Annotated in this window: 98 protein-coding genes, 3 pseudogenes and 1 riboswitch (2 of these 102 cut by a window edge); of the genes and pseudogenes, 45 read left to right on the forward strand and 56 right to left on the reverse strand. The window is 73.3% G+C overall.

Going from position 1 to position 113,406, the window contains the following annotated elements:
• A protein-coding gene (locus ACFYMP_RS16435) for a flotillin family protein (RefSeq protein ID WP_388857044.1) crosses the window boundary here: on the forward strand, positions 1-556 show its 3' end. Its footprint begins 914 nt before the window's first position; 556 of the gene's 1,470 nt are visible here — the last part of the coding sequence; the start codon falls outside the window, past its left edge; its stop codon occupies positions 554-556.
• 180 nt (positions 557-736) lie between these two features.
• Positions 737-1,510: a metallophosphoesterase family protein gene (locus tag ACFYMP_RS16440; protein WP_388857047.1), complete on the forward strand. Its 774-nt coding sequence runs from the start codon at positions 737-739 to the stop codon at positions 1,508-1,510.
• A gap of 254 nt (positions 1,511-1,764) precedes the next feature.
• On the opposite strand, the gene ACFYMP_RS16445 is transcribed toward ACFYMP_RS16440, so the two are convergent.
• Both ACFYMP_RS16445 and ACFYMP_RS16450 read right to left on the reverse strand, forming a co-directional pair.
• On the reverse strand, positions 1,765-4,707 hold the full coding sequence (locus ACFYMP_RS16445) for a phosphatase PAP2 family protein (protein WP_388857050.1): 2,943 nt from the start codon (positions 4,705-4,707) through the stop codon (positions 1,765-1,767).
• A gap of 209 nt (positions 4,708-4,916) precedes the next feature.
• The gene (locus ACFYMP_RS16450; RefSeq protein ID WP_388857052.1) at positions 4,917-5,903 is read right to left on the reverse strand and encodes an NAD-dependent epimerase/dehydratase family protein; all 987 of its coding nucleotides are present in this window, start codon (positions 5,901-5,903) and stop codon (positions 4,917-4,919) included.
• A 216-nt stretch (positions 5,904-6,119) separates the two neighbouring features.
• Between ACFYMP_RS16450 and ACFYMP_RS16455 the strand changes: the two genes are divergently transcribed.
• Positions 6,120-7,664, forward strand: coding sequence for an SDR family oxidoreductase (locus tag ACFYMP_RS16455; RefSeq protein WP_388857055.1), 1,545 nt, complete (start codon positions 6,120-6,122; stop codon positions 7,662-7,664).
• 32 nt (positions 7,665-7,696) lie between these two features.
• Here the strand turns inward: ACFYMP_RS16455 and ACFYMP_RS16460 are convergent, their stop codons facing one another.
• A complete protein-coding gene (locus tag ACFYMP_RS16460) occupies positions 7,697-8,311 on the reverse strand; it encodes a DUF1707 domain-containing protein (RefSeq protein WP_388857057.1) in 615 nt (204 codons plus the stop codon).
• A 165-nt stretch (positions 8,312-8,476) separates the two neighbouring features.
• On the opposite strand from ACFYMP_RS16460, the gene ACFYMP_RS16465 reads away from it, so the two are divergent.
• Positions 8,477-9,586 carry a hypothetical protein gene (locus tag ACFYMP_RS16465; RefSeq protein WP_388857060.1) on the forward strand — a complete coding sequence of 370 codons (1,110 nt, stop codon included), beginning with the start codon at positions 8,477-8,479 and terminating at the stop codon, positions 9,584-9,586.
• Positions 9,587-9,683: 97 nt separating this feature from the next.
• On the opposite strand, the gene ACFYMP_RS16470 is transcribed toward ACFYMP_RS16465, so the two are convergent.
• Positions 9,684-9,860: a hypothetical protein gene (locus ACFYMP_RS16470; protein ID WP_388857063.1), complete on the reverse strand. Its 177-nt coding sequence runs from the start codon at positions 9,858-9,860 to the stop codon at positions 9,684-9,686.
• Between the two features lie 222 nt (positions 9,861-10,082).
• On the opposite strand from ACFYMP_RS16470, the gene ACFYMP_RS16475 reads away from it, so the two are divergent.
• Positions 10,083-10,919, forward strand: coding sequence for a DUF1206 domain-containing protein (locus ACFYMP_RS16475; protein ID WP_388857066.1), 837 nt, complete (start codon positions 10,083-10,085; stop codon positions 10,917-10,919).
• A 311-nt stretch (positions 10,920-11,230) separates the two neighbouring features.
• On the opposite strand, the gene ACFYMP_RS16480 is transcribed toward ACFYMP_RS16475, so the two are convergent.
• From ACFYMP_RS16480 to ACFYMP_RS16510, 7 genes and pseudogenes are all read right to left on the reverse strand, one after another.
• Entirely contained in the window at positions 11,231-12,091 is an 861-nt protein-coding gene (locus ACFYMP_RS16480) for a SigB/SigF/SigG family RNA polymerase sigma factor (RefSeq protein WP_388857069.1), read from the reverse strand.
• 351 nt (positions 12,092-12,442) lie between these two features.
• Entirely contained in the window at positions 12,443-13,714 is a 1,272-nt protein-coding gene (locus ACFYMP_RS16485) for an MFS transporter (protein ID WP_388857072.1), read from the reverse strand.
• A 63-nt stretch (positions 13,715-13,777) separates the two neighbouring features.
• Positions 13,778-14,284, reverse strand: a complete 507-nt coding sequence (locus ACFYMP_RS16490) for a MarR family winged helix-turn-helix transcriptional regulator (RefSeq protein ID WP_388857075.1) — start codon at positions 14,282-14,284, stop codon at positions 13,778-13,780.
• Between the two features lie 130 nt (positions 14,285-14,414).
• Positions 14,415-16,325, reverse strand: a complete 1,911-nt coding sequence (locus ACFYMP_RS16495; RefSeq protein ID WP_388857523.1) for an NAD-binding protein — start codon at positions 16,323-16,325, stop codon at positions 14,415-14,417.
• Between the two features lie 166 nt (positions 16,326-16,491).
• Positions 16,492-17,478: an MDR family oxidoreductase gene (locus ACFYMP_RS16500; protein WP_388857078.1), complete on the reverse strand. Its 987-nt coding sequence runs from the start codon at positions 17,476-17,478 to the stop codon at positions 16,492-16,494.
• A gap of 75 nt (positions 17,479-17,553) precedes the next feature.
• Complete coding sequence (locus ACFYMP_RS16505) at positions 17,554-18,282, reverse strand: response regulator (RefSeq protein WP_388857526.1); 729 nt, start codon at positions 18,280-18,282, stop codon at positions 17,554-17,556.
• 90 nt (positions 18,283-18,372) lie between these two features.
• Positions 18,373-19,308: pseudogene (locus ACFYMP_RS16510) on the reverse strand (HAMP domain-containing sensor histidine kinase); the annotation flags it as partial.
• 433 nt (positions 19,309-19,741) lie between these two features.
• Between ACFYMP_RS16510 and ACFYMP_RS16515 the strand changes: the two are divergent.
• The 8 genes from ACFYMP_RS16515 (at position 19,742) to ACFYMP_RS16550 (ending at position 28,255) form a co-directional block, all read left to right on the forward strand.
• Positions 19,742-20,056, forward strand: coding sequence for a DUF3040 domain-containing protein (locus tag ACFYMP_RS16515; RefSeq protein ID WP_388857081.1), 315 nt, complete (start codon positions 19,742-19,744; stop codon positions 20,054-20,056).
• An 862-nt stretch (positions 20,057-20,918) separates the two neighbouring features.
• Positions 20,919-21,404, forward strand: coding sequence for a cation:proton antiporter regulatory subunit (locus ACFYMP_RS16520; RefSeq protein WP_388857084.1), 486 nt, complete (start codon positions 20,919-20,921; stop codon positions 21,402-21,404).
• 6 nt (positions 21,405-21,410) lie between these two features.
• Positions 21,411-22,634, forward strand: a complete 1,224-nt coding sequence (locus ACFYMP_RS16525; RefSeq protein ID WP_388857087.1) for a cation:proton antiporter — start codon at positions 21,411-21,413, stop codon at positions 22,632-22,634.
• 9 nt (positions 22,635-22,643) lie between these two features.
• Entirely contained in the window at positions 22,644-23,705 is a 1,062-nt protein-coding gene (locus tag ACFYMP_RS16530; RefSeq protein WP_388857090.1) for a PucR family transcriptional regulator, read from the forward strand.
• 129 nt (positions 23,706-23,834) lie between these two features.
• Positions 23,835-24,842, forward strand: a complete 1,008-nt coding sequence (locus ACFYMP_RS16535) for a sporulation protein (RefSeq protein ID WP_388857093.1) — start codon at positions 23,835-23,837, stop codon at positions 24,840-24,842.
• A 131-nt stretch (positions 24,843-24,973) separates the two neighbouring features.
• Positions 24,974-25,210, forward strand: a complete 237-nt coding sequence (locus tag ACFYMP_RS16540) for a twin-arginine translocase TatA/TatE family subunit (protein WP_388857096.1) — start codon at positions 24,974-24,976, stop codon at positions 25,208-25,210.
• Between the two features lie 134 nt (positions 25,211-25,344).
• Positions 25,345-25,695, forward strand: coding sequence for an ArsR/SmtB family transcription factor (locus tag ACFYMP_RS16545; RefSeq protein WP_388857099.1), 351 nt, complete (start codon positions 25,345-25,347; stop codon positions 25,693-25,695).
• Positions 25,682-28,255, forward strand: coding sequence for an HAD-IC family P-type ATPase (locus ACFYMP_RS16550; RefSeq protein WP_388857101.1), 2,574 nt, complete (start codon positions 25,682-25,684; stop codon positions 28,253-28,255). Before ACFYMP_RS16545 ends, ACFYMP_RS16550 begins: the two co-directional genes overlap by 14 nt.
• Positions 28,256-28,274: 19 nt before the next feature.
• Here the strand turns inward: ACFYMP_RS16550 and ACFYMP_RS16555 are convergent, their stop codons facing one another.
• Positions 28,275-29,774 (reverse strand): LCP family protein, encoded by a 1,500-nt coding sequence (locus ACFYMP_RS16555; protein ID WP_388857104.1) that lies wholly within the window; start codon positions 29,772-29,774, stop codon positions 28,275-28,277.
• A gap of 148 nt (positions 29,775-29,922) precedes the next feature.
• Here ACFYMP_RS16555 and tatA point away from each other — a divergent pair, with 148 nt between their 5' ends.
• Positions 29,923-30,252, forward strand: coding sequence for a Sec-independent protein translocase subunit TatA (tatA, locus tag ACFYMP_RS16560; protein WP_388857107.1), 330 nt, complete (start codon positions 29,923-29,925; stop codon positions 30,250-30,252).
• Between the two features lie 72 nt (positions 30,253-30,324).
• On the opposite strand, the gene ACFYMP_RS16565 is transcribed toward tatA, so the two are convergent.
• The 3 genes from ACFYMP_RS16565 to ACFYMP_RS16575 all read right to left on the reverse strand — a co-directional run bounded on the left by ACFYMP_RS16565 (position 30,325) and on the right by ACFYMP_RS16575 (position 32,479).
• Positions 30,325-30,570 carry a hypothetical protein gene (locus tag ACFYMP_RS16565; RefSeq protein WP_388857529.1) on the reverse strand — a complete coding sequence of 82 codons (246 nt, stop codon included), beginning with the start codon at positions 30,568-30,570 and terminating at the stop codon, positions 30,325-30,327.
• Between the two features lie 194 nt (positions 30,571-30,764).
• A complete protein-coding gene (locus ACFYMP_RS16570) occupies positions 30,765-31,394 on the reverse strand; it encodes an MBL fold metallo-hydrolase (protein ID WP_388857110.1) in 630 nt (209 codons plus the stop codon).
• Positions 31,394-32,479 carry an S-(hydroxymethyl)mycothiol dehydrogenase gene (locus ACFYMP_RS16575; RefSeq protein WP_388857113.1) on the reverse strand — a complete coding sequence of 362 codons (1,086 nt, stop codon included), beginning with the start codon at positions 32,477-32,479 and terminating at the stop codon, positions 31,394-31,396. Before ACFYMP_RS16575 ends, ACFYMP_RS16570 begins: the two co-directional genes overlap by 1 nt.
• Before the next feature lie 176 nt (positions 32,480-32,655).
• Between ACFYMP_RS16575 and ACFYMP_RS16580 the strand changes: the two genes are divergently transcribed.
• From ACFYMP_RS16580 to ACFYMP_RS16590, 3 genes are all read left to right on the forward strand, one after another.
• Entirely contained in the window at positions 32,656-33,747 is a 1,092-nt protein-coding gene (locus ACFYMP_RS16580) for a hypothetical protein (protein WP_388857117.1), read from the forward strand.
• A 70-nt stretch (positions 33,748-33,817) separates the two neighbouring features.
• Positions 33,818-35,845 carry a hypothetical protein gene (locus ACFYMP_RS16585; protein ID WP_388857120.1) on the forward strand — a complete coding sequence of 676 codons (2,028 nt, stop codon included), beginning with the start codon at positions 33,818-33,820 and terminating at the stop codon, positions 35,843-35,845.
• Positions 35,846-36,039: 194 nt separating this feature from the next.
• Positions 36,040-36,258 (forward strand): hypothetical protein, encoded by a 219-nt coding sequence (locus ACFYMP_RS16590; RefSeq protein WP_388857123.1) that lies wholly within the window; start codon positions 36,040-36,042, stop codon positions 36,256-36,258.
• 137 nt (positions 36,259-36,395) lie between these two features.
• On the opposite strand, the gene ACFYMP_RS16595 is transcribed toward ACFYMP_RS16590, so the two are convergent.
• Positions 36,396-37,298, reverse strand: coding sequence for an NAD(P)-dependent oxidoreductase (locus ACFYMP_RS16595; protein ID WP_388857126.1), 903 nt, complete (start codon positions 37,296-37,298; stop codon positions 36,396-36,398).
• Positions 37,299-37,476: 178 nt separating this feature from the next.
• Between ACFYMP_RS16595 and ACFYMP_RS16600 the strand changes: the two are divergent.
• The 5 genes and pseudogenes from ACFYMP_RS16600 to ACFYMP_RS16620 form a co-directional block, all read left to right on the forward strand.
• A pseudogene (locus tag ACFYMP_RS16600) lies at positions 37,477-37,656 on the forward strand (MerR family DNA-binding transcriptional regulator); the annotation flags it as partial.
• Between the two features lie 11 nt (positions 37,657-37,667).
• Complete coding sequence (locus tag ACFYMP_RS16605) at positions 37,668-37,943, forward strand: hypothetical protein (RefSeq protein ID WP_388857572.1); 276 nt, start codon at positions 37,668-37,670, stop codon at positions 37,941-37,943.
• Between the two features lie 21 nt (positions 37,944-37,964).
• Positions 37,965-38,921 (forward strand): aldo/keto reductase, encoded by a 957-nt coding sequence (locus tag ACFYMP_RS16610; RefSeq protein WP_388857129.1) that lies wholly within the window; start codon positions 37,965-37,967, stop codon positions 38,919-38,921.
• A gap of 149 nt (positions 38,922-39,070) precedes the next feature.
• Entirely contained in the window at positions 39,071-39,289 is a 219-nt protein-coding gene (locus ACFYMP_RS16615; RefSeq protein WP_388857132.1) for a hypothetical protein, read from the forward strand.
• Positions 39,286-39,912 carry a DNA-3-methyladenine glycosylase I gene (locus ACFYMP_RS16620; RefSeq protein WP_388857134.1) on the forward strand — a complete coding sequence of 209 codons (627 nt, stop codon included), beginning with the start codon at positions 39,286-39,288 and terminating at the stop codon, positions 39,910-39,912. Before ACFYMP_RS16615 ends, ACFYMP_RS16620 begins: the two co-directional genes overlap by 4 nt.
• Positions 39,913-39,940: 28 nt before the next feature.
• On the opposite strand, the gene ACFYMP_RS16625 is transcribed toward ACFYMP_RS16620, so the two are convergent.
• The gene (locus ACFYMP_RS16625) at positions 39,941-41,836 is read right to left on the reverse strand and encodes a discoidin domain-containing protein (protein ID WP_388857137.1); all 1,896 of its coding nucleotides are present in this window, start codon (positions 41,834-41,836) and stop codon (positions 39,941-39,943) included.
• A 567-nt stretch (positions 41,837-42,403) separates the two neighbouring features.
• On the opposite strand from ACFYMP_RS16625, the gene ACFYMP_RS16630 reads away from it, so the two are divergent.
• A complete protein-coding gene (locus tag ACFYMP_RS16630) occupies positions 42,404-43,921 on the forward strand; it encodes an MFS transporter (protein ID WP_388857140.1) in 1,518 nt (505 codons plus the stop codon).
• Positions 43,922-43,987: 66 nt separating this feature from the next.
• On the opposite strand, the gene ACFYMP_RS16635 is transcribed toward ACFYMP_RS16630, so the two are convergent.
• From ACFYMP_RS16635 to ACFYMP_RS16715, 17 genes are all read right to left on the reverse strand, one after another.
• Positions 43,988-44,293 carry a YciI family protein gene (locus tag ACFYMP_RS16635; protein WP_388857143.1) on the reverse strand — a complete coding sequence of 102 codons (306 nt, stop codon included), beginning with the start codon at positions 44,291-44,293 and terminating at the stop codon, positions 43,988-43,990.
• Positions 44,241-45,797 (reverse strand): glycosyltransferase family 87 protein, encoded by a 1,557-nt coding sequence (locus tag ACFYMP_RS16640; protein WP_388857146.1) that lies wholly within the window; start codon positions 45,795-45,797, stop codon positions 44,241-44,243. Before ACFYMP_RS16640 ends, ACFYMP_RS16635 begins: the two co-directional genes overlap by 53 nt.
• 227 nt (positions 45,798-46,024) lie before the next feature.
• Positions 46,025-46,762, reverse strand: a complete 738-nt coding sequence (locus tag ACFYMP_RS16645; RefSeq protein ID WP_388857149.1) for a class I SAM-dependent methyltransferase — start codon at positions 46,760-46,762, stop codon at positions 46,025-46,027.
• Positions 46,759-47,466 carry a DUF2064 domain-containing protein gene (locus tag ACFYMP_RS16650; RefSeq protein WP_388857152.1) on the reverse strand — a complete coding sequence of 236 codons (708 nt, stop codon included), beginning with the start codon at positions 47,464-47,466 and terminating at the stop codon, positions 46,759-46,761. The genes ACFYMP_RS16645 and ACFYMP_RS16650 overlap by 4 nt, the downstream gene beginning before the upstream one ends.
• Entirely contained in the window at positions 47,463-48,227 is a 765-nt protein-coding gene (locus tag ACFYMP_RS16655) for a glycosyltransferase family 2 protein (RefSeq protein ID WP_388857155.1), read from the reverse strand. The genes ACFYMP_RS16650 and ACFYMP_RS16655 overlap by 4 nt, the downstream gene beginning before the upstream one ends.
• A gap of 71 nt (positions 48,228-48,298) precedes the next feature.
• Positions 48,299-49,366, reverse strand: a complete 1,068-nt coding sequence (locus tag ACFYMP_RS16660; RefSeq protein WP_388857158.1) for an NAD-dependent epimerase/dehydratase family protein — start codon at positions 49,364-49,366, stop codon at positions 48,299-48,301.
• A gap of 132 nt (positions 49,367-49,498) precedes the next feature.
• Positions 49,499-50,359 (reverse strand): ABC transporter substrate-binding protein, encoded by an 861-nt coding sequence (locus tag ACFYMP_RS16665; protein ID WP_388857161.1) that lies wholly within the window; start codon positions 50,357-50,359, stop codon positions 49,499-49,501.
• Positions 50,360-50,547: 188 nt separating this feature from the next.
• Complete coding sequence (gene ssuE, locus ACFYMP_RS16670; protein ID WP_388857164.1) at positions 50,548-51,105, reverse strand: NADPH-dependent FMN reductase; 558 nt, start codon at positions 51,103-51,105, stop codon at positions 50,548-50,550.
• Positions 51,106-51,329: 224 nt separating this feature from the next.
• Positions 51,330-51,413 (reverse strand): putative leader peptide, encoded by an 84-nt coding sequence (locus tag ACFYMP_RS16675; protein WP_363147644.1) that lies wholly within the window; start codon positions 51,411-51,413, stop codon positions 51,330-51,332.
• A 130-nt stretch (positions 51,414-51,543) separates the two neighbouring features.
• Positions 51,544-52,557 carry a zinc-dependent alcohol dehydrogenase gene (locus tag ACFYMP_RS16680; protein WP_388857533.1) on the reverse strand — a complete coding sequence of 338 codons (1,014 nt, stop codon included), beginning with the start codon at positions 52,555-52,557 and terminating at the stop codon, positions 51,544-51,546.
• A gap of 202 nt (positions 52,558-52,759) precedes the next feature.
• On the reverse strand, positions 52,760-53,035 hold the full coding sequence (locus tag ACFYMP_RS16685) for a type B 50S ribosomal protein L31 (protein WP_388857167.1): 276 nt from the start codon (positions 53,033-53,035) through the stop codon (positions 52,760-52,762).
• A gap of 70 nt (positions 53,036-53,105) precedes the next feature.
• Positions 53,106-53,594 (reverse strand): DUF5709 domain-containing protein, encoded by a 489-nt coding sequence (locus ACFYMP_RS16690; protein WP_388857170.1) that lies wholly within the window; start codon positions 53,592-53,594, stop codon positions 53,106-53,108.
• A gap of 388 nt (positions 53,595-53,982) precedes the next feature.
• Positions 53,983-54,216, reverse strand: a complete 234-nt coding sequence (locus ACFYMP_RS16695) for a hypothetical protein (RefSeq protein ID WP_388857173.1) — start codon at positions 54,214-54,216, stop codon at positions 53,983-53,985.
• The gene (locus ACFYMP_RS16700) at positions 54,201-54,428 is read right to left on the reverse strand and encodes a hypothetical protein (protein ID WP_388857176.1); all 228 of its coding nucleotides are present in this window, start codon (positions 54,426-54,428) and stop codon (positions 54,201-54,203) included. The genes ACFYMP_RS16695 and ACFYMP_RS16700 overlap by 16 nt, the downstream gene beginning before the upstream one ends.
• Positions 54,425-54,838 carry a hypothetical protein gene (locus ACFYMP_RS16705; protein ID WP_388857178.1) on the reverse strand — a complete coding sequence of 138 codons (414 nt, stop codon included), beginning with the start codon at positions 54,836-54,838 and terminating at the stop codon, positions 54,425-54,427. The genes ACFYMP_RS16700 and ACFYMP_RS16705 overlap by 4 nt, the downstream gene beginning before the upstream one ends.
• 344 nt (positions 54,839-55,182) lie before the next feature.
• Positions 55,183-56,367 carry a helix-turn-helix domain-containing protein gene (locus tag ACFYMP_RS16710; protein WP_388857181.1) on the reverse strand — a complete coding sequence of 395 codons (1,185 nt, stop codon included), beginning with the start codon at positions 56,365-56,367 and terminating at the stop codon, positions 55,183-55,185.
• A gap of 1,387 nt (positions 56,368-57,754) precedes the next feature.
• A complete protein-coding gene (locus ACFYMP_RS16715) occupies positions 57,755-58,981 on the reverse strand; it encodes an acyl-CoA dehydrogenase family protein (protein WP_388857183.1) in 1,227 nt (408 codons plus the stop codon).
• A 150-nt stretch (positions 58,982-59,131) separates the two neighbouring features.
• Here ACFYMP_RS16715 and ACFYMP_RS16720 point away from each other — a divergent pair, with 150 nt between their 5' ends.
• The gene (locus tag ACFYMP_RS16720; RefSeq protein ID WP_388857186.1) at positions 59,132-59,803 is read left to right on the forward strand and encodes a TetR family transcriptional regulator; all 672 of its coding nucleotides are present in this window, start codon (positions 59,132-59,134) and stop codon (positions 59,801-59,803) included.
• A gap of 13 nt (positions 59,804-59,816) precedes the next feature.
• On the opposite strand, the gene def is transcribed toward ACFYMP_RS16720, so the two are convergent.
• On the reverse strand, positions 59,817-60,368 hold the full coding sequence (gene def / locus ACFYMP_RS16725; RefSeq protein WP_388857188.1) for a peptide deformylase: 552 nt from the start codon (positions 60,366-60,368) through the stop codon (positions 59,817-59,819).
• Positions 60,369-60,573: 205 nt separating this feature from the next.
• Here def and ACFYMP_RS16730 point away from each other — a divergent pair, with 205 nt between their 5' ends.
• The 5 genes from ACFYMP_RS16730 (at position 60,574) to ACFYMP_RS16750 (ending at position 65,205) form a co-directional block, all read left to right on the forward strand.
• A complete protein-coding gene (locus ACFYMP_RS16730; RefSeq protein WP_388857191.1) occupies positions 60,574-61,812 on the forward strand; it encodes a MurT ligase domain-containing protein in 1,239 nt (412 codons plus the stop codon).
• 26 nt (positions 61,813-61,838) lie between these two features.
• Positions 61,839-62,567, forward strand: a complete 729-nt coding sequence (locus tag ACFYMP_RS16735) for a glutamine amidotransferase (protein WP_363147577.1) — start codon at positions 61,839-61,841, stop codon at positions 62,565-62,567.
• A gap of 301 nt (positions 62,568-62,868) precedes the next feature.
• Positions 62,869-63,894, forward strand: a complete 1,026-nt coding sequence (locus ACFYMP_RS16740) for a 6-phosphofructokinase (protein ID WP_388857194.1) — start codon at positions 62,869-62,871, stop codon at positions 63,892-63,894.
• A 118-nt stretch (positions 63,895-64,012) separates the two neighbouring features.
• Positions 64,013-64,960, forward strand: coding sequence for a cytochrome c oxidase assembly protein (locus ACFYMP_RS16745; protein ID WP_388857197.1), 948 nt, complete (start codon positions 64,013-64,015; stop codon positions 64,958-64,960).
• 86 nt (positions 64,961-65,046) lie between these two features.
• Entirely contained in the window at positions 65,047-65,205 is a 159-nt protein-coding gene (locus ACFYMP_RS16750) for a hypothetical protein (protein WP_388857200.1), read from the forward strand.
• A gap of 115 nt (positions 65,206-65,320) precedes the next feature.
• Here ACFYMP_RS16750 and ACFYMP_RS16755 read toward each other — a convergent pair whose 3' ends face one another.
• On the reverse strand, positions 65,321-65,836 hold the full coding sequence (locus ACFYMP_RS16755) for an SSI family serine proteinase inhibitor (protein ID WP_388857203.1): 516 nt from the start codon (positions 65,834-65,836) through the stop codon (positions 65,321-65,323).
• Positions 65,837-66,219: 383 nt separating this feature from the next.
• Between ACFYMP_RS16755 and ACFYMP_RS16760 the strand changes: the two genes are divergently transcribed.
• Positions 66,220-66,732, forward strand: coding sequence for a DUF3592 domain-containing protein (locus ACFYMP_RS16760; protein ID WP_388857206.1), 513 nt, complete (start codon positions 66,220-66,222; stop codon positions 66,730-66,732).
• Positions 66,733-66,827: 95 nt separating this feature from the next.
• Here ACFYMP_RS16760 and ACFYMP_RS16765 read toward each other — a convergent pair whose 3' ends face one another.
• Together ACFYMP_RS16765 and ACFYMP_RS16770 are read right to left on the reverse strand one after the other, a co-directional pair.
• On the reverse strand, positions 66,828-67,193 hold the full coding sequence (locus tag ACFYMP_RS16765; protein ID WP_388857209.1) for a hypothetical protein: 366 nt from the start codon (positions 67,191-67,193) through the stop codon (positions 66,828-66,830).
• A gap of 140 nt (positions 67,194-67,333) precedes the next feature.
• Positions 67,334-68,881 carry a hypothetical protein gene (locus tag ACFYMP_RS16770; protein WP_388857212.1) on the reverse strand — a complete coding sequence of 516 codons (1,548 nt, stop codon included), beginning with the start codon at positions 68,879-68,881 and terminating at the stop codon, positions 67,334-67,336.
• A 579-nt stretch (positions 68,882-69,460) separates the two neighbouring features.
• On the opposite strand from ACFYMP_RS16770, the gene ACFYMP_RS16775 reads away from it, so the two are divergent.
• Positions 69,461-69,724 carry a DUF4190 domain-containing protein gene (locus ACFYMP_RS16775; RefSeq protein ID WP_388857215.1) on the forward strand — a complete coding sequence of 88 codons (264 nt, stop codon included), beginning with the start codon at positions 69,461-69,463 and terminating at the stop codon, positions 69,722-69,724.
• Positions 69,725-69,746: 22 nt separating this feature from the next.
• Here the strand turns inward: ACFYMP_RS16775 and ACFYMP_RS16780 are convergent, their stop codons facing one another.
• From ACFYMP_RS16780 to ACFYMP_RS16815, 8 genes are all read right to left on the reverse strand, one after another.
• Positions 69,747-70,562: an urease accessory protein UreD gene (locus ACFYMP_RS16780; protein WP_388857218.1), complete on the reverse strand. Its 816-nt coding sequence runs from the start codon at positions 70,560-70,562 to the stop codon at positions 69,747-69,749.
• Positions 70,559-71,242 carry an urease accessory protein UreG gene (ureG, locus tag ACFYMP_RS16785; RefSeq protein WP_388857221.1) on the reverse strand — a complete coding sequence of 228 codons (684 nt, stop codon included), beginning with the start codon at positions 71,240-71,242 and terminating at the stop codon, positions 70,559-70,561. Before ureG ends, ACFYMP_RS16780 begins: the two co-directional genes overlap by 4 nt.
• 59 nt (positions 71,243-71,301) lie before the next feature.
• Entirely contained in the window at positions 71,302-71,976 is a 675-nt protein-coding gene (locus ACFYMP_RS16790; protein WP_388857224.1) for an urease accessory protein UreF, read from the reverse strand.
• A gap of 76 nt (positions 71,977-72,052) precedes the next feature.
• Positions 72,053-73,795, reverse strand: coding sequence for an urease subunit alpha (locus ACFYMP_RS16795; protein ID WP_388857227.1), 1,743 nt, complete (start codon positions 73,793-73,795; stop codon positions 72,053-72,055).
• Positions 73,788-74,147 (reverse strand): urease subunit beta, encoded by a 360-nt coding sequence (locus tag ACFYMP_RS16800; RefSeq protein ID WP_388857230.1) that lies wholly within the window; start codon positions 74,145-74,147, stop codon positions 73,788-73,790. Before ACFYMP_RS16800 ends, ACFYMP_RS16795 begins: the two co-directional genes overlap by 8 nt.
• A 9-nt stretch (positions 74,148-74,156) precedes the next feature.
• Positions 74,157-74,459, reverse strand: coding sequence for an urease subunit gamma (locus tag ACFYMP_RS16805; protein ID WP_388857233.1), 303 nt, complete (start codon positions 74,457-74,459; stop codon positions 74,157-74,159).
• Positions 74,460-74,831: 372 nt separating this feature from the next.
• Positions 74,832-75,119, reverse strand: coding sequence for a type II toxin-antitoxin system Phd/YefM family antitoxin (locus ACFYMP_RS16810; protein WP_388857236.1), 288 nt, complete (start codon positions 75,117-75,119; stop codon positions 74,832-74,834).
• Between the two features lie 32 nt (positions 75,120-75,151).
• On the reverse strand, positions 75,152-76,348 hold the full coding sequence (locus ACFYMP_RS16815; protein ID WP_388857239.1) for a Rieske 2Fe-2S domain-containing protein: 1,197 nt from the start codon (positions 76,346-76,348) through the stop codon (positions 75,152-75,154).
• A 1,079-nt stretch (positions 76,349-77,427) separates the two neighbouring features.
• On the opposite strand from ACFYMP_RS16815, the gene ACFYMP_RS16820 reads away from it, so the two are divergent.
• From ACFYMP_RS16820 to ACFYMP_RS16835, 4 genes are all read left to right on the forward strand, one after another.
• Positions 77,428-78,183: a hypothetical protein gene (locus tag ACFYMP_RS16820; RefSeq protein ID WP_388857242.1), complete on the forward strand. Its 756-nt coding sequence runs from the start codon at positions 77,428-77,430 to the stop codon at positions 78,181-78,183.
• Positions 78,184-78,402: 219 nt separating this feature from the next.
• A complete protein-coding gene (locus ACFYMP_RS16825) occupies positions 78,403-79,035 on the forward strand; it encodes an ATP-dependent Clp protease proteolytic subunit (RefSeq protein WP_388857245.1) in 633 nt (210 codons plus the stop codon).
• A 7-nt stretch (positions 79,036-79,042) separates the two neighbouring features.
• Complete coding sequence (locus tag ACFYMP_RS16830; protein WP_388857248.1) at positions 79,043-79,357, forward strand: hypothetical protein; 315 nt, start codon at positions 79,043-79,045, stop codon at positions 79,355-79,357.
• Positions 79,358-79,805: 448 nt separating this feature from the next.
• Positions 79,806-80,000: riboswitch (cyclic di-AMP (ydaO/yuaA leader) on the forward strand.
• A gap of 3 nt (positions 80,001-80,003) precedes the next feature.
• On the forward strand, positions 80,004-80,483 hold the full coding sequence (locus ACFYMP_RS16835) for a C40 family peptidase (RefSeq protein WP_388857251.1): 480 nt from the start codon (positions 80,004-80,006) through the stop codon (positions 80,481-80,483).
• 246 nt (positions 80,484-80,729) lie between these two features.
• Here ACFYMP_RS16835 and ACFYMP_RS16840 read toward each other — a convergent pair whose 3' ends face one another.
• Positions 80,730-81,167: an ATP-binding protein gene (locus tag ACFYMP_RS16840; protein WP_388857254.1), complete on the reverse strand. Its 438-nt coding sequence runs from the start codon at positions 81,165-81,167 to the stop codon at positions 80,730-80,732.
• 344 nt (positions 81,168-81,511) lie between these two features.
• On the opposite strand from ACFYMP_RS16840, the gene ACFYMP_RS16845 reads away from it, so the two are divergent.
• From ACFYMP_RS16845 to ACFYMP_RS16855, 3 genes and pseudogenes are all read left to right on the forward strand, one after another.
• A complete protein-coding gene (locus tag ACFYMP_RS16845; protein ID WP_388857257.1) occupies positions 81,512-82,411 on the forward strand; it encodes an LLM class F420-dependent oxidoreductase in 900 nt (299 codons plus the stop codon).
• A 246-nt stretch (positions 82,412-82,657) separates the two neighbouring features.
• A complete protein-coding gene (locus ACFYMP_RS16850) occupies positions 82,658-82,813 on the forward strand; it encodes a hypothetical protein (protein ID WP_388857260.1) in 156 nt (51 codons plus the stop codon).
• A gap of 232 nt (positions 82,814-83,045) precedes the next feature.
• Positions 83,046-83,169: pseudogene (locus ACFYMP_RS16855) on the forward strand (IS110 family transposase); the annotation flags it as partial.
• A gap of 259 nt (positions 83,170-83,428) precedes the next feature.
• On the opposite strand, the gene ACFYMP_RS16860 reads toward ACFYMP_RS16855, so the two are convergent.
• The 3 genes from ACFYMP_RS16860 to ACFYMP_RS16870 form a co-directional block, all read right to left on the reverse strand.
• Positions 83,429-84,616: an MFS transporter gene (locus tag ACFYMP_RS16860; protein WP_388857263.1), complete on the reverse strand. Its 1,188-nt coding sequence runs from the start codon at positions 84,614-84,616 to the stop codon at positions 83,429-83,431.
• A 190-nt stretch (positions 84,617-84,806) separates the two neighbouring features.
• On the reverse strand, positions 84,807-85,007 hold the full coding sequence (locus ACFYMP_RS16865) for a hypothetical protein (protein ID WP_388857266.1): 201 nt from the start codon (positions 85,005-85,007) through the stop codon (positions 84,807-84,809).
• Between the two features lie 148 nt (positions 85,008-85,155).
• Positions 85,156-85,491: a hypothetical protein gene (locus tag ACFYMP_RS16870; RefSeq protein WP_388857269.1), complete on the reverse strand. Its 336-nt coding sequence runs from the start codon at positions 85,489-85,491 to the stop codon at positions 85,156-85,158.
• A 177-nt stretch (positions 85,492-85,668) separates the two neighbouring features.
• Between ACFYMP_RS16870 and ACFYMP_RS16875 the strand changes: the two genes are divergently transcribed.
• The gene (locus ACFYMP_RS16875) at positions 85,669-86,673 is read left to right on the forward strand and encodes a helix-turn-helix domain-containing protein (RefSeq protein WP_388857272.1); all 1,005 of its coding nucleotides are present in this window, start codon (positions 85,669-85,671) and stop codon (positions 86,671-86,673) included.
• Between the two features lie 30 nt (positions 86,674-86,703).
• Here the strand turns inward: ACFYMP_RS16875 and ACFYMP_RS16880 are convergent, their stop codons facing one another.
• The 4 genes from ACFYMP_RS16880 to ACFYMP_RS16895 all read right to left on the reverse strand — a co-directional run bounded on the left by ACFYMP_RS16880 (position 86,704) and on the right by ACFYMP_RS16895 (position 104,745).
• Positions 86,704-87,447 (reverse strand): 4'-phosphopantetheinyl transferase family protein, encoded by a 744-nt coding sequence (locus ACFYMP_RS16880; protein ID WP_388857275.1) that lies wholly within the window; start codon positions 87,445-87,447, stop codon positions 86,704-86,706.
• 62 nt (positions 87,448-87,509) lie between these two features.
• A complete protein-coding gene (locus ACFYMP_RS16885; protein WP_388857278.1) occupies positions 87,510-88,538 on the reverse strand; it encodes a threonine/serine dehydratase in 1,029 nt (342 codons plus the stop codon).
• The gene (locus ACFYMP_RS16890) at positions 88,535-95,791 is read right to left on the reverse strand and encodes an amino acid adenylation domain-containing protein (protein ID WP_388857281.1); all 7,257 of its coding nucleotides are present in this window, start codon (positions 95,789-95,791) and stop codon (positions 88,535-88,537) included. Before ACFYMP_RS16890 ends, ACFYMP_RS16885 begins: the two co-directional genes overlap by 4 nt.
• A gap of 20 nt (positions 95,792-95,811) precedes the next feature.
• Entirely contained in the window at positions 95,812-104,745 is an 8,934-nt protein-coding gene (locus ACFYMP_RS16895; protein WP_388857284.1) for an amino acid adenylation domain-containing protein, read from the reverse strand.
• A gap of 1,004 nt (positions 104,746-105,749) precedes the next feature.
• Between ACFYMP_RS16895 and ACFYMP_RS16900 the strand changes: the two genes are divergently transcribed.
• From ACFYMP_RS16900 to mug, 6 genes are all read left to right on the forward strand, one after another.
• Positions 105,750-106,181 (forward strand): GNAT family N-acetyltransferase, encoded by a 432-nt coding sequence (locus ACFYMP_RS16900; protein ID WP_388857287.1) that lies wholly within the window; start codon positions 105,750-105,752, stop codon positions 106,179-106,181.
• Positions 106,182-106,442: 261 nt separating this feature from the next.
• Positions 106,443-107,801: a hemolysin family protein gene (locus ACFYMP_RS16905; protein ID WP_388857536.1), complete on the forward strand. Its 1,359-nt coding sequence runs from the start codon at positions 106,443-106,445 to the stop codon at positions 107,799-107,801.
• Complete coding sequence (locus ACFYMP_RS16910; RefSeq protein ID WP_388857290.1) at positions 107,798-108,862, forward strand: hemolysin family protein; 1,065 nt, start codon at positions 107,798-107,800, stop codon at positions 108,860-108,862. Before ACFYMP_RS16905 ends, ACFYMP_RS16910 begins: the two co-directional genes overlap by 4 nt.
• A gap of 184 nt (positions 108,863-109,046) precedes the next feature.
• Positions 109,047-109,856 (forward strand): SGNH/GDSL hydrolase family protein, encoded by an 810-nt coding sequence (locus ACFYMP_RS16915; protein WP_388857293.1) that lies wholly within the window; start codon positions 109,047-109,049, stop codon positions 109,854-109,856.
• A 138-nt stretch (positions 109,857-109,994) separates the two neighbouring features.
• Positions 109,995-111,428, forward strand: a complete 1,434-nt coding sequence (gene purB, locus ACFYMP_RS16920) for an adenylosuccinate lyase (RefSeq protein ID WP_388857296.1) — start codon at positions 109,995-109,997, stop codon at positions 111,426-111,428.
• Entirely contained in the window at positions 111,425-111,982 is a 558-nt protein-coding gene (gene mug, locus ACFYMP_RS16925; protein ID WP_388857539.1) for a G/U mismatch-specific DNA glycosylase, read from the forward strand. The genes purB and mug overlap by 4 nt, the downstream gene beginning before the upstream one ends.
• A gap of 53 nt (positions 111,983-112,035) precedes the next feature.
• Here mug and ACFYMP_RS16930 read toward each other — a convergent pair whose 3' ends face one another.
• Both ACFYMP_RS16930 and ACFYMP_RS16935 read right to left on the reverse strand, forming a co-directional pair.
• The gene (locus tag ACFYMP_RS16930; protein ID WP_388857299.1) at positions 112,036-112,866 is read right to left on the reverse strand and encodes an SAM-dependent methyltransferase; all 831 of its coding nucleotides are present in this window, start codon (positions 112,864-112,866) and stop codon (positions 112,036-112,038) included.
• 115 nt (positions 112,867-112,981) lie between these two features.
• Positions 112,982-113,406 carry the 3' portion of a hypothetical protein gene (locus ACFYMP_RS16935; RefSeq protein WP_388857302.1) on the reverse strand. It continues 22 nt past the right edge of the window, so the window shows 425 of its 447 coding nt (coding positions 23-447); its start codon lies beyond the right edge, outside the window — the gene reads right to left on this strand; it ends in the stop codon at positions 112,982-112,984.

Below are 113,406 nucleotides of genomic sequence, written 5' to 3' on the forward strand. Positions count from 1 at the left end.
GCGCTACCAGGCCGAGCAGGAGGCCGAGGCCCGGCGGATCGCCCAGGTCAAGGAGGCCGAGGCCGAGGCGCAGCGGGCCAGGGTCACCGGTGAGGGCCAGAAGGCCCGGCGCGCCGCACTCGCCGACGCGGTCCGCCTGGAGGGCGAGGCGGACGGTGCCGCGATCCTCGCGAAGGGCGCGGCGGAGGCCGAGGCGATGCGGAAGAAGGCGGACGCCTTCGCGCAGTACGGCGACGCCGCGGTGCTGCAGATGCTGGTCGAGGTGCTGCCGCAGGTCGTGGCGAAGGCGGCGGAGCCGCTGAGCGCGGTCGACAAGATGACGGTGATCTCGACGGACGGCGCGAGCCGGCTGTCGCGCACAGTCACCGACAACGTCGCCCAGGGCATGGAGCTGCTCGGCTCGGCCACCGGAGTCGACCTGCCGGAGCTGCTGAAGAACTTGGTCGGCCGGCAGGGCGGCCTCGACGGGCTCGTCGGCAAGGACGCGGACGGCGAGGCGCGGGGCCCCCGGCCGCAGCGTTCGTCCGGGGAGGGAAAGATCGAGGTGACCGGCTGACACCGGTCCGCCCGGAGTCCCGCGGCCCCCGGCCCCCACACCAGGGGGGGTGGGGGCCGTTCCGCGTTCGGGCACGATCACCGGTACCGGTACCGGTACCGGTACCGGTCCGGCCGGTCTAGGCTCCCTCCGAGGCGTACGTGCCCGGCGCCCTGTCGTCCGCGGCGGAGAGGCGGTCCCGTGCTCACGAGTGTCGCGGTGCTGTCGGATGTCCACGGTGTGCTGCCGGCACTCGAAGCGGTGCTGGCGGAGCCGGAGGTGCGGGCGGCCGAACTGGTGGTGGTCACCGGGGACCACGCGGCGGGCCCGCAGCCGGTGGAGGTGCTCTACCGGCTGGCGGCCCTGGGAGACCGGGTCCTGCTCGTGCGCGGCAACGCGGACCGCGAACTGGTCGCCCTGCGCGGCGGTGGTCCCCCGGTCGTCGGCGCCCTGGCGATCGACACCTGGGCGGCCGGGCAACTGACCGACGCACAGGTGCGGTTGCTGGCGGGTCTCCCCCACCCGGTGGTGCTGGAGGTGGCGGGCTTCGGCAAGGTGGTCTTCTGTCACGGCACCCCGCGCGCGGACGACGAGGTGGTGCTGGTCGACACGCGCCTGGAGCGCTGGGCGGAGGTTTTCGCCGGACTCCCGCAGGACGTGCGCACCGTGGTGTGCGGGCACACCCACATGCCCTTCGTGCGGATGGTCGACGGGCGGCTCGTGCTCAACTCGGGCAGCGTCGGCATGCCGTACGGCCGTCCCGGGGCCTCGTGGCTGCTGCTGGAGGACGGCCGGGTGCACCTGCGGCACACGCTCTTCGACCTGGACGCGGCCGTGGAACGGGTGGCACGGGACTCCGGCTTTCCCGGAGCCCGCGCCTGGGCCGAGCACTACGTCCGGGCACGAACCGGCGACGCCGAGGCCCTGACCGTCTTCGGCCCGCGCGACGGGCGGCGGGCCGACCGGGACGGGTAGGGCGGCGAGGGGCCAGTCGGCGGGACGGGCGCGGGCGGGCGCCACCGGTCCGGAAGGTCAGGTGCGGGGGGCGAGAGGCCGGTGCTCTCCGCTCCTGTCGCGGACTGCGTGTCCTGACTGTTCGCGTCCCGACCCGTTCGCTTCCCGTCCGTTCCCGCCTGGTCCTGCCGTGTCCCGGCCCGCGGTGCCGGCCGCGCGTCGTTCGCCCGGTCGGGCACCGCGCGCGACCGGGCGTACCCGTCCGCGCCTTCCGCTCATCCGCCCGCGACCGGCTGTCCCTCCCGGTCGACGTGGACGCCGTCGACGGTGAGCGTCCCGTCCCGGTGCGCGACGACCTTCGCGGCCATGGCCGCCGCGAGGTTCAGCCGCTGCCAGCTGCCGGGGGCGCCGGCCTCGTCGAGGGCGTACCCCGACGGGAGCTGGGTCGCGGCCAGGACGGCACGGCGCTGCCCGGCGGACAGCTTCGGCTGGGCGGTGCGCAGGAGGTCCTCGGCACCCGCGGGCACGGCCGGGGGCAGGTCCCGCGGACCGATCCGGGGGAAACCGTAGGTCAGCCGGTGGGTGTAGACGTCCACCGCCTCGCGCGTGGTCAGGTAGGGGCGGTCCTGCGCGACGCACCGCGCGAGGGTGTCACCGGCCGCGGACTCGCGGCACTTCTGCGCGAGGACGGCCCGCAGCTCGTGCCGGGCCTGTTCCAGCAGGGTGCGGAAGCCCGGGTCCGACCAGCGGCCCTGCGCGGTCCGCTCCCCGACGATCCGGCCGCCCATGATGTCGGTCGGGTAGTGGAAGGCGAGCAGGATGCGGTGCTCACCGTACTCGGAGGCGCGGGCCAGGATCTGCGGGGCGAGTTCGGGCAGCAGCGTGGCCAGGACGATGCCCTGCGCGTAGCCGTGGCTCGTGTGCCCGCTGGGGAAGGAGCCGTCCTTCGCGAGGCCCTCGTAGCCCCTTTGGCTGTCCCACGGCTTGATGAGGCCGTCCGCGTCCGTGAAGCCCATGCGGACGAAGGGACGTTTGTACTGGTAGGTGTTCTTGGCGGTCTGGTACCAGTCCGCCGATGAGCCCGGTGTGTGTTCGACGCGCCCCGACAACAGGGCTTCGGTGCGCGGCAGTTCACCGTTCTTCAGCGCCTGTGCGTACAGTGCGCCGAGCCGGGTGCCCAAGCCGTCGGCCATCGTCCGGTAGGGGCTGCCCCGGCCGTCGGTCAGGGCCTCGTGCACCTCGGGATCGGTGGCGTCGGCCGGTGCGTTGTTGAGGTCGGCGACCGTCCGGTCGTTGAGGGCGGTCAGCTCCTCGCGGGTGGTGCCCTCGGGCAGCACCTCGTTCTCGCCCATGAGGGACGGGGTGGCGCGCGCCTCGGTGAACGAGCGCAGCAGCCACGTGAAGTAGTCGCCGCCGCCGGGAGCTGCGGGCAGCCGGTCGGAGTCGTGGACGGTACCGAGCTGCTCCTCGGTGAAGGGCAGTGAGCCCTGCGCCGGGGCCAGGGAGTCGAGGCGGAAGTACGCGTCCGAACTGGTGCGGTCGCACTGGTGCACCTCGACGGCGAGCGTGTTGGCGCCGGACCGCAGGGCGGAGGCGGGGACGGCGAAGGCGGTGCGCCGGGGGTCGCCCTGCCCCGGGGTGCCCTCCGGGGTCTGGTACTGGAGGTTCTTCGTGATCGCCCCGTCGTCGCGGCCCGCGAGGCGGCGGCCGTTCAGGTAGACCGTCACCGTGTCGTCGTGGACGACGCTCCCGACGAGCCCGCCGCTCGCCTCGATCGTGGCCCGGTCGAGGCGGAAGTCGGTGCGGAAGAAGTACGCCTCGACGGTGTCGCCCGTGGCCCCGTCCTTGCGCAGGTTCAGCCGGGTGCGCACGGGGAAGTCCGGGCCGAGGTCCGTGCCCTCGTTCTTGACCCCGAAGGGGCCGGCGGCCGTCTTCCACCCGTTGGCCTGCGGCGCGCGACCGGGCCGGGTCCAGGCCGTACGGTCGGTGTCCGCGCCGGCCGGGTCGACGCCGGGCGCGTCGAGGTAGTCCCAGGTCGCGGACGCGTCGAGGAGGGGCTCGCCGAGTCTGATGTCGTCGATCCAGCCGGTGACGGCTCCACCGGCCTCGGCGGCGGGGTCCTCGTAACGCAGCCTGACTTCGGTGACCCGCCTCCCGGCGAGGGCACCGAGGCCGAGGGAGAAGGTGCGCCAGCCCTCGCCGCCCGCCGCCGCTCCCGTGCGCGTCCCGGCTCGGACGGAACTGAGGACGCGGGGGTGGTGCCCGTCCGCGTCGGTGTGGACGAGGTCGACGCCGACGTGGGCGGAGGCGGAGGCGCCTTGCGGCCGCAGCGCCCAGCTCAGGGTCGTGCCCTTGCCGAGGGGTACGTCGAGGCCGGACCGCAGCACCACCGAGGACCGCGCCGGACCGGGCTTCTGGACCCGGCCCGCGTAGCGCAGCGCGTACGTTCCGTCCGCGGCCCCGGAGGAGTCGGCGTTCTCCACCGAGACGCCGAGCGGCGAGGTGGTGGCCCGGGTGGGCCCGCGCAGGGTCCAGTCGGCGAGCTGGAGCTTGCCGCGGTCGCTCTCAGCCCCCTCGCACCGGTCGGCGCAGGTGTCCGTCAGCCTCAACTGGTAGTAACGGTAGGCGCGCGAGGTGTCGAGAGCGTAGAAGTTGCTCCGTCCGCGGCCGGCGAACCGCTGGTCCTTCTCGCGGCCGAGTTCGGTCCACGAGCCGTCCTCGGCGTTCTGGGCGGCGGACGCGCTGTCGCTGCCCAGGAGGGTCCAGGCGGCGGGGTCACGCGGGGCGGCGTCGGCGGCGGAGGTGAGGGAGTACCCCGAGAGCGCCCGCGCCGAGCGCAAGGTGTAGATCACGTGGACCGGCCGGGACTCCGTCGGGCGGCCGCTGCCGCTCGCGTACCACTTGGTCGAACTGTCCTGGTCGAAGAGGCCGTTGACGTTCTCGTCGACGCTGGTGGCGTTCGCGTGGTCCGAGGCGGCCCGCAGTACCCGCGCGGTGGGCTCCGGCGTCTCGCCCCGGAGGTTGCGGGTCGCCCCCGCCGCCGGGAACCCGGCGGGTCTCGGAGTGCCGGGCTCGTACGAGGCGGACCAGTAACCTCCCGCCCGGGGAGCGTCGTTCACCTGCCCGGTGGTCGCGGCCGCGACGGGCTGCCCGCCGAGCGGGATCAGCGCCAGGGCCGCGAGGACCGCCGTGAGGCCACGGCCGGGTCTCCCTAACACGCGCACGCACCCACCTCCTGGCCTCACGGCCTCGACGCGAGGCGCGGGGCCTCGCCCGGACAACGTTGTCAGCAGCTTGAGCGTGCCGGGCGCGCACCCCAGGAGTCAATGCCCGCGTCACCGCGTGTTTCCCCCAGGGCCCTCCGGCCGGGCCCACCGCCCCTGCCGCCAGGACGCATCGGTCCTGTTCCGCCGCACGGGCCGCCCGCTCAGCCCCGCCGCGCCTGCTCCTGCCCCTGCCCCTGCCCCTGCCCTTGCTCGGCGAGGAAGCCCCGGTACCAGTCGAGCGTCGCGTCCAGCGCCCGCTCCAGGGGGGTCGGCCGGGTCGCGAAGGCCCGCTCGAAGGCGCCGGAGTCGAGGATCTGCGGTTCGGTGTGCTGGTAGAACATCTCGGCGTACTCCGCCATGAACACCTCGTCGAAGGGGCCCAGCGGACGGGGCTCGGCGGCGACGGTCACCTTGAGGGGCGCGCCGGTCCGCCGGGCGATCAGCTCGTGGATCTCCAGGGTGGAGCGGGCCGGCGCGGTCGGCAGGTGCCACACCCGCCCGTCCCCCTCGGCCCGCTCCCCGAGAGTGGCCAGCGCGGCGGCGACATCGCCGATGTACGTGTAGCTGTGCGGCAGTCCGAGGTCCCCCAGGCCGAGGACCTCCCCGCCGGTGAGCGCGGCCGGGAAGGTCCCCGCGCCCAGCGAGGAGTTGAGCACCCCCGGCCCGAAGAAGTCGGCGGAGCGGCCGAGGACGACGCGGGCCCGGCCCTCGCGGTGCGCGGCGAGGTACCGCTCGTCGAGGGCGGCCCGCATCATGCCCTTGCGGCTCGTGGCCCGCCACGGGGTCCGCTCCGTCATCACGGCGCCGCCGGTCTCGCCGTACGGGTAGAGCGTGTCGAGGACGACGAGGCGGGCTCCGCTCTCCTCGACCGCGCCCAGCACCGCTTCCTGGACCTTCGGCATGACCTCGACCTGGAGGTGATAGGCGACGTTGACGGCGTGGTGGACGACGGCGGCACCGGCCACCGCCGCTCGTGCGCCCTCCGGGGTGGAGACGTCGGCCGCGAAGCGTTCGATCCCCTCCTCGCGGGGACCGGCGCCCCGGCGGTCCACGAGGCGCACCGGGTGTCCCCGGCGCACGAGTTCGGCGGCGAGCGCGGTACCCGCCGGTCCGGCGCCGAGCACCGCGTGCGTGGTGTGCGTGGTCATGTCTCTCCCCTGTCGGCCGGCGCCCAGGGCCCCTGCGGGCAGCCGGGCGGCGTGTCCGTCCGTCAGCGCGAGCACGCCGCGGACGTGAAGTCTCTTCACTTCTGTTAGACACCATAACACTCGCCATGGGCACTCACCGGTGTGTCGCGAGGTTTCCCCGTGCGCGGGCCGGGGACCTGGGGCACGGTGGACTCAGGCCATGCCGAGGAGGCTGTTGTGCGCTGTCTGGTGACCGGAGCGACGGGATACATCGGGGGCCGGCTGGTGCCCGAACTGCTCGACGCGGGGCACACCGTGCGCTGCCTCGTGCGCAGCCCGGAGAAACTGCGCGACCACCCGTGGGCCGACCGGGTCGAGGTCGTCCGGGGCGACGTCACGAAAGCGGACTCGGTGCGGGCCGCCATGGACGGTGTGGAGTGTGCCTACTACCTCGTGCACGCCCTCGGCTCCGGCAAGAGCTTCGAGGACACCGACCGCGAGGCCGCCCGCGTCTTCGCGTCCGCCGCCGAGGAGGCCCGGGTCCGCCGCATCGTGTACCTGGGCGGGCTCACCCCCGCCGGGGTCCCCGAGTCCGAACTCTCGCCGCATCTGCGTTCGCGCGCCGAGGTGGGCCGCATCCTGCGGGCGTCCGCCGTGCCCACGGCCGTGCTGCGGGCCGCGGTGGTCATCGGCTCGGGCTCCGCCTCCTTCGAGATGCTGCGTTACCTGACGGAGCGGCTGCCCGTGATGCTGACGCCGAGCTGGGTCCGCACCCGCATCCAGCCGATCGCGGTCCGGGACGCCCTGCGCTACCTCGTGGGCGCGGCCGAACTGCCCGCCGACGTGGACCGGGACTTCGACATCGGCGGCCCCGACGTCATGACGTACCGCGACATGATGCAGCGCTACGCGGCGGTCGGGAAGCTGCCCAAGCGGCTCATCCTGTCCGTGCCGATGCTCACCCCCGGGCTGTCCAGCCACTGGATCGGGCTGGTCACCCCGGTGCCGCGCGGGATCGCCCGGCCGCTCGCCGAGTCCCTGCGCTACGAGGTGGTGTGCGCCGAGCACGACATCGCCCGCTACGTCCCGGACCCGCCCGGCTCCCCGCTCCCCTTCGACGAGGCGCTCCGCCTGGCCCTGCTCCGCGTCCGGCAGGCCGAGGTGACGACCCGGTGGTCCTCGGCCTCGGTACCGGGCGCTCCGAGCGACCCGCTGCCCACCGACCCCACATGGGCGGGTGGCAGCCTGTACACCGACAAACGGCAGCGGCCGGTGAACGCCTCCGCCGAGGCGCTGTGGTGGGTCATCGAGGGCATCGGCGGCGAGCACGGCTGGTACTCGTTCCCGCTGGCCTGGGCGGTACGCGGCTGGCTGGACCGGCTGGTGGGCGGGGTCGGCCTGCGCCGGGGGCGGCGGGACGCGCAGCGGCTGCGGGTCGGCGACTCCCTGGACTTCTGGCGCGTCGAGGAGATCGAGCCGGGACGGTTGCTGCGGTTGCGCGCCGAGATGCGGATGCCGGGTCCGGGCTGGCTGGAGCTGGTGGTGGACCGCGACGCGCGGGGTCGCACGGTGTACCGGCAGCGGGCGCTCTTCCACCCGCGCGGGCTGCTGGGGCACGCGTACTGGTGGAGCGTCTCGCCCTTCCACGCCGTGATCTTCGGCGGCATGGCCCGCAACATCGCCCGTGCCGCGGAGCGCGCGGAACGCGGTCAGCCGGTGTCGGGAAAGCCCTCACCGGGCCGCCGGGCGGCGCCGTCCGGGTTCAAACGCGCGGGTGCCTGAGCCCGCCCGCGGCGCTTGTGGCGGCGCGGGGCTCAGGCGGGCGGGTTCTTCTGGAGGCGGCGACGCTCGACGAGGTTGGGGTGCCGTACGCGGACGCCCGCCATGCCGCCGCTGCCGACCAGGCGGACCAGCGGGGTGCCGGGCCGCCGGCCGGGGGTGGTGCGGTCCTTGAGGCCGCCCATGCCCGGATCGACGCCGGCCGCGTCGACCGCCCACGTCTCGGGGACGACGATCACCACTCCCGCCATCTCCCCGTGCACCTCGATGGTGATCTCCGGCGGCGTGCACCGGGTCCGGGTGAAGTCGAGCCGCACGCCGCCCAGTCCGCCGCGCGCGACGATGCGCGCGGGCACCGTCCAGTCCCCCGCGCGCTCCTGCCCGTGCATACCGCCGCGCAGCACCAGCGGCTCGCCGGACGACGCGGCCAGCGGGCCCGGCGCGTGACGGCCGGGCAGGTCGGCGGTGAGCGGGGCCAGTTCCCCGTAGGTGCGCGCCCGGAGCGCCCGTTCGACCCGCTCCTCCAGTTCGTCCAGCTCCAGCCGGCCCTCGCCGGCCGCCTCGCGCAGCAGGTCGACCACCGCGTCCCGGTCGGCGTGGGAGGCGCGCAGTTCCGGTTGGCCGGGTGGTTCGGGGACCGCAGCAGTCATGCGGCGATCATAGGGAGCACACGGGACCGGGCACCAGAGCCGGTCGCCGCCCCCGTCCGGGCCGTCGCCGGGGGGGGCGGGGCACCGGGCGGCCCCTTTCGGGCTGCGTGCGGAGCCTGGTGGTGCGAGGCTCGAACACAAGGACCGACCGTTTGGGAGACCCTTGTGCGAGACACCTTCGAGCTGAACCCGGACATCCTGGCCGCGCTGCGCGCCCCGCGCCCGTATCCGGCGGTGTCCCTTCTGCTGCCCACGCACCGGGCGGCGCCGGACAACGCCCAGGACGGCATCCGGCTGCGCAATGTCGTGGGCGAGGCCAAGAGGCGGCTCGCGGACGATCCGGCCGTGGACAAGGAGACCCTCCACACCATCGAGGCGCGGATCGACGCGGCGGTGGCCTCGGTCGACCTGACGCAGGTCACCGAGGGGACCCTTCTGCTCGTCTCCACGCAGGACTACGAGGTGTGGCAGCTGCCCACGACCCCGCAGGAGCGGGTCGTCGTCTCGGACACGTACCTCACCCGCGATCTCGTCTCCTCCTGGCTCCACGAACGGCCGTACTGGGCGCTCGTGCTGTCGGAGGAGTGCTGCAGGCTGTGGCACGGCGCGGGCGAGTCGCTCAGCGAGGTGACGGGATTCGGCTTCCCCGCCGAACCGGAGCTGCCCGACCAGCGGGACGCCCTGCCCGGGGCGAACTTCGGCACCCAGCCCTCGCCGTACCGCGAGGAGCGCCTGCGCCAGTACCTGCGTGACGTGGACGACAAGCTGATGGAGGCCCTGCGCACGGGGAAGGGGCCGGTCCATCTGGTGGGCCTCGCGAACGCCCTGAACACCTTCGCGGAGCGCTCGCGCAACGCGGAGCGGATCGGGGCGCGGGTCGAGCGGGGCGGCGCGGACAAGGCGAACGCGCACGCGCTGCTGGAGATCCTGGGCCCGGCGCGGGCCGAGTACACCGCCGGTCAGCAGCGCGCGGCGCTGGAGCGGCTGGGCGAGGCCATCGGCGCGCGGCGGTTCGCGGCCGGCACCGACGAGATCTGGCAGAACGTGCAGGAGGGCCGCGTACAGCTCCTCCTGGTGGAGGACGGCTTCCAGGTCGCCGCGGTCCCGGAGACCACCCATCTGGTGCCCTCGTCCACCCCGGACGACCCGGACGTGGAGGACGACGTCGTCGACACGCTCGTCGAGTCGGCGCTCGGCACGGGGGCGGAGGTCGTCTTCGTCCCGGACGACGCGCTGGCCGGCCACGGCAGGATCGCGGCCGTCCTCAGGTACTGAACGGCGGAGCGAGCGGTTCACTCGCGACGGCGGGGCGGTTTCCCACGGCACAGTGCCGTGGGAAACCGCCCCGCGTCGTGTCCTGGCCCGTGCCGGGTCAGCGGTGGCGCCTGCGGGAGCCGAGGGCGGCGCCCGCGCCGCCGAGGTGCGCGGCGAGCACGGCGAGACCCACGAGGGCCAGGCTGGTCGGCGCGAACACCGCGTCGGTGCTGGTGGAGGTCGCGTTGAGCAGGAAGGCCACGAAGAACAGGACGGCGGCCACGTAGGCGAGCATGTCGGGCTCCCTGAGTTCTGGCGGCGCGAAGCCGCTCGGTGGGGGGGGACCGGCCAAACGGCCGCTCCCCGTACCGCCTCGGCGGACCATGCGGCCTCAGGGCGAGGGCGGGGTTCGTCCGGCGGGTCGGGGCCCGTCTGCCCCGGAACCGCGCCTGCACACACCGTGTTCGCCCGGGGCGCGAGACCGTTTCCCGGGTACCGCCCGGGGCATCAGGGCTCCATGATTCCCGACTCGATGACCTGGCGCGGGCGGGCCAAGGCCCGGCGCGCCGCGAACAGTTCCACGGTGGACGCCGCGGCGCGCGCCGGATTCGTGGCCCGCGGCGTGATCTACGTACTCATCGGCGTACTCGCCCTGCGTATCGCCTTCCACCAGAGCGACGGCAAGCAGGCCGACCGCTCCGGGGCGCTGGCCGAGATAGCGGAGAAGCCCTTCGGTTCCGTCCTGCTCTGGGTCCTGGGTGTCGCGGTGGCCGGGATGGCCCTGTGGCGGCTGTCGGAGGCCGCGTTCGGCTCCTCCGGCCCCGACGGCGGCAAGGCCCACAAACGCCTGATGTCGGCCGGGCGCGCGGTGTTCTACGGCTTCGTGTCCTACTCGGTGCTGTCCTTCGCGGCGGGCGGCAAGAACAGCGGTTCCTCCGACAAGAGTTCGAAGGACATCACGGCCCGCGCCCTGGAGTGGACCGGCGGCCGCTGGCTGGTCGGCGCCGCCGGGATCGGGGTGGCCGTCGCGGGTGTCTGGATTCTGGTGCGGGCGGTGATGCGCAAGTTCCGCAAGCACCTGAAGACCGGGGAGATGTCGCCGCGCACGCGGCAGGCGGTCGACGTGCTCGGTGTGTTCGGCGGCGGCGCGCGCGGGGTGCTGTTCGCGACGGCCGGGATCTTCGCGGTGGTCGCGGCCTGGCAGTACGAGCCGGGCAAGGCCAAGGGGATGGACGACACGCTGCGTTCCTTCACCCAGACGCCGGTCGGCCCGTGGCTGCTCGTCCTCGTCGCCCTGGGGCTCATGGCCTTCGGCCTGTTCTCCTTCGCGAGCGCCCGCTGGCGCCGCACCTGAGCGAGCGGGCGGAGTCCTCGCCGTACCAGGAGCGGGGGACGACGTGGTGGGCGGCGCCGGCACGGGCATCTCGAACCGGGGGCCGCCCACGGACGTACCGCGAAGACGGGAAAGCGTATGAAGACGACGCACGCGAGCCGTGGCCCGAAGGGTCCGAGGGCAGTGGGCCTGCCCTCTTGTGCGGCGGGCGGACGCACCGGTTCGGGGACCCGCGGACAAGCGACTGCCCCCGCGCCTCCGGCCGGTGAGGTGAGCCGGGAGAACGGGGGCAGCCGCTGCCCTGTGGGATACCGCCACAGCGTGCGGGCCGGTCAGTCCTGGGACAGGAGACCGGCGCGCAGGTTGCCGAGCGTGCGGTTGAGCAGCCGGGAGACGTGCATCTGGGAGACGCCGAGCTGCTCGCCGATCTGCGCCTGGGTCAGCTCCTGGCCGAAACGCAGCTCCAGGATCTGCCGGTCGCGCGGCTCCAGGCCGGCGACCAGCGGGGCGAGCGCGTGCAGGTCCTCGACGAGTTCCATGCCGGGGTCCTCGGCGCCGATGAAGTCGGAGAGAACCGCCTCGCCGTCCCCGCTGTCCTCACCGCTGATCGCCGCGTCCAGCGAGGAGGAGGAGTAGCCGTTGGAGGCGAGCTGGGCCTCGACGACCTGCTGCTCACTGAGGTTCATGAGCGCGGCCAGCTCGGCGACCTTCGGCGCGCGGCCCAGCCGGGTGCTCAGCTCCTCATTGGCCTTGGCGAGCTCGACGCGGGCCTCCTGGAGCCGGCGGGGCACGTGCACGGCCCACGTCGTGTCGCGGAAGAAACGCTTGATCTCGCCGACGATGTAGGGGACGGCGAAGGTGGTGAACTCGACCTCGCGCGAGAGCTCGAACCGGTCGATCGCCTTGATCAGGCCGATCGTGCCGACCTGCACGACGTCTTCCATGTCGTCGCCGCGGCTGCGGAAGCGGCGAGCCGCGAAGCGGACCAGCGACATGTTCATCTCGATCAGGGTGTTACGGGCGTCCTGGTATTCACGCGTCCCCTCCTCAAGACCGTCGAGCCGGTCGAAGAAGAGCTTCGTCAGGGCCCGCGCGTCACGCGGGGCGACCTTGTGGGGCTCGTCGATCTCGGGGAGGAGAGGAGCAGCTTCGGTCCGTGCCTCTTCGGCCGCGACGGTCCTGACCGCACCCATAGGAACCTCCAGAGTTTTCATGTACGCCGCACCGCGCGGCGCGCTGCGGCCCGTCTACCCCGGTCCGCGCCACGTATACGTGGCACTTCTCGACCAGTTCTCTCGCCCCCCGTAAAGGGGGCGCGGCAGGACGGGCTGCCGACTCCTGTCTACCCGGTGCGGCTCAAGGCGTCCGCGGTGGGGGTGAGTTCCGGCCACGGCCGTCGGCGTACTCGCGTACGGATATCACATGACATAAGGGCATAAAAGGGGTCCGGGGACGTCCTCCGGGCGTCCCCGGACCGGGCGGGTCGCGGGTTCTTCCGCTCGCACGGAACGGTCAGGTGGCGGAACAGTCAGGTGGCGGAACGGTCAGGTGGCCGAACCCAGGTCCTCGGCCTCGGCCTGCCGCTCCAGTTCCTCGTTCCTGTTCTCGGCGGCGGAGTGCCGGGCGGCGTCGGCGGCCTGGTGGCGTTCGGCCTCGGCGAGCAGGGAGTGCCCGGTCGCGAGGACGGCGATGCCGACGACGACGGCCGCCGCCCCGGCGTAGAAGGGCACGTGCAGGTCGTAGTGCTCGGCCAGCTTCCCCGCGACGTAGGGGGCGAGTCCGCCGCCGATGAAGCGGATGAAGCCGTAGGCCGCCGAGGCCGTCGACCGCTCGACGGGGGCGACCGTCATGACCGCCTGGGTCGTGATGGTGTTGTTGACGCCGATGAAGCAGCCCGTGACGATCACGGCGACGATCAGCGTCGTCCGGTCGTCGGTGAACAGCCCGATGACCAGGATGTCGGCGGCGAACAGGGCGAGGTTGAGGTACAGCGCCCTGGCGATGCCCAGCCTGGACTGGAGCCAGGGGGCGCCGAAGACCGAGAAGAAGGCGACGAGGACGCCCCAGCCGGTGAAGACGTAGCCGAGCTGGTGGGTGTCCAGCTCCATCGGGTACGGCGCGTAGCCGAGGACGGTGAAGAAGCCCCAGTTGTAGCAGAGCGCCATGAGGCCCATGGTGAGCAGGCCGCGGTGGCGCAGGGCCTTGACCGGGTCGAGGACGGAGGCGCGGCGTTCCGGTTCGGGGGTGGGCTGGACGAGCACGATCGTCGCGACGAGTGCGATGGCCATGAGGACGGCCACGCCGAAGAACGGGCCGCGCCAGCTGATCGCGCCGAGTTCCCCGCCGAGCAGCGGGCCTATCGCGATGCCGATGCCGAGGGCGGTCTCGTACAGGATGATGGCGCCCGCGAAGCCGCCACTGGCCGAGCCGACGATGACGGCGAGGGAGGTCGCGATGAACAGGGCATTGCCCAGGCCCCAGCCGGCCCGGAAGCCGACGATCCCGCCGATGCTCCCGCTGGCACCCGCGAGGGCGCTGAAGACGACGATGACGCCGAGGCCCGCCACGAGGGTCCTCTTCGCCCCGATCCGGCTGGAGACGAATCCGGTGAAGAGCATCGCGACGGCGGTCACCACGAGGTAGCTGGTGAACAGCAGCGAGACCTGGCTCGGGGTGGCGTGCAGACTCGTGGAGAGGGCGGGGAGGATCGGGTCCACGAGACCGATCCCCATGAAGGAGATGACGCAGGCGAAGGCCACGGCCCAGACGGCCTTCGGCTGCCTGAAGGGGCTGACTGTGCTCGGATGGGAGGACAACTGCTGCTCCAGGGGGAAAGCCCGCCCCGGTGCCGGGGCCCGCGGGGCGGGCGGTGCAAGGGTTCAGCCGCTCGCTCGGCCCGGGGAGGCCTCCGCGTCCGGCAGGGGTTCGGCGGCGGGCCACTGGGTCCTGACCGCTGTCTCCAGCAGGCGCTCCAGGGCGGGCATCGCCATCCGCGCGGCCGAGAACAAGGTGTCGCGCTCCTCGTCCGGCAGGGTGGCGAGCAGACCGCGGAGACGTGCGAGGCGGACGCCCCGGCGCTCCTCGACCCTGGCCCGCCCGGCGTCGGTGACCGAGACGAGGACCGCCCGGCCGTCCTCGGGACAGCGGACCCGGCTGACCAGTCCCTGTTTCTCCAGCCGCTGGACGAGCTGGGTCATGGAGGGCTGGGAGACGCCCTCCTCCGCCGCGAGGACAGTGAGCCGGGTGGGCCCGCCCCGGGCGAGTCTGCCGAGGGTGAGGGCCGCCGTGAAACTGATGTCGCGCACCGTCAGATGGCGTACGGCCAGGGCGGTCAGCCCTTCGAGGAGTGCCGCGACGTCGCTCTGGTTGTGGTGGTTCGCACCCATGGGAAAGTGTGTATCACGCACCTATATAGGCATGTCCATGGGTGATGCACGAAGTGACGTACTTCACATCACCACGCGGAATTTTCTGGCCCGTGGCCCCGCGCCCGGGGCGACGGGTACCCAAGGGCGGTCAGTGACCCGGGTCAGCCGCCGCCTCCCGGCCGGGGCGTTCCCGCCGGCCGAGCAGCCGGCCGAGTCCGTGCCGGGTCGCCGCGAGGACGACGCGGTCCTCGGGGCGCAGGACGTAGCCGGGGTGCAGGTCCCAGACGAGGCCGCCGCCCTCCTCGGCGGGCCGTTCGCTCAGGTCGGGGCGGCGGTCGCCGGGCCGCGCGGTGTCGAGCGCGATCACCCGCCAGGCACCCGGCCGGAAGGCTTCGGCGACGGTGCGGCCCTGAAGTTCGGGCCGTCCCGCGACTTCCAGCGCCGCGAACAGCAGGACCCGCCGCTCGACCGGGATCGCCCCGAGGATCTGCCGCCCCATCATGGCCCCCGCGAAGGCGGGCGCGGCGAGCGAGGAGACGCTGCGGCTTCGGGTCAGGGCGCCGGGATGGGCGGCGCGCAGGGTGCGGTAGACGGCGGTCGCGAAGTCGTCGTCGAACAGGCGCAGCGACACCCGTAGTCGCGGATTGAGCGAACGGGCGTAGAGCGCGGCCTCCAGGTTCGTCGTGTCGACGCTGGTCACGGCGAGCAGGGCGGCGGCCCGGCCGATCTTGGCGGCTTCGAGGACCCCCTCGTCGGCGACGTCGCCGATGACGCAGGGCACGCGCAGCCGGCGGGCCAGGGGGATGCCGCGCGCCTCGGGATCCTCCTCGACGCACACGACGGGGACGTTCATCTCGTGCAGCCGGGCCAGGACCCGTGAGCCGACCTTGCCGAGGCCGAGCAGTACGACGTGCCCGGCCAGGCCCCGCGGCGGGCGGCGCAGCGTCGAGGCGGTGCGGAAGGTGCCGAGCCCTTCGAGGGCGGCGGCGACGAGCACGGGCAGCAGGAGCAGCCCGACCAGTCCGTTCAGCAGTTGGAGCACCTGCCGGCCCCGGCCGTCCTCCAGGGCGGGCTCGTTGATCGCGAACAGGTCGAGCAGGGTCATGTACGCGGCGTGCAGGGGGTGGTCCCCGGTGAGGAACTTCGCGGTGGCGGTGAGGGCGACGACGGCGGCGGCGAGCCCGGCGACGGACCAGCGCAGTCGTGCGGAGAACAAGGAGCCCAGTGGTACCCGCCAGCCGGCGAGCGGTCCGGAGCGCGGGGTCCCGGGGCGGCCGATCTGCTCCAGTACGACCGTCTCGCGCCCGGTCGCGGCGGCGACCTCGGCGTCGTCGGGCAGCAGCCGCGGCCCGTCGGTGCTGCTGTCGGAGCCCTCGGCGCCGCCCGGGTCGCCGATGGTCGCGGACAGCAGGGCGAGGGTGGCCAGTCCGGGGGCGGCGACGTCCCCTCCCCCGGCCGGACGGCGCTCCGCGGCGCGCAGCAGGATGCCGTCCGCCTGGATGACCTTGCTCGTCCCGGCGACGGCGGAGGCGGCGAGCGCGGGGGCGGCGGTGGCCGCGTCGGAGAGCACGGTGACGCTGGAGACGCCCGCGTCGAGACCGGCGAGAACGGCGGCCTGGTCGAGGAGTTCTTCCAGTTGCTGGCCCAGTCGCCGGTTGTAGAGCCGGATGACCAGGCGCAGTCGCGGGTTGAGCCGGCGGGCGCGCAGGGCCGCGTGGATATTGGCCTCGTCGTCGTCGTGGACGAGTGCGAGCGCCTGGGCCCGGTCCACTCCGGCCTCGGTGAGCGCCTCGTCGTCCAGGTGGGCGGCCTCGACGACGGCGATGTCCCCGGTGGGCGCGGCCCCGTCGGGCTGCTGCGGCACGGGGGTGCGGCTCATCGCGGAGGTCATGCGGTCCAGGAGGGCCGAGGCACGGCCCAGCGCGCGGCCGGAGAACGCGGCACCGGTGGCGAGGCCGCCGGGCGCCGGAGGCTCGATGAGGGTGACCCGCTCGCGGTAGACGTCGGCGAGTTCGGCGGCGATCCGGGGCGCGAGCGCGTCGTCGCCCGCGACCACCATGTGGTGCTCACGGGTCGGGGGCGCGGTCTGGGTCGGGAGAGCGGGCACGCCACCACCCTGCCTCATGGGGGTGCTCGGACGCATCCGTCCGGTACCGGCTGACTGCCCGTCCGTTCCCTTGCCCGCGGCGGCAGTCGGGGCGGCGCGCCCGATCCCCTCCCCTCGTTCAGGCGTTGACGTCGACGACGGTACGGCCCCTGACGCGGCCCTCAAGGATGCGGCGGGCGGTGTCGGGGACCTCGTCGAGGCCGATCACGGTGATCATGCCTTCCAGCAGGGCCGGGTCGAGTTCCTCGGCGAGCCGCTCGTAGGCGCGCACCCGGCGTTCCATCGGGGCGTAGACCGAGTCGATGCCCAGCAGGCTGACACCGCGCAGGATGAACGGGGCGACCGAGGCGGGCAGGTCGAGGCCCTGAGCCATTCCGCAGGTCGTGACGGTGCCGCCGTAGCGCGTCGCCGACAGCACGTTGGCCAGGGTGTGGCTGCCGACGGTGTCGACGGCGGCCGACCAGCGCTCCGTGGCCAGCGGCTTTCCCGGGCCGGACAGTTCCTCGCGGTCGACGATCCCGGCCGCGCCGAGGCCGCGCAGGTAGTCGCCCTCCTCCGCACGGCGTCCGGTGGCGGCCAGGACGTGGTGGCCGCGCCGCGCGAGCAGGGCGATCGCCACCGAGCCGACGCCGCCGGCCGCCCCGGTCACCAGGACCTCACCGCTGTCCTTGGTCACCCCGGCGTCCTCCAGGGCGAGGACGCTGAGCATCGCGGTGTACCCGGCGGTGCCGATCGCGGCGGCCTGCCGGGTGGTGAGAGCGCCGGGCAGCCGTACGAGGTGCTCCCCGCGCACCCGGGCCTTCTGCGCGAGGCCGCCGTCCGTCTTCTCGCCCGTGCCGAAACCGTTGAGCACGACGCGGTCGCCGGGGGCGAAACCGGGGTGCTCGGAGGACTCGACGGTTCCGGCCAGGTCGATGCCCGGGGTGAGCGGGAAGACGCGGACGATGCCGCGCCCGGACACGGCGAGACCGTCCTTGTAGTTGACGGTCGAGTACTCGACGCGGACGGTGACGTCACCCTCCGGCAACTGGTCCTCGTCCAGGGTCTCCAGCGCGGCGTGCTGTCCCTGGTCGTCCTTGGTGACACGGATGGCGCGAAACGGCATGTGACGGGTTCTCCTCGGCGCTGCGGGGGCGGACTGTCCTCCGTCAGTGTGCCCCTCCCCTCCCGCCCGTCACGGTCAGGGCTCGACAAGTCCCGCGCGGATCGCGTAACGCGTCAGCTCCAGGCGGTCCTTGAGGCCGAGTTTGTGCAGCAGGTTGGCGCGGTGCCGTTCGACGGTCTTCACGCTGATCACCAGGAGCGAGGCGATGTCCTTCGAGGAGTGTCCCTCGGCGACGAGTTTGAGGATCTCCTCCTCACGATGGGTGATCGTCCGGTCGGCGGAGGGGTCCTCGCCCCGCCGGACCCGCTCCAGGTAGTGCCGGACGAGGGCGCCGGTCGCACCGGGGTAGAGGAAGGGTTCGTCGCGCATCGCGGACCGGCACGCGGCGAGCAGGTCCCGGTCGGCGAGCGACTTGAGCACGTAGCCGCCGGCCCCGGCCTTCAGCGCCTCGAAGAGGAACTGCTCGTTGTCGTGCATGGTCAGGACGAGCATGCGCAGGCCCGGCATCGTCCGGGACAGCTCCCGGGCGGCCTGGAGGCCGGTCATCCGGGGCATGGCGATGTCGAGGACGGCCAGGTCGGGCCGGTGCAGGCGGGCCTGTTCCACGGCGTCCGCTCCGTCCCCGGCCTCGGCGACCACCGTCAGGTCGGGTTCCGCGTCGAGGATCAGCCGCAGCCCGCGCCGCACCAGGGCATGGTCGTCGGCGAGCAGGACGCGGGTGGCCGCGGGGGCCGGGCGGGCCCCGTTCGTGGTGTGCGTCGCGTGGGCCGGGGGCGCCGTGTTCGTGGCGGGGGCTGTGGTCATGGCAGGGTCACGTTCTCCGTGCGGGGCGGCAGGGGCCAGGTTCGGTGCGGGGCCCTTCTTCTCGCCGGGCGGATCGACGGGCCGGGGCGCCACGGGGGCCCGCAGGCGGATCTCGGTGCCCCCGCCGGGGGCCTCGCCGACCTGGAGGGTGGCCCCGATGAGCAGGGCCCGCTCCCGCATGCCGCGCAGACCGGCGCCCTCGGGTGCGGCGCCCACCCCCCGGCCGTCGTCGCGCAGCCGCAGTTCGACGCCGTGCGGGAGGCGGCGCAGGCTCAGGCGGAGATGGCGGGCGCCCGCGTGCCGGACGGTGTTGGTGACGGCTTCCTGGGCGACGCGGTAGAGGACCAGCTCCACGTCCGCGCTCAGGCGCGGGAGTTCGGGGTCGAAGCGGCGGGCGACGTTCAGCCCGCTGCCGGCCGGTACTTCGGCGAGGAGGGAGGCGAGGGCCGAGCGCAGACCGAGTTCGTCGAGGACGCCGGGGCGCAGGCGGCGGGCGATCCGGCGGATCTCGTCGAGTCCGCCGCGCGTCGTCTCCTGCACCTGATGCAGCCGTTCGGCCAGTTCGGGCGGGGCGCCCTGGGCGGCGCTCTTGAGTTCCAGGAGGACGGCGGTGAGGGTCTGGCCGACCTCGTCGTGCAGCTCCTGGGCGATGCGCCTGCGTTCGCCCTCCTGCGCGGACAGGGCCCGCGCGGTACTGGTGGCCCGCTCGGCCTCCAGCCGGTCCAGCATCGTGTTGAACGCGGTGATCAGCCCGGCCACCTCCCCGTGCCCGGAGACGTCGGGGCGCCGTCCGGGGCGCAGCAGGTCGGTCGTGGTCATCGCCCGGTTGAGGCGCTGGAGCGGGGCGAGGCCGACGCGCAGCAGGGCCGCGTTGGCGCTGAGCATCGCGGCGAGGCCGACGGCGAGGATGAGCGCCTCGGTCAGCACGACGGGGGCGGAGACGGTGACCGGCCCGAGCAGGAGCATGCTCGTCGCGGCGAGCAGCACGGCGGCGTTCAGCAGGAAGATGCGCCAGAACAGCGACATCGCTCGGCCTCCTCAGGGGTTGTCCGGGCGGCGGGTCGGCCGGGGCGCGGCGCGGTGTCCCGCCCAGCCTGGCGCATCGCGGCGGGCCCCGTCCATCCGTGGTGACACCCATCGCGCGCGCCGCCGGCCCGTGGGGGGCGCGGCCCGGCGAGGATGCGCGGCGCGCTCCCCCCGGGCTGGGCGGTGGCCCCGATGGCGGTGCGCACGGGATGCGGGGAGGGTCGAAGCAGGTGCCGGGAGGCCGCTCGGGGCGGCGGGGGCCGGGCCGCGACCGCCGTCGGCGGGGCCGGCGGGAGGCCGCGCCGCGGCCTGGACCGGGCGCGAGGTGTGGCGGGGGCGTGAGGACGGAATGCCCTTGGTACGTCGCCCCGGACGAAGGACCGTACGGGCCGCCGTCGCGCGGCCGTGGGCCGGCGGAAGAGAGGGGCGAGCGATGGACGACCGTTTCGACGAGAGGCTCACCACCCTGGAGCGCGAGCTGCGCCGCGAGGACCCGGGGCTGGACCGCGCCCTGCGCACCGGCCGGCCACGCCGTGTCGTACGGGGCTGGGCGCTGCTGCTGCTCGCGGCGGCGTTCGCGGTCCTGCTGGGCGGGCTGTTCGCGGGCCACGGCCTGGTGCTGGCGACCGGGCTGGTGGTCGCGGGGATAGCGGCGCACCTCCTGGAGCGTCCGCTCGCGCGGCCACGGTACGGGCTGGGAGAGGCGCCGCGCGCCTGTTGCGGAGACGGCCCGCCCGGCGGGCAGTGACCGGAACCCGGCCCGGAGGCGGGCAGTGACCGGAGCCCGGCCCGGGGCACCCGCCGGGCGGCCGTGACCGCTCGCCCTTCCGGGACCGGTCGGCGCGGCTGAACCGCTCGACGACCGCCCGGCGCGGTGCTCGGGGCCCGGCGGGACCTCCGGTGCGGAATCCTGGTGGGGAGTCTCTGGTGGGGGAATCCTGACGGAGCTTCCCGGTCGGGGTTTTCGGGCCGGTGGTTGACGAGTCGCGCGAGCGCAAACACCCGGGTGGCCCGTGAAATTCCCTCTCGGCGAAACACCCCCTATCTCCCCCTCCCAGACGATTTGTCGGCATTGCCGTACGTTAAAGTACTGGTCAAATAACAGGCTCGGTCAGCCGCTTCGGCGCTGCCGGGCATGCGCGCGGCCGGGGTCGGGTACCTCGGCGTCGCAGGCCAGGGAGGGGGCATCCCATGGAGACCGAACGGCTCACCGGCCGTGCGCCGGCGTTCCTTCGCCCCTCCGGCCGGCACGGACACCTCCCGGCCACCACGGTGCGCCCCCGGGGCCGTGGGCGGATCGGGGTCCGGCCGCGCGACGCCGTACCCCATAGCGCCACCGCCCGCTGAGACCGGCCGCCGGACCGTTCGCCGTCCCGGCCGGCCGCTCCTCCCCGCCCCCTGATCCCGCGTCCCGGGGTCCGTCCCCCAGTCCCGCCACCCCGGTAAATCCGGGCGCGGGGACACGGGAGCCGCAGCCCGGGGACCGTCCGCGCCGAGGCACGGCTGTTCCGTGCGCCTGACGGGATGGCACGGTATGGGAGCCGTGCGGCTGCCGCCGCCCGGCCTGTCACCATGCGTCCCCGCATCCGGAACACCGTACGGAGTTTTCGATGGAGCCCACCGCTCACTTCCGCAAGACCGCTCTCCCGGGAATCGGAGCCCGCTACGACCTGGACACCGAGTCCGGCAGGCACGTGTCCGTGGTGGTGCGCCAGGACGGCCGCCGGATCATCGGGCTCCACGACCCGGAGGACGAGGACAGCTGCCTCGACAGCGCGCAGCTCGACCCGGCGGAGTCGCTGGCCCTGGCCGGTCTGCTCAAGCCCGACCCGGTCAGGTACCTGCACAGCCACGTGGAGATCGATCTGGTCACGGAGCACATTCCGGTGACGAAGCGGTCCCCGTTCGCCGGCCGGGTGCTGGGCGCCACCCAGGCCCGCACCCGCACCGGTGCCTCGATCGTCGCCGTGCTGCGGCGCACCGACGCCGTCCCCTCTCCGACCCCGGACTTCCGCTTCGCCATCGGGGACGTACTCGTCGTCGTCGGCACCCGCGAGGGCGTGGACGCCGTGGCCGAACTGATCACTGGAGGATGACCCCTCGTGCACGACACGACTGAACTGCTGATAGAGCTGGGTGCGATCATTCTCGGCCTCGGCCTGCTCGGGCGCCTGGCCGGGCGCATCGGCTTCTCCCCCATCCCTCTCTATCTGCTGGCGGGCCTGGCCTTCGGGCACGGCGGTTTCCTGCCGCTCAACGCCAGCGAGGAGTTCGTCGCGACGGGCGCCGAGATCGGGGTGATCCTGCTGCTGCTCCTGCTGGGCCTGGAGTACAGCGCCTCCGAACTCGTCACCAACCTCAAGACGCAGTACCCCTCGGGCATCGTGGACTTCGTGCTCAACGCACTGCCCGGGGCGGTCTGCGCGCTGATCCTCGGCTGGGGTCCGGTGGCAGCCGTGGCGCTCGGCGGGGTCACCTGGATCTCCTCCTCCGGGGTGATCGCCAAGGTCCTCGGCGACCTGGGCCGGCTCGGCAACCGCGAAACCCCCGTCATCCTCGGGGTCCTGGTCATCGAGGACCTCGCGATGGCCGTCTACCTGCCGATCCTGACCGCGCTGCTGGCCGGGCTGAGCCTGGGCGGCGCGAGCCTCACCCTGCTCATCTCCCTGGGCACCGTCGGCCTCGTGCTGTACCTCGCGCTGCGCCACGGCCGCCTCATCAGCCGCATGGTGTCCTCCGACAACCCGGAGATGCTGCTGCTGGTCGTGCTGGGCCTCACCGTGCTGGTCGCCGGGGTCGCGGCCGAACTGCAGGTGTCGGCCGCGGTCGGGGCCTTCCTCGTCGGCATCGCGCTGTCCGGTGAGGTCGCCGAGGGCGCGCACAACCTGCTCGCGCCGCTGCGCGACCTGTTCGCCGCCGTGTTCTTCGTGTTCTTCGGCCTGTCCACCGATCCCGCCGACATCCCGCCGGTCTTCCTGACGGCGCTGCTCCTGGCCGTCGTCACGGTCTGCACGAAGATCGCCACCGGCTGGTACGCGGCGCGCCGCGCCGGGGTCAAGCGCGCCGGGCGCTGGCGGGCCGGCGGGACGCTCGTGGCGCGCGGCGAGTTCTCCATCGTCATCGCCGGTCTCGCCGTCGGCGTCGAGCCGCGCGTCGGACCGCTGGCCACGGCGTACGTCCTGATCCTGGTGATCGTCGGACCGCTCACCGCCCGCTGGACCGAGCCACTGGCCCGCAAGGTGCTGGGCCGCGCCCGGCCGGCCCCGGCCGAACCCCCCGCCGTACAGAGTGCCGAGGCCCCGGACAGCACGGCCGCGGCGAACTAGGGGGCCCTCGTGCAGCCGAGAGAGATTCCGGACACGTACACCGAGGGGTTCCGCGAGACGCTCGCCGAGGTGGCCCGCACCGGGCGGCGGCTGAGCCGGGAGGAGCTGACCGCGCGCCGCAGTCTCGGCGAGCAGGCGGCCGAGGACGGCTACGGGCTGCGCTCCCTCGTCAACGGGCTCCTGACAGCGGCCCGGACCAACTGGCCCGCGCCCCTCGGGGCCGCGGGTCCCGAGGTGCTCGCCGCCGTCGAGCAGGCCGTCGACGCGAGCGCCGAGGGCTACGAGCGGGCCCAGCGGCTCGCGGTGCGGCACGAGGAGGCCGCGCGGCGCGAGTTCGTCGACGACCTGCTGCACGGCCGCGCCGACCAGGGGCGGCTGGCGGAGCGCGCCGAGCGCTTCGGGCTGCGGCTCGCGCACTCGCACGTGGTCGCGGTGGCCAGGGGCCCGGAACCCTACGACGACGGGCATCCCGTGGCGCGGGCCGTCGAGGCGGCCGTCTTCGCCCGGTTCGGTGATCGCAGGACCCTGCTGACCACCAAGAACGACCTGCTGATCTGCGTCGTGCCGGCCGGGCAGGAGGAGATGGCCCGCTTCTTCGCGAAGCAGGCGTACGCCTCGGCCGAGGACTGTCGCGCCGCCGTCGGCCGCCCCCACCCCGGTCCGGGCGGGGTGGTGCTGTCCTACGAGGAGGCCGTCGGCGCGCTGGACATCGCGGACCGCATGGGCTTCGACAACCCGGTGCTCTCCACGAGCGACCTGCTGGTGTTCCCGGTGCTGATGCGGGACCGGCAGGCGATGTTCGACCTCATGGACACCGCGCTCGGCCCGCTGAAGGCGGCGCGCGGCGGACCGGGACCGCTGCTGCGGACGCTCACGGTCTACTTCGACGCGGGCTGCGTCTCCGCCGAGGCCGCGCGTCGCCTGAGCCTGAGCGTGCGCGCGCTCACCTACCGGCTGGAGCGCATCCGGGCGCTGACCGGCATGGACCTGAACGACTCCATGGACCGCTACTCCCTGCACACCGCGGTCATCGGGGCCCGGCTGTTCGGCTGGCCGGGCGAGGACGCCTGATCGCGCCCGGCAGGCGCCGCGTCAACCACATCTGACGCCCCGTCGGGAAGCGGTGACCTGCGCCTCTATGCTCTACACGGCTGTAGACGGCGCGAGGGACGCGCCGGTTGTCCGCGGGAGGAAGACACGATGGTGTTCACACGACTGCTCGGTTCGCTCGGGGTGGGCGGGCCCACGGTCGACACGGTGCTCGCGCCGGGCCCGGTCCTGCCCGGCGGGACGCTGTCCGGCGAGGTACGGATCGAGGGCGGCAGGGCACAGGCCCAGATCGAGGGCATCACGCTCGAACTCGTCGCCCGGGTCGAGGCCGAGACCGGGGACGGCGAGCACGAGGGCGGGATCGTCTTCGAGCGGTACCTCGTCGGCGGCGCTCTGCGCGTCGCCGAGGGCGGGCGCGAGACCGTGCCCTTCTCCCTCGTCCTGCCGTGGGAGACCCCGCTGACCGAGCTGTACGGGCAGCCGCTCGGCATCGTGCTCGGGGTGCGCACCGAGGTCGCCGTCGCGGGCGCCCGCGACAAGGGCGACCTCGACCCGCTGACCGTCGGCGCGCTGCCCGCGCAGGAGGCGGTCCTGGACGCCTTCGGCCGGCTGGGCTTCGGCTTCCGCTCCGCCGACCTGGAACTGGGCCGGATCGGCGGCACCGGGCAGCAGTTGCCCTTCTACCAGGAGATCGAGCTGACGCCCCCGCCGCGTCACGCGCACGCGGTCAACGAGATCGAGGTGACCTTCCTCGCCTCACCGGGCGGCGTGGACGTCGTCCTGGAGGCCGACAAACGCGGCGGACTGTTCTCCGAGGGGCACGACACCCTCACGCGTTTCTCCGTCTCCCACGAGCAGGCCGGGCACCTGGACTGGACGAGCGAGGTCGACGGCTGGGTGAGCCGGCTCGTGGAGCACCGCGCGGTCTACGGCGACCACGCCTCGTACGGCCACGCGGACCCGTACGGCGGGCAGCACTCCGCTCACGAGGACCACGGCCGGCGCTCCGGTCCGGGCGTCGGCACGGCTGTGGCCGCCGGTGCGGCGGGCCTCGCGGTGGGGGTCGCGGGCGGCCTGGTCGCGGCGGAGATCGTCGACGAGGTCGGGGACTTCTTCGAGGACGAGGACGAGGGGGACGGCGAGGAGGACGAGGACTGAGCCCGGCCGTCCGGCCCGCGCGGGAGGATCTGGCCCGGCCCTGTGCGCTCCTGTAGATTCGGCTCCGACCAGCCGACGGGGGTGTCGACCGCGCCCCGCCGCGACCGCCCTACCGGGAGACACCGCACGCGATGTTCGGAATCAGTGAGATCGCCCTGCTCCTCGTCGTGGTGATCGTCGTCCTGGGGGCGAAACGGCTGCCGGACCTCGTGCGCTCGGCGGGCCGGGCCACCCGCATCCTCAAAGGCGAGCGCCGTGCCATGAAGGACATGGACACCCCCGGGCCACAGGAGGCGCCGGGGCAGCCGCGCACCCTCCGGGCGCGTCCGGGCGACTGGACCGAGAAGCCCCGCGACCCGGCCGCCTGAACGGACCGGAGCCCACCGCGCCGAGCCCTGCCGGAAGGTTCTCCGGCAGGGCTCAAGCCCGCACAGGGGGCCGTTTCACCGGTGCCTACACTGTGCTCGGGCCCGGCACCGGCCCGGCGGAACGGAGAACGGTGATGGCGAGGGACAGCGGCGGGTACGAGGGCGATCCGCCCGTCGGCGTACTCACGGACGCGGCCTCCGTCTTCGGTCTCCTCGCCTCTCCCGCGCGGCTGCACATCGTGTGGGCGCTGGCCGGGGGCGAGAGCGACGTGACCGGGCTCGCGGAACGCGTGGGCGGGGCGCTGCCCGCGGTGAGCCAGCACCTGACCAAGCTCAAACTGGCCGGTCTGGTCGGCGCGCGTCGCGAGGGCCGACGGCAGGTCTACTACGTGTGCGATCCCGATGTCGTCGCGGTGGTCCGGCTCGTGATCGACCGCCTCGACGAGCGTCGTACGTCTCCTGCGGCCCGCCGTGGCCTCGCCTGACACCGCCGCCGCGCCGTTCCAGGTGCTGCGCCGGCTGGGCAGCGGCCCGCGCGGGCTGACCGAGGAGGAGGCCGGGGACCGTCTCGTCCGCTACGGCCCCAACACCCCTCCCCCGCCCCGTGCCCGGCACGGGCTCCTCGTCCTGGCCCAGGGGCTGCGCGACCCGTTCACCGCCGTCCTGCTGTGCCTGGTGCCGGTCGCGGCGGCCGTGGGCGCTCTCGGCACGGCGGGGGTGACGGCCGCGCTGGTGGCCGTGAGCCTGGTCCTGCGGGCGTTCGGCGAGGGCCGGGGCCGGCGGTCCGCCGCCGCCCTGCGCGCGGTGGTGGCCGGTACGGCGGCGGTGCGGCGCAGGCAGACGCCCGGCGGCGCGGCCCGGGTGCGTGAGGTGCCGGTGTCCGAACTGGTGCCGGGCGACGTGGTCCTGCTGGGCCCAGGTGATCAGGTGCCGGCGGATCTGCGGCTGCTGCGCACGCACGGGCTGCGGGTGTACCAGGCGGCGCTCACCGGGGAGAGCGACGCGGTCGCGAAGACGGCCGTCGGCTTCCCGGCGTCCGCGACCCCGGACGGCCGGCGGCCTCGGCCCACCGCGCTCGACGCCCCGGGGCTGTGCCTCCAGGGGGCGTCGGTGGCGGCCGGTACCGCCACCGGGGTCGTGCTCGCCACGGGCGCGGACACCCGGCTCGCCGGGGCCTGGCGGGCTCCGGCCGGGCGCCGGATGCCGAGCGCCTTCGACCGTTCGGTGCGCGCCATCGCCTGGACGCTGGTGCGCTTCATGCTGGTGATCCCGCCGCTCGTACTGGCCGCCGACGCCCTCGTCCAGGGCCGCGGGGCGCAGACCCTGCCGTTCGCGGTCGCGGTGGCCGTCGGTCTCACCCCCGGGATGCTGCCGGTCGTCACGACGCTCGCCCCGGCTCGGGCGGCCGGACGCCTCGCGCGGGAGCACGGGGTGATCGTGAACCGGCTGTCGGCGCTGCACGACCTGGGCGGTACGGAGGTGCTGTGCGTCGACAAGACGGGCACGCTCACCCTGGACCGGCCCGTCGTGCGGGGCAGTCTCGGCCCGGACGGCGATCCGGACCCCGAGGTGCTGCGCTGGGCCGCGGTGGCGGCGGCCTGGACCCTCGAACTGGCCCAGCTTCCCGCCCCGGCCCCGCTGGACGCCGCCGTCCTCGCGGCGGCCGTCGCCGAGGGCCACGACCCCTTCGGGGCGGAGGGGGTGGACGCGCTGCCCTTCGACCCGGAGCGCCGCCTCGCGCTGGCCGTCGTACGCACACCGGGGGTCGCGGGCGGGCACACGCTCGTCGTCAACGGCGCCGTGGAGAGCGTGCTGGACCGGTGCGCGCTCTCCCCCGGGCAGCGCGCCCACCTGGAGGACCGGGTGCGGGCCGCCGCGGACGGCGGGCTGCGGCTGCTCGCGGTCGCCCTCGGTGAACGCGCGGCGCGCACCCGTCCCTACACCCCGGCCGATGTGCGCGGGCTGCGCCTGCTCGGCTTCGTGACCCTGCGGGACGAGCCGGCGCCGAGCGCGGGAGCGGCCCTGCGGGCGCTGGAGCGGCAGGGGATCGACGTGCGGGTGCTCACCGGGGACCAGCCGGAGACGGCGGCGCGGGCCTGCCGTGAGCTGGGCCTCGATCCGGGGCCGGTGGCCAGCGCGGCGGAGCTCGACGCGCTGCCCGCCCCGGCGCGGGACGAGCTGGTCGCGCGCACCCGGGTGTTCGCACGCTGCTCCCCCGCCGACAAGGCGCGAATCCTCGGCCTGCTGCGCGCCTCGGGCCGGACGACCGGTTTCCTCGGGGACGGCGTCAACGACGTGCCCGCGCTGCGCGCCGCCGACGTGGGCCTGTGTCCCTCGGGAGCGGTGGACCTCGCGCGGGAGAGCGCGGATCTCGTGCTGAGCGGCAAGGACCTGACGGCGGTGGGGCACGCGGTGACGGCCGGCCGGCGCAGTACGTCGACGGTCCTCGGGTATCTGCGGCTGACCCTCTCCGCGAACCTGGGCAACGTCCTGTCCATGCTGGTGGCCGGGTTGCTGCTGCCCTTCCTGCCGATGCTGCCGGCGCAGGTGCTCGTGCAGAACCTGTGTTTCGACGCCGTGCAGCTCGCCTTCGTGGGGCGGGGCGCCCGGCCGCGTGCCTCGGCCGGGCCCGCGGTGCTGCGGGTGCCGGGGCTGCTGCGTTCGGTCGTACGGTTCGGGCTGCTCAACGCGGCGGCCGACCTCGCGACCTTCGGGGTGCTCGCGTGCGCGCTGCGGGGCGGCGGCGCCTGGGGAGAGGTGGGTTTCCACTCGGGCTGGTTCACCGAGAACCTGCTGTCCCAGGCCGTTTTCCTGGTGCTGCTGGGGGGTTCCCGGCTCGCGCGCGGACCGCTGCTGCGCGCGGCGGGCGCGCTGGCCGGGGCCGGTGTCCTGCTGCCGCTCGGTCCGGCGGGCGCCGCCCTGGGCCTGGTGCCGCTGCCGGGGCCGTACTACGCGGTGGTGGGCGCGGGGTGCGGGGCGGCGGGCGCGGTGGTCCTGCTGCTGCGCGGCCGGGCCCGGCGTCCGGGGCGTCAGCGCCGCCTCTGAGGCGTCCGCGCGTCGGTGGTCAGCCGTAGGAGACGTCCTCGCAGGGGTTCTCGTCGGCCGAGCGGGCGTCGGAGCCGACGGGTGCGGGCTTGGCCGGGGCGACGGGTGAACTCGGCGCGGCGGACGGGTCGTCGGCGTAGGAGCTGCCGAGCGTCACGGTGACGCCGGGCTCCCCGGCCGCCTTCAGGGTGGCGCCGGGAAACCAGCGCGCGGTGGTGCCGGCGTCCTTCTTCTCTCCGGGGCCGTAGGCGATCGTCGTTCTCGACTGGCCCTGGTCGGGTGAGGTGGCGGTCGAGGCGACCGTGAACCCCGCCGCGCGCAGCACGCCCGCGGCGCGGGCCGCGAGACCGGAGACGGTGGTTCCGTTGCGCACGCTCACCGAGATACCGGCGCCGGTGACCGGGGCCTCGTCGGCGGCCTTCGCCTCACCGGCCTTCCCGGTCTTCTTCTTCGGCGCGCCCCCGACCGGCTTGTCCCGCCGCAGCGCGGACCACAGGGCGTCGGCGTCGGGCTGGACGACGGCGACGCGGCTGCCCTCGTACCTCCAGGGCACCGTCACGAACTTCGTGTTGTGCAGGTCGACGTTCTTCATGGAGAGCGCGAAGGACAGCATCTTGTCGGCCGAGCCGAGTCCGGGGTCGACGGTGGTCGACTCGGTCGCGGCCTCGGCGAGGGGCAGCAGTCTGGTGGGGGTCAGCCCCTTCTCGCGGACGGTCTTGAGCAGCGCGGAGACGAACGCCTGCTGACGTTTGATCCGGCCGATGTCGGAGCCGTCGCCGATGCCGTGCCGCAGCCGGACGTAGTCGAGGGCCTGCCGGCCGGAGACCTTCTGCGTCCCCTCGTGGAAGACGAGTGCGCCCCGGGTGGGGCGCTTGGGGCTGAGGTCGCGCTGGTAGATGTCGTTCGGCAGGCACACCGGGACACCGCCGACCACCGAGGTGAGCTTCGAGAAGCCGTTGAAGTCGACGACCACGGTGTGGTCCACGCGCAGGCCGGTCAGTTTCTCGACGGTGTTCTGGGTGCAGGCCGGGTTGCCCTCCGGGGTCTCGCCGGTGGAGAAGGCCGAGTTGAACATGGCCTCGCTCTGCGGGGCGCTCCAGCTGCCGTCCGGCAGCCGGCAGCGCGGGATCTCGACGAGCGTGTCGCGGGGCACCGAGACCGCGACGGCATGCCGCTGGTCGGCGTAGACGTGCAGCAGGAAGGCGGTGTCCGAGCGGCCGATGTCGCCCTGTCCGCCGCCGAGCTCCTTGTTCTTGCCGGAGCGGCTGTCCGAGCCGATCACCAGGACGTTCTGGCCCCCGCCGGCGGCCTCGGGGCGGTCGTCGGACAGCCCGTCACCGCTGAACGTGCTGATCTTCCCGCCGAGCTTGAACCAGACCCAGCCGAAGCCACCGCTCGCCAGCACGGCGAAGGCGCCGACGACGGCGAGGGCCATCAGGACCTTGTTGCGGCCGCCGCGCGAGGCAGGGCGCCGGGTCCCGATCCCGGCGCCACCGCTCGCTCCGCCCCTGCGTGTCATGACCACACACCCCTGTCCGTCCGGCCCGTCCGGGGGCGGCGCGCGACCCACCCCACAGTTGTACAGTTGCGCAATGTAGCAAGTTTGCCGGTGAGGACCCGCACACCGGTTCCCCCCCCCCAGCACTGAGACGAAGGATGAGGCGCACATGTTCCGTAACGCGTTGGAGCCCTGGCACTTGGCGGTCGTGGTGCTCGCCGCCGTCCTCCTGTTCGGCTCCCGCAAGCTGCCGGACACGGCTCGGGCGCTGGGCAAGTCCCTGCGCATCCTCAGGAGCGAGACGGCGGCCCTGCGCACCGAGAGCGCGGAGGCCACGGGGACCACGGACACGGCCGGGACCGCGGGGGCCCCGGGGACCGCCGGGGGCCGGGAAGCGGACTCCGGCTTCTCGACGGTGCGACAGGACCCGGCGGGCGGTGCGGATACGGCCGGCGCGGGCCGCCGGGACGCCTCCACCACCGGGCCCGTTCCCCGCTGAGGACGCCCCCGGCCGGGCCACGGACGCCGGCCCGGCCGCGACGGCGTACTCCTGGGTGGCGCCGCGGGCCGTTCAGGGCGTGGCTCCGTCGAAGCCGTACCGCAGCGGTTCCTCGCGCACGCGGGGATCGCGCCGGTACACGTACAGCGCCTCGACCCGCAGCCCGGCCTCACCGGGCTCCTCGTCCACCGGACAGGGCAGCGTCACCTGCACCACTCCCGGCCGGTCGGCGACCCTCATCCGCAGTCCGTCCGCGGGCCCTCCGTCGAGCACCGCGGCCTCCCAGCCCTTCACCGCGCCCGTGGACGCCGTATCCATTGACATGCCAAAGAGTTTAGGGCTCGCGCGATAAAGGCTGTTCGCGGCGTTCGGAGGGTGTCGCCCGGCCGGGCCCGGACCCGCCCCGCAGACGCCGGGCCCCCGTAGGGGAGACCGGCCGCTCCCGGCGCGGGAGGGGCCGCGCCGCCGTCTCCGGCGGACGGCCCCTCCCGGTGCCCCGGCCGGGCCGGGGGTCAGTGCCCCCGGTCGATCCACTCCTGGACGTGTCCGGCCTCGGCGCCGATCGTGGTGCTGTCACCGTGTCCGGTGCGCACCACCGTGTCGGCGGGCAGGGTCAGCAGTTTCTCGCGGATCGAGTCCACGATGGCCGGGAAGTCACTGAAGGAGCGCCCGGTGGCTCCGGGACCGCCCGCGAACAGCGTGTCCCCCGTGAACACGGTGCCGAGTTCCGGCGCGTACAGGCACACCGCGCCCGGCGCGTGGCCCGGAGTGTGCAGCACCGTCAGTTCGGTCCCGCCGACGCGGATGCGCTGACCGTCCGCGAGGGGGCCGTCCGGCACGAGGCCGGGGTGGGTCAGCTTCCACAGCTCGGTGTCGGCGGGGTGCAGCAGGACGGGGGCCCCGGTGCGGTCCGCGAGGTCGGGCGCGGCGCCCACGTGGTCGTCGTGGGCGTGTGTGCACACGATCGCCGTGACGCGGCGTCCGGCCACCTTGGCGGCGATGGCCTCGGCGTCGTGCGCGGCGTCGACGACGATCACCTCCTCGTCGTCGCCGACGAGCCATACGTTGTTGTCGACCTCCCAGGTCCCGCCGTCGAGCGAGAAGGTGCCGGAGGTGACGAGGTGGTCGATGCGGGCGGCCATCAGAAGACCACCACCGAACGCAGCACGTCGCCCTCGTGCATGCGCGCGAAGGCCGTCTCCACCTGATCGAGCGCGATGGTCTCGGTGACGAACGCGTCGAGGTCGAGCCGCCCCTGGCGGTAGAGGTCGATGAGCATCGGGAAGTCGCGCGAGGGCAGGCAGTCGCCGTACCACGAGGACTTGAGGGAGCCGCCACGGCCGAAGACGTCGATCAGCGGCAGCTCGATCTTCATCTCGGGGGTGGGCACGCCGACCAGGACGACGGTCCCGGCGAGGTCCCGGGCGTAGAACGCCTGCTCGTAGGTCTCGGGGCGGCCGACCGCCTCGATCACCACGTCGGCGCCGAAGCCTCCGGTCAGCTCGCGGATCGCGGCGACCGGGTCGGTGGTGCGGGAGTTGACGGTGTGGGTCGCGCCGAGCCTCTTCGCCGTCTCCAGCTTGCGGTCCTCGACGTCCACCGCGATGATCCGGGCGGCCCCGGCCAGCCGCGAGCCCATGATCGCCGCGTCGCCGACGCCGCCGCAGCCGATGACGGCGACGGTGTCCCCGCGCGTGACCTCGCCGGTGTTGATGGCGGCGCCGATACCCGCCATGATCCCGCAGCCCAGCAGTCCGGCGGCGGCCGGGGACGCCTCCGGGTCCACCTTGGTGCACTGCCCGGCGGCGACGAGGGTCTTCTCCGCGAAGGCCCCGATCCCGAGGGCCGGGGTCAGTTCGGTGCCGTCCGCGAGGGTCATCTTCTGCCGGGCGTTGGCCGTGTCGAAGCAGTACCACGGGCGCCCGCGCTTACAGGCCCGGCACTGGCCGCACACCGCACGCCAGTTGAGGACGACGTAGTCGCCGGGGGCCACCTCGGTGACGCCCTCGCCGACCGATTCGACCACCCCCGCCGCCTCGTGGCCGAGGAGGAAGGGGAACTCGTCGTTCACCCCGCCCTCGCGGTAGTGCAGGTCGGTGTGGCACACCCCGCACGCCTGGATGCGCACGACCGCCTCGCCCGGCCCCGGGTCCGGGACGGTGATGGTCTCGATCCGCACCGGCTCGCCCTTGGCCCGCGCGATCACGCCCTGTACCTGCTGTGGCATCTTGAAGCCTCTCTCTTCCGGGGTCGGGATCGCCCGTCCGCGATTGTCTCGCAGCCCGGCGCCCGGGGCGCCCAGGGGCCCGCCCCCCGCAGGTCGCGGCGGACGGGCGCCCGCCGCGCGCGGCACGGGCCTGTGCCACAGTGAAGGCCGTATCCACAGGGCGCGAGGGGGACTCGGTGAAGGTGGGACGGGCGCGCGAGGCCGCCGTCGACTGGGTGACGCGGTACGCCCGTGTCCGGCCGGACTTCCGGGGCGCCTACGTCACCGGCTCGACCCTGGCACTGGAGCGGGACGCCGACCTCGCGCCCACCTCCGACGTCGACGTCGTGGTGCTCGTGGACCGCGCCGAGGCCCCGCCCAAGCCGGGGAAGCTGGAACACCGGGGCGCGCTGCTGGAAGTGACGTACGAGCCGTGGAGCACGGTCGTCTCGCCGGAGACGGTGCTCGGCGACTACCACCGGGCGGGCCCCTTCGTACGGGACTGTGTGCTCGCCGACCCGACCGGGCGTCTGGCCCTCCTGCGCGAGCGGGTCGCGCGGGACTTCGCCGACCGCTTCTGGGTGCGGCGCCGGTGCGCCCAGGCCGAGGAGCGGGTACGGGACGGGCTCGGCGCGCTCGACGCGGCGGCGCCCTTCCACGAGCAGGTCACGGCGTGGCTCTTCCCGACCGGGGTGTCCGCCCATGTCCTCCTGGTCGCCGCGCTGCGCAATCCGACGATCCGGCTGCGCTACCCGGCGGCCCGCGAGGTGCTGAGCGACTTCGGCCGGCTGGACCTGTACCCGGCGCTGCTGGACTCCCTGGGCTGCGCGCGCCTGCCGGCCCGGGTGGTACGGCGGCACCTGGCCACCCTGGCGGAGACCTTCGACGCGACGGCGGGCACGGCGCGCACGCCGTTCCCCTTCAGCTCCGACCTGACCGCGCGGGCCCGTCCGATCGCCGTGGCCGGCGGTGCGGCGCTGATCGCGGACGGACTGCACCGGGAGGCGGTCTTCTGGATCGTGGCGACCCTGGCCCGCTGCCACACGGCACTGGCCGCGGACGCCCCGCACGAGCACGCGCGCCGGTGGCCGGCCTTCGCCGGGGTCCTCGCCGATCTCGGCATCCACACGCCGGCCGATCTGCGCCGGCGGGCCCGGTCCACCGTGCGGGACCTGCTGCCCCGGGTGAGCGCGGCGGCCGAGGAGATCAGGGCGGCGCACCCCGGAATCCGGGGCCGGGGCGGACATCCGCCCCTTACCACAAGTGACGGGAGTTCAGCGGTGATGTGACGGTCCAACGCATCACTCGTTTGACGCAGCGAAGGTTCCCTTCCGCCGCCGTCATCCGAAAGGTTCTCCCATGCCGACGTCCTCGCGGCAACAGTCCCGCTCCCCCGGGGAGCGCATCGACCTGGACCAGGCCGAGGCGGCTCTCGTGGAGCAGTACGCGCGGCTCGTGCGTCTCGCGTACCTCGTCCTGCCCCCGTCCGTGGGCCGGCACCGCCGGGTGCTCGCCGCGCACGGCATCGTCCAGCGGGCTCTGCCCGGCACCGGTTCCCGGCTGCTGCGGCCCGCGCCGCGCCGGGTGCCCTCGCCACGCGGCGCCCGGGACCGCCCGGGGTACGCGTGGGTGCGCGAGCAGATCCTCCGGGAGGCCCTGGCCCACGAGCGGCGCCCGCGCTGGTGGCCGGGGCGGCTGCCGCCGCCGCGCGTCCTGCGCCCGGGGCTGCCGGTCGTCTGGGGCCTGCGTTTCTTTCCCCGGGCGGGCGGTACGGAGGAACTGGCGCTGGACCAGGCGCTGGCGAAGGCGGACGGGGTGACGCGGGCCGCTCTCGCGCTCTCCACCCTGGAGGGGCTCCCCGAGGCCGGGGTGCGCGAGGTGCTGAACCGGCTCGGTGTCACCGACACCTCGACACCTGTCGTACTGGCCGGCCGGCTGGCCCGGGACGCCGAGGGGGACCCGGCCGCGCTCGTGCGCTCGGCCGAGTTCGACCCCTCCTCGGTGCGGACCCGGCCCACGGACCTGCTGCGGCGCAGGCACCGGGTGCGGCTCGGGACGGTCCTCGCCGCGGCCCTCGTGGCGGCCGCTCTCCTGGTGACCCTGTTCGGCTCGGGCGCCGCCACCCTGCCCTCGGCCGGTCCCGCCCCGGTCCCGCGCGGTACGGGGGCGCTGGACCCGCGCGGGGTGGTCGACGAGAGGGCGGTGCCGTGGGACGACACCTCCCGGGTCGACTTCACGGCCTGGCCCACCCGCGGGGAGCGCTCCGGAGACGAGGAGCTGCTCGCACGGGCGCTCAACGCGTGGGCGCACGCCGCGCGGGCGGTCGCCGGCGGCGCGGCGAGCGGGGAGCACGACGGGGTACGCGTCACCCGCGCGCCGGGCACCCCTGTCGACGCGCCGCCCCGCTCCCCGAAGCTGCTGTTCGCGGGGGACGTGGACGGATCGGCCGTGGTCCTGCTGCACGACGGGGAACGCGCGGTGCGCTACACCCGGCCGCTGCGCGGCGCGGGGGACGCGGCCCTGGACCTCGTACGTACCGACGACGCGGACGTCACGACGGCGGCGGCCCTCGTGCTGAGCCGCACCCGGGCGGGCACCCGCTATCTGACCGCTCCGTGGGTGGACGGGAGCACGACCAGGGACCTGCTGAGGCCGGACACCCCGGCGGCGGCCCTCGCGGTGTCGCGCTCCGGGGTGACCGCTCCCCTGCCCGGGGCCCCGGCCGGTGGTGCCTGTACCGCCCTGCCGGTGCTTCAGCTGCGTTCCTCCGCGCGGATCGTGGAGAACCACTCCTTCCTGCTGGCCGACCTCGGGGACCTCACCCCGGTGCACCTGACGTACACGCCGCTGCCGGGCTCGGGCGCCCCCGCCCGTCAGCCGCGTGAGGCGACGGGCCCGGCGGCCCTGCTCGCGTGGGCCCGGCTCGGCTGCCGGCTCGACGGGATGCGGGGACTCGGGGTCCGCTCCGTCAACACGTGGGACTTCGCGCGGCAGGACCTGCCCGAGGAGGGCGGCCGCGCGGTGTGGGCCTGCACCCGGGCCGACACGTGGCGCGGACCGGGTGACGTACTGCTGTCGCTGCGCACCCCCGCCCCCTCCCCCGCCGCACCGGTGGACGTCGTGGGGCGGGCGCGGGCGACGGCGGCGTGCAGCAGGTTCGGCCAGCACGTGGTGGCCGGTACGCACTGGCGCTCCCCGGCGGGTCACTGGTACGTCCTGGGCGCGGGCAGCCGCGCGGTGACGGCGCTGCGGGCGCGGGGCGCGGTGAGCGGCGTCCAGCGCGGCACGACCTTCGCGCACCGGGCCCCCGAGGACGCGCGGGTGCGGTTCACCGGGAGCCTCGCCGGCGGCGGGGCCCTGCGGGAACTCTCCTACGGGAAAGGCTAGTTCGGCGGGGCTCGGCCGGCCGGAGCGGCGCGTTCCCCGGGGGCGGCGCCCCGCCGCCCGGTCCCGGCCGGGCGGCGGCCCGGCGGCGGATTCAGGCCACCCATCCGCGTCATCATCGCCACTTGTGGCCCACCCGCTCGCCCCGCTCTCCGCGTCGGCGCGCATTTCGGGGTGGTGGCGGCGACACTGTGGCGATGACCGACGATCAGCGGGACCAGGACCCGTACACGGAGAAGGGCCTCTCGGAGGCGTACGCCGAGGAACGCCGCAGGGCCCGCCTGGTGCTGGCCGCTCGGGCGCAGAACGCGGAGGACCTGTCCTTCCTGCTGGAGATCCTGGACCTGCGGCCGCAGCGGGAGCGCCCGCCCCGGGACCGTGAGCGGCCCCGCCGAGAGGACGGCGAGTCGCCGTAGCCCGAGGAGGCCCCGGAGCGCGAGGTGGCCGGCGCGGGCCCAGGTGCGCCGGTCCGGCCGCGGCCGGTCCGTCCGCGGCCGGGCCACCGGGCCGCGGGCCTCTGCCGCGCCGCGGGCCTCTGCCGCGCCGCGGGCGGTCAGCCGGCCTCGTGCCCCTCGGCCCCCTCGGCCCCCGGCTGCCCCGCGAAATAGGTCGCGATCATGTCCTCGTCCCCGTGTCCCTCCCGTACGGCGCGCGCCGAGCGCCGGGCGGCGGCGGGGAGCAGGTCGAGCCGCAGACCGCTGTCCCGTACGGCCGCCAGGATCAGTTCGGTGTCCTTGAGCGCCGTGGACAGGGCGAAGCTGGGGGTCAGGTCGCCGGACAGCACGGCCTCGGCCTTCGCGCGCAGGTACGGGCTGTCGAGCGGCCCGCCGGAGACGACGTCGAGGAAGGAGCGCGGGTCCACGCCCAGGCCGTCGGCGACGTTCAGGGTCTCGGCGACCCCGCCGACCAGGGTGGTGAGCCACGTGTTGGTGACGAGTTTGAGCCGGGTCGCGGCGCCGGGCTCGGCGCCGGCCCACACGGTCTTCTGCCCGATGGCCGAGAGCACCGGTTCCACGGTCGCGCGAGCCGGCTCGGGGCCCGACACCAGGACGGTCAGCCTGCCCTGTTCGGCGGGCTGCTTCGTACCGGACACGGGGCTGTCGAGGTAGACGAGGCCCCACTTCGCGGCCAGTTCCGCGAGGGACCCGGTGGCCTCCACACCGACCGTGGACACCTGGAGCCAGATCTGCCCGGGGCGCAGTCCGGGGCGGGCGGCGTCCATGGCCGACTCGACGGCCGCCCCGTCGTTCAGGACGGTGAGCAGGACGTCGGCCTCCCGGACGGCGTCCTCGGCGCTCGCGGCGACCTCGGCGCCGTCGCCTGCCAGGGCCTCGGCCTTCTCCCGGGTGCGGTTCCACACGTGGACCCGCAGGCCGGCGCGCAGCAGGCTGCGGGCCATGGCGGACCCCATGATTCCGGTGCCCAGGACGGCGACGACGGGGGTGGTGGCGGTCATCAGGGTGCCTCCGTGAGGTGGTGACGGCGGTCGGCGCGCCCCGCGGGGCGCCTCCTGTGTCCACCCTGCCATCCGGGGCGGGGGGACGGCGCGCGGGCGGGGTGGAGGAGGGGGGCCTACGGTGACGGTGACCTGACCGGTTTGACCTGGAGCGCGCTCCAGGGAGGAGCCTTTCCCCATGGCTGCGAGAGTCCCCCGGCTGCGGCCGGACGTGCCGGTGCCCGCTGACGGGCTCCCCATCGGGGAGGCCGCGGCGGCGCTCGGCCTGAGCGTCGACACCCTGCGCTACTGGGAGCGGGAGGGGCTGACCGCCGAACCCGCCGCCCGGGGCCCCTCGGGACAGCGCCGCTACACGGAGCGCGACCTGGAGTGGCTGGCCGGGGTCGTGGCACTTCGTCGTACCGGCATGCCCATCAGGACATCCGGGCCTTCGCCGCGATCAGCCGGGAGGAGGGCACCGAGGCGCGGCGTCTCGCCTTCTTCGAGGCGCATCGTGGGCGGGTGCTCGAACGGCTGCGGGAGACGCGGGCGTACCTGGCCGCGATCGACGCGAAGATCGCGTACTACCGCGCGGTGAGCGGGGAGCGGGGCGGGGCGCAGCCCGGCGGACGGGCGGCGGCGGGGGGACGCGCGGCACACCACTGACACGAACGAGAGGCACGAGACATGAGGACGGTCGCACTGGGTTCGCAGGGGCTGCGCGTCTCCGCGGAGGGGCTGGGCGCCATGGGCATGAGCGTCTGGTACGGGCCGCGGGACGAGGAGGAGTCGGTCGCGACGCTGAACCGGGCGGTCGATCTCGGCGTCACCCACATCGACACCGCGGAGGCGTACGGGCCGTTCGAGAACGAGCGGCTCCTGGCCCGCGCGCTGGGCCGGCGGCGTGAGGAGATCACCCTCGCCACCAAGTTCGCCACCGAGTTCGACGACGACGGCACCGCGCACGGTCCCAACGGCTCGGCGCGGTACGCGCACCGGGCGGTGGACCGTTCGCTGCGCCACCTGGGCACCGACGTCATCGACCTGTACTACCTGCACTGGGTGGACCCGGACGTACCCGTCGAGGAGACGGTCGGCGCGATGGGCGAGATGGTCGCGGCGGGCAAGGTGCGTCACATCGGGCTGAGCGAGGCGAGCGCCGAGGAGATCCGGCGGGCGCACGCGACCTTCCCGGTGACCGCGCTCCAGTCGGAGTACTCCTTGTTCTCGCGGGACGTCGAGTACAACGGGGTCCTGGAGACGGTGCGTGAGCTGGGCATCGGTTTCGTCGCCTTCTCGCCGCTGGGGCGCGGTTTCCTGTCGGGGCGCATCACGCGGGCCGGGGACCTGGCGCCGGACGACGCGCGGCGCGGGCTGCCGCGGTTCTCCGAGGAGAACATCGCCGCGAACCTGCGGGTGGTGGCGGAGCTGGAGCGGATCGCGCGGCACAAGGGCGTGAGCACGAGCCAGCTGGCCCTGGCCTGGCTGCTGGGGCGCTCCGTGGTGCCGATCCCGGGGACGAAGCGCCGCACCTACCTGGAGGAGAACGTGGCGGCGGCCGAGGTCGTCCTGAGCGAGGAGGAGTACGCGGCCGTCGACGCGGTCTCTCCGTACGGTGTGGCGGCCGGGGCGCGCGAGAGGTAGGCGCGCGCCACCCCTCGCGCCGGTACCGCGCGGCCGTTGTCAGTGGCGTACGGCAGGCTGGGACACGGCCCGTCGATGACGGGCTGTCAGGCGTGGCCCGCTGGGCCACGCCGGGCCGGCACCACCGGGGACGGAGAGCGGAGCACGTGATGACGGTGCAGGAAGTGACCGATGCGAGGTCCGAGGCGGCGCGGGCCTGCCTGCGGCTGCGGCAGGCGGCACGGGCCGTGCTCGACGACCCGGGGACCGCGCCCCTCGCGGCGGCGCTGCTCGCGGGCCCCATGGCGGAGGCGGACACCGCGCTGCGGGCCGCCGGCCTCTCGGGGAACGAGGCCGAACTGTGCGAGCTCCTGGGGCTGCCCGCATGAGCGGCTCGCGGGCGGGGCGCGTCCTCGCCGCGGGTGCGGCGCCCCTGGAGCCGCCGCCGGAGGCGCGGCGCTGCGGCTGGGCGAGCGGCACCTCGGAGCTGATGGCGGCGTACCACGACCGCGAGTGGGGCAGACCGGCGCACGAGGACGCCTACCTGTTCGAACTGCTGGTCCTGGAGGGCGCGCAGGCGGGCCTGTCCTGGTCGACGGTGCTGAACAAGCGGGAGAACTACCGCCGCCTGCTGGACGGCTTCGACGTGCGCCGGGTGGCCGCGTACGGGCAGCCGGAGCTGGACGCGCTGCTCACCGATCCGGGGATCGTGCGCAACCGGCTGAAGGTCGCCTCGCTCGTGAAGAACGCGCGCGCCTTCCTCGCGGTGCGCGAGGAGTGCGGTTCCTTCGACGCGTACCTGTGGCGGTGGGTGGACGGGAGGCCGGTGGTGAACACGCGCGCCTCGGGCACCGTCCCGCCCGCCCGCACCGAGTTGTCCGACCGGATCAGCAAGGACCTGAAGAGGCGGGGGTTCGGCTTCGTCGGGACGACGATCACCTACGCCTTCCTCCAGGCGGTCGGCGTGGTCGACGACCACGCCGAGGACTGCTGGGTGCGCCGGGGGAACTGACCGCTCCCCCGGCGCGGTGGGGGCGGGGTCAGTCCTTCTGCTCGACGCGGACCCAGTCGATGTCGGCCTGCACCCCGCCCTGGGCGACCCGGTCCACGCTGGACTGGGGCAGTCCCCAGTAGGGCTCGGTGACCTTGTTCCAGCCGGCCGGGTAGGCGCCGCCCAGCGCGAGGTTGAGGATGAGGTACTGGTCGTGGTCGAAGACCCACTGGCCGCGCGTGGACTCCAGCTTGTTGCGGCTGGTCTCCTGCACCACCCGGTCGTCGACCGAGAAGGTCATCCCGGTCGGCTTCCACTCGACGGCGTAGGTGTGCCAGGCGTCGGCTTTGGCGTCGGGGTAGGTCTGCTGGGCGCCGATGTTGCCGTCCGCCGAGTAGCCCGGCCCGTGCAGGGCGCTGGAGGTCCAGTCGCCGTAGCCGATGTTCTCCATGATGTCGGTCTCGCCGGTGGCGGGCCAGGAGACCTTCGGGTCGTCGACGTTGCTGCCGAGCAGCCAGAAGGCGGGCCAGAAGCCGTCGCCGACCGGCAGCTTCATACGGGCACTGACCTTGCCGTAGGTGAAGTCGAACTTGGTGTTGGTGTCGATGCGGCCGGAGGTGAAGTCGTAGGTGGTGCCGCCGGCCTCGGTGCAGCCCTTGCAGTACTTGCTCTTGAGCTGGAGCACCCCGTCCTGGGTGGAGATGTTGTCGGGCGAGTCGACGTACGCCTGGGACTCGCCGTTGACCGGTCCCATCTCGGTGCCGGTGCGCACGACGCGCCACTTGGAGCGGTCGAGGCCGTCCCCGGTGAAGTCGTCGAAGAAGGTGGTGCGGTAGTCCCCGCCCTGCTCGCCGGGGAGCGCCGGGTAGGCGGCCTCGGCGCTGCCGCCGGTTCCCCACACCTCGAACTCGTAGAGCGAGTAGCCGAACTGGGCGGTGGCGGGCGCCGGGTTGTAGAAGGAGCGGCGCTCCTTGCCGAGCATCCTGACGTACCGCCCGGTGGCGGGGGTGGGCAGCTGGACGGTGTCGTGCTTCCCGGCCGACTGGCCCGGGGTGCCGACGTCGGCGCGGCGTGCCTCGACCTCGGCGGCGGAGGGTTCGTAGACGGTGCGCCAGTTCTGGTTGTCGTCGGAGACCTGGATCGCGTAGTCGACGGCGAAGGCGGACTCCCAGTACAGGTCGACGCTGTCGATCGTGGAGGCCGCGCCGAGGTCGACGGAGACCCAGCGGTCCGCGTTCCAGTCGCTGGACCAGCGGGTGGCGTCGCCCTTGAGGTCGTCCGGTTTCCCGCCGTCGGTGACGAAGGCCGGCGAGTTGCCCGCGTTCTGGTAGACATCGCTGTAGGCGGGGTGGTGCAGGGCGAGGTTGCCGCGGGTGGTGGTGGCGGGGGCGGGCTGGCCGCCGTACACCTTGAGGGCGGACAGCGCGTAGCCGCCGCTCGCGGAGCGCTCCACTCCGCGCATCCGCACGTAGCGGCCGCGCACCTCCTGCGGGTAGGTGTGGGCGGTGACGCTCTCGCCGGTGCCCTGGTCCTCGGTGAAGAAGGGTGTCCAGTCGCTGCCGTCGTCGGAGGTCTCCACGACGTATTTCTTGCCGAAGTCGGTGCCCCAGTCCAGGACGACGCGCTCGATGCGCAGTCTGCTGCCGAGGTCGACGCTGATCCACGCGTCGTCGGCGGCGTCGCTGGTCCAGGTCGTGGCGCCGTTCCCGTCGAAGGCCGCCTGGGCGCTGCCGCCGGAGGCGGAGACGGCGGCCGGGTCGGCGCTGTAGGCGGCGGCCGCGAGGTCGGTGTCCCAGGCCGCGGCGGCGCGGGCGGCGCCGGCTCTCGGGGCGGCGGCCGGGTCGGCGACGGCGGGCACCGCGAGCAGGCAGGCCGCGGACAGGGTCGCGAGGGCGACGGTGAGGGTGCGGGAGGTGCGGGGCGTAAGGCTCGTACGGGATGGCATGCGGCTCTCCTAGCGGGAGGTGGGGGGCGCCCTTCCATCGGTGCGGGTGCGGTGCGCGTGCGGACCGGCATGTGGGGTGCCGTTCGGCCGTGGCGCGGGGGTGTCGAGGGACGTGTTCTGTCGCGGGGCAGGGGGGTGCGGTCGTCGGGTGGCGTGGTGCCCGGCGGTGGCGCAAGCGCTTTCGGCACCGGTACAGGCGTTGGAGCGTGAGTAAACACAGGCCCGGAGAAACCGTCAAGACTTCACACCAAGATGACCCGATCCTCAACTAGCGGCCGTGCGGGGCCCGTTGTCCGTTCACTTTCTGAATGCGCGAAGCCTTGACGTGCACACCATCAAGGTCTTGACTCCTCCCGCACGGTTCGTCCGGCCCCTCCCCCCACACCGCGCCGAGAAGGGCACCCGCACGCTCCGGACCAGCGGCCGCTCCGGCCGCCCTCCACCCACGTGGCGACCGGCGCGGGCACCCGGCCGCCCCACCCCTCTCCCGTCCGGCCCTCTCCCGCTCGCCGCGTCACCGCACCGCGCCTAGCGTGGGCAGCTCTGAGCTTCGAAGGGCTGACCAGCATGGATAGCGGACCTGAAGACACGGGCAGGGCAGCGGGCCCCTCCGGGCCCCCAGCCTCTGACGGCGACCCCGGCCGGGGCGGATCGCACGAGCACCGCTGGTTGATTCTGAGCGTCATCGGCATCGCCCAGCTCATGGTGGTCCTCGACGCGACCATCGTGAACATCGCGCTGCCCTCGGCCCAGCGGGAGCTGGGCTTCAGCAACGGCAACCGGCAGTGGGTCGTCACGGCGTACGCGCTGGCCTTCGGCAGCCTCCTGCTGCTCGGCGGGCGGATCGCCGATCTGGTCGGCCGCAAGCGGGTCTTCCTGATCGGCCTGGCCGGTTTCGCGGCGGCCTCGGCGGTCGGCGGCGCCTCGCAGAGCTTCCTGATGCTCGTCGTGGCGCGCGCCGCGCAGGGCGTGTTCGGGGCGCTGCTCGCGCCCGCCGCGCTGTCCCTGCTGACGACGACGTTCACGGACGGCAGGGAACGCGCGAAGGCCTTCGGCATCTACGGGGCGATCGCCGGTGCGGGTGGTGCGGTGGGTCTGCTGCTGGGCGGGGTGCTGACCGAGTACCTGGACTGGCGCTGGTGCCTCTACGTCAACCTGATCTTCGCCGTCGGCGCGATGCTGGGCGGGGCCCGGCTGCTGTACTCGGGCAAACCGGCCGGACGCCCGAACCTCGATCTGCCGGGCAGTGTGCTGGCCTCGGGCGGCCTGTTCTGCATCGTCTACGGCTTCTCCAACGCCGAACGTCACCACTGGGGCTCCCCGCTGACCTGGGGGTTCCTCGCGGCGGGCGGGGTGCTGCTGCTCGCCTTCGCGCTGTGGGAGCGGCGGGTGGCACACCCGCTGCTGCCGCTGCGCGTGGTCCTGCACCGCAATCGCGGCGCCTCGTTCCTCGCGATGTTCATCTCGGGCGCCGGCATGTTCGGGGTCTTCCTGTTCCTGACGTACTACCTCCAGCAGATCCTGCGCTACTCCCCCATCCGGACCGGGTTCGCCTTCCTGCCGATGGTCGCGGTGCTGATCGTCACCTCGGTGGTGGTGACCAACTCCGTCCTGCCGCGGGTGGGGCCGAAGCCGCTGGTGCCGACCGGTATGGGGCTGGCGGGGGCCGGGATGGCGTGGCTGACGGGGCTGAACCTGTCCAGTTCCTACGCGGCGCACGTGCTGCCGCCGCTGCTGGTCGCGGGCCTCGGTCTCGGTCTCGTCTTCGCCCCGGCGATGAACACGGCGACCTCCGGCATCGCCTCCAAGGACGCGGGGGTGGCCTCGGCGATGGTCAACACCTGTCAGCAGGTCGGCGGTTCGGTCGGCACCTCGCTGCTGAACACGCTCGCCACCACGGCCGCGGCCAACTACGTCGCCGGCAAACGGCCCACCCGTCTGCTTCCGCTCCAGGCCCAGATGCACAGCTACACGACGGCGTTCTGGTGGTCGGCGGGCTTCTTCGCGCTGGGGCTGATGATCACCGTGTTCCTGTACCGCTGGGGCCGGCTGCCGGCCGGCGACCAGACGGTACCGAGCGCCTGAGCCCGGCCGCGCCCCGGTCCCCGCGCTCCGCGCGGTTCCCCGGGGCGCGGCCGGGCCGGGCGCTGGTCAGCTCGCGACGTCGAAGGTTCCGGCGAGCGGTCCGTTGACCGGCTTCCACTCCTCGACCCGTACCCCGGCCACGAGCCCTTCCAGCCGGAAGGGGTCCTGCTCGGTGTGGGCGAGGGCCTCCTCCGCCGACGCGGCGCGGAAGAGCAGCAGCGCGCCGTCCCGCGGGCCGCCCGCGAGGGGCCCCGAGACCAGATTGACGCCCTTCTCGGCGAGTTCCGTCAGGAACGCGCGGTGCGCGGGACGCACCTCGTCACGCCCCGCGCTGTTGTCGGTGTACGTGTAGAAGACGGCGAAGACTGCCATCGGTGATCGTTCCTCTCGCTGTGACCGGGGTGCGCGCGGCGGCCTTCGTCAGGGCGGCCCGCGTGGCGTCGTCGTCCATGATCCCAGTCCCGCCCGCTCCGTCCCGGTCCGGGTGGAACAGGCGCACCAGGGCCCCGGCGAGGACGGCGGCGGCCGCCAGGGCATAGGCGGTCGCGGCGATCGCGTCGGGTCCGGGCACCGTGCGCGAGGTGACGTAGGCGGCGGCCCCCGCGACGGCGACGCCCAGCCATTCCCAGCGGCCGTCGAGGGCGACGAGGCCGACGACGAGCAGCGCGTACCAGGAGTAGCCGGGAGTCAGCAGCAGGAAGGCGCCGCCGGTCACGAGCAGCGCCCCGCGCCAGGGCCGCCGCGGGTCACCGCGCCACAGGACGTACCCGACCAGGGCGAGCAGTACGAGGACCACGGCGACGGGCGCCCAGTCGGCGGGCAGCAGGAGGCGCAGCACGGTGTAGCGGTCGTCGTCGGCGGCGTTCGCGCCCTCGTAGCCCTCCTCGTGGACGTAGCCGGTGAGGTAGCCGAGCACGGAGGCGTGCGACAGGAGCAGGTACGGCAGGTAGACGAGGGCGACCAGTCCGGCCGCCGACAGGACGACGGCCGCCGCCCGCCCGGGTCTGCGCACCCCGGACAGGGCTCCGGGCAGCAGGACGGCGGGCAGCATCTTGGTGGCGGTCGCCGCCCCGATGAGGAGCCCGGCGCGCACGGCGGTGCGCGGGCCGCGGGTGAGGACGGGGGCGCCGAGGGCGGCCACGGCGAGCAGCACGCCGAGGACGTCGACGTGCGCGTTGTTGACGGCCTCGACGGGGACGGCCGGGCACCAGGCCCAGTAGGCGGCGGTGCGCGGGTCGCGGCCGAGGCGGCGCAGGGCGCGCAGGAGCAGCAGGGTCACGCCGGTCGACAGGAGCACGCCGCCGGTCTGGAGCGCCTTGTGGCGCGCCGAGGCGGGCGTGATCAGGTCGACGGCGGCGAAGTACACCTCGGCGACGGGCGGGTAGATCGTGTGTTCCCTGGGCCGGTTGACGCGGGTGCAGTGCCGGTGCCCCGGGTCCTCGGGCGCGGCGATGCCGGGCCGTTCGCGGCCCGCGCACACGGGGCCGACCGGGAAGAGCCAGGGGTCGCGCAGCGCGGCGAGGGCGGGATCGGCGGGGGCGTGGTCGTAGGGGGAGATGCCGGCCGCCTGCACGCGGCCGTCCCACACGTACCGGTAGGAGTCGGTGCTGGTGGTGGGCGGGGAGACGAGCCCGGTCACGGTCACGGCGATCCCGCCGGTGAGGACGACGGCGGCGACCGCGCGGAGGGGGACGTGGCGCAGGGCGAGGGCGGCGCCGCCGAACAGCAGCCAGCAGGCCCCGTACTGGTACGAGAGGAGTTCGGCGTCCTCGTGGAAGGCGTTGCCGCCGAGTGTCACGACGAGGGTGACGCACAGGGCGGCGAGAGCGGCGGTGGTGGCGGCCAGGGCGAGAGCCGGGGTACGGAGCGCGGTCACCGGGCCAGACTGGCAGCGCGGCGGCGGCGCGCGGTGGTCCACCGGGCGGGTGTCCGCGATTCGCCGCGGCTTCCTGCCCCGGTGGAGCAGCGGGGGCGGGGTCGTGCGCGGCCGGCGCCCTCACCTCGTCCGTCCGTCCTCGGTGCCGGTCTCGCTCGGTGGCGTGGCGGTGGGCGCGCTGTCCGCCCCGGAAAGACCCTCCGGGGAAAGCGCGCCCACCAAAGCCGTCAGGGAGTGGGTGAAGCGGCTCCCGGGGCCCGACGCAGCGCGGCGAAGTGGCGGCCGGCCGCCGTCCACCGCTCCGCCTCAATCCAGCCCGCCTCCCGCGCGTACCGCAGCAGCGCGGGGGTGCCGACGCGGGCCCAGGGGAAGGGCGGGCCGTGCTGGTCGCTGCCGTTGCCGACCCGGACCAGGACGCGTTCGTCGAGGTCGAGGGGGGCCGTCTCGACGATGAGGAGGCCCTGCGGCGCGACGAGTTCGGCGCTGCGTCCGAGCAGGGCCACGGGGTCGCCGCCGATGCCGATGTTGCCGTCGATGAGCAGCGCGGTGTCCCAGCGGCCGGTGCCGGGCAGCGGGCCGAAGACGGAGCGGCACACGGCCCCCGCCCCGGCGTCGAGGGCGCGGGCGACCGCGTCGCGGCACAGGTCGACGCCCAGCGCGGTCCGCTTGCGTTCGGCGAGCGCGATGAGGAAGCGGCCGGGGCCGCAGCCGATGTCCAGGACCGTTCCGCGGCAGCGGTCGAGGACGGTGGTGTCGGCGGCGTCCGGGGCGGCGCACCAGCGTTCGACGTCCAGGGGCAGCAGCCAGCCGTCCTCGCGGCGCAGGAAGAGCGGCCCGCGCCCGGTGCGCACGGCCTCCCCCCACGGGTCGTCGCTGCCACTCCAGGGCAGCCCCGCCGGGGCTTCGACGAGGCCGGTGCGGGAGCTGGGCAGGGCGGTCTCGCGCGAGCGGGCGGGGGCGCTCACCGGCTCGCTCCCCGCGGGGCGGCGGACGCCCGGCCGGGCGCGGGGACCGCGTGCGCGGCGTGCCGCGCGGCGAAGGCGGTCCACGGCGCCTGCGCGGCGACCCGGTCCGCGTCGGCCGCGGTGTCCACGTCGCTCAGGACGGGCAGCCGGCCGACGCGCAGTCGGGCCGACGCCAGCCGCTCGTACTGGAGGGCTCCGGTGTCGGCGCGGGACATGGGGACGCCGCGCAGCAGCGCCGGGTCGGGGTCGGCGAGGCCGAGGGCCCAGAAGCCGCCGTCCTCGGCGGGCCCGAACCACGCGTCGTACCGGGTCCAGGCGTCCGGGGCGAGGGCCGGGGCGAGCAGGTCGGGGGTGATCTGCGGGGTGTCCATGCCGACGAGGAGCGTCGGCCCGGTACACGCGCCGAAGACGGCGGCCAGCCGCTCGTCGAGACCGCCCGCGCACTGCGGGAGGACGGTGAAACCGGGCGGCAGCCAGGGGCCGGGGGCGCCGTCGAGGGCGAGCACGCGGCGCGCCACGGGCAGCGCGGCGACGCAGTCGAGGGTGTCGCGCAGCGCGGCCTCGGCGAGCGCGGCGGCCTGCCGCGGCGTGTACGGCGGGGTGAGCCGGGTCTTGACGCGGCCGGGCAGCGGTTCCTTGGCGATGACGACGAGGGTCGTCCCGGCCCGCTGCGCGGGGGCGGGGACGTGGGGGGTGGTGCTCACGGGGTACGGGCCTCCTCGGGGGTCGGTGCCCGGCGCGGGGCGGGGGGTTCCACGGCGTTGAGTACGGCGCGCATGTCGTGGACGGCCTGCCAGGTACCGCGCCAGGTGCCGGTGACCTTGGAGGTCCCGGTGCGCGGGAGGTAGGGCACGTCCTGCTCGGCCACCCGCCAGCCGGCGTCGGCGGCGCGCACGACCATCTGGAGCGGGTATCCGCTGCGCCGGTCGGTGAGGCCGAGGGAGAGCAGGTCGGCGCGGCGGGCGATCCGCATCGGTCCGAGGTCGCGCAGCCGCAGCCCGGTTCTGGAGCGCAGCATCCGGGCCAGGGCGGCGTTCCCGAGGCGGGCGTGCAGGGGCCAGCTGCCGCGTTCGGGCCGGCGCCGCCCGAGGACGAGGTCGGCCCGGCCCTCCGTCACCTGCCGGGCGAGGGCGGGCAGGAGGGCCGGATCGAGTGAGGCGTCGCAGTCGCAGAACGCCACCAGTTCGGCGGTGGCGGCCTCCAGCCCGGCGTGGCAGGCGGCGCCGAAGCCCTTGCGGGACTCCTGGACGACATGGGCGCCGAGCCGCGCGGCGATCTCGCCCGAGCCGTCGTCGGAGCCGTTGTCCACGACGACGGCCCGCCAGCCGCGCGGTACCCGCTCCAGCACCCAGGGCAGGGCGCCGGCCTCGTTGAGACAGGGCAGGACGAGGTCTACGGAGCCGGCCTGGGGCCCCGTTGCTGTCGAGTCGTTCACCCCGCCACCGTACGAAGCGGAATCCGACATTTCCGGCTCCCGCTCCTGACGAAACGAGGACGGCACACCGTTGGGGGTGCGGCGGGCCCTGGGCACGCCCCTCAGCCGGGTACGGCCTCGCGCATGGGCTCGGCGGCGAACTCCGCGACGCCGTCGGCGAAGGGGACCTCGGGGCGCCAGCCGAGTTCGGCGCGCAGCCGGCCGGAGTCGGCGGTGATGTGCCGTACGTCGCCGAGGCGGTACTCGCCGGTCACGACGGGGGCGGGGCCGCCGTGCGCGAGGGCGAGGGCGCCGGCCATGTCGGCGATGGTGCGCGGGGTGCCGCTGCCGGTGTTGTACGCCGTGAGGCTTCCCGGCGGACGCTGCTCCAGCGCCTCAAGTGCCGCGACGTTGGCGCTCGCGACGTCCCGTACGTGCACGAAGTCGCGACGCTGGGCCCCGTCCTCGAAGACGCGCGGGGCCTCACCGCGGGCCAGGGCCGAACGGAAGAAGGAGGCGACGCCCGCGTACGGGGTGTCGCGGGGCATCCCGGGCCCGTACACGTTGTGGTAGCGCAGCGACACGGAACGGCCGCCGGTGGCGCGGGCCCACGCGGCGGTGAGGTGCTCCTGCGCGAGTTTCGTTGCGGCGTACACGTTGCGCGGGTCGGCGGGGGCCTCCTCGGGCACGAGCCCCGGGGTCAGGGGTGCGGCGCACCGGGGGCAGCGGGGTTCGAAGCGGCCCGCGCGCAGGTCGTCCTCGGCGCGCGGTCCGGGGCGTACGGTGCCGTGCCGGGCGCAGTCGTAGCGGCCCTCGCCGTACACGACCATCGAACCGGCCAGGACGAGGCGGCGCACCCCGGCCTCGGCGGCGGCGGACAGCAGTACGGCGGTCCCCAGGTCGTTGCAGCCGACGTAGTCCGCGGCGTCGGCGACCCCGTTGCCCAGGCCCACCATCGCGGCCTGGTGGCACACGGCGTCGACGCCGCGCAGGGCGGGGGCGAGGGCCTCGGGGTCGCGGACGTCGGCGTGGTGGAAGGTGGCGCCGCGCGGGGCGGGTACGGCGGCGGCGTGGGGGTGGACGGCCGGCAGGAGTGCGTCGAGGACGACGGGCTCATGCCCTCGGGCGGCGAGTTCCGTGACGATGTGCCGGCCGATGAAGCCGGCGCCTCCGGTGACTAGTACGCGCATGCCGCCCGACCCTAGGGTCCCTCGCGCGCTGTCGGCCGCAGGACGCGCGGGCGTCCTCGCGGCCGGTGGGAGGACGGCGGGAGGACCGCCCCGGCGTGCGCGACCGCGCCGGCCCTCCGCTCCTGAGCGCGCTCAGACCGCCGACAGCCCGTCCGCGACCTCCTGGAGGAAGGCGGCGCACGCGCCGGCCGCCGGGGCGAGTTCCGGGTTCCACGGCAGGACGGGCCTGCCCTCGGTGAGCGTCCGCCAGTCGGCCACCCCCGTCAGCTCGCTGGCGGGGACGGCGTTGCCGCGCGCGTCGGCGAGGATCAGGTCGGCGCCGAGGTCCACGGCGTGGTCCCAGCCCGCGGTGAGCCAGTTGACGCCGGGTCCGGGCCCCGGGTCGACCAGGCGGACGCCCAGTTCGCTCAGATGGCGCAGTTCGGGCCAGGCTTCGGGACGGGCGAGGTGCACCTGATCCGGCCCGGCGGCGGACAGGACGAGGACCCGTGGCGCGTGCGGCCGGCCCGCCGCGCGGCGTACCTCCTCGCGCGCCGCGTCGAGGGCGGCCCGCCCGCTCGGGCCGGGCGCCGCGCCGAGGGAGGCGGCGAGTTCGGCGAAGCGCTCCACGATGTGCGACAGGGAGGTCTGCCCCGCGACCGACAGGGCGACGACCGGGACACCGAGCGCACTGGCCGCCCCGTCGTCCACGGCGTACGCGAAGTGCTCGTCGTAGGTCACGTCCACGATCAGCTCGGGTGCGACCGCGCCCAGCGTCTCCGCGTCGAGTGTCTTCCCCGCTCCCAGGTAGGGCACTTCGGCCGGGAGCCGGCCGGCTTTGACCGGGTCGACGCTCTCGCCGTCGTGCCCCGACCCGTAGACACCGGCCGGGACGATGCCGTGTTCCCACAGACCGGCGCCGGCCCGCAGGTAGGCCACGACGCGCTCCGGGCGCCGCCCGGCCGTCGAACGGACCCCCCGGTCGTCGGTGAACTCCCATGTCGTGACGGTCATTCACTCCACCCCCTCCTGGCCCCTCGGGCGGGGCCGAGGGCCGGACTTCGGCCCGGCTCCCAGCGTCCGCCGTATGCCCCGGCGCTTCAAGGGGCCCGGGGGCCCGGCGGCGCGAACTCGCCACCGCGGTGACCTGTTCGCACCACCCCGCGCTCCTTGACAACACCCGTGTCCGGGGGGTGCGTTGGCTACCCGGCGGGGGTGAAGAGGTGGGCGCGGCCGTGCAGCGCGACCGAGAAGGCGTCCACCACCTGCTCCAGCGCCTCGGTGGCCGCGGGGGCGACGGTCACCGTCCCGTCGGCTCCGGTCGCGATGTCCTTGTCGAGGGTGAACCAGCCGGGTACGACGTGGGTCGCCCCCATCGAGGTGAGGACGGGCCGCAGCGCGTAGTCGATGGCCAGGACGTGGGCGACCGAACCGCCGGTGGCGAGCGGCAGCACGGTCTTCCCGCTCAGCGCGTACTGCGGGAGCACGTCCAGCAGGGCCTTGAGCAGGCCGGAGTAGGCGGCCTTGTAGATGGGCGTGGCGACGACGACCCCTTCGGCCGCCTCGACCAGGGCGGCCAGTTCGCGCAGCGCCGGGTGGCCGAGGTCGCCGCCCAGGAGCGCTTCGGGGGGCACGCTGCGGGCGTCGAGGGGTATCACCTCGTGCCCCAGGTCACGCAGTCGCGCGTCGAGCAGGCGCAGCAGACGGGCGGTGCGGGAGACCGGGGACGGACTGCCGGAGACGGACAGGACGGTGGCCATGGGGGACAACCCTTCGGTTCACGAGGAAGCGCACGGTGGCGGCCCGCGGTTTCGCGCGGACCGTCCGGGCAGGGCGGCGCGGGCGCACGGGGGCGGCGGTCGACGGTGACGGTCGCCCGCACGGACGCCGGTACGCGCCGGCCCGGGAGAGCGGGCCCCGCGAAGGCGGGACGGAGGGAGGGAGAAATCAGGCGGGGCGCCGGGGAGCTGGTGCGGCGGCGCCGTCAGCGGGAAGGGCGACAGCCCGCGCTGGAGACACGCGCGAGGTCGACGTGGCGTCGTCGCGTGAGGTCCCGTCCGGTGGTCATGTTCTCGACTAAAGCAGCCGGGTACGTCGCCGGTCAAGGACAGTCTTCCGGGATCACCGGCCCCCGAAGGGCCGGGCGCGAGGCCAAGCGGCGCGGCCGCTGGGCGAGTTGCCCGCAAGCGGAACGCGGTTCAGCGCAGATCGAAGACGATTCTCGCCGTCACGCGGCCCGACATCAGCTCCTCGATCGCGAGGTTGATGTCCTCCAGCCGCCGGGTCTCCCGGATCACCCGGGTCCGGCCGAGCCGGTGCAGCCGGAACACCTCGGCGAGGTCCTGCCGGGTGCCGACGATGGAACCGGTCACCGTCTTGGCGTCCAGCACCGTCTCGAACACGGGCAGTTCGAGACTTCCCCCGGCGGGCAGGGCGACCAGCACGAGGGTGCCGTGCCGGCGCAGCGCCCGGTAGGCGGAGCGGAAGGACTCGTCGCTGACCGCGAGGGAGATCGCGGCGTCGGCACCGCCCAGCCGCCGCACCTCCTCGGCGACGTCCTGGGTCCGTGCGTCCAGGACGTGGTCGGCGCCCAGTTCGCGGGCGAGCGCGAGCTTCTCGTCGGTGATGTCGACGGCGACGGTCTCGGCACCGGAGATCCTCGCGTACTGGAGCGCGAGGTGACCGAGGCCGCCGATGCCGGACACCAGTACCCGCGAGCCGGGGCGCGCCCCGGAGACCTTGACGGCCTTGTACGTGGTGACTCCGGCGCAGGTGAGGGGCGCGGCGTCGAGGGGATCGATGCCCTCGGGCACCGGCACCACGTAGTCGCCGTCCGCGAGGGCGTACTCGGCGTGGCTGCCGTCCACCGCGTAGCCGCTGTTGACCTGCTCGGGGCAGAGCGTCTCCCAGCCGCTGACGCAGTAGTCGCAGCGCCCGCAGGCGGAGCCGAGCCAGGGCACGGCGACCCGGTCGCCCACCGAGAGGTGCCGCACCCGCTCACCGGCCGCCTCGACGACGCCGACGCCCTCGTGTCCGGGGACGAAGGGCGGGCTCGGCCTGACCGGCCAGTCGCCGTGCGCCGCGTGGACGTCGGTGTGGCACAGCCCGGAGGTCTCCATCCGGACCAGCACCTGGCGTCCCCCGGGCTCGGGTACCGGGCGGTCCTCCACGACGAGGGGGGTGGTGAAGCTCTCGACCACGGCGGCCTTCATGGTGTCCTCCTCGCGGCGCGCTCCGGTTTTCCCGTCCTCCTCCGCCTGCGCGTGTCCGGGCGGGCGGGGGGCGGCACGGGCGAGATCGACGGCGCGGCCGAGGTCCACCGCCCGCAGCGCCGCTCTCAGTCCCGAGACAGACATCGGAGACACCTCTGTCCGTACCGGCCGGACGGGCCGGGTCGCTCGTCCGGGCCCGGCCCTAGAGGGCGGGGTCCTCGCCCGCGTCCCGGCCGCCCGCGCCGTAGCGCCGCTCGTACTTGGCGACCTGGCCCTCGGAGTCCACGACCCGGGCCTTGCCGGTGTAGAAGGGGTGGCTCTCGGAGGAGATCTCCACGTCGACGACGGGGTAGGTCTCGCCGTCGTCCCACACCAGCGTCTCGGCGCTGTCGGCGGTGGAGCGGGTCAGGAAGGCGTAGCCGGCCGCACGGTCCCGGAAGATCACGGGGTGGTAGTCGGGCTGCTTGTCCTTCTGCATCGTTGCGGCTCCTTCGGTCGGTACGTGGCGCTTTGGGGACGGGTCCGCGGCGGTCGGCGGGCCGGCGAGGTCAGTCGAGTTCTTCCGGCTCCTCGTCGTCCACGAGGTGCACGGCGGCCTCCTCGGCACCGGCGGCGGCGCCGTCGATGCCCACGTCGGAGGCGATCATGTCCTTCTCCGCATCCTCCCGCGCCCCTTCGTCGGGCGCCACCAGACGACCGGAGCGGTCCTCGCCGACCTCGTCGTCACGGATCTCGCCGTCGGTGTCCCAGGTGTCGCCGAGGCCGTCCCCCTGGGGAACGGTGACGTCGGGCACCTCCTCGGCGAGCCGTTCGTCGAGGCTCTCGCCCTCCTCCTGCTCCTCCTGGGTCGTGCCGTCCCTGTCCACGGCGAGCGGGCGTTCGTTGGGCGAGTAGCCCTCGTCCAGCGGGTCCTTGACATCGGGGTCGAACAGGGTGTCCTCGTAGTCGAGCTGGACCGCCTCGTCCTGGTCCATGGCCTGCTCGTCCGAGCCGTCCGGCTGGTACACGTCGTCGCCCCGCGCGTCGTCACTGTCCACGAGCGGTACCTCCCACTGTTCGGTTCACGCCGCCGGCGCCTGCTTCCTCGGTCCCTGGCCAGCCTGGTCCGCCCGGGGCGGCGCGGCGAGCGCTTCGGGACCGAACGGGTGAGCGCACCGGTCGGCCGTACGACCCGCCCGTACCCGCACATCCGCAGCTCACGCGTCCGTCCCTGCCGCGGGAGGACGGCCCCTCCCTGCGATCCACGTCACAAGGCGAGGGCACGGTTCGAGGGAACAGCCCGAAATGGTTTAGCGTTCATACATACGTGCCGGGAGCGGAGGCGGAAGCCCCTCCGGGCACCCCTGAGCGGCCCCTGCCGGTTCCCCCCGTCCGGCAGGGGCCTCTAGTCTGTCCGCCCGCCGCCGCTCCCGCCTCTGGACGTCGCTACGGCGCGGGCCGAGCGGTGAGGCGTGCGGTCGATGTCTCGGCGTAGTCCCGGTGCCCGGTGGTGGCCGCGTGCCGCATCGCCCACGCGTCACCCTCGGGCTGGCTCACCGGTCCGGAGTGCTCGTGACAGTCGAGGCAGCCCATCGCCCGCGTGGGCGGCACCGGCCGGCCCGCCTCGTCCGTGGCGGCCGCGATGGTCCACGCGACGCGGCGGATCAGACGTCGAGCCATGACGCGCCCCGCCGCGGCAGACTGTCCTTCACCGCGGCGATCTCCTCCCGCGAGGCCGGGGCCAGGTCCTGCTGACGGCAGACGGCACCCACGTGGACGAACCGGACATACACCTTGCCGTCCCCCAGATCCTTCGCGACGACACCCGTCCCCCAGGCCCACGCGGTGTGCCGCACGTACCGGCCGACGGGCTCGACCAGGACGACCTTCATGACGCCTCCAGCGTGCAGATCTGATACGGACTGTCGAGGTGGCCCCGGAAACGGGGCGGCCGGTACCAGCACGGCACGCCCTCCCGGCCCAGCGCGGGCACGAGCAGGTCACCGGCCAGCAGCCGGCCGGGCAGAACCCGCTCGCACCCCACGGGAACAAGGACCGTGACACCGCGTTCGGTACGGATCGCCGGACCCGTCAGGTCGGCGGCGACAGCGCTGGAGACCTCCACGGCGTCGAAGATCCGGCCCAGCGGCACCTCGGCACACCGCCCCGCCGCCCACGCGGCCTCGGCCTCCGTGGCGGCCTCGGCGACCATCGCCTCCGTCAGCCAGACCAGCGACGGAAGCCCGTAATCGGCCTCGATCCCCGCGACATCGAGACACGGCCGCCGCTCCTGCCGCCTCACGAGACCGACCCCGCACACGACCGGCAGGCCCGCGGATACCAGACCGCGAAGTGCCGGACGTGCGGCCGCTGCCGGACGCCGAGGTCGACCTCGGCGCCGGGCTTCAGGGGCCCGGCACACCACACGCAGGCGGCACCGCGTAACTGGGCCTCGGTGAGAGTGTCGAAGTGAGGGGGTTCCCCGGGTGACGGGTCCGGTGTGTACGCCTGAGCACCGGTCCGGTCAGCCGTGTGTCGAGTCATGGTCGGCTCCATGTCGCTGGGCTGGTGACGACATGGTGGGGCGCGCGCAAGGCCCCAACTATCCGCAATTGCGGATAGTTGGGGCCAAGGGGTTACGCGCCGTCAAACGCCCAGCCAGGATCCGTAGGAGAGGAAGCTGTCGGGCAGCTGCCTCTTCGCCGCTTCCAGCCCCGCGTACGTCTCCCGGACGGTCGGGTGGTACCGGGCCTGCTGGGGGGCCGTCTTCCTCGCGGACAGCAGGTTCGCGAACGCGGCGGGCAGGTCGCCCGTCCACATCTGGGCGCGGGCCAGCTCGGCATAGTGGTGGGAGCGGCGGGACGCCGGCCACTCGCGCGGGAACTGGATGCTGCGCCCCGCCTCTGCGGCGGTGGCGTACTCGTCCAGTTCGGCCGCCACCGACACCCTGTGCACATGGACGTTCGTCGGCCCGAAGGACAGCCAGTGCACCTTGACCGCTTCCCCCGTGGACGCCGCGATCCGCTCGGCCTCTGCGAGGTGGACCTCCGCGCGCTGCTTGTCCTGGCCCCGACCGGCGATGACCGCCGCGCCGAGGTGCAGTTGCCCGGTGAGGACGTCACGCTCTCGCCCCGGGTCGGCCTGCTCCAGGTTGGACAGGCCGAGTGAGATGAGCCGGTCACCCGTGCGGTACCTGCCCTCACGCAGGTAGGTGAGGGCGCGCATGTAGCGGTACATGCTGCCGACCACCGCGTCGCCGCCACGCTGCGCGGCCCAGTCCATGCGCTCCAGGGCGATCGCCGCGAGGTCGCCGAAGCCCAGCTTGCAGGCAACGTCGTAGGCGGTGCGGTAGGTGGAGGCGAGGAGCAGCCACCCTGCGGTGCTGCTTGCGGTGTGCGCCGCGGTCGTGGCTTCCTGAATGAGTCCCGCCACCTGACCGGCGGCCTTCTTGATCTCCCCCGCGCGGACTATGGCGAGCAGGCCCTCCGCGTCGTCAGCCAGCAGCCGGTGCGGGCGGGGCGTGATGTCGGGGTCGGCACCGAGGTCGTAGACGTCGAGCGCCTCCCGGATCGGGCGGATCAGCACATCCAGTTCGTCTTGCCGGAGCTCGGCGGCGTAGGGCTGGCCGGTGACGGTGGCGACCTCGACGCGAAGGGCGCGCGCGACGCTGGCGATGACGTGCGGGCTAGCCGCTGTGACGCCCTGCTCGACCTTCGCGAGGGTGGAGTAGGGGACAGTGGACAGGTCGGCGAGGGCCCTCTGAGTGAGGTGCCTTTCCAGGCGGAGGCGCTTGATGCGTGCGCCGGTGTGGTCATGAGGGAGAGCGTGCATACTGGCTCCAGTTCTGACTCGTCATCAGAACGGTACTCGCTGCCGACTCGGCAGGTGCCATCCGAAGGCCCCCTCCTCCCGCACGCGTTGGGGCCTTCGCGCTGATCCGTGTCGGTGCCGCCCTTTCCCGCCCCAGGCTTCCCCCCATCACCACTTCGCCGCGTCCTCTCGCTCGGGCACGCCACGATCCACAGCCTGGCGGTGAGGGGCTGCCGGCGACGGAGCGGGTCCATTGCGAACTCTCCGCCGAGCGGGTCATAGGGCCAACGGGCCTTCGGCCGGACAGTGCGCTCAGGTGGGTCTGGCACCGACTCACGTGAGTCGGTTGGCCCAGGACCGGGCTGCCCGCCGGGCCACGCGATCCCGTGCGGGACCACCCCTGAACGTTGAGGTGTGCGCTCCGAGGACAAGCGCTGGCCCACTCACGGCGCTCCCCGTACAGACCTCCGTGACCTGCACGTTCCAGGCCGTCCGAACCGGGCGCCGTCTAACGGACCCCACGAGAATTTTTCTCGCGCCACATGTTCTCCTGCGCAAGTGACTCGCGCTGGTCTACCGTGATGCACGGATACCCGAGGCTTGGACTCTCGCACTCGGGTAAGGGCAGGGGGCGCGCTCGGCGCACCCCCTGCGGTTGAGTTGGCTCCGGAGTGGCCTCCGGTGCAAGTCAGTGCCTGAGCAGATCGAGTGCCAGTCGAACTGCTGACATCAGGAATGACCCGAGCGCGAGGCCCCTCCGGGCCCAGCGCCGCCACGAGGGCGCCCGCAGCTTCCGCAGCGGCCGCTTCCAGCGCGGCGGCTTCTCCGCTTCTTCCACACTCACCTCCGATTCGTGATCACGTGTGCGATCAGAGGTGTGCATGCAGCAACGAATCACCGCCTGAGGCGAGACTAGAACGGGTGACTCGGGCGTGTCCCGGGAATGATGAGGAATCCTCGAACAGATTCGCCTTTGGCATATGCCAGATGCATCACGGGGACTCCGCTCGCCCGTCTCCCCCGTAGCCCTTTTCCGCGTCGGCTCGTGGACGGTGAGCCTCTGTCAGCTCCCCCACGCGACGTACCGAGACCGGACGCGGCGACTCCGTGACGTGCGAGAGCGTCCTCTCACGGCCGCTCCCGCTCCCCCGCTCGCAGCGGCCCCCGTAGCAGCACCCGCGCACGGCACCGACCACCGGTCGGTCGGTGTCTACGGCCGGCTGGACGCGCCCCTCCCTCTCCCCCGCCGAAGGGACCGGGTCGCCCACGCGCCCACGGCCGGTGGGGGGCACGGGCCGGGGCCCGCCGAGGTACCCGCGGTAGACGGCGCCCGGGTGCCCGACGCGAGAGCCGCCGGGTACCCGGCGGCTCCCCGCACGTCACCCACGACGCCCTGCCGGCGTCTTCCCTACCGGATCGGGACGCCGGCCAGGGTGCGGGCGATGACCAGGCGCTGGATCTCGCTCGTGCCCTCGAAGATCGTGTAGATGGCCGCGTCGCGGTGCATACGCTCGACCGGGTACTCGCGGGTGTAGCCGTTTCCGCCCAGGATCTGTATCGCCTGGGCGGTGACCTTCTTCGCCGTCTCGCTCGCGAAGAGTTTCGACATCGAGCCCTCGGCCGCAGTGAAGGGGCGCCCCGCGCTCGCCATCCAGGAGGCGCGCCACACCAGGAGGCGGGCCGCGTCCACCTGGGTGCGCATGTCGGCGAGCTGGAAGGCGACGCCCTGGTTGTCGATGATCGGGCGGCCGAACTGGGTGCGCGTCCTGGCGTACTCCAGCGCCTCCTCGTAGGCCGCGCGGGCGGTGCCGACGGCCATCGCGCCGACCGCCGGCCGGGACGCCTCGAAGGTCGCCATCGCGGCGTTCTTGATGCGCTCGCCCCCCGTCCTCGCCCGCTCCCGGGCGCGGGCCAGGCGCTCGTCCAGCTTCTCCTTGCCGCCCAGCAGGCAGTGGCCGGGAACCCGGACGTCCTCCAGGACCACCTCAGCGGTGTGCGAGGCGCGGATGCCGTGCTTCCTGAACTTCTGGCCCTGCGACAGGCCGGGCGTGCCGGGCGGCACGATGAACGAGGCGTGGCCCTTGGAGCCCAGCTCGGGGTCGACCACGGCGACGACGACGTGCACGTGGGCGATACCGCCGTTGGTGGCCCAGGTCTTGGTGCCGTTGAGCACCCACTCGTCCGTGGCCTCGTCGTACACGGCGCGGGTGCGCATGCCGGAGACGTCGGAGCCGGCGTCCGGTTCGGAGGAGCAGAAGGCCGCGACCTTCACGTCGTTCGCGTCCCCGTACATCTGCGGGACCCAGGTCCCGATCTGTTCCTCCGTGCCGTTGGAGAGCACCCCGACGGCCGCGAGGCCGGTGCCGACGATCGACAGGGCGATCCCCGCGTCGCCCCAGAACAGCTCCTCCATCGTCATCGGGATGCCGAGCCCGGTCGGGTCGAAGAACTGCTGGGCGTAGAAGTCCAGGGAGTAGATGCCGAGTTTGGCCGCCTCCTGGATGACCGGCCAGGGGGTCTCCTCGCGCTCGTCCCACTCGGCGGCCGCGGGGCGGATCACGTCGGCGGCGAAGCCGTGCAGCCAGTCCCGGATCTCCCGCTGTTCCTCGTTGAGCTCCATGGTGAACTCGGCCATGACCCCTCCCACAGCTTGTTACTTAAGGTAACCCGAGTCTGTTACCGACAAGTACGCATGTCAACCGGCCTCCGGCCCGCCGACACCCCTCCTCCGCGCGGTGTTAGGTTGCGCGTGCGCCACCTATATCGCACGGGCGGGGAGAGAGTCTTGGAGAGCAGCGGCACCACACACCGCGCGCAGCAGCAGCGGTCCGCCGCGTCGCGCCGACGGGAGCTGCTGGAGGCCGCCGACCGGGTGGTCCTGCGGGACGGACCGGGCGCCTCGATGAACGCGATCGCCTCCGAGGCGGGGATCACCAAGCCCATCCTCTACCGGCACTTCGGCGACAAGAGCGGCCTGTACCGGGCGCTCGCGACCCGGCACACGGACGCCCTCCTCGACTCCCTGCGCAAGGCGCTGGACGCCCCGGCCCCCAGTCGCAGGCAGCGTGTCGAGGCCACCCTCGACACCTATCTCGCGGCGATCGAGGCCCGCCCGAAGGTCTACCGCTTCCTCATGCACCCCGCCGAGGACGCCTCGGCGGCCGAGAGCGAGCCGGACTCCGGTTTCGACGTGGGCCTGCACTCGGCCCCGCTGCTGCGCCGGCTCGGCGAGGAACTGGCCGAGGTCATCGCGGAACGGGTGGACCTGGGGCCGGGCGGTGAGCGCCGGGCCCGTGCCTGGGGGCACGGCATCGTCGGCATGATGCACGCCGCCGGGGACTGGTGGCTCGGGGAGCAGCCCTGCGAGCGCGCCGAGCTGGTACGCGACCTCGCCGATCTGCTGTGGGGCCGGCTGGGCGAGTTCCCCGACCGCGCGGAGAGCGGACTGCCCTTCTGAGGCCCCTCGCCCCTCAGGTCGCCGCCGCCCGCCCCCACTCGGTGCGGCCCGCCCGCCGCAGCACCCGGCGCCGGCGCCACCCCTCCAGCCGGTCCACGTAGAGACGGCCCTCCAGGTGGTCGTACTCGTGCTGGAGGCAGCGCGCGAAGAAGCCGGTGCCGCTGACGCGGCGCGGACGGCCCTCCACGTCCAGGCCCTCCAGCACCGCGTGGTCGAAGCGTTCGGTTCCGGCTTCGAGACCGGGCAGGGACAGACAGCCCTCGGGGCCGCGCACGGCCGGCCCGTCCACGTCGACCAGCCGGGGGTTGACGAGGTGTCCGAGATGGCGCCGGTCCTCGTCGTCGGGACAGTCGTAGACGAAGACCCGCAGCCCCTCCCCGATCTGGTTCGCGGCGAGGCCCACTCCCCGTGCGGCGTACATCGTGGCGAACAAGTCCTCGACCAGCCGGGCCAGCGGCGGGCCGAAGCCGGTGGCCTCGCGAGCGGGGGCGGCCAGCAGGGGATCGCCGAGGAGGGTGAGGGGCCGGACGTGTCCGGAACTGCCCGGGATGGGACCGTGTCGCATGGTCGTCAACCTTACGATCCGTCTGGCGCGCGCCCCTTCCGGCGGTGCCGCGGTACGGGGCCGGGAAAGGATCTCGGTAGGCTGCACTCGACCGATGCCTCCCCGCCGGCGTGCGGCGCCAGGGGGGCGCCACCGCACCACCCCCGAAGGGCTCGCCCCGGGCAGGAGACAGGCGCGGCGCCGTATGCAAGGAGGATCTAGGACGATGGCAGGCAACTCGGACCCGCTGTCGCCGCGGGCCAAGCTGGCCGTGACGGCAGGCAAGGCGGCCGCGGCGGTGTCCCGCGCGGCGGGCCGGGGCAGCGGATCGGTGATCGGGGGGAAGGTCGCGCTCCGGCTCGACCCCGATCTGCTGGCGCGGCTCGCGACCCATCTCGACGTGGTCCTGGTCTCCGCCACCAACGGGAAAACCACGACGACCCGGCTCATCGCGGAGGCCCTGCGCGCGGCCGGGCCCGTGGTGTCCAACGCGCTGGGCGCCAATATGCCGGCCGGTATCACCTCGGCGCTCGCGGGCGGTTCCGACGCGCGGTTCGGGGTCATCGAGGTCGACGAGAAGTACCTCGCGGGGGTGGCGAGGGACGTCTCCCCCAAGGCGATCGCCCTGCTCAACCTCTCGCGCGACCAGCTCGACCGGGCGGCGGAGACCCGCATGCTCGCCGAGCACTGGCGCGAGGGCCTCGCGGGCTCCAAGGCCGTCGTCATCGCCAACGCCGACGACCCGCTCGTGGTGTGGGCGGCCTCCTCCTCGCCGAACGTGATCTGGGTCGCGGCCGGCCAGGAGTGGAAGGACGACGCGTGGTCCTGCCCGTCCTGCGGCGGGGTCATGCAGCGACCGGGCGACGACTGGTTCTGCGCCGAGTGCGGTTTCCGCCGCCCCGCCGCGAGCTGGGCGCTCTCCGGTGAGCACGTGCTCGACCCGAACGGCTCGGCCTGGCCCATCCACCTCCAGCTGCCCGGTCGCGCCAACCGCGCCAACGCGGCGACCTCCGCCGCCGTCGCCGCCGTGTTCGGGGTGCCCCCGCAGGTCGCGCTGGAGCGGATGTATCAGGTGCAGGCGGTGGCCGGCCGCTACGACGTCGTGCAGTTCCTCGGCCGGGATGTGCGCCTGCTGCTCGCGAAGAACCCGGCGGGCTGGCTGGAGACCTTCTCCCTCATCGACCCGCCGCCCACCCCGGTCCTGCTCGCGGTCAACGCGCGCGGCGCCGACGGGACCGACACCTCGTGGCTGTGGGACGTGGACTACACGCGTCTCGCCGGTCACCCGATCTTCGTCCTGGGCGACCGCAAGCTCGACCTCGCGGTGCGGCTGGAGGTGGCGGGCCTGGACTTCCGGGTGTGCCAGACGGTGGACGAGGCGGTCGGCATGGCCCCGCCCGGCCGCATCGAGGCCATCGCCAACTACACGGCGTTCCAGGACCTGCGCCGTCGCGTCGGGAACTGACCGGGCACTTGAGGAAGGACAGAGATATGAGCGAGAGCAGTCTGCGCCTGGTCTGGGTCTACCCGGACCTGCTGAGCACCTACGGCGACCAGGGCAACGCGCTGGTCGTGGAGCGGCGGGCCCGGCAGCGCGGTCTCGGGGTGTCGCGCGTCGACGTGCGCAGCGACCAGCCGATCCCCACCTCCGGCGACATCTACCTGATCGGTGGCGGCGAGGACCGGCCGCAGCGGCTGGCGGCCGAGCGGCTGCGCAGGGACGGCGGCCTGGAGCGGGCCGTGGGCAACGGCGCGATCCTCTTCTCGGTGTGCGCCGGCTACCAGATCCTCGGCCACGAGTTCGTCAACGACCTCGGTCAGCGCGAACCGGGCCTGGGCCTGCTCGACGTCGTGTCGGTGCGCGGGGAGGGCGAGCGCTGCGTGGGCGACGTCCTCGCCGACATCGACCCGCGCCTCGGGCTGCCGCCGCTGACCGGCTTCGAGAACCACCAGGGCGTCACCCACCTGGGCCCGACCGCCCGCCCCTTCGCCCGCACCCGCATCGGCCGGGGCAACGGCACCGGGGACGGTACCGAGGGCGCCTTCAACGACACCGTGTTCGGTACGTACATGCACGGTCCCGTGATGGCGCGCAACCCGCTCATCGCGGACCTGCTGCTCAAGCTGGCGCTGGACGTCAACGCCCTGCCGCCGGCCGACGACCGCTGGTACGAGGCGCTGCGCAACGAGCGCATCGCGGCGGCCACCCAGCCGGCCTGAACCGCCCGCGAGGGGCCGCGCGCCGTCCTCGCGGCCCTCGCAGGGAGCCCGCCCGCACCGCTCGCCCGAGCGCGTTCGAGCGGGCTCCCGCACGTCTGGGCGGGCCGTTCGTATACGGCGGCGCCCAGGTCGCCGCGAGTCCGGACGAATCGAGGAAATCGCAGATCAGAGCCGCTTTCACGAGTGGCTGTCCAGGTGTCGGACCGGGTTCGGAACCGCTCCTCCGCGCCGGTAGGGTGACGGCACCCCACCGGACGCCGCGGTCCGGTGATCCTCACAGGTTGCAAAGGTGTTTCGGGCCATGCGCATTGGTGTCCTCACTTCCGGCGGTGACTGCCCCGGGCTGAACGCGGTCATCCGCTCCGTCGTCCACCGCGCCACCGTCGACCACGGCGACGAGGTCATCGGCTTCCACGACGGCTGGCGGGGCCTGCTGGAGTGCGACTACCGCAGGCTCGACCTGGACGCGGTCGGCGGCATCCTGGCGCAGGGCGGCACGATCCTCGGCTCCTCCCGGGTGCAGCCGGCCCATCTGCGCGGCGGGGTGGAGCAGGCGCGCGGGCATCTGCGCGACCTCGGCCTGGACGCGGTGATCCCGATCGGCGGCGAGGGCACGCTGAAGGCGGCACGGCTGCTGTCGGACGCGGGACTGCCCGTCGTCGGGGTGCCGAAGACCATCGACAACGACATCGAGTCGACCGACGTGACCTTCGGTTTCGACACGGCGGTGGGGGTGGCGACCGAGGCCCTGGACCGGCTGAAGACGACCGCGGAGTCCCATCAGCGGGTGCTGATCGTCGAGGTCATGGGGCGGCACACCGGCTGGATCGCGCTGCACTCGGGCATGGCGGCCGGGGCCCACGCGATCCTCGTGCCCGAGCGCCCCTTCGACATCGACGAGGTCGCCGCACGGGTCGGTGAACGGTTCACGGCCGGCAAGAAGTTCGCGATCGTCGTGGTGGCGGAGGGCGCCAAGCCGCTCCCGGAGACGATGAAGTTCGAGGAGGGGGCGCGCGACGTGTACGGCCACGAGCGCTTCTCCGGTGTCGCCCGGCAGCTGTCCCTGGAGCTGGAGGGCCGGCTCGGCAAGGAGGCCCGCCCGGTGATCCTCGGTCACGTGCAGCGCGGCGGCACCCCGACCGCGTACGACAGGGTCCTGGCCACCCGCTTCGGCTGGCACGCGGTGGAGGCGGTGCACCGGGGCGAGTTCGGGCGGATGACCGCGCTGCGCGGTACGGACATCACGATGGTGCCCCTCGCGGCGGCCGTCGAGACGCTGAAGACGGTGCCCGCGGCGCGTTACGAGGAGTGCGGCGCGGTCCTGTGACCGGCCGGCCCCCAGGGGCCGCACCGCCCACGACGCGCTGAGCGCCCCCGGCCGAGGTCCCGGCCGGGGGCGGTTCTAGTCTGGTGCGGACAACCGGTACGAAATCAGGAGTCAGCGGATGGATCACAGCGGGCACGGCATGATGTCCGATCTGCCGCCGTTCACGCTGGGACGGGGACTGGAGCCGTCGGCCGACGTCTTCTTCCTGGTCGGGTGCCTGCTGGCACTCGTGCTGTACGGCTGGGGCGTGGCGCGGCTGCGCGGACGCGGGGACGCGTGGCCCTGGGGCCGGGTCGTCGCCTTCGTGCTCGGTGTGCTGACCGTCGCCCTGGTGACCTGCACCAAGCTGAACGACTACGGCATGGTCATGTTCAGTGTGCACATGGTGCAGCACATGGTCATCAGCATGCTCTCGCCGATCCTGCTGCTCCTGGGGGCGCCCACCACGCTGGCCCTGCGGGCGCTGCCGGTGGCGGGCAAGGGCCGTAAGGGGCCCCGGGAGTGGCTGCTGTGGCTGTTGCACAGCGTGTACATGCGGGTCGTGACGCATCCCGGTTTCACGATCCCGCTGTTCATCGCGAGTCTCTACGCGCTGTACTTCACGCCCTTGTTCGACTTCCTGATGGGCTCCACGGCCGGGCACATCGCGATGATGGTGCACTTCCTCGCGGTCGGCGTCGTCTTCTTCTGGCCGATCATGGGCGTCGACCCGGGCCCGCACCGTCCGGGCTACCTCATGCGGATGCTGGAGCTGTTCGCGGGGATGCCCTTCCACGCCTTCTTCGGCATCGCGCTCATGATGGGCTCGACCCCGATGGTGGGGACCTTCGAGCACCCGCCGGCCTCGCTCGGCGTCGACGCGCTGTCCGACCAGACGGCGGCGGGCGGGATCGCCTGGGCGTTCAGCGAGGTGCCCTCGGTCCTGGTGCTGCTCGCGCTGCTGTTCCAGTGGTACCGCTCCGAGGAGCGGCAGGCGCGCCGCACGGACCGGGCGGCGGACCGGGACGGCGACGCCGAGCTGAAGGCGTACAACGCCTATCTCGCTTCGCTGGACGCCCGGCGCTAGCGCCGGGAGGGGCTGCCGGGGGAGGATGGAGCCCAGGCCGCGGCCCTGTGTCGCGGCACCCCGGCTGTCCGGAGGAGGGTGTCTCGATGCCCGGTACTACGAAGACGATGGGGGTCCTCACCATCGGAGGACTGGTCGTGGTCACGGCTTATACCGTGGCGCTCGGCAGCAACGGCTGGCTGTGGTTCGGCTGGGTGGTGATCGGCCTGATCACGCTCGCGATGACGATGACCCGCGACGCCTGAACCGGGTCTCCGCGCGCCCCCGCCGCACCGTCGCTCACGGCTCCGGCCCCGTGGAAGGGGCCGGAGCCGTGAGCGTTCCGCCGGGGGCTGTACCGGGTGGCGCGACCGGTGGGGGTCAGAACCGGAAGACGGCGCCGGTCTGCGACTGGAGCACGCAGCGGTTGGCGTAGGTGCGCCGCCAGTTCACGGGCCGCCCCCGGTAGCTGCCGTACGCGGTGGCGGTGACGGGCGCCCAGCGGCGGTCGCATCCGCGCGGTGTGCCGGGGAGCCGGTCCGGCTCTCCCTCGGCCGCGGCGAGATCCGCGCAGGCCCGACCCGGGTGCGGATGCGAGCCGTCGGGCGGTGTCGCGGCGCAGTTCAGGCTCACCGTACGCACCCAGGTGACCGCCTCGTCCGTGACGACCAGGGTGAGCCCGTGGGCGGGCAGGTCCGGCCCCTGCGGGCGCCACGGCCCGTCCTCGGGTCCCCGCTCGGCCCGCGGGCCGCCGGGCAGGACGGTGTCGTGCGGGCCGCCGGGCGCGGGGCGCTGGAGTGCGGGGCGCTGCGCCGGGGGCGGCGGGGGCGCCGCCTGGGCCGGCAGGGCGGTGGCGGCGGCCGTGAGGGCCGCCGCGAGGACCGTGACGAGACGCATACCGGAACCTCTCGGGTACGTACACGGGGCAGGGGTCTCCCACGGCATCCCCGGATGTCGCCCTCAGCCCGTGCGACGCGCCGGGCAGGTCGCCCGGACGAGTGAACGGAGCGCGGCCGGACGGGGTGCACCGGGCCGGGAGCGCGGCCGCCGGACCCGCTCGCGCTCCGCATCCGGGCGACGCGGTACGGCCTGGAGACGGCGGGGCCCGCGCCGCGCGCCGCGGACCGCGTCCTGGGGGCGGGAAGGGGCGGCTGAGCACTCCAAAGCGGTCTCGGCCCGGTCACCCGCGAGCCGGGACCGCTCCCCGCGGAACCTCCGTGTTCCCCGGGACGTCTCCCTGGGCAGCCGGCCGCTGAGGGCGGCGCGAATGGGGGGCATCGATGGAAGACGACGGGTTCGGGCTTGTCTTCGGCTTGCTCGGGGGGCTCTTCGCCGCTCTCGGCGCGGGCGGGATCATCGGCGTCCTGGTGAGCCTGAGCCGCCGCCGCAGGACTCTGGCCACAGGGCGGAGGGCGGAGGCGACGGTGGTGGACACTTATGTGACGCGGCGGGAGAACGCGGGCTTCTCGGAGACCGACACGGCGACCAGGACCGAGCGGCGGGCGCTGCTGGAGTTCTCCGCCGCGGACGGCAGGCGGGTCCGTTTCGAGGAGACGTCGGGGAAACGGGTCAGGGGGGACGTCGTGCCCGTCCGCTACCCGGCCGACCATCCGGAGCGCGCCGTATGCGTGGACTCCGGTCCGGGCGGCAGGGTGGGCACCGTGTTCCTGATCGCCTTCCTCATCGTGTTCACCGCGCTCGGCCTCTACTTCGCCTCGCTGGGATTCGGCGGGCATGACGGCTTCGGCGGGTCCGACGCGCCCGACGGCCTCGACGGCCTCGACGGGTTCTGAGCGCCGACGGGTGTGACGGGTGCGGGAGGCGGGGTGGTGAAAGGGACCGCCCCGGCCGGCCGGTCCCTTTCCACGGCGGCGCCGGGAGCCCGGGATCAGCCTCCCGTCACCCGCGCCCCGGTTCCGCCCTCGGGGTCCCAGCCCAGGGCGATCAGGCCGCGGTGCACCGCCTCCCTGCGGTGGGGGTCCAGGGCCCCCATCTTCACGTCGGCCCGCGCCCGTTCGTCCACGGCGAAGGCCAGGTCCGCGTCCAGGTGGCCGGTCGTGCGCCAGGCACGCAGCCGGGCCTCCTCGGCCGTGCGGTAGCCGAGCGTCTCCTCGTACTCGTTGGTGCCCTCGGTGGCCGCGCCGAGCTGCCCGTCCCACTCGGAGAGCCGCCGGCTCAGGTAGACGTCGACGGCCTCCCTGGCCAGGTCGGCGTCGCTGGGCGGCCTGGTCGCGTCCTGTGCGGAATCAGTCATTTTCGTACCGTATTACCGTTCGCGGCCGTCCGCACCGGCGTGCTCCCCAGCCGTGTGAACGAGCCCGTACGCGTGGTCCGGTGTGCCCGGGGCGGGACGGACCGCCGGCGTCCGTGCCCGCCCTCCGCGCGGGTCGCCGGTCAGCCGGCGATGTCCGAGGGATTGATGCCGAGCCCCCGGGTGACGTAGGCGCATTCGGTGTACAGGTAGTTCGGCCGGAGCTTCGCGGTGTCGGTGCCGGGGCGGGAGGGCGCTCCCCCGCCCAGCGGCTTGTGCAGGAAGTACGTCGTCCCGGCGGGGAGGCTGATCGTCCGCTTGGGGTAGTCGCGGCCCGCCGAGCACGGCTTGAAGGACGGGGAGAGGGTGTCGGCCCAGTCGTAGCGCTCGCAGCCGTGGCAGGCGGCGAGGGTGACCCGGCCGGTGACCGGTCCGGTGTACAGGACCTCGACCGGGTCGGGGCTGTCGTTGGTCAGGGTCACGGAGATGGAGCCGCCGGAGGCGAGGGTGGGGAGCTTGCGGCCGGCCGCCGGTTCCTCCTCGGCGATCTCGGCCGCCGTCACGATCTTCTTCGCCAGGGCAACGCGCCGGTCCTTCTTGTACGTGTCGACGAAGTCGGTGAGCCGTTCCCCGGCGGTGTCGAAGTCCTTGTCCCGGTAGGCGTCCACCCCACAGGCGTAGGCGCCGCCCGGGATCTCCCCGCGTGCCCGGTCGGCGTCCTCACCGAGGGCCGCCGCCACCGCCCCGGGGCCGTCTTCGAGCGCGGCGGCCTGTGCGGCGAGGAGCCCCAGCCGGTCGGTGGCCTCGCACGGATCGTCCGCGATGTCCTTGACGGCGGCCGAGATCGAGCGGCGCAGAGCCGGTTCGACCCGCGCCGCCTGGGGGGTCCGGGGAAAGTCCGCGAGCAGTTCGCCGAACGGGGCGCGCGGTGCGTCGTATCCCGTGCTGGTCCTGCCGACGGCGGCGGCCCCGCACTCGTACAGCGCGGTCGGCAGCCGCTCCTCGGGCCAGTCGGCGAGCGGGCCGACACGCTTCTCGCCCAGGGTGGCGGGCACCGTGCGCAGGTACTTCAGCGGAGCGAGGGCCTCGCAGTACTTCTTCTGGGCGTAGGGCTCGCCCACGGCCTCGTAGTAGGCGCGCAGCCGGTTCGGCACGCGGGCCGCGGCGGCCGACTCCGGGTGCTTCTCCGCCAGTTCGCGGTACTCACCGAGGGCTTGGCGCAAGCGCGGCTCACTCGCGGCGAAGGGGAGCCCCCGCAGGCTCTCGACGGTCGCGTCGGCCGCGTCGAGGCGGCCCAGCAGCACGCGTTCGACCGCGGCGTGGTGCGCCTCCTCCCGCGCCTGGTCGTAGAGCAGGGTCCCGCCGACCGGGACGACGAGCAGCGCGAGGGCCAGGGCGAGCGCCACCGCGGCCGAGGGCGGCCAGGACAGGGGCGTGCGCAGCCCCTTGACCGCTCCGTGCGTCGCGGCGGCGAGAAGGACGAGGAGGTAGCCGGCGACCAGGGTGCCCGGCACCCCGTCGGCGTCGGCGGGCAGGGCGAGCACCAGCAGGACGCCGGTGGCGATCCAGCACACGACGAGAGCGGCCCACGCCCGCAGGAGCGCGTAACCGAGCCCGAGACCACTGAGGTTGAGCAGCCCCACCGCGAGGGCGCGCAACGGTCGGGCGGGCGCCGGCGGGCCCGGCGGCACGCTCGGCGGGTACGCGGGGGGCGCGGGCGCGGCGGAACCTGGCCCGCCCACCTCGCCCGTCCCGCCGTGCACACCGTCGGAGGGGGCCGCGGCCCGGGGGGCCGGGCCCGCCCCGGCGCCGCCCGGTTCCTCCGGCCGCCCCGGCCAGGAGGGCGGCGGCCCGGAAGCGGCGCCCTCCCCGCCCGTGCGCTGTCCGTACTCCCCGCCCCGCGGCGCGTTGGTGTTCTCCCCCGGCATCACGACCCCCAGTCGTCCCCGGACGCCTCGTGAGCGCCCGCCTCCCCTGATGACCACCCGAAAGGTGTCAGGAGTGACTTACCACCAGGAACCACCCGCCGAACCCTCGGCGCGTGCGCGGCGACGGCGGGGACCGCCTCTCCCCTACCGTGCGCCTCCGGTCTCAACGCCCGCATCACGAAGCACCGTTCACCGCCGCACGACCCCGCGAAGTCTCCCGCGCGCGCCCCGCGAGGGTCTCCCACGTGCTTCACAGGGCGATGCATGAGTACGCGGCTTCGGGTAACTCGGCGTGTACACAACCGAAGGACGGCTCAGCCGCCTCTGGACGAAGGAGTTCACATGACTGGGTACAGCGGGAGTTCGTCTCGGGCCCGTGGCAACGCGGGCGGGATGGCCATCGCGTCGCTGGTCCTCGGCATCGTCGGGCTGTTCTTCCTCGGCATCATCCTGGGTATCCTCGCCATCGTCTTCGGCTACCTCGCGCTGAAGCAGGCGAGCCGCAACGGAATGGCCAAGGCCGGACTGATCCTCGGCGTCGTCGACGTCGTGTTCGCGGTCGTCATGATGTTCGTGAGCGGGTTCGGACTGTACGTGGGCGCATGACGCCCCCGGGTGCCGCCGGTTCTCACCGCGGCACTTCTCCCCCACGGGGAGCCGCCCCCAGCGCCTGCGCCGCTTCGTCGAGAAGCCGGCGCAGGCGCAGTGCGTCGGGGGCCAGGGCGGTGACCAGCGCGGCCGGTCCCGCGAGCGGCATGACAGCGGCGTACGGGCCGAGTCGCCGCGCCGCCACCGGGTGGCCCTCGAACTCGGGCGACACGACGAGGAGTTGTCCGATGCTCCGCAGGCCGGCCAGTACGGCGGGGCCGTCCCAGCCGCCGGGCGCCCCGGGTCCGCAGTGCGTCTCCTGGTCGAACAGGGCGCTCCCGTCGTGGTGCACCGTGAGGCGGCTGGTGAGCCGGCCCGGTTCCTCCGCGCTGCGCCCGAGGACCTGCTCCTCCCGCAGGACGAGGCGCGCCCCGCGCTCCAGCCGGACCCGGGTCGAGACACGCAGGTCGCTGCCCTTCGCGGCGATCAACTGCTCAGGCAGCCAGCGCAGTTCCGCCCGGTCGGCGACGTCGAGGCGTACGTCGTAGCGGGAGTGTCCCTTCGTCTGGCCGGGCAGGGCGAGGGTCGCGGCGACGGAGCCGACGGTGAGCCGGGCCCCGGGGCCGACCCGCGCGCGAACGGTGAAGTGGTCGCCGCCCAGCGGGCCGCTCATCGCCCCGACCGTGAGGACCCGCGCCCCGCCGTCGGTGGCCCTGGTCCTGCGCAGGGCGAGCGGGCCCTCGCCGCTGAGCAGGGGCAGTTCGGTGCCGCCGCGGCCGTCGGCGGCGGCGATGATCCGGGCGGTGGCGACGACACCGGGGTACCGCTCCCCTGGCGGGGCCGGCTCCCCCGTCATGCCCGGCCCCGCCAGGCGGCGTACTGGCCGCGGACCCAGTCGGCGACCGGCTTGACGCCGTCGCCGGTGCGCAGGGACTGGAGGATCACGGGGAGTTCACCGCGCTGGGCGGCCGCGTCGGCGGCCATCCGGTCGAGGTCGGAGCCCACGTACGGGGCGAGGTCGGTCTTGTTGACGACGAGGAGGTCGGCGGTGGTGACACCGGGGCCGCCCTTGCGCGGGATGTCGTCGCCGCCGGCCACGTCGATGACGAAGACCTGCGCGTCGACCAGCCCCCGGGAGAAGGTCGCGGTGAGGTTGTCCCCGCCGGACTCGACGAGGATCAGGTCGAGCGGCCCACTCGTGTCCTCCAGGTCCTCGACCGCTTCGAGGTTGGCGGAGATGTCGTCGCGGATCGCGGTGTGCGGGCAGGCCCCGGTCTCGACGGCGGTGATCCGCTCGGGCGGCAGGACCGCCTCGCGCAGCAGGAACTCGGCGTCCTCCCGGGTGTAGATGTCGTTGGTGACGACGGCCAGGGAGAGTTCGGCGCGCAGTTCCCGGCACAGGGCGGCGACCGTCGCGGTCTTCCCCGAGCCGACGGGCCCGCCGAGGCCGATGCGCAGCGCCCGCCTGCTGCCGTCGGGTCGGTGGGCGTCGGCGCTGACGGCGGCGGGGCCGGAGGGGGAGTGGTCGAGGTGCACGGGGCGGCTCCAGTCGGGGATGCGTCGGGGTCGTTCGGCGGCGCGGGGCGGCCGGGGGCTCAGGAGGCGAAGAGGCGGGCTGTGCGGGCCGCGTGGTGTTCGGCGCCGATCTCCAGCAGCGGCGCCGAGTGGGCGGGCAGCGCGTCGGTGCCCTCGGCGCGGGCCCGGTGGGCGTGTTCGACGGACTCGGCGGCGAGCCGGTCGAGTTCGGGGGCCAGCCGGGCGAGCAGGGCGGTGGCGTCGAGCGGGTCAAGGCTCAGCAGCCGGACGGTCGCGGTGGCCGGTCCGCCCACCGTCTCGTAGAGGCAGGCGTACGCGGCGTCCTCGGGCCCCAGGCCCGAGGCGCGCGCGGTCAGGCCGAGGACGACCGGCTGGTGCGCCCCGCGCGGCCGGGCCCGCGCCAGGGCTTCGAGTTCGGGGTGCGGCCAGGCCGCGCGCGCGGCGCGCAGCAGTTGCCTGCCGAGGCGGCGGGCGGCGGTGCGCAGGGCGGGTGAGGGGGTGCGCGCGTCGGCCGCGGCGTCGAGGGCGAGCGGGTCGAGGCCGAGGGCCGCGCTCGCGGCGAGGCTCGCGGCGACGCGGCCGGTGGTGTGCAGCCGGCCCCGGCAGAAACTCTCCAGCTCCTCCGGGCCGGTGAGGCGACCGGAGTTGACGGCCTCCTCGGCGCCCCCCGAGTGGGCGTGGCCCCCGGCGGGGAGGCGGCCGTCGGCGAGAACGAGCAGTGCGGCGCGGGTCATTCGGGTCACCTCCCGGACGGGGTGGACGGACGGAGAGTGGGGCGGCGGAGCACGGGTCCCACCGCGCGCGGGCGGCTCAGAACAGGAAGTAGCGCTGGGCCATGGGCAGTTCCGCGACGGGCGCGGGCTCGACGAGTTCGCCGTCGATGGTGACGGCGAAGCTGTCGGGCGCGACCTCGACGTGGGGCAGCGCGTCGTTGAGCCGCATATCGGCCTTGCCCAGCCCCCGGGTGGACGTGATGGCGGTGAACGCACGGCTGAGACCGAGCCGTTCGGGCAGGCCGTCGTCCAGGGCGGCCTGGGTGACGAAGTTCAGGGACAGTGCGGCGGGCGCCTTGCCGAGGGCGCCGAACATGGGCCGGGGCAGGACGGGCTGCGGGGTGGGGATGGAGGCGTTGGCGTCGCCCATCTGCGCGTAGGCGATCTGCCCTCCCTTGACGACCAGATGCGGGCTGACGCCGAAGAAGGCGGGCTCCCACAGCACGAGGTCGGCGAGCTTGCCGGGTTCCACCGAGCCGATCTCGGCGGCGAGGCCCTGCGCGATCGCCGCGTTGATCGTGTACTTGGCGACGTAGCGGCGGGCGCGCAGGTTGTCGGCCCGGGTGTCGCCCGGCAGCGGTCCGCGCCGGTTCCTCATGACGTGCGCGGTCTGCCAGGTGCGCAGGATCACCTCGCCGACGCGGCCCATGGCCTGGGAGTCCGAGGACATGATCGAGATGGCGCCGAGGTCGTGCAGGATGTCCTCGGCGGCGATCGTCGAGGGCCGGATACGCGATTCGGCGAAGGCCAGGTCCTCGGGGACGGCCGCGTTGAGGTGGTGGCAGACCATCAGCATGTCGAGGTGCTCCTCGACGGTGTTGACGGTGTGCGGGCGGGTCGGGTTGGTGGAGCTGGGCAGCATGTGGGGCAGCGACACGGCGGTGATCATGTCGGGGGCGTGCCCGCCTCCGGCCCCCTCGACGTGGAAGGCGTGTACGGTGCGGCCGTTGATGGCGGCGAAGGTGTCACCGACGAATCCGGCCTCGTTGAGGGTGTCGGTGTGGATCGCGAGCTGGGCGCCGGACTCCTCGCACACGTCGAGGCAGGCGTCGAGCACGGCGGGGGTGGAGCCCCAGTCCTCGTGGATCTTGAACCCGACCGCTCCGGCGCGCAGTTGGTCGCGCATCGAGCGTTTCGAGGTGGTGTTGCCCTTGCCGAGGAAGCCGATGTTGACGGGGCTGTTCTCCATCGCCTCGAACATGCGGGCCAGATGCCAGCGGCCGGGGGTGATGGTGGTGGCCTTGGTGCCCTCGGCCGGTCCGGTGCCGCCGCCCACGAGGGTGGTCACGCCGGAGGCGAGCGCCTCGTCGACGAGTCCGGGCGAGATGAAGTGGACGTGGGTGTCGATGCCGCCCGCGGTGAGGATCTTGCCGTTCCCGGCGATGATCTCGGTCTCCGGACCGATCACGAGGCCGGGGTGGACGCCGTCCATGGTTTCGGGGTTCCCGGCCTTGCCGAGCGCGACGACACGGCCGTCCCGGATGCCGACGTCGGCCTTGACGACGCCCCAGTGGTCGAGGACGACGGCCCCGGTGACGACCGTGTCGGGGGTGCCTTCGGCGCGGGCGGCCGGGGACTGGCCCATGGACTCGCGGATGACCTTGCCGCCGCCGAACACGGCCTCGTCGCCGGAGCGGCCGGGGCCGCCGCAGCGGTCCTCCTCGATCTCGATGGTCAGCGCGGTGTCGGCGAGCCGGATTCGGTCGCCGGTCGTGGGGCCGAAGAGGTCGGCGTAGGCGGCGCGCGAGAGGCGGGCGGCGCGCGGGTCGTACTCAGGCATGTGCGGCTCCGTCCGTGGGGGCGGCCGTCTCGCCGGTGGGCGCGGGATCGAGCGGGCCCGCCGTCTGTCCGCGCAGCCCAGGGACGCGGCGCGCTCCGGCCAGCGGGACGAGGGCGACCTCGACGGGGATGCCGGGTTCGAAGCGCACGGCCGTGCCGGCGGCGATGTGCAGGCGGGTGCCGTGAGCGGCGGCGCGGTCGAACCGCAGGCCGGGGTTGGCCTCGGCGAAGTGGTAGTGGGAACCGACCTGGACGGGCCGGTCGGCGGCGTTGAGCACGGTCAGTACGGTGACCTCGCGCCCTTCGTTGAGGGCGACGGGCTCCTCGGCGTACAGGATCTCTCCGGGAATCACGCTGCCTCCTCAGACGATCGGGTCGTGGACCGTGACGAGTTTGGTGCCGTCCGGGAAGGTCGCCTCGACCTGCACGTCGTGGATCATCTCGGGGATGCCGTCCATGACGTCCTCGCGGCTGAGGACCGTGCGCCCCGAGGCCATGAGTTCGGCGACGGTCCGGCCGTCCCGCGCGCCTTCGAGGAGGTGCGAGGTGATGAGGGCGACCGCCTCGGGATGGTTGAGCTTCAGGCCCCTGTCCCGGCGCCGCCGCGCCACGTCGGCCGCGACGTGGATGAGCAGCCGTTCCTGTTCGTGCGGGGTCAGGTGCACGCGTACCGCCTTCCGGTCCTCGCTCCGGCCGGGGCGGCCGGGCTCTGGCGCGTACCGGCAGGAGCGGCGCCCGAGCGGTCGCCGTACGGCGTCCGGGGGCGCCGGACAGAGGCTGATCCGGTGGCGCCGGGCCGAGGCTAATCGCGCGGGGTTTCGGCTGCGTTAACTGCCGCCCCCGAGGTCGCGGGCCCGCGCGACCGGCGCGGGCGCGGTGCGCGAGGCCGCCTGACGTGGCGTCGGCGGGAGGCACCGCCTCAGCTCACGCCGGCTCGCCCGGCACCGGGACCGCCGCCTGGGCCGGGCCGCTGCGCCCCCGGCCGGCTCTCCCGGCCACGAGCGCCGGCTCGTATACGGGCAGGGCCGGGGACGCGGTCAGCTCGCGCCCGGTCCCCGGTACTGGGCCGCGATGCCGAAGCGGTGCGGTGCGGCGGGGGCTGGGGAGGCCGGACGCACAGGGGCGACGGAGCCTGCGACGGACCGCTCCTCGCTCTCCCCGGCCCCGGCGAGCGCTTCGAGCCGCTCCAGGTCGGCGGCGGAGACGAGGGCGACGAGGGGCTTTCCGTGGCGGGTGAGGACCACCCGCTCGTCACCGTAGACGACCCGGTTGATCAGGTCGGCCAGCTCGGCGCGGGCTTGCGTCACCGGAATCTCGTGGGCCATGCCCCCCACTTTACCGACGGCTCACCGGCCGCTCAGAAAGTGTCCTTGCGCGATCCGGGGTTGGCGTGGGTGTGGCGGGCGGGAGCGGGGGCCTGACGCGGGTGGCGCACGGCCTCGTGCGCGTGCGGGGAAGCGGGGGCGCCGGGCGTGCGGTGCCGGTCGGCCTCCGCGGTCCGGCCGGGGCCCTCCTCGCGCTCCGCCGGTGCGGGGTAGAAGCCGCGGGCCCACTGCCGGAAGGCCCCGATGGGCCCGTCGCCGTGGGCGAGGCGGGGCGGCTTGCGGTACTGCTTGTGGTTCCAGACGGGGAAGTCGGCGGCGGTGAACTCGCAGCTCGCCCGGAAGACGGCGCGGCCGAGCAGCCGCTCGGCGGTCCGGCTCACCAGACGGGCGGCCGGGCCCGGCAGGAAGCCGGGTTCGGCGAACTCCAGCCGGTTGAGCTGGCGGAACTGCATCCGGTGGGGGCCGATCGCGGTCGGCATCACCGTCGTGCACATCCGCAGGCCGAGGCGGGGCGTGTAGGCGTCGGCGTGCAGACAACCCAGCCCGTAGCCGTCGACCTCCACCTCGACCGTGAAGTCCCCGAGCAGCGGCGCCGACTCGTGCGCGACCAGGGACACGTGGAACCTCGCCCCGTCGTAGACGACGGGTTTGCCGGTCTCCGCCTTCTTCCAGCCGTGCAGGGTGGCGAAGTGCCCGACGTCCACCGAGTTCTCGATCACTTCCTGCACCTGGCCGCACAGCTCCCAGGTGGTGTGCCGGGCCGGGCGGCCGCCGATCACATGCCACGCGGGGATCGTCCAGTCCGGTGCCCGGCCGTCGTGGTGGCGCCACACGAACACCGCGCCGTTGACCTCGCACACCGGGAGCGTGTCGAGCGGGGACCGGGGCGGCGCGGTGCCGTACCCCGTGCGCACGCACGTCCCGTCGGGGCCGAAGGCGAAGAGGTGGAAGGGGCAGACCAGATCCTCCCCTTCCACCTCGGCGAGGCCGAGGTGCGCCCCCAGATGCGGGCAGTAGGGGCGCACCGCCCGCAGAGCCCCGGTCGGCAGCCGGTACAGCACGACGTCCTCACCGGCGAGCGGCCTCGTCAGCACCTTGCGGGCCGGGAGTTCGTCCGAGAAGGCCAGTGCGGACCAGCCGCTCGGATACGGCAGGGCGGGCCGGCCCGCCCGGTCGGCCGGGGTCGGCCCCTCGGTGATTCCTCGTGCGCGCGCACGCCACAGTCCCACGTCTTCTCCCTCACGTCGGTTGCGGGAAGGCTGCCCGGCCGCGTCCGGGGCCCCTCCGCGCGCGGCCGCTCTCACCCCTGGGAGGGGTCAAACCACACGGCGGGGCGGTTCGTCGGCCGGGGTTCGAATTCCCGTCGAGGAAGCACGAATTGAGCGAGAAGGACCCGATATTCCGCGCCGGTTGTACGTGGTATGTCCCGGTACGCGCGGGCCGGGGCGGATGACCGGTACCGCACCGGCGGGCTCCGGACCGTACCGGGCCGCACCACACCGTGTCCCCCTCCCCCCTCGGTCGTTGCTCCTGTCGCCGGTACCGCCACCAGCCCTACGGGCGGCGCCCGTTGACACGGGGCGGGTGGTACGGCGAGCGCGGCGAACACGCCGCCGGAACGACGTGTGACGAGGAGGGCCTGTGAGCGGCTGGATCACCGCGGGCATAGCGGCCGCGGCCGTGCTCTGCCCGGTGCCCCATCACTCCGGTACGTCCGTGCTCATCGAGCACGGTCCGGCGGGAGGCCATCTCGTGGTGTGCGCGGGTGAGGCATGGGTGGAGATCGGCGTCACCCATCCCACCCCACCGCCCCCGCCACCGCCGCCCCCTTCCCCCTCGCCTTCACCGACTCCCCCTCCACCCAGCCCCACCCCCTCCCCCTCGCCGACTCCCTCGCCGAGCCCTTCCGCGACCGCGCCGCGGCCCTCCCCTCCCCCACCGTCCGTCACCGCACCCGCCCCCCGCCCGGCCCCCTCCCCGAGCCCGGCCGCGGCGGCGCCGGTCCCTCTGAGGCCCGAGCCGCCCGCCCCGCGCCCCCGCCGGCCCGCTCCCCCGCCGCCGAGCCCGGCCCCGGCCCCGCCCCCACAGGCACCCGCGGCCTTCCACTGGGTGCCGCGCCCCCATTACGTGGGCGGTTCACGACGTCCACCGCCGGCGACGCTGTCGACCGTCACCACGACCGTCGTGATCATGTGCCCCGCGATCCTGGCGGCTGCCGCCCTGCGGCCCGGTTCCCGCCGCCGCGGGCGCGGTTGACCCCCGCCCGCCCCCGCCCCTCACCTCTCGCCGGCTTTCTTGGAGTCCCGCTGTGCCCGAATGGCTGATCTACACCCTGGCCTCGGTCCTGGTCTGCACCCTGGTCGTCGCCGCCACACTGATGCGGAACCGACGCGTGGTCGATGAGGACACCTCCGAGACCCCGGACGTCCTCGAATACCTCGTGATGATGGTCGGCGTCGTCTACGCCATCGTGCTGGGCCTGGCGATCGCCGGGGTGTGGGAGGCCAGGAACGCGGCCGACGACACCGTGCAGCGTGAGGCCCAGGCGCTCTACGAGATCGACCAGCGGCTTGACGTCTACCCCGCGGACTTCCGCGCCCAGGTGCGCGAGCACATCGACACCTACGCCCGGCACACCGTGACCTCGGAGTGGCGCGCCATGGAGGCGGACCGGGAACCGGGCAGCGAGGGCGGGGACCTCCTGCGGCAGATCCGTACCGACATCGCCCGCCACACCCCGGCCGACGAACTCCAGGCCCAGGCGTACCAGCCCCTGCTCGATCAGGTCGCCGCCGCCGACGACGCACGCCACCAGCGTCTGGAGAACGCCGGCACCACCCTTCCCGGCACCGTGTGGTTCGGTCTCGTGGCCGGCGCCGTGGTCACCCTGGGGCTCATGTACACCCTGCAGATCCGTCGTTCGGCCCGCGAACTGCTGCTCGCGACGACGTTCAGCGCCCTGATCGTCTTCCTGCTGTTCCTGGTCTGGAGCTTCGACGCGCCCTTCGGGCACGACGGCCTCGACTCGGCCCAGCCCTTCGTGGACCTGTACAGCAACACCTGAACCGGGCAGACCACGCCCTCGCCGACACCCTCCCCATCCGTCATCTGACAGGGCGTTCACACCGTCTCCCGCCTCCCCCGGGCCCCCGCCGCTTCTCGCCGAGAGCGAAACGGGGGCCCCGGCCGTTGCCCCGGGCCGTCCCCTGAGCCATGCTCACTTCCACATTTATGTACGTCCTGTACGTTTTCTACAGGACGCCTCGCAGAGGAGACGTGTGCCGTGATCCGTCCGTCCGCTCGTTACGTCCTGCCCGAGTTCACCGAACGCACCAGCTCCGGGCATCGCACCCTGGACCCGTACGCGAAGCTGCTGGAGAATCGGATCGTGTTTCTCGGCACCCCGCTCGACGACACCGCGGCCGGCGACCTCGTGGCCCAGCTCATGTACCTGGAGCATGCCGCGCCCGACCAGGACATCTCCCTCTACCTCAACTGCCCGGGCGGCACCTTCACCGCCATGACCGCCGTGTACGACACCGTGCGCTTCCTCGGCTGCGACGTGTCGACGTACTGCCTCGGCCAGGCCGCCTCGGTGGGCGCCGTGCTCCTGGCGGCCGGAACCCCGGGGAAACGGGCGGCGCTGCCCGGCGCCCGGATCGTGATCGGCCAGCCCGCCCTGAGCGAGCCCGCCCAGGGGCAGCCGAGCGACCTGGAGATCCAGGCCGCCGAACTCCAGCGGACGCGCGAGCTGACGGAGCGACTGCTCGCCCGGCACACGGGCCGCGATCCACGGGACGTCGGCGCGGACATCGAACGGGACAAGGTACTGACCGCCACCGAGGCGCGCGCGTACGGGATCGTGGACGCCGTACTGGGCGACCGGGGCCCCCTGCCGGGCGCCTGGACACAGTGAGGACGCGATGCTGCCGCCGGAACTGCCGCCCCTGCCCGCCCTCACCCGGGCCGAGGGCGAACTGATCGACAGTTACCTGGCCGCCGCCGACCTGCTCGGCCGCGCCAACCCCGGCCGGGGCGGCGACACGTACGCCGCGCTGCGGGCGGCGCAGGCGCTCGTCGCCCGAGCGGTGAGCCTGCGCGACGCACTCGCCCGCATGCACGCGCGCGGCGAGACGGAACTGCACGCGCGCACCCTCGAACAGGCGCTGCGCGTCCTCGACGGAGAGCGCCGTACCGCCCGGGTGGCCCTGCCGCCGCAGGAGGCTCCCGAACCGTAGAGGCCCGCGGGGCGCGGGTACTGCGCGCGCTCCTCCGCCCCGTGGGTGCCGTGGGTGCCGTCGTTCGCGCCGGTGACCGCCCTGTGCGCCGGTGACAGAAAAGGTGCGGGGCGCGCTTGGGGATGTGCACTTCGCGACCGCCCCGGTCCGTGACGCGGCGCAAACCTACCAAATGAGGTACCCACCAACGGCGTACCCACAGCCCGGCGGGGCCCGGCGCCGACTTGCGCTCCGCGTCCGCCTCCGCACCGCCGAGGGCGACCGCACCGCTGGTCGGACGCTCGTCGGGCGCTCGTCGACGCTCGACGGAAGGCGCCGCGCGGGGGCTGCTCACCCGAACACCACAAGGGTGAGGAACCTCACATAGGTACGATTTAGCTCGGATTCCGGCCTCTTCGTGCGTCAAGATCCTTCACGACGACAAGCCCCCGTCGCAGCGGCGGGGCGGTCCGGGCGGACGCCGAGTCCCGCCGCCGTCCGGATGCCGGTCGACATATGGATCGGCGGGAGTGGAGGACCCAGCACGGCGGGTCGGTGCGCGTGAAGCGCGCCGGTCCTTGGGGTGAAGCCGCGACCGCGGCCGGGCATCTTCGCCGGCCCGAACCCGACAGGTCATCCTTCACAGGCGGTTGACGAAGGGTTACGCATGTCTGTGCGGAATCGAGTTCCCGTTCTGCTGACCAGGGCCGGCACCGCCTCGGCCCTCACCCTCGCCGCCGTGGGCGGCACCCTGACCCTGCCGGGCGGCGCCACGGAGGCCCAGGCCGCCACCGCGGGAGTCCACGCCAAGGCGCTCAAGATCGCGGCCTCCAAGAAGGGTTCGCCCTACGGCTGGGGCGCCGCGGGCCCCCACCGCTTCGACTGCTCGGGACTGACTCTCTACTCCTTCAAGAAGGCGGGGAAATCCCTGCCGCGCACCGCCCAGGCGCAGTACAACAAGACCCGGCACATCTCCGCGGGCCACCGCAGCAAGGGCGATCTGGTCTTCTTCCGGTCCGGAGGCAGCGTGTACCACGTGGGGATCTACGCGGGGGCCAACAAGGTGTGGCACGCCCCCAAGACGGGAGACGTCGTCAAACTCGAACGGATCTGGACGAGGTCGGTCAGTTACGGCCGCGTGCGGTGAGGTGAGGCGGCGGGCGCGGCGCCTCAGCGGCGGCGGGTCGTGACGTCCGTCGGGTGCTCGCACCCGGCGGACAGGTCGTGACGGCCCGTCGGGCGCTCGCACCCGGTACGCCCATCGCCTTCCGGTGCGTCCGCCGCCGCCTCCCCTACGCCCGCCGCCGCGCCCCGGGCGCCCGCGGCCGCTACGGAGTGTGCGGGCCGGGTGGGCAGAACGTTTTTTCACCGAGGCGGGGCCGGGGGTGGCCGATCAGTCGAGTACGGCCGCCCCCGCCTCCCACGGGAGTTCGACCCGGACGGTCTTCCCGCCCTCCTCGGTGGGGACGACCGACAGCCGCCCGCCGCACTCCGCCGCGAGCCAGCGGATGATGACCAGACCGCGCCCATTGTCCTGCTGGACGGCGGCCGGCAGCCGCCGCGGCCAGCGGGGGTGGCTGTCGGTCACCCCGATATGGAGCCGTTCGTCGCGTTCCAGCACGAGGTCCACCGTGAAGATGGGTGACTGCCCACCGGTGTGCTGGACGGCGTTCGTGGCGAGTTCCGAGACGATCAGCCTGATCGTCTCGGCCGACTCGGAGCCGGCGGGCAGTCCCCATGCGGCGAGGAGGGCTCCGACCTGTCTGCGGGCCTCCGGAACCGAGGCCGGATCGCTCGGCAGCGTGACCGAGGCTTCCTGATGATCTGCCATGGCGGCCTGTCCCTTCCCGCAGGGCCCGGTAAGACGAGTCGTCGCGGAATGACGCCGAGGGGCCGGGCCCTTACTGTGCGCCAGACTGCCACCGCCGAGGCGCGCGTGCCGATCGATCCCGCAGGATCTGCGGGGTTCTGTCGCCCGAAGCGGTGAACCCTGCTACGGCCGAGCGGATTGCCGTACCCCAGGCCCGGTACGCACAGTGACGGCCCGGCCTCGCGGGCGCGGCCCCGGCACCCGGCCCCCTCCCCATCTGGCCCTGAGCGAACGCCTCTTGCTTCTCCGGAGCGCATCGACGTGAATGAAGTGACGGACGAGACCAGCGAGACACAGGAGACGTCATGACCGAGGCATTCCGGTTCGGGGTCAACATGATCAGCCCCGCGGAAGGGGCGGAGTGGGGAAAGAAGTGCCGCAGAGCTGAGGAACTGGGATACGACACCGTGCTCGTCGCGGACCACCTGGGCATGATGGCGCCCTTCCCGGCGCTGACCGCGGCGGCCGGGGCGACCGAGCGCGTACGGATCGGCACCTTCGTGCTCAACGCGGGATTCTGGAATCCGGCCCTGCTCGCCCGGGAGGCGGCGACGGTCGACGCGCTCAGCGGGGGCCGGCTGGAACTGGGCCTGGGCACCGGATACGTCCAGAGCGAGCACGAGGCGGCCGGCCTCCCGTGGGGGTCCGCGCGGGAGCGGGTCGACCACCTCCGCGACACGGTGAAGGAACTGGAGCGACTGTTCGGCTCCGCCGAGCACCAGCCCGCCGCGGTGCAGCGGCCCCGGCCCACGCTGCTGGTCGGCGGCAACGGCGACCGGGTGCTGCGGCTGGCAGCCCGCCACGCGGACATCGTGGCGTTCAGCGGGGGGCGCACGACGCCGGAGGGCACTCCGCAGCCGCTCACGGCGGACCAGCTGGAGGAACGCGTCGCGGTTTACCAGCGCGTCGCGGCCGAACGTCCGCGGCCCGCCGAGCTGAACCTGCTGCTCCAGTCCGTCGTCGTCACCGAGGACCGCGAGCGGACGGCCGAGGAGTGGCGCGCGCACATGCCGCACCTCAGCGCCGAGGAGCTGCTGGAGGTGCCGATCCTCGCGTTCGGGACGGTGGAGGAGATAGCGGACCGGCTCCAGGCACACCGGAAGCGGTACGGCTTCTCGTACTTCACCGTGCTCGACCCCTTCATGGAGACCTTCGCACCCGTCCTGGCCGAGCTGCGGCGCCGCGAGGGGGCCGCGACGCGCTGATCCCTCGCGGGAAGCCGGAGTGGTACACCGTGCGCCGCACGGGACACGGTGTACCGCAGACGAAGTGCGAGCGGAGCGGACGGTGTCCGGCCCGGCGCCCCTCCCCCGGTCCCGGTCCGCGGCTGTCCCGGACCGGGACAGCGCCACGCGTGCTCTGGCCGCGCACCGCATCACCGCCTGCCGCACGACGACACCGGTTATCCGTGGCTGGTCGTCGGGCACGACCAGCCACGGAGCTTCCCGCGCATGCTCGCCGAGCCCCACGTCGTGCTCTGTCCTGCCACCGGCCCTGACACGTCCGGCGAGGAGGAGATCACCGTCAGCCGGGTGCCCTCCGACGGCGACGTCCGGCACGTCCTCGCGGGAGACGGGGCCCTCGCGAAGGAAGCGCCGTATCGCTGATGTACCCGGTCGACCAGCCCGGGGCGGCGTCACCCTCTTCTCCGAGTGGCTCGCCCTACCGCAGCCATCGCCGGACCCACTGATCCAGATCGCCGGTCCGGTCGTCTTCTCGGCCTCCGGGGAAAAGGACAGCCAGGCAACGGCCGCCTCCATCATGTCCCGTGCGCGGCCAGGGACATGATCGAGAAGGTCGTCACCGTCCCCACGGGGCGCGAGGTTCGACAGCGAAGTCGTGGGCGCGTTCCTCGGCCTGGACGTCGGCAAGCCTGCCCGTAACGGCCACGGGCTCACCTCAACCGGGGGGGAAGGCCTTCGACAAGCCGCTGCCCGACACCGAGCCGAGAACGCGGGAGGTGTTGGTCGGACTGGCAGGCGAAGGCAGAGGAGATCACGCCCTGTTGAGCTGCCGGTTCCCGCCTCGGGGGGAGTGTTCGCCGTGGATCGGGGTGCCCGAGGCTTTGTGGTGGGGGCGAGGCCGGCCTAGGAGGGGGGAGGCGGGTTGCGGTGGGGAGGCTGTGCCGTCGCCGGCGGTGGTCAGCAGCACGCAGTGGTCCTGACGCCGGCTCCGGGCGTCGGGGTCAGGACGGCGATCACGACCGGAAAGCGGAAACCTTCTCAGGCGAGCTCGGCCTTGCGCACCGTGGAGGACGCGAGGCACACGAACATACCGATTGCGCTGAGGACGCCACCAGCGCGGAAGGCCATGTCGACACCGCCGTAGCTGACGAGAGCGCCGAAGGCCGGAAAGGTCAACGGGGCGAGTCCGAGCGCCGCCAAGCTGGTCACCGCTGTGACTCGCCCCAGGTAGGCATGATCTGTGGCCGTCTGAATGAGGGCCTGCGCCAGCCCTCCGGCGATCCCGCCCATCAGTCCAGCGAGGGCGGCGAGGGCCACCGTGAGACCCAACTCCGGGACGACGGGAAACAGCGCGATGCAGGCGGAAGTCACCAGGGTAGTGGTGATCAGCACGTAACCCGCCTTCGGCAGGCGTCCCAGGACGGCGAGCACGAGGGCGCTGGCTGCCGCTCCCACCCCGAATCCAGCGACGATCCACCCCATTCCTGCGGCACCCCAATCGTGTTCCGAAGTGAGGAAGACGAAGCCGATGTTGAGAGGCCCGGCGAATCCCAGCTCGCTGAGGGCGGCTGCGAGCACCAGCGGACCAATCAGCGTGTGGCGGCGGATGAAGATGAGACCTTCGATGAGGTCGCGACGGGCGGTGTTCTCGCCGGGCGGTGCATGGTGGTCCCGGTTCTGCTCCAGAGGCCGCGAGCGGACGGTCAGGAGGAGCAGGAGCGACACGCCGAACAGGACGCCGGCGAGCGCGAAGGCCGCTTCCGGCCCGCTGACGCCCATGGCGAAACCAGCGAGCGGCGGGCCCATGGTGTTGCCGCCGCGGACTGCGAGTGCCCGCATGCCCTGGATTCGGGCCAGTTGGTCCGGCGTGGAGATCCGAGGCGGGAGCGCCCCCACAGCAGGCATGAACAGGGCGTCCACGGCACCGAAGACAAGAGCGACGGTGATGAGCAGCCAGACGTGGCCAGGCGTGAGTGCGAGCGCCGCGGCCGCGGCCGCAATGACGACGAAACGTACTGCGTCACTGCCGATGACGACTCTGCGTGGCCCGAAGCGGTCTGCGATCACTCCCCCACCGAGCATGAGCAGGGCTCTGGGAACTGCGCCGGAGGCCACGATGAACCCGACTTCCGCGGGACCGGCTACGCGGTTGGCCGCCCACCCCAGGGCCATGAAGTAGATGCTGTCACCGAGGATGGAGAGGGTGTAGGCGGCGAGCCACCGCATCACGGTCCCGTCCCTGTACGCGGGTCTGGTCGCGGCACGTTCCGCCCTCAGGACACAGGTGTCATCCGCCACTGGGGGTCCTCATCTCCTCGGGTGTCGGAGCAACTGGGTTGCGTGGAAGGGGTGGAAAGGTAGGTGGCGCCGCCGATCTGGGCCCTTTCAGGTGCAGGCCGCCGTGTAGGGCGAGGTACTAGTCCCACCCGGTGGTGTCCTTGGACGTGGTCGGGGTGGGGATCTGCTCGACGGCCTCGTCGTTCGTGGTGGCGCTGACGACGGAGGCGGCCGGGGCGCTCGCGTGGGTGGTGAGTTCGACGACGCTGAAAGCGGGGAGGGTGACGAGCGCGAGAGTGGCGGCGAACTTCGCGGCGAGACGCAGGCTCATTCCAGACATGGCGAACTCCTTCTACGAGTGGAAGACGGGGAGGTGTCAGCTTTGGTGCCCCGCGTGTCGCTTGGGCTCGTTCCTGCTGACATGGACAAGTCTTGCCTGCTCGAAAGCCGCCGCCTAGAGCCGCGGGTTGACCTCAACCGGCCTTCGCCTATTCCGTCCTCCGGCCCCCCTCCTCCGGCTCCTGGAGCATCCAGTCGAACAGGGCTGGCACCAGCGCCGCCGAATAGCTTGTGATGTAGCCGTGTTCGAGCGCGGGCTCGCTGCCGAGCGCCCGGAGTGCCGCCGTGTACGCGACGGTCTCCGCCGCGTACACGGTCGCCGCGCTGACGAAGAACCCGACCGTCAGCTCACCCCTGTCGCCGAGGTGGACGCTGATGTGACCGACTTTGTCCTCGGGGGCCGCATGGGAGAGAAACGCGGCCCTGAGGGACTCCGGGGCGTCAGGAGTGCCGGGAAGCCGAATGCGGACGTGGACCAAACGCATGACTCCAGCCTTCCGCAAGCACAGAAGGTGCAACAGCGGTCCATACGGGACTCTTTATGCCATTGCCGAATCCGGCCACATTACCCAGTAGACGTCCCGGGGGTCCGCGCGTTCGTAGCAGACTACCGACGGATCATGCTCTGATTTGTCTTGATCATCAGCCGGGGGAAGGCGAATATGCTGGAAGCACTGGGGTTGGACGGCGTCTGCGAGACCGTGTACCGCGCTGTCCTGGCGAACCCACAGGCCGAGTACGAAGAGCTCCGCGAGAGACTCGGCCTGTCCGAGGCCGACCTGCGTCAGGCCCTGGACAAGCTGAGCGAACTGGCCCTGGTGCGGTCCGTGTTCGATCAGCCGCACTGCTTCCGGGCGGTGGACCCGGAGGTCGGCATCCAGGCCGTCATCGCCCGCCAGCAGGAGCGCCTGGCGGCCGAACAGCAGCGGATTGAGCAGATTCGCCTCGCCGCCGCGCAACTGGCGGCGGATTTCACCGTCGCCCGGCCCCACAAGCAAATCGACGGCATCGAACGACTCGACGGCATCGAGGAGATCAGGGAACGGATCTCGCTCCTGGTCCGCGACGTCCGCACCGAGGTCATGACGCTCGCTCCCGGGGGAGCGCAGAGCAAGGCCAGCATGCAGGCGGCGAAGCCCCAGGACCAGACACTCCTGGAGCGTGGTGTCCGGATGCGCACCCTCTACCTCGACAGCGTGCGCAACAGCCCGACGACCGTGGCCTACGCGAACTGGCTCGCCGAACTCAACGGCGAGGTCCGTACGACCCCGTCCCTGCCGATCCGGCTGATGGTCCTGGATCGGCGAATCGCGATCGTCCCGACCGACGAGGAGAACAGTCGCGCCGGCGCGCTCGTGCTCAGTGGGAGTGGCACCGTCACGGCCCTGTGCGCACTTTTCGAGACCATCTGGGACAGCGCTGCCCCCCTGGGCGGCACCTCCTCTCGCGAGCGGGAGAACGAACGTGGCCTGTCCCCGCAGGAGTCGGAGGCGCTCCGCCTCCTGGGGCAGGGTCTCACCGACGATGCTGTCGCCAAGCGCCTCGGCGTCTCACCCCGCACGGCCCGTCGCATCGCCGCGGACTTGATGGAGAAGCTCGGTGCGCGCAGCCGCTTCCAGGCGGGGTCCCGGGCCGTGGCCAAGGGCTGGCTGACCGGCGAGGAGTGAGCCCGCCGCGGTCTGGGAGTCGCCCTCGGCTCAGGTGCCCGCGGTAGCCGGCTCCTTGACCGCGAGGGCGGCGGCCAGGCCGCTGGGAGCGGCCACGTCGTACAGACTCCAGTCCGGCACCTGGGCACCCTCCGCCACGTAGACGTGGGCGGCACCCATGGCGAGCCCGGTGCCCAGGCCCTTGAGGTAGGCCTCCTTGCGCGCCCAGACACGAGCGAAGACGGCCGCCCGCCGCTCGGGCGGAGCCTGTTCGAGGAGGACCTGCTCGCGGGGGTGCAGCGAGCCGGCGAGTTCGTCGGCCACCTCCAGCGCCGGATGGGCCTCCAGGTCCACGCCCACCGGCGTTCGGGCCAGGGCGATCAGGCAGTAACCGGCCCGCCGGGACAGCGAGAACTGCAGTGAGCTGCCCTCGACGGCCGGTCGGCCGTGGCCTGCGTCGCACACCGGGCAGTCGGCCTGCGAGAGCCGCACGTCCTCGGGTGCCCGCCCCAGGTGGGCGCCGAGGATGCGGCGCAGCGCGCAGTGCGAGGCCATGAAGTGGGCTCGGTCCAGGGGCGAACGGAAGGCCGTCGCCCTGGCCCGTTCCCCGGCGTCGAGCAGGGCCGTCGGGTCGGGCTCGGCGGCCCCCGCGGCCAGGTTCACCAGCCACAACCGCGGGCCCTCGGAGGGTCGGACGAGTTCGGCCAGGTGGTCGGGGCGGTAGAGCCGCGGGGCGAGCAGGGCGGTGGGGGCGGGGCCGGTGGTGGTCTCGTGGGACAGCAGTGTCGTGGACATGATGCTCCTTCGACATGGACGAAAAAAGGGGTACGGGCGGGGGCGGGCGGCGGCCCCCGCCGTCAGGGTGCGGCCAGCGCGACCAGGGCGTCCCGGGCGCTGCCGACGGGCGCGAGCAGTTCGTCGAAGCGCGCGCGGGAGATGTTGCCGCCGCTGAGGACCACCACGACGTCCCGTTTGTGCTCACCGCGCAGCGCCGCAGCGACCGCCGCCGCCGAGCTGGGCTCGGCCACGACCCCGTGGCCGCGCAGCAGGGCCATGGCGCGGACGATCTCGTCGTCGTCGACGACCGTGAGCCGGACCGCTCCGGCGGCCACGACCGGGAGGGCGATCCGGCCCGGCGTCTGACCGCGCAGCCCGTCGGCGACGGACGCGGACGGCGGGACGGTCACCGGTCGGCCGGTCGACACGGAGAGCGCGTAGCGGGGGGCCGAGACCGGCTCCACGCCCACCACCGCCGGCGCCCGGTCCCGCGCCCCGGACACCGTCCAGGCCTGCTTCGCGAGGCACATGCCGGCCAGCAGTCCGCCGCCGCCGACGGGCACGTACACCGCCTCGACGCCCGGCGCCGCGGCGGCGATCTCCAGGCCCGTGGTGCCCTGTCCCGCGATGACGTCGGCGTGGTCGGAAGAGGGGATCAGAGTCGCGCCCTGCTCTGCGGCGAGAGCCTCCGCCAGGCGGTTGCGCTCCGCGACCCCGCCTTCCACGAACCGTACACGGGCGCCCAGTTCGCGGATCCGCTCCACCTTCTCCGGCGCCGACTGCGCGGTCATCACGACCGTCGCCGGGACCCGCCGGGCGCGGGCCAGCATCGCCACCGCCTTGCCGTGGTTCCCGGAGGAGGCGGTCACCACCCGGGTGGGCGCGGCGACGGCGAAGGCGTTGGTCACGCCACGCAGTTTGAACGAGCCCGACTTCTGCAGATCCTCCCGCTTGAGCAGCACAGCGGTGCCGGGCACCCGCCAGAGCGGCGTCCGGCGGATCACGGGCGCGATCCGGCGCCCGGCCGCCCGCACATCCTGGAAGGTGGGAATCCGCACGCCGGCCGCGGTGTCGGCGGTCGTGCCGGTCGTCTTCTCGGTGCTGCTCATGCCTGCCACCTCGCGTACTCGGTCGAGTTGCTGATGATCGCGCGGGCGAGGACCGACACGGCCTCCTGAGCCGTCATCATGTCCATGTGCGTGCCCGGTGTGTGTGTCTGCCGCAGCCCGCCCGGATAAAGGCCGCGCCAGTGGTCCGTGTACTCCTCGGCGCTGCCGTCGCTCGCGTTCGAGCCCTCGCCGCTGAGCCGCACGTCGTCGCTGACGACGAGCGTGCAGGGGGCCGCCGAGACCGGCGGCTCGTAGGCCGCCACCGACTCCAGCAGCCCACCGAGGGTGGCGTACGGAAGCCATTCGTCGAGCGTCGCCGACTCGTCAGGCACCTCCAGAGTTCCGGCGAGCTGCCGCAGCGCCGTCCCGGTCCGCTCGCGCTCCGCGCCCTGCTGTCCGCGGCCCTTCTCCCAGAGGGCGACCGCCCGGTGGTAGTCGGCCACGTAGCCCATCAGGCGTTTCCTGACCCGCGGTTCGACGATCGGCGGCTCCACCAGATAGACCTGCGCGGTATCCGCCGGGGCCTGCCGGGCCATCTCGTGGGCGATGACGGCCCCCAGCGACCAGCCGAGCAGGTGGTACGGGCCCTCCGGCTGGATCGCCCGGATCTCCTCCCAGTAACGCGCCGCAAGCGCCGGCACGCCCCGCACGGTCTCCTCGTCCGGCTCCATGCCGGGCACCTGGATGCCGTACGTCCGGTACTCGCCGACGAGCTCTCCGGCGAGCGGCGCGAACCAGTGCGCGCTGCCGCCGCTGGGATGGACGCAGAACAGGTTCTTCCGCGCCGCCTCCCCGGTACTCCGCCCGGTGGCGTCGTCCGGCCGGCCGCCGCCGAGCTCGAAGGCCAGGGAGCGGGACGCTGTCCCGGCCCGGGACAGCAGGTCCGCCGCCTCAGCGATCGTCGGGTACTGCATCACCGCCCGCACCGACATCGCGTAGCCGGCGTTCTGCAGCCGGGTCGCCAGCCGTACGGCGCGCAGCGAGTGCCCGCCGAGCTGGAAGAAGTCGTCGTGCACCCCGACCTGCTCAAGACCCAGGACCTCGCTCCAGATGTCGGCGACGATCCGCTCGGTCTCCGTGCGTGGGGCCACGAACTCGGTGTCCATGTGCGGGCGGTCGCCCTCCGGCCGCGGCAGCGCCTTGCGGTCGACCTTGTCGTTCGGGGTGAACGGCAGCCCTTCGAGGAAGACGAACCAGCTCGGGATCATGTAGTCCGGCAGGCTCGCCCGCAGCTGGGCCCGCAGGCCGGCCACGGTCAGCTCCCGGCCGGCGGACGGCACGCAGTAGCCGACGAGCCGTTTGTCGCCGGGGGTGTCCTCGCGGACGATCACCACGGCCGCGGCGACGTCCTCGTGGGCGGCGAGCGCCGACTCGATCTCACCGAGCTCGATCCGCAGACCGCGCAGCTTGACCTGCTGGTCGATCCGGCCGAGAAACTCCAGGTTCCCCTCTGGCAGCCAGCGCACCAGATCGCCCGTGCGGTAGACCTTCTGACCTGTGTCGGGGGCGAAGGGGTGGGTGACGAAACGCTCGGCGGTCAGCTCGGGGCGGTTCCAGTAGCCGCGGGCCACGCCCGCGCCGCCGATCCACAGCTCACCCGGCACGCCGACCGGCGCCAGGCCGCCGAACCGGTCCATCACGAACACCTCGTGGTTCGCGATCGGCGCCCCGATCAGCACCCGGTCCCGGGCCTCGGTGTACTCGTACAGGGTGCTGCACACGGTGTCCTCGCTCGGCCCGTACGCGTTGACGAACACCCGCCCCGGCGACCAGGTGGCCAGCACGTCCGGCGGGCAGGCCTCGCCGGCCACCACGATCGTCCGGACGCTCTCCATCGCCTCGGTGGACACCCCGGCCAGCAGCGAAGGCGACATCGTGACCGCGGTCACCCCGTGCCGGGCCGCTGTCGTCTCCAGCGGTCTGCCGGGGAACAGGTCCTCACGCGGGGCGAGCACCAGGGCCGCGCCGGCACCCCAGGTGGTGATCACCTCGTACATCGAGGCGTCGAAGCTCGGCGACGCGAACTGCAGCACCCGGCTGCCGGCGTCCAGCCGCAGCCGGCCCGGCAGGTGCTTCGCCATACTGACCGCGCCCTGGTGCTGGACCATCACGCCCTTGGGAGTGCCGGTCGAACCGGAGGTGTAGATGATGTACGCGAGGTTGTCGGGGTGGCTCCGCGGCTCCGGGTTCGTCGTGGGACGGGCCGCGACCAGGGTGTCCCACTCAGTGTCGACGAGCATCTGCGGGGAGCCCGCGGGGAGCCGGTCGGCCAGGTGGGACTGGGTGATCACGAGCGGCGCCCGGGTGTCGGACAGCATGAACTCGATGCGGGCGGTGGGGTAGTCGGGGTCCACCGGCACGTAGGCGCCGCCGGCCTTCATCACCCCGAGCAGGGCCACGATCATGTCCGGCCCACGGTCCACGCACACCGCGACCAGATCCTCGGTGGTGACGCCCCGCTCCATCAGGTGGTGGGCGAGCTGGTTGGCGCGGGCGTTCAGCTCCCCGTAGGTCAGCTCGACGTCCTGGAAGACGAGCGCGGTGGCGTCCGGGGTGCGGGCGGCCTGCTGCTCGAAGAACTCGTGGACGGTGATGTCGTTCTGGTACGGCACGGTGGTGTCGTTGAAGGCGACGAGGAGCTTCTCCCGTTCCCGGGCCGTGAGCACGTCCAGCTCGCCGACCGGCGTCGACGGGGCCGCGACGGCGGCGGCCAGCAGGCTCACGTAGTTCCCGGCGAGGCGCTCGACCGTCGTCCGGTCGAACAGCTCCGGCGAGAAGAGGATGCGGCCCTCGACGGCCCCGGTGGCCTCGTCGGCGTTGAGCAGGCAGACCAGATCGAAGTTCGGCGTCTCGCCCCGCACCTCGATGGTGTCGAGGGTGAGGCCGGGGAGGGTCCAGGTGCTGTCGGGCACGTTCTGGAGGGCGAACATGACCTGGAACAGCGCGTTACGGGAGAGATCACGCTCGGGAGCGAGGTCCTCCACGATGCGCTCGAAGGGCAGGTCCTGGTGGGCGTAGGCACCGAGGGCGGTCTCACGGACCTGGCCGAGCAACTCCGTGAAGGTGGGGTTGGCCGCGAGGTCGGCCCGCATGACCAAGGTGTTCACGAAGAACCCGACCAAGTCCTCCACCTCGGCGCGGTTACGGCCGGCGATCGGCGTGCCGACGGCGATGTCGTCCTGCCGCGACCAGCGCGACAGCAGCACCTGGAAGGCGGCCAGGCCCGCCATGAAGAGCGAGGCGCCCTGAGCGGAAGCGACGTTCCGCAGGCCCTGGACGGTGCCGGCGTCGATCGTGAAGGTGACGGCGTCACCCGCGCTGGAGCGGTGCAGTGGACGCGGCCGGTCGGTGGGAAGTTCGAGCGGCTCGACGCCGACGAGGTTCTTCCGCCAGTAGGCCAGCTGACGCTCCTCACGCTCCGGGGTAAGCCACTGGTGCTGCCAGAGCGCGAAGTCCCCGTACTGAACGGGAAGCTCGGCCAGCTCAGGGGTGCGGTGGTCGAGCGCCGCGGCATACAACTCGCGCAGTTCGTCGGTGAGGACGGAGACGGACCAGCCATCCGCGACAATGTGATGAACCGCCACCATCAACAGATAACGGTCATCGGCCAGCCGGACGACCGTGACCCGCAGCAGGCGGCCTGCCGTGAGGTCGAAGGGCACGCACGCCTTGCTGTCCAGGGTGACCCGGGCCAGGGTCTCGCGCTCCGCCAGGTCCGTGATGTGCCGCAGGTCGACCAGCTCGCTCCGCACCTCCCACGGCTCACCGACGACCTGCACCGGCTCCTCGTCGGCACCCGTCGCGAACCGGGTCCGCAGCACCTCATGCCGGGCCACCAGACCCGAGAACGCTGCCTCCAGGGCAGCCAGGTCGAGAGCGCCCTCAAGCGCGAAGCCGAAGGGGATCACGTACTCGGCGCTTCCCGGCTCCAGCTGGTCCAGGAACCACAGGCGCCGCTGGGCGAACGACAGCGGCACCACGGCCGTGCCATCTGGACGGCTCGTGATCGCGCTCTCCTGCTGCGCCGCCGACTCGGCCTCGGCGGCCAGCGCGGCGACCGTGCGCGCCTCGAAGAGCTGCCGGACGGTGACGGCCGCGCCGAGTGCCTTGTTGATCCGGGAGACCAGCCGGGTGGCGAGCAGCGAGTGCCCGCCCAGCTGGAAGAAGTCCTCGTGCACTCCTACCCGGCCGAGGCCCAGGACCTCGCACCAGATGTCCGCCACGACCCGCTCGGCCTCGGTGCGCGGCGCGGTCACTTCCCCGTCGGCGGCCTCGCGGGCCGCGTCCGGCACCGGGAGCGCCCGGCGGTCGACCTTGCCGTTCGGGGTGAGCGGCAACACGTCGAGGAAGACGAACCAGTTCGGGATCATGTGGTCGGGCAGGTTCGCGCGCAGCCGGGCCCGCAGGTCGGCGGTGGTCGGCTCGGTGCCGGCGACAGGCACGCAGTAGGCGACGAGGCGCTTGTCGCCGGGGCTGTCCTCGCGGACCACGACGGTGACGTTGGCGACGTCGTCCAGCGCGGCGAGCGCGGACTCGATCTCGCCGAGCTCGATCCGCAGACCGCGGATCTTGACCTGCTGGTCGATGCGGCCGAGGAACTCGATGTTGCCGTCCGGGAGCCAGCGGACCAGATCGCCCGTGCGGTAGACCTTCTGACCGGTCTCCTGATCGAAGGGGTGGGCGACGAAGCGGTCGGCGGTGAGCTCGGGCCGGTTCCAGTAGCCCTGGGCGACGCCGGGGCCGCCGATCCACAGCTCGCCGGGGACACCGACCGGAGCGAGGCCGCCGAAGCGGTCCACGACCAGGGCCTGGGTGTTGGCGATCGGGCGTCCGATGGGCATGGACGTGGACCGCGGGTCGTCCGGGTCGACGACGTAGCAGGTCGCGAAGACGGTGGTCTCGGTCGGGCCGTAGCCGTTGACGAGGTTCCGCGGCGCGTGCGGGCCGGCCAGGAGGCCGTCCGCGACCGACCGCTCGACCGCGTCCCCCCCGTACATCACCGTTTTCATCCCGGCCAGCAGGTCCGGGCAGTCGGTGACGTGCTGGTTGAACAGCGGGGCCGTCAGCCACATCGTCGAGATCGACCGGGACCGGATCTGCGCCCTCAGCCGCTCGGGGTCGAGCACGATGTCCTTGGACAGGACCGCGAGCGAGGCGCCGGTGGTCAGGGCGCCCCAGCACTCCAGGGTGAAGGCGTCGAAGGAGAAGTTCGCCGCTTGCGCGACGACGTCGTCGGGGGTGATTTCCGCGAACCAGTTGTTGTCGATCAGTCGGCAGATCGCCTGGTGCTGGACCATCACGCCCTTGGGCGTGCCGGTGGAACCGGAGGTGTAGATGATGTACGCGAGGCTGTCCGGGCCGCCCAGCCGGGCCGGGTCGGTCGTGGGCCGGGCCGCGACGAGCTCCCGGTCGGTGTCCAGTAGCACCTGCGGGACGCCGACGGGAAGCCGGTCAGCGAGGTGGGACCGGGTGACGACCAGGGGTGCCCGGGTATCCGTGAGCATGAACTCCAGACGGGCGGCCGGGTAGTCCGGGTCGAGCGGGACGTACGCACCACCCGCCTTCAGTACGGCGAGCAGGGCGACGATCATGTCGGTGCCGCGGTCGACGCACACGGCGACGAGGTCGCCGGCGGTGATGCCCCGGTCGGCGAGGTGGTGGGCCAGCTGGTTGGCGCGGGCATTGAGCTGCGCGTACGACAGGCTCTCGGCCTCGGACGTCACGGCGGGAGCGTCCGGAGTGCGGGCGGCCTGCTCCTCGAAGAGCGCGTGGACGGTGATGTCGTCCCGGTAAGGGACGGTGGTGTCGTTGAAGGCGACGAGGAGCTGTTCGCGATCCGCGGCCGAGAGGACGTCCAGCTCGCCGACCGGCGTCGACGGGGCCGTGACGGCGGCGGCCAGCAGGTTGACGTAGTTCCCGGCCAGCCGCTCGACCGTTGCCCGGTCGAACAGCTCCGTGGAGTAGACGATCTCCGCTTCCAGGGTGCCTTCGGCCTGCTCGGTGAGGAACAGCGTCAGGTCGAACTTCGAGGCGTGCGTGGCGACTTCGATGGTGTCGAGGGTGAGGCCGGGGAGGGTCCAGGTGCTGTCGGGCACGTTCTGGAGGGCGAACATGACCTGGAACAGCGCGTTACGGGAGAGATCACGCTCGGGAGCGAGGTCCTCCACGATGCGCTCGAAGGGCAGGTCCTGGTGGGCGTAGGCGCCGAGGGCGGTCTCACGGACCTGGCCGAGCAACTCCGTGAAGGTGGGGTTGGCCGCGAGGTCGGCCCGCATGACCAAGGTGTTCACGAAGAACCCGACCAAGTCCTCCACCTCGGCGCGGTTACGGCCGGCGATCGGGGTGCCGACGGCGATGTCGTCCTGCCGCGACCAGCGCGACAGCAGCACCTGGAAGGCGGCCAGGCCCGCCATGAAGAGCGAGGCGCCCTGAGCGGAAGCGACGTTCCGCAGGCCCTGGACGGTGCCGGCGTCGATCGTGAAGGTGACGGCGTCACCCGCGCTGGAGCGGTGCAGTGGACGCGGCCGGTCGGTGGGAAGTTCGAGCGGCTCGACGCCGACGAGGTTCTTCCGCCAGTAGGCCAGCTGACGCTCCTCGCGCTCCGGGGTAAGCCACTGGTGCTGCCAGAGCGCGAAGTCCCCGTACTGAACGGGAAGCTCGGCCAGCTCAGGGGTGCGGTGGTCGAGCGCCGCGGCATACAACTCGCGCAGTTCGTCGGTGAGGACGGAGACGGACCAGCCATCCGCGACAATGTGGTGAACCGCCACCATCAACAGATAACGGTCATCGGCCAGCCGGACCGCGCCGACACGGAGTAGGCGGCCACCGGTCAGGTCGAACGGCTCGGCCGTCCTCGCGTCGACCACCTTCCGCGCCTCGGCCTCCGGGTCCTGGGTGCCGGACAGGTCCGTGAGTTCGACCGATACGGGCCAGGGACCCTCGACGACCTGGACGGGTTCGCCGTCCTCGCCGGTGACGAAGCGGGTGCGCAGCACCTCGTGGCGGGCGACGAGGCCGGAGAACGCGGCCTCCAGTGCGGCCAGGTCCAGGGCGCCCTTAAGCGCGAAGCCGAAGGGGATCACGTACTCGGCGCTTCCCGGCTCCATCTGGTCGAGGAACCACAGGCGCCGCTGGGCGAACGACAGCGGCTTGCCGTTCGGGCTGTCGACGCGCTTGATGCGGTCGTCCGCCGTGCGCTTGCTCATGCGGGCGAGGAGTCGCGACTCAAGGCTGTTGCCTGCAGCGATAGTCATCGGGTTCTTTCCTTACCTGATCAGAGAGAAGTCGGGGTGGCGGAGCCGGTGCCGTCTTCGGCGTCTTTGGCGCTCTCGGCGTCTTCGAGGGCGAGCAGTTCGAGGACGTGCGCGCTGAGGTCCGCGACGGTCGGCGCGAGGAAGAACTGCCGGAGGCTGACCTCAAGGCCGGTGAGCAGGTCGATCTGGTTGATCACTCGGGTGGCGAGGAGCGAGTGCCCGCCGATGTGGAAGAAGTTGTCGTGCACGCCGATCCGGTCGAGCCCCAGGACCTCGCTCCAGATACCGGCGATGACGCGTTCCACCTCGGTGCGGGGGGCCACGTAGTCGGTGTCCGTGTCGGGGCGGTCGCCGTCCGGCTGGGGTAGCGCCCTGCGGTCGATCTTGCCGTTCGGGGTGAGCGGCAGCGCGTCGAGCAACACGAACCCGTTCGGGACCATGTAGTCCGGCAGGCTCGCGCGGAGCCGGGCCCGCAGGTCGGCGGCGGTGAGTACGCGGCCGGCGGCGGGCACGCAGTAGCCGACGAGCCGTTTGTCGCCGGGGGTGTCCTCACGAACGGTCACCACGGCCGCGGCGACGTCCTCGTGGGCGGTGAGCGCGGCCTCGATCTCACCGAGCTCGATCCGCAGACCGCGGATCTTCACCTGCTGGTCGATGCGGCCGAGGAACTCCATGTTCCCCTCCGGCAGCCAGCGGACCAGATCGCCCGTGCGGTACACCTTCGCGTCGGGTGCGTCCGCGAACGGGTGGGCCACGAAACGCTCGTCGGTGAGGTCCGGCCGGTTCCAGTAGCCGCGGGCCACGCCCGCGCCGCCGATCCACAGCTCACCCGGCACGCCGACCGGCGCGAGACCGCCGAACCGGTCCATCACGAACACCTCGGTGTTCGCGATCGGCGTGCCGATGAGGATGACCTCACGCGGCTTGGTGATCAGGCTCGACGTGGCGGTGATCGTCGTCTCCGTGGGGCCGTACGTGTTGTAGATCGGCACGGAGGTGTGCTGGAACCAGTCCCGGACCGCTGCGGCCGGCACCTGCTCGCCGCCCAAAACCAGCAGCCGGAAGGACGGGGACAAGGCGCGTCGGCCGCTCAGGTGCGGCACGACCTGCTCCCACAGCGCGGGGGTCAGCTCACCGACCGTGACGCCCTCGGCGTCGATCGTGCCGTTGAGGGAGGTGGGGCTCCACTTCTCCGTACCCCGCATGACCAGCCGTGCGCCGGAGATCAGGGCCGGGAAGATCTGCTCCGCCGCCGCGTCGAAGGTCACCGAGGCGAACTGCAGCACCCGGTCCTCGGCCGTGATCCCGTACCGGCTGCGCATCTCCTGGAGCCGGTTGCTCATCGACCGGTGCTGGATCATGACGCCCTTGGGGGTGCCGGTCGATCCGGAGGTGTAGATCAGGTACGCCAGGTCGTCGGGGCCGGAGCGCGGCGCCGGGTCGGTCGCGGGGCAGTCGGCGGTCATGGGGTCCCAGTCGCCGTCGACGAGAACCTGCGGGGCGTTGCCTGGGAGCCGGTCGGCCAGGTGGGACTGGGTGACGACCAGCGGTGCCTGGGTGTCCGTGAGCATGAACTCCAGGCGGGCGGCCGGATAGTCCGGGTCCACCGGCACGTAGGCGCCGCCGGCCTTCAGTACCCCGAGCAGGGCCACGATCATGTCCGGGCCGCGGTCGACGCACACCGTGACGAGGTCGTCGGCCGTGACGCCCCGGCCGATGAGGTGGTGGGCGAGCCGGTTGGCGCGGACGTTCAGCTCCCCGTAGGTGACCTGCGCGCCCTCGCAGACGATGGCCACCGCGTCGGGGGTCCGGGCCGCCTGCCGCTCGAAGAGGCGGTGGACGGGAACCTCGTCCTCGTACGGGACGGCGGTGTCGTTGAGAGTGCAGCGCAGCCGGTCCCGCTCCGCTGTGGTGAGGATGTCCAGCTCCCCGACGGGGGTGGCCGGGGCGGCGACCGCCGAGTCGAGCAGCCGCGTGTAGTGCTCGGCGAGACGACGGGCCGTGGCGCGGTCGAACAGTTCGGTGGAGTAAGTGAGTTCGCCGGTGAAGCCGCCGTCCGCGGCGGGCGTCAGAGTCAGCGACAGGTCGAACTTGGCGGCCGTCGAGACCAGCGTCTCGCCCGAGATCCAGCGCGTCGTGCCGGTGACGAAGTCCGTCGTGCCCAGGGTGGTCTCGCGCAGCTCGAACATGACCTGGAAGAGGGCGTTACGGGAGAGGTCACGTTCTGGGGCGAGGTCTTCGACGATGCGCTCGAAGGGCAGGTCCTGGTGGGCGTAGGCGCCGAGGGCGGTCTCGCGGACCTGGGCGAGGAGGTCGGTGAAGGTGGGGTTGGCGGTGAGGTCGGCCCGCATGACCAGGGTGTTCACGAAGAACCCGACCAGATCCTCGACCTCGGCGCGGTTGCGGCCGGCGATGGGGGTGCCGACGGTGATGTCGTCCTGCCGCGACCAGCGTGACAGCAGGACCTGGAAGGCGGCCAGGCCCGCCATGAAGAGGGTGGCGTTCTGCCGGGTGGCGAGCGCGCGCAGGCCCTCCGCCGCGGCCGCCGGGACGCCGAAGGTGAGGGAGTCACCGGCACCCGAGCGGACCAGCGGGCGCGGCCGGTCGGTGGGGAGTTCCAGCGGTTCGACGCCGGCGAGGTTCTCCCGCCAGTAGCCGAGCTGGCCCCGCTCCCGCTCAGGGGTGAGCCACTGGTGCTGCCAGAGCGCGAAGTCCGCGTACTGAACTGGGAGTTCAGCAAGGTCCGGCGCACGGTGCTGGAGGGCCGCGGCATACAGCTCGCGCAGTTCGTCGGTGAGGACGGAGACGGACCAGCCATCGGCGACAATGTGGTGAACCGCCACCATCAACAGATAGCGGTCATCGGCCAGCCGGACCGCGCCGGCACGGAGCAGCCGGCCGCCGGTGAGATCGAACGGCTTGCTCACTTTCGCGTCGAGGACCTTCCGGGCCTCGGCCTCCGGGTCGGGTGCGTCGGACCGGTCCGTGAGCTCAACCGTGACCGGCCAGGGCGCGTCGACGACCTGGCCGGGCTCGCCGCCCTGGCCCGTGACGAAGCGGGTGCGCAGCACCTCGTGCCGGGCGACCAGACCCGACAGCGCGGTCTCCAGGGCCGCTAGGTCCAGGGCGCCCTCGACCTCGAAACCGAACGGGATCACGTACTCGGTGCTGCCCGGCTCCAGCCGGTCGAGGAACCACATCCGGCGCTGAGCGAAGGACAGCGGCAGCTCGGTGGTGCCGGCCGGGCGCGGCAGCACCAGCAGGTCGGCCTTCGGCGTGGCAGCCGCGGTGACCGCGGCCGCCACGTCCGCGACGGTCGGGGCGAGGAACATGTCACGGACGGTCAGCTCGACGTCCAGCTTCTTGGTCAGCCGCAGGATCGTCCGGATCGCGTGCAGCGAGTGCCCGCCGATGTGGAAGAAGTTGTCGTGCACGCCGACGCGATCGAGCCCCAGAACCTCGCACCAGATGTCGGCGACGATCCGCTCGGTTCGGTTGCGCGGCCCGACGTACTCGGTGCCCGTGTCCGGGCGGTCACCCTCCGGCTGCGGCAGTGCCTTGCGGTCGATCTTGCCGTTCGGGGTGAGCGGCAGCGCGTCGAGCGGCACGAACCAGTTGGGGACCATGTGGCCTGGCAGGATCGACCGCAGATGCTCCCGCATGCCGGCGGCGGTCGGCTCGGCATCGGCCGCGGGCACGCAGTAGCCGACGAGCCGTTTGTCGCCGGGGGTGTCCTCACGAACGGTCACCACGGCCGCGGCGACGTCCTCGTGGGCGGTGAGCGCGGACTCGATCTCACCGAGCTCGATCCGCAGACCGCGGATCTTCACCTGCTGGTCGGTCCGGCCGAGGAACTCGATGCCGCCGTCAGGCAGCCGGCGCACCAGATCGCCCGTGCGGTACACCTTCGCATCGGGTGCGTCCGCGAACGGGTGGGCCACGAAACGCTCGTCGGTGAGGTCCGGCCGGTTCCAGTAGCCGCGGGCCACGCCCGCGCCGCCGATCCACAGCTCACCCGGCACGCCGACCGGCGCGAGACCGCCGAACCGGTCCATGACCAGCGCCTGCACGTTCGGAATGGGCCGGCCCACGAGGTTGCCGTCGCAGATCCGGTGGTGCCGGTGGAAGACCGCGGTCATCGTGGTCTCAGTCGGCCCGTAGTGGTTCACCACCTCCGCGGCCGACGCGTGGACGAGCGCCTGTTCGCCGGCGAGCAGCGTGGGGCTCTCACCACTGAGCAGCACTGTGCCGAAGTCGAGGTCGATCCCGCACTCGGCGCCGGTGCGCACCAGGGCCTGGTAGGCGCTGGGCACGCAGCTGAGGATGTTCCGTACGCCCTCGGCGCGTGCCGTCTCCAGATAGGTGCGGGGGTCGGCCATGGCGCCGGTCGGCATGATTCGCAGCAGAGCGCCGGAGACGAGGCCGCCGAAGATCTCCCGTACCGAGGCGTCGTAGGAGATGGAGACGGTCTGCAGCAACGTACCCGGGTTCCGGCCGTCGAGGACCGTGCCGGTGAGGAAGCGCAGGTAGTTCACCACGCCCTGGTGGCGGATCATGACGCCCTTGGGGGTGCCGGTGGACCCGGAGGTATAGATCAGATACGCCAGGTCCTGGGGCCCGGAGGACGGCGCCGGGTCGGATGTGGGGCGGGGGGCGATCTCCGTGTCCCAGTCGGCATCGAGGAGGACACGCGGGGCGCTGCCCGGGAGCCGGTCGACCAGATGGGACTGGGTGATGACCAGCGGTGACCGGCTGTCGGAGAGCATGAACTCGACGCGGGCGGTGGGGTAGTCGGGGTCCACCGGCACGTAGGCGGCGCCGGCCTTCAGCACGGCGAGCAGCGCGACGATCATGTCGCTGCCGCGGTCGGCGCACACGGTGACGAGGTCGCCCGTGCCGATGCCCCGGTCGGTGAGGTGGTGGGCCAGCTGGTTGGCGCGGCCGTTGAGCTGTGCGTACGACAGCTGCTCGGCGCCGAACGCGACGGCGGGAGCGTCCGGGGTGCGGGCGACCTGCTCCTCTACCAGGGCCTGGAGGGTTTCCCCGCCCTCGTACGACACTGTCTCAGTGCCGGCGAGCAGCTCGGCCCGCTCGCTCGCGGAGAGGACGTCCAGCCGGCCGACCGGGCATCCAGGGTGAGCGAGCACGGAGTTGAGCAGGCGCACGTAGTGGCTGGCCAGGCGCTCGACCGTTGCCCGGTCGAACAACTCGGTGGAGTAGACGAGTTCGGCTTCGAGGCGGCCGTCGGCCTGCTCGGTGAGGAACAGCGTCAGGTCGAACTTCGAGGCGTGGTTGGTGACGTCGATCGCGTCGAGGGTGAGGCCGGGGAGGGTCCAGGTGCTGTCGGGCACGTTCTGGAGGGCGAACATGACCTGGAACAGCGCGTTACGGGAGAGATCACGCTCGGGGGCGAGGTCTTCGACGATGCGCTCGAAGGGCAGGTCCTGGTGGGCGTAGGCGCCGAGGGCGGTCTCGCGGACCTGGGCGAGGAGGTCGGTGAAGGTGGGGTTGGCGGTGAGGTCGGCCCGCATGACCAGGGTGTTCACGAAGAACCCGACCAGATCCTCGACCTCGGCGCGGTTGCGGCCGGCGACCGGCGTGCCCACGGCGATGTCGTCCTGCCGCGACCAGCGTGACAGCAGGACCTGGAAGGCGGCCAGGCCTGCCATGAAGAGGGAGGCGTTCCGCTCGGCGGCGAGCTTCTGGAGGCCCTGGGCCAGGTCGGCGCCGATGGTGAAGGTGAGCGAGTCGCCCGCGCCGGAGCGCACCGGCGGGCGCGGCCGGTCGGTGGGGAGTTCCAGCGGTTCGACGCCGGCGAGGTTCTTTCGCCAGTAGCCGAGCTGGCCCCGCTCCCGCTCAGGGGTGAGCCACTGGTGCTGCCAGAGCGCGAAGTCCGCGTACTGAACTGGGAGTTCAGCAAGGTCCGGCGCGCGGTGCTGGAGGGCCGCGGCATACAGCTCGCGCAGTTCGTCGGTGAGGACGGAGACGGACCAGCCATCGGCGACGATGTGGTGGACGGCGACCAGAAGCAGGTGCTCGTCCTGCGCGAGCCGGACGACGGTGACGCGCAGCAGCGGGCCGGCGGCGAGGTCGAACGGCTCGCTCGCCTTCGCGTCGAGGACCTTCCGGGCCCGGGTCTCCGCCTCCTGCGTGCCGGACAGGTCCGTCAGCTCGATCGTGACCGGCCAGGGGGCGTCGACGACCTGGAACGGCTCGCCCTGCACGTCGGCCACGAAGCGGGTGCGCAGCACCTCGTGGCGGGCGACGAGGCCGGAGAACGCGGCCTCCAGTGCGGCCGGGTCCAGGGCGCCGTCGACCCGGAAGCCGAACGGGATGACGTACTCGGCGCTGCCCGGCTCCAGCTGGTCCAGGAACCACAGGCGCCGCTGGGCGAACGACAGCGGGAGTGAGGCCGTACCGTCGGTGCCGTCCGTTCCGGTCGGGCGCGGGAGGAGCGGTACGGCGAGGCCGGCGTCGCCGCTGAGGAGGACCTCAGTGAGCCGCGCGACCGTCGGGGCGTTGAAGATGTCACGGACCGTCACCTCCACGTCGAGCCGCTTCGCGACCCGCGAGACGATCTGGAACGCGTGCAGGGAGTGCCCGCCGAGCTGGTAGAAGTCGTCGTGGACGCTGATCCGGTCGAAGCCGAGGACCTCGCACCAGATGTCGGCGACGATCCGCTCGTTCTCCGTGCGTGGGGTGGTGAAGCCGCCGTCCTCACGGGTTGTACCGGGGGCCGGCAGCGCCCGGCGGTCGACCTTGCCATTCGGGGTGAGCGGCAACACGTCGAGGAAGACGAACCAGTTGGGGACCATGTAGTCCGGCAGGCTCGCCCGCAGCCGCTCCCGCAGCCCCCCGACGGTCAGCACGCGGCCGGCGGCGGGCACGCAGTAGGCGACGAGGCGCTTGTCGCCGGGGCTGTCCTCGCGGACCACGACGGTGACGTTGGCGACGTCCTCGTGGGTGGCGAGCGCCGACTCGATCTCGCCGAGTTCGATGCGCAGACCACGGATCTTGACCTGCTGGTCGATGCGGCCGAGGAACTCGATGTTGCCGTCGGGCAGCCAGCGCACCAGATCACCGGTGCGGTAGACCTTCTGACCGGTCTCCGGGGCGAAAGGGTGGGCGACGAAGCGGTCGGCGGTGAGGTCCGGCTGGTTCCAGTAGCCGCGGGCGACGCCGGGGCCGCCGATCCACAGCTCGCCGGGGACGCCGATCGGCGCGAGGCCGCCGAAGCGGTCCATCACGAACGCGTCGGTGTTGGCGATCGGGCGTCCGATGGGCATGGAAGTGATCTGCGGGCCGTCCGGGTCGACGACGTAGCAGGTCGCGAAGACCGCCGCCTCCGTCGGGCCGTAACCGTTGACCAGATTCCGCGGCGCGTGCGGGCCGGCCAGGAGGCCGTCCGCGACCGACCGCTCGACCGCGTCACCCCCGTACATCACCGTCTTCATCCCGGCGACCAGATCGGGACACTCCGACACGTGGTGGTTGAAGAGGGGTGCCGTCAGCCACATCGTGGTGACGCCGTGCGCACGGAGGGTCGTGGTGAGGAGCGCGGTGTCGACGAGCGCGGCCTTGGGAACGATCGCGAGCGAGGCGCCGGAGGTGAGGGCGCCCCAGCACTCCCAAGTGAACACATCGAAACAGAAGTTGCAGGTCTGGGCGACGACGTCGTCGGGGGCGATGTCCGCGAACCAGTTGTTGTCGATCAGCCGGCAGATCGCCTGGTGCTGCACCATCACGCCCTTGGGCGTGCCGGTGGAACCGGAGGTGTAGATGATGTACGCGAGGTCGTGGGGTCCGCCCTGCGGTTCCGGATCGGTGTCGGGCCGGGTGCCGATGCCCGTGTCCCAGTCGGTGTCGATACGGATCTGCGGGGCCGTGGCCGGGAGCCGGTCGACGAGGTGGGACTGCGTGATGACGAGCGGCGCCCGGGTGTCCGTGAGCATGAACTCGATGCGGCCGGCCGGATAGTCCGGGTCGAGAGGGACGTACGCACCACCGGCCTTCAGTACGGCGAGCAGCGCGACGATCATGTCGATGCCGCGGTCCACGCACACCGTGACGAGGTCGCCCGCGGCGACGCCCCGGTCGATCAGGTGGTGGGCCAGCTGGTTGGCGCGGGCGTTGAGCTCCGAATACGTCAGCTTCGCCGCGCCGAACACGACGGCGGGGGCGTCCGGGGTGTGGGCAGCCTGCCGCTCGAAGAGCGCGTGGACGGTGGTGTTGTCCTGGTACGGCACGGTGGTGTCGTTGAAGCCGGCCAGGAGACGCTGCCGTTCTGACGCGTCGAGGATGTCGAGCCGGCCGACCGGCCGGGCGGGGTCGGCGACGGCCGCTGCCAGCAGATTGACGTAGTGGCCGGTGAGCCGCTCGACTGTTGCCCGGTCGAGCAGGTCCGCTGGGTAGGCGAGCGTGCCGGCGAGGCCGCCGTCCTCGGAGGGCCTCAGGACCAGCGAGAGGTCGCACGCCTCGACCCCCGGCGTTCCCGCCGGCACCGTGCGCCGCCCGTCCTCGCACAGTTCGAACATGACCTGGAAAAGGGGGTTGCGGGAGAGGTCGCTTCCGGGGGCGATCTCCTCCACGATCCGTCCGAACGGCAGGTCCTGATGCTCGTGGGCGGCCAGGGCCGTAGCGTGGACCTGATCGAGGAGAGCGGAGAAGGACGGACCGGCGGAGAGGTCCGCCCGCATCACCAGGGCATTGGGGAACACCTCGCCCGCACTCACGTCGATGGGGACGCCGACAGCGATGTCGTCCTGCCGCGACCAACGGGAGAGCAGCGCCTGGAGGCCCGCGAGGCCCGCCGCGAACACGGAGGCGTCCTGTTCCGAGGCGAGCTTCCGCAAGCCCTCCACCGTGGTGGCGGGAACGCTGAAGCCGACCACGTCAGTGAGACCAGGATGGCTGAGTGGCCGGGGCCGGTCGGTCGGGAACTCAAGTGGTTCCACCCGGCCAGGCTCCTTCTCCAGAATTCCAGCTGCCTGGCAAGTGCGTCAGCCGATATGAAGAATTCCATGGAAAGGGTCATGTCGTCACCGATTCGGATTCGAGAGCGCCAGCGGGAAAGGGCGCCGAGTACGTGGAGAGGCACTGCCGGTCGGGAAGGATGAAGGAGGGGACCGGCCTGAGATCGGGAATTTCCGCCGTCGGCGCGACCGGCAGTTCGATCCACCGGGAAGTGCGAGGTCAGGGCGGCTATTCATGACCTACGTGTCGTCATTACTGATGCATCGACCGAGCCGGACGAAGTCCGGCGAAGCGACTGGACTGGGCGTCACGCCAAGGTGTTGAGCGTGCCGATAATCACGTTTACTTCCTCAAGGTTGAATATCCGGCACGACCTCGCTGTCTCCCGGGGGGCCGCCCCCGGTGATCACAGTTTTGCCTTCTCCTCGGAGCCGCGAAAGACCTGGCCGGTGGACGGAAGCGGCACCGTCATGAACCGTCCTGGCCGATTACCCGTCTCACCTGCCGGCCGACGCCACGGCGGGGGGCCACTGAGAGAACGAGGTGGAGCGGGTCATGCGGTGCGTCAGGTGGCGGTCCGGGCGCCGGCATCGGGTAGGGGCAGCGGCCGGACAGGATTCGAGGCGTCGCGCTCCGGCCCAGTTGCCTGCCGTGGCCAGTCGGGGAAGGGGCCGGCGTGGCGATCCGTACACACGGCGCGGCCGGTCGACGCCGCGCAGCCGGAGGGCGGCACCTGGCGCGCCCTGACCACGGGCAACGCGACGCGTCGGCCGCCGGGGCTCCTCGACGGGCCTCGCCGGCCGCCTCTTCGCGGTGGTCGCCCCGGGCCGCACGAACCGGTCGCCCTGTCCGGGGGGACGGCCACCCGCTCCCCGAGCAGCGCCGCACCGCACACCGCGCCCCGCACACCGCACACCGCACACCGCGCACCGCACACCGGGAAATCCCTCGCGACCGGGCCGCGCCCCGTGCTTGGCTGCGGGCCATGAGCGAACTCCACCTGCGTGCCGCGACCGGGGCCGACCTCGACGCCGTCCTGCGGTTCTGGCGTACGGCGGCCGAGGGGACGAGCATCAGCGACGACCGCGAGGGACTGGAGCGGCTGCTCGCGCGCGATCCCGGCGCCCTGCTTCTCGCCGAGCGCGCCGGGGTGCTCGCGGGCACGCTGATAGCCGGTTTCGACGGCTGGCGCTGCCACCTGTACCGCCTGGCCGTGGCGCCCGCGCACAGGCGCCGGGGCGTGGCCACGGCGCTGCTCGCGGCGGCCGAGGAGCGGTTCGTCTCGCTCGGCGGGCGGCGCGGGGACGCGATGGTCCTGAGCGGGAACGAGCGGGCGCACCACGCGTGGCGGGCGGCCGGGTACGCGCCCGAGCCGCAGTGGGACCGGTGGGTGAAGCCGCTCCGGGGGAGTCGCTGAAGGGCTTGCGCCGCCACCGGGGCGGGCAGCGCGGCCGCTCCCCCGGAAGGCGTGGCGTGCCGGGCCGGTCCGCGCGCGGCCGGGACCACCACCCCATTCGCTTTGCTCTTCCTTTACTCTGGGCTGACCATCACTTTCCGCCTCCGCGGTCTCCGCATACGAAAGGTGTGAGCGTCCGCCCATGGGCGAGCCTCCCAGTCCGCGCCGCCGCGCGCGTCCCCCCGTGCCCTCCTCCCCCGAGCGCACGGAGCCGTGCCGATGATCACCGAACTCCTCCTGCTCGGCCTCGCCGTGCTGCTGGCCCTGGCCTGCGGCGCCTTCGTCGCCGCCGAGTTCTCCCTGACCACCGTCGAACGGGGTGACCTGGAGGCGGCCGTCGAGCGTGGGGACCGAGGCGCCGCCGGGGCGCTCAAGGCGGTCAGGAACCTGACCTTCCAGCTCTCCGGGGCCCAGCTCGGCATCACCGTCACCAATCTGGTCATCGGGATGCTCGCGCAGCCCTCGGTCGCGCGCCTGCTCTCCGGCCCGCTCGGCGCGGCCGGGCTGTCCCGGGGCGCGTCCGCCACGATCGCCCTGGTCCTCGGTACCGCCCTGTCGACGCTGTTCCTGATGGTCGTGGGCGAACTCGTGCCGAAGAACCTCGCGATCTCCGCGCCCCTCCCGGTGGCCTTGCGGGTGGCCGGCCCCATGCGGCTGTTCAGTCTCGCCCTGCGTCCCGTCATCAAGCACCTCGACAACACGGCGAACCGGGTCGTGCGCCGCTTCGGGCTGACCCCGGCCGAGGAGCTGGACTCCGCGCGGGGGCCGAGGGAACTGGCGGCGCTCGCGCGCCACTCCGCGCGGGAGGGCACGCTGGAGGCGGACACGGCCGAACGCTTCGTACGGACCCTGCGCCTCGCCGATCTGACGGCGCAGAACGTCATGACCCCGCGCGTGCGGGTCGTGTCCCTGGAGGCGGCGGCGAGCTGCGCGGACGTGGTGACGGCCGCCCGGCACACCGGGCTCTCCCGCTTCCCGGTGCACCGGGACGGCCTGGACACGGTCGTCGGCGTCGTGCACGTCAAGGACGTCCTGTCGGTGCCCGCCGCGCGGCGCGGCCGGGTGCGGGCCGGGGAGCTGATGCGGGAGGCGCTGCTGGTGCCCGAGTCGCTCGGCGCCGACCGGCTGCTCGACCGCCTGTCCGGTCGCTGCACGATGGCCGTCGTCATCGACGAGTACGGCGGTACGGCGGGCGTCGCCACCCTGGAGGACATCGTCGAGGAGGTCGTCGGCGAGGTCCGCGACGAACACGATCCGCGCGCGTTCCCCGAGCTGGTCGCCGAGGGCACCGGCCCGGGAGGGCGGCCCCGCTGGACGGCCGAGGGCTCGGTGCGCGCCGACCGGCTGGCCGCCCTCGGACTGCGGCTCCCCGCGGGTCCGTACGAGACGCTCGCGGGGCTGCTCGCGGCGGAACTGGGCCGTATCCCGGCCGAGGGCGACCGGGTGGAGCTGGCCGGCTGGCGCCTTGAGGTGACCGGGGCGAGCGGCCGGCGTGCGAGCCGTGTCGCGCTGACCGGCCCGCCGGCCGCCCCCGCCGCCCGGACCGCGGGCACCGCCCGCGCCGCGGAGGAGGGCCGATGACTGTCGTCCAGTTGCTCATCGGTCTCGCGACACTCCTCGCCAACGCCTTCTTCGTCGGCGCCGAGTTCGCGCTGATCTCGGTACGCCGCTCGCAGGTGGAGCCGTACGCCGAGGACGGCGACCGCAGGGCCGTACGCGTGTTGTGGGGCCTGCGCAACGTGTCCGCCCTGATGGCGGCCGCCCAGCTCGGCATCACCCTGTGCACGCTGGTGCTCGGCGTCGTCGCCGAACCCGCCGTCGCGCACCTGCTGGAGCCGGTGTTCGGTGCTGTGGGCGTGGCGCACGCTCTGGTGCACCCGCTGGCCTTCGTGCTCGCGCTGGCCCTCGCGACGTATCTCCACATGCTGCTCGGCGAGATGATCCCGAAGAACCTCGCCCTCGCCGACCCGGTGCGCGCCGCCCTGTGGCTCGGCCCGCCGCTGGTGTCGCTGACGCGCGCGCTGCGCCCGCTGATTCTGGCGGTCAACGCGGTGGCCAACGGTCTGTTGCGGCTGTTGCGCGTCGAGCCGAGGGACGAGGTCGCGGCGGCGTTCTCGGACGACGGGCTGGCCCGTCTGGTCAGGGACTCCCGGGCGGCGGGCCTGCTGGACGCGCGCTCCGGCGAGCGCCTCAACGAGGCCCTGGAGCTCGGCCGCAGGCCGGTGCGGGATGTCGTCCTGCCCCTGGAACAGGTCGTGTACGCCCGGTTCGGCGTGACACCCGAGCGGCTGACCGAACTGGCCGCGGCCCACGGCTACTCGCGCTTCCCGGTCGTGGACGACGCTCTGCGCATCGTGGGGTATCTGCACGTCAAGGACGCGCTGGAGACGCGCCCGGCCGACCTGCCCTTCGCGCTGCGGGAGATACGCCCGATCGCGCGCGTCGGGGAGCACACGCCGCTCGACGACGTCCTGACGGCGATGCGGGGCAGCAGCACCCACCTCGCGGCCGTCCTCGGCGCGGGCGGCCGGCTCGCGGGGCTGGTCACGATGGAGGACGTCCTGCGGGAGCTGTTCGGACGGCGAGGCGAGACCCCTCGGGCGAAAACCCCGGGGCCTCTCAAGAGCCCGGGGAGCCGGTGAGCGGTTGCCCCGGGCTCCCGGCGGGCGGGGCCGCGTTCCGGTCGGCATCACCCCGGCCGGTACGCGGCCCCGCCCTCTTCTACGGAGGGCGGGAGGGGCGGCCCCGTCCCCGTACGGCCGACGTCTGCCCGGGGTCACGGCCCCGTCCGGCGGGGACGGGTCCCGGGTTACCATCGCTCTCGCCATGTCGATCAATGCCTCTTACACCAGCCTGGTCGCCGTCGGGGACAGCTTCACCGAGGGCATGTCGGACCAGTTGCCCGACGGTTCCTACCGGGGATGGGCGGACCTGCTCGCCGCCCGGCTCGCCGCGCGCACCCCGGAGTTCCGGTACGCGAACCTCGCGGTGCGCGGGAAGCTCATCGGGCAGATCGTCGCGGAGCAGGTGGGTCCGGCCGCCGCGATGGGCGCCGATGTCGTGACGCTCGTCGGCGGCCTCAACGACACCCTGCGCCCCAAGGTCGACATGGGGCGGGTGCGCGGTCTGCTGGAGGAGGCCGTGGAAACCCTCGCCCCCTCGTGCCGGCGGCTCGTCCTCATGCGCAGCCCCGGACGCCAGGGCCCGGTGCTGGACAAGTTCCGGCCGCGTATGGAGGCGCTGTTCGCGTGCATCGACGAACTGGCGGCCCGGCACGGCGCCGTCGTCGTCGACCTGTACGGCTCCAGGGCGCTCGCCGATCCGCGGCTGTGGGGCGTGGACCGGCTGCACCTCACCACCGAGGGACACCGGCGGGTGGCGGAGGCCGTGTGGCAGGCGCTCGGCCTCGACGCCGAGGAGGACTGGGACCGGCCGCTGCCGCCCGCACTCCCCCCGGCCTGGGCGCGGCGCAGGGCCGCAGATCTCAGCTTCACCCGCGCCCATCTGCTGCCGTGGATCGGGCGCCGCCTCACGGGCCGTTCCTCCGGTGACGGCCGGGCCGCGAAACGCCCCGAGCTGCTGCGTTACGCGGACATGCGGGTGGTCTCTGCGGAGGGGCCGCACCAGCCCGAGTGAGCGGCCGGCGCGCACGGGGGGGGTGCCGGCCGCGCGACCGGGCGTGCTCGCGGCCCCCGCACCCGTACCCGCTTCGTAGGTTCCTCCGAACAGGGGTGCGGCGCCGGTCTGCGCGAACCGCCAGTAGACTGCGTCAACGTGACTGCGAAGCCCCGTATCCCGAACGTCCTGGCAGGCCGCTACGCCTCCACCAAGCTGGCCACGTACTGGTCGCCCGAGCAGAAGGTGAAGCTGGAGCGCCGGCTCTGGCTCGCCGTGCTGCGGGCGCAGAAGGACCTCGGCATCGAGGTGCCCGACGGAGCGATCGAGGACTACGAGCGGGTCCTGGACACCGTGGATCTCGCCTCCATCGCCGAGCGCGAGAAGATCACCCGGCACGACGTGAAGGCCCGCATCGAGGAGTTCAACGCTCTCGCCGGCCATGAGCAGGTGCACAAGGGCATGACCTCGCGGGACCTCACGGAGAACGTCGAGCAGCTTCAGGTGCGGCTGTCCCTGGAGCTGGTGCGCGACCGCACGGTGGCGGTCCTCGCCCGGCTCGGGAAGCTCGCCGGGGAGTACGGCGAGCTGGTCATGGCGGGCCGTTCGCACAACGTGGCGGCCCAGGCGACGACCCTCGGCAAGCGGTTCGCGAGCGCCGCCGACGAACTGCTGGTGGCCTACGGGCGCGTCGAGGAGCTGCTGGAGCGCTATCCGCTGCGCGGCATCAAGGGCCCGGTGGGCACCGCGCAGGACATGCTGGACCTGCTCGGCGGGGACGCCGCCAAGCTCGCGGAGCTGGAGGAGCGCATCGCCGGGCACCTCGGTTTCGGCCAGGTGTTCACGTCGGTCGGCCAGGTCTACCCGCGCTCGCTGGACTACGAGGTGGTGACCGCGCTCGTGCAGCTCGCGGCCGCGCCCTCCTCGACGGCCAAGACGATCCGGCTGATGGCCGGCAACGAGCTGGTCACCGAGGGCTTCAAGCCGGGCCAGGTCGGTTCCTCGGCGATGCCGCACAAGATGAACACGCGCTCCTGCGAGCGGGTCAACGGCCTGATGGTGATCCTGCGCGGCTACGCCTCGATGACCGGCGAGCTGGCGGGCGACCAGTGGAACGAGGGCGACGTGTCCTGCTCGGTGGTGCGCCGGGTCGCGCTGCCGGACGCCTTCTTCGCGCTGGACGGTCTGCTGGAGACCTTCCTCACGGTGCTCGACGAGTTCGGCGCCTTCCCGGCCGTGGTCGCCCGCGAGCTGGACCGCTACCTGCCGTTCCTCGCCACCACCAAGGTCCTCATGGGCGCGGTGCGGGCCGGGGTGGGCCGCGAGATCGCCCACGAGGCGATCAAGGAGAACGCGGTGTCCACCGCGCTGGAGATGCGGGAGCGGGGCGCCGAGCGCAACGACCTGCTGGACAAGCTGGCCGCCGACTCCCGTATCCCGCTGAGCCGTGCGGAGCTGGACGGGCTGATGGCGGACAAGCTGTCCTTCACCGGCGCGGCCGCCGATCAGGTCGCGTCCGTGCTCGCGCGGGTCGAGGCGGTCGTGAAGCAGCGTCCGGAAGCGGCCGGTTACACGCCCGGGGCGATCCTCTGAGCCCGTCCCGTCCGTCCCCCGAGGAGCTGGCCGCCGCGCGCGGCCGGCTCGTCCCGGACGTACTGGCTCCGGAGCTGCGGGTGCTGTTCTGCGGGATCAACCCGGGCCTGCTCTCGGCGGTGAAGGGCCAGCACTTCGCCCGTCCGGGCAACCGCTTCTGGCCGGCGCTGCACCAATCCGGTTTCACCCCTCGCCAACTGCGCCCGGAGGAGCAGGAGTCGCTGCTCTCGTACGGGCTCGGCATCACCAACGTCGTGGAGCGGGCGAGCGCCCGGGCCGATGACCTGAGCGTGGAGGAGTACCGCGAGGGCGGGCGCGCGCTGACCGAGAAGGTGGAGCGGTACCGGCCCCGGTGGCTCGCCGTCGTCGGGATCACCGCGTACCGGATCGCCTTCGAGGACCGGCACGCGCGGATCGGCCCGCAGGACACCGGCAGAGGGGGCGCCCGGGTGTGGGTACTGCCCAACCCCAGTGGTCTCAACGCCCACTGGTCCCTGGCGGCGATGGCCGAGGAGTTCGGGAGGCTGCGCGAGGCGGTCGAGGCGGAGGACTGAGCGTCCCGCCGCCCCCCGTCTCTCCCTTCCGGGCGCGGCCGGCGGCCCGTGGCTCAGTTCTTGCGGGCCACCAGCCCGTACTGGGCGACCTGACGGGGCGACGTGCCGTCCGGGGCCGGTTCGGGGCGCCAGTGGACGCAGGAGACGAGCCCCGGCGCCAGCAGCTCCAGGCCCTCGGCGAAGGAGGCGATCTCGGCGCCGGTACGGGCCGTGATCGGCGGGGTCGCGTGCTCGTTCCAGAAGGCCATCGCCTCGATGTTGCCCTCGCCGCCGAGTTCCAGCGTCGGGTGGGTCAGGGCGAGGTGGCTGCCGGGGGCCAGGGCGTCCATCAGGGTGCGGACGATACGGCGGGCCTCGTCGGTGTCGGGGACGAAGTTGAGGATGCCCAGGAGCATGAGGGCGACCGGCCGGCCGAGGTCGAGACTGCGGGCGGCCTGTTCCAGGATCGCCTCGGGCTCGCGGGCGTCGGCGTCGGCGTCGAGGTACCGGGTGACCCCCTCGGGCGCTCCGGCCAGCAGGGCCCGCGCGTGGGCCAGTACCATCGGGTCGTTGTCGACGTAGACGACACGGGCCTCGGGTGCGAGGCGCTGGGCGACCTCGTGGGTGTTGTCGGCGCTCGGCAGGCCGGTGCCGACGTCGAGGAACTGCCGCAGCCCGGCCTCGGCGGTCAGATGGGTCACCGCACGCCGCAGGAAGGCGCGGTCCGCGCGCGCCACCTCGCGGATGCTCGGGTACATCGCGGTGATGCTGTCGCCGACCCGCTCGTCGACGAGGTAGTGGTCCTTGCCGCCCAGCCAGTGGTTCCAGACACGGGCGTTGTGGGCCGTTCCGGCGGCCGGGCCCTCCTTGTCCGCGGTACGCGCGGGTCCACTGGTGTCGCTCACGTCCGGCCTCTCCGTCGTCGTCCTGCGCCCGGGGCACGGCGGCGGTTCCTCGCGCCGGTGCGTGACGGGCTTCCTCAAGGCCGCATCCTGTCATGCCGGTTGGAGGACGGGAGGGTCAGGGCGGGTCGATGTCGGTCGCGAACGCCACGAGGCTGAGCGGCAGTTCGGGCCCACTGCGGGCTATGCCGAGCCCGGCCCAGCGTTCGGCGCGGCGCCACAGGCACAGGTCGGGCACGCTCAGCGCGAGTTCCGCCCAGGGGGCCGGCACCGTCTCCGGTTCCCGCGCGGCGCGCAGCGCGAGGCTCCACAGCGCGAACCGCTGCGGCCGCCCCCAGCCCCGCGCCTGAAGCAGCACCACGAGCCCGTCCCGTTCGGATTCGAACTGGTCTTCGACTGCCTCGCGTTGCGCCGGCCCCGCCTCCGTCTCCTCCTCGCTCGTGAGCAGGACGGCGAGGTGGTGACCGGGGCCGGAGGCGAGGGCGGGGGTGCGGGCGGGGCCCTGCGGGAAGGGGAGCGCGCACAGCGACTCGATGGTCTCCA

It is taken from the genome of Streptomyces sp. NPDC007088, from assembly GCF_042869355.1.
In the GTDB taxonomy this organism is placed as follows: domain Bacteria; phylum Actinomycetota; class Actinomycetes; order Streptomycetales; family Streptomycetaceae; genus Streptomyces.

Coding starts and splice junctions, on each gene's coding strand:
- ACFYMP_RS16450 (WP_388857052.1), bottom strand. CDS start 5,903: ATGACCACGCACACCACGCACGCGGTGCTCGGCGCCGGACCGGCGGGT.
- ACFYMP_RS16460 (WP_388857057.1), bottom strand. CDS start 8,311: ATGACTGCTGCGGTCCCCGAACCACCCGGCCAACCGGAACTGCGCGCC.
- ACFYMP_RS16470 (WP_388857063.1), bottom strand. CDS start 9,860: ATGCTCGCCTACGTGGCCGCCGTCCTGTTCTTCGTGGCCTTCCTGCTC.
- ACFYMP_RS16475 (WP_388857066.1), top strand. CDS start 10,083: ATGATTCCCGACTCGATGACCTGGCGCGGGCGGGCCAAGGCCCGGCGC.
- ACFYMP_RS16480 (WP_388857069.1), bottom strand. CDS start 12,091: ATGGGTGCGGTCAGGACCGTCGCGGCCGAAGAGGCACGGACCGAAGCT.
- ACFYMP_RS16490 (WP_388857075.1), bottom strand. CDS start 14,284: ATGGGTGCGAACCACCACAACCAGAGCGACGTCGCGGCACTCCTCGAA.
- ACFYMP_RS16495 (WP_388857523.1), bottom strand. CDS start 16,325: ATGGTGGTCGCGGGCGACGACGCGCTCGCGCCCCGGATCGCCGCCGAA.
- ACFYMP_RS16500 (WP_388857078.1), bottom strand. CDS start 17,478: ATGCCGTTTCGCGCCATCCGTGTCACCAAGGACGACCAGGGACAGCAC.
- ACFYMP_RS16505 (WP_388857526.1), bottom strand. CDS start 18,282: ATGACCACAGCCCCCGCCACGAACACGGCGCCCCCGGCCCACGCGACG.
- ACFYMP_RS16515 (WP_388857081.1), top strand. CDS start 19,742: ATGGACGACCGTTTCGACGAGAGGCTCACCACCCTGGAGCGCGAGCTG.
- ACFYMP_RS16520 (WP_388857084.1), top strand. CDS start 20,919: ATGGAGCCCACCGCTCACTTCCGCAAGACCGCTCTCCCGGGAATCGGA.
- ACFYMP_RS16535 (WP_388857093.1), top strand. CDS start 23,835: ATGGTGTTCACACGACTGCTCGGTTCGCTCGGGGTGGGCGGGCCCACG.
- ACFYMP_RS16540 (WP_388857096.1), top strand. CDS start 24,974: ATGTTCGGAATCAGTGAGATCGCCCTGCTCCTCGTCGTGGTGATCGTC.
- ACFYMP_RS16545 (WP_388857099.1), top strand. CDS start 25,345: ATGGCGAGGGACAGCGGCGGGTACGAGGGCGATCCGCCCGTCGGCGTA.
- ACFYMP_RS16555 (WP_388857104.1), bottom strand. CDS start 29,774: ATGACACGCAGGGGCGGAGCGAGCGGTGGCGCCGGGATCGGGACCCGG.
- tatA (WP_388857107.1), top strand. CDS start 29,923: ATGTTCCGTAACGCGTTGGAGCCCTGGCACTTGGCGGTCGTGGTGCTC.
- ACFYMP_RS16565 (WP_388857529.1), bottom strand. CDS start 30,570: ATGGATACGGCGTCCACGGGCGCGGTGAAGGGCTGGGAGGCCGCGGTG.
- ACFYMP_RS16570 (WP_388857110.1), bottom strand. CDS start 31,394: ATGGCCGCCCGCATCGACCACCTCGTCACCTCCGGCACCTTCTCGCTC.
- ACFYMP_RS16575 (WP_388857113.1), bottom strand. CDS start 32,479: ATGCCACAGCAGGTACAGGGCGTGATCGCGCGGGCCAAGGGCGAGCCG.
- ACFYMP_RS16585 (WP_388857120.1), top strand. CDS start 33,818: ATGCCGACGTCCTCGCGGCAACAGTCCCGCTCCCCCGGGGAGCGCATC.
- ACFYMP_RS16590 (WP_388857123.1), top strand. CDS start 36,040: ATGACCGACGATCAGCGGGACCAGGACCCGTACACGGAGAAGGGCCTC.
- ACFYMP_RS16595 (WP_388857126.1), bottom strand. CDS start 37,298: ATGACCGCCACCACCCCCGTCGTCGCCGTCCTGGGCACCGGAATCATG.
- ACFYMP_RS16610 (WP_388857129.1), top strand. CDS start 37,965: ATGAGGACGGTCGCACTGGGTTCGCAGGGGCTGCGCGTCTCCGCGGAG.
- ACFYMP_RS16615 (WP_388857132.1), top strand. CDS start 39,071: ATGACGGTGCAGGAAGTGACCGATGCGAGGTCCGAGGCGGCGCGGGCC.
- ACFYMP_RS16620 (WP_388857134.1), top strand. CDS start 39,286: ATGAGCGGCTCGCGGGCGGGGCGCGTCCTCGCCGCGGGTGCGGCGCCC.
- ACFYMP_RS16625 (WP_388857137.1), bottom strand. CDS start 41,836: ATGCCATCCCGTACGAGCCTTACGCCCCGCACCTCCCGCACCCTCACC.
- ACFYMP_RS16630 (WP_388857140.1), top strand. CDS start 42,404: ATGGATAGCGGACCTGAAGACACGGGCAGGGCAGCGGGCCCCTCCGGG.
- ACFYMP_RS16635 (WP_388857143.1), bottom strand. CDS start 44,293: ATGGCAGTCTTCGCCGTCTTCTACACGTACACCGACAACAGCGCGGGG.
- ACFYMP_RS16655 (WP_388857155.1), bottom strand. CDS start 48,227: ATGTCGGATTCCGCTTCGTACGGTGGCGGGGTGAACGACTCGACAGCA.
- ACFYMP_RS16660 (WP_388857158.1), bottom strand. CDS start 49,366: ATGCGCGTACTAGTCACCGGAGGCGCCGGCTTCATCGGCCGGCACATC.
- ACFYMP_RS16665 (WP_388857161.1), bottom strand. CDS start 50,359: ATGACCGTCACGACATGGGAGTTCACCGACGACCGGGGGGTCCGTTCG.
- ssuE (WP_388857164.1), bottom strand. CDS start 51,105: ATGGCCACCGTCCTGTCCGTCTCCGGCAGTCCGTCCCCGGTCTCCCGC.
- ACFYMP_RS16675 (WP_363147644.1), bottom strand. CDS start 51,413: ATGACCACCGGACGGGACCTCACGCGACGACGCCACGTCGACCTCGCG.
- ACFYMP_RS16680 (WP_388857533.1), bottom strand. CDS start 52,557: ATGAAGGCCGCCGTGGTCGAGAGCTTCACCACCCCCCTCGTCGTGGAG.
- ACFYMP_RS16685 (WP_388857167.1), bottom strand. CDS start 53,035: ATGCAGAAGGACAAGCAGCCCGACTACCACCCCGTGATCTTCCGGGAC.
- ACFYMP_RS16695 (WP_388857173.1), bottom strand. CDS start 54,216: ATGGCTCGACGTCTGATCCGCCGCGTCGCGTGGACCATCGCGGCCGCC.
- ACFYMP_RS16700 (WP_388857176.1), bottom strand. CDS start 54,428: ATGAAGGTCGTCCTGGTCGAGCCCGTCGGCCGGTACGTGCGGCACACC.
- ACFYMP_RS16710 (WP_388857181.1), bottom strand. CDS start 56,367: ATGCACGCTCTCCCTCATGACCACACCGGCGCACGCATCAAGCGCCTC.
- ACFYMP_RS16715 (WP_388857183.1), bottom strand. CDS start 58,981: ATGGCCGAGTTCACCATGGAGCTCAACGAGGAACAGCGGGAGATCCGG.
- def (WP_388857188.1), bottom strand. CDS start 60,368: ATGCGACACGGTCCCATCCCGGGCAGTTCCGGACACGTCCGGCCCCTC.
- ACFYMP_RS16730 (WP_388857191.1), top strand. CDS start 60,574: ATGGCAGGCAACTCGGACCCGCTGTCGCCGCGGGCCAAGCTGGCCGTG.
- ACFYMP_RS16735 (WP_363147577.1), top strand. CDS start 61,839: ATGAGCGAGAGCAGTCTGCGCCTGGTCTGGGTCTACCCGGACCTGCTG.
- ACFYMP_RS16740 (WP_388857194.1), top strand. CDS start 62,869: ATGCGCATTGGTGTCCTCACTTCCGGCGGTGACTGCCCCGGGCTGAAC.
- ACFYMP_RS16745 (WP_388857197.1), top strand. CDS start 64,013: ATGGATCACAGCGGGCACGGCATGATGTCCGATCTGCCGCCGTTCACG.
- ACFYMP_RS16750 (WP_388857200.1), top strand. CDS start 65,047: ATGCCCGGTACTACGAAGACGATGGGGGTCCTCACCATCGGAGGACTG.
- ACFYMP_RS16755 (WP_388857203.1), bottom strand. CDS start 65,836: ATGCGTCTCGTCACGGTCCTCGCGGCGGCCCTCACGGCCGCCGCCACC.
- ACFYMP_RS16760 (WP_388857206.1), top strand. CDS start 66,220: ATGGAAGACGACGGGTTCGGGCTTGTCTTCGGCTTGCTCGGGGGGCTC.
- ACFYMP_RS16765 (WP_388857209.1), bottom strand. CDS start 67,193: ATGACTGATTCCGCACAGGACGCGACCAGGCCGCCCAGCGACGCCGAC.
- ACFYMP_RS16775 (WP_388857215.1), top strand. CDS start 69,461: ATGACTGGGTACAGCGGGAGTTCGTCTCGGGCCCGTGGCAACGCGGGC.
- ACFYMP_RS16780 (WP_388857218.1), bottom strand. CDS start 70,562: ATGACGGGGGAGCCGGCCCCGCCAGGGGAGCGGTACCCCGGTGTCGTC.
- ACFYMP_RS16790 (WP_388857224.1), bottom strand. CDS start 71,976: ATGACCCGCGCCGCACTGCTCGTTCTCGCCGACGGCCGCCTCCCCGCC.
- ACFYMP_RS16795 (WP_388857227.1), bottom strand. CDS start 73,795: ATGCCTGAGTACGACCCGCGCGCCGCCCGCCTCTCGCGCGCCGCCTAC.
- ACFYMP_RS16810 (WP_388857236.1), bottom strand. CDS start 75,119: ATGGCCCACGAGATTCCGGTGACGCAAGCCCGCGCCGAGCTGGCCGAC.
- ACFYMP_RS16830 (WP_388857248.1), top strand. CDS start 79,043: ATGCTGCCGCCGGAACTGCCGCCCCTGCCCGCCCTCACCCGGGCCGAG.
- ACFYMP_RS16835 (WP_388857251.1), top strand. CDS start 80,004: ATGTCTGTGCGGAATCGAGTTCCCGTTCTGCTGACCAGGGCCGGCACC.
- ACFYMP_RS16840 (WP_388857254.1), bottom strand. CDS start 81,167: ATGGCAGATCATCAGGAAGCCTCGGTCACGCTGCCGAGCGATCCGGCC.
- ACFYMP_RS16845 (WP_388857257.1), top strand. CDS start 81,512: ATGACCGAGGCATTCCGGTTCGGGGTCAACATGATCAGCCCCGCGGAA.
- ACFYMP_RS16850 (WP_388857260.1), top strand. CDS start 82,658: ATGCTCGCCGAGCCCCACGTCGTGCTCTGTCCTGCCACCGGCCCTGAC.
- ACFYMP_RS16860 (WP_388857263.1), bottom strand. CDS start 84,616: ATGCGGTGGCTCGCCGCCTACACCCTCTCCATCCTCGGTGACAGCATC.
- ACFYMP_RS16865 (WP_388857266.1), bottom strand. CDS start 85,007: ATGTCTGGAATGAGCCTGCGTCTCGCCGCGAAGTTCGCCGCCACTCTC.
- ACFYMP_RS16870 (WP_388857269.1), bottom strand. CDS start 85,491: ATGCGTTTGGTCCACGTCCGCATTCGGCTTCCCGGCACTCCTGACGCC.
- ACFYMP_RS16875 (WP_388857272.1), top strand. CDS start 85,669: ATGCTGGAAGCACTGGGGTTGGACGGCGTCTGCGAGACCGTGTACCGC.
- ACFYMP_RS16880 (WP_388857275.1), bottom strand. CDS start 87,447: ATGTCCACGACACTGCTGTCCCACGAGACCACCACCGGCCCCGCCCCC.
- ACFYMP_RS16885 (WP_388857278.1), bottom strand. CDS start 88,538: ATGAGCAGCACCGAGAAGACGACCGGCACGACCGCCGACACCGCGGCC.
- ACFYMP_RS16890 (WP_388857281.1), bottom strand. CDS start 95,791: ATGACTATCGCTGCAGGCAACAGCCTTGAGTCGCGACTCCTCGCCCGC.
- ACFYMP_RS16900 (WP_388857287.1), top strand. CDS start 105,750: ATGAGCGAACTCCACCTGCGTGCCGCGACCGGGGCCGACCTCGACGCC.
- ACFYMP_RS16910 (WP_388857290.1), top strand. CDS start 107,798: ATGACTGTCGTCCAGTTGCTCATCGGTCTCGCGACACTCCTCGCCAAC.
- ACFYMP_RS16915 (WP_388857293.1), top strand. CDS start 109,047: ATGTCGATCAATGCCTCTTACACCAGCCTGGTCGCCGTCGGGGACAGC.